A 115,343-nucleotide genomic window follows, 5' to 3' on the forward strand; every position below is an offset into this window, starting at 1 on the left:
ATGGATAAGTTATCTTACGCGTCTGACAGTAGTACATCCGCCTGGTCTACCTACCTTCAACAAATCGATCGCGTTGCCCCTTATTTGGGCGATCTCTCTCGCTGGATCGATACGTTACGTCATCCTAAACGTGCCTTAATCGTTGATATTCCTTTGCAAATGGATGACGGTACGATTCGTCATTTCGAGGGTTACCGTGTTCAACATAATCTGTCACGCGGCCCCGGCAAAGGCGGAATCCGCTATCATCCGGATGTTGACCTGAATGAAGTCATGGCACTCTCCGCCTGGATGACCATCAAATGTGCCGCTGTGAACCTGCCTTATGGTGGTGCTAAAGGCGGGATTCGTGTAGATCCCTTCAAATTGTCTGAAGGTGAGCTTGAGCGTTTAACCCGCCGCTATACCAGCGAAATTGGTATCATCATCGGTCCACAAAAAGACATTCCGGCACCCGATGTCGGTACCAACGGTAAAGTGATGGCCTGGATGATGGATACCTACTCCATGAATCTGGGCACCACCGTGACGGGCGTCGTGACAGGTAAACCTATTCACCTGGGTGGATCGCTGGGTCGCGAAAAAGCCACCGGTCGCGGCGTATTTGTTACAGGTCGCGAAGTGGCGCGCCGTGCCGGTATTGAGATTGAAGGTGCGCGCGTCGCCGTTCAGGGCTTCGGTAACGTTGGCAGTGAAGCGGCACGTCTGTTCAGCCAGGCTGGCGCACGCGTCGTGGTGATTCAGGATCATACCGCTACCCTGTTCAATGCCGACGGTATTGATATGGATGCACTGACGCAATGGCAGGCCGAAAACAAACAGATTGCTGGCTTCAAAGGCGCACAAATCATTGATAAAGAGGCCTTCTGGCACACGGAAATGGATATTCTCATTCCGGCAGCCCTTGAGGGTCAGATTACCCGTGAACGCGCTGAGACCCTGAGCTGTAAACTGGTCCTTGAAGGTGCCAACGGTCCTACCTATCCCGATGCTGACGATGTGCTGGCAAACCGTGGCGTGATTGTGGTCCCAGACGTTATCTGTAACGCCGGCGGTGTGACGGTCAGTTACTTCGAATGGGTGCAGGATATGGCCAGTTTCTTCTGGAGTGAAGACGAGATTAATAAACGGTCTGATAAAATCATGACTGAAGCCATGATTCACGTTTGGGAAAAAGCCAAAGAGAAAGACTGCTCTCTGCGCACCGCAGCCTATATCGTTGCCTGTGAGCGTATTCTGATGGCCCGTAAAGATCGCGGTATCTATCCGGGCTAAGCCAGTAAAAAAACAACCCGCGATGTGCGCGGGTTGTTTTTATTCAGCGGCTTTCACTTAACGGAATTGCTGCACCGTCTGGGCCAGCTGTTGCGCCTGATCTTCAAGCGAACTGGCTGCCGCCGACATTTGTTGCACCAAAGCCGCGTTTTGCTGCGTTGTTCCGTCCATTTCATTTACCGCAATCGTCACCTGACTAATTCCTCGCGCCTGTTCATCTGACGCGGCAACGATTTCGTTGATGATACTTTGTACAGAGGAGACAGCCTGGGTCATTTCATGCATCGTTTTTCCTGCCTCATTGACCAGCGTGACGCCGCTTTGTACCCGGGCACTGGACTCCTCAATAAGCGCGGCAATGTCTTTAACCGCACCGGCACTGCGTTGCGCCAGGTTTCTGACCTCAGAGGCCACTACCGCAAATCCGCGCCCCTGCTCGCCCGCCCTGGCCGCCTCAACGGCTGCGTTGAGCGCCAGGATATTGGTCTGGAAGGCAATGCTGTTGATCATGGTCGTGATATCGCCAATTTTCTTTGAGCTGTCATCAATTTGCGACATGGTCTGTACCACCTGGCCCACCAGGTTTTCGCCCCGGCTGGCAATGGTTGTCGCATTTCCGGTCAGGTGCGTAGCCTGCTGGGCGTTATCCGCGTTCAGGCGAACCGTGGCGCTGATTTGTTCCATGCTGGCTGCTGTCTCTTCCAGTGCTGCCGCTTGTTGTTCGGTGCGCGAGGCTAAATCCAGGTTGCCGCTGGCTATCTCACTGGCCCCCTCTCTGACAGACGCGCTGGCATCTTTAATCTGGCCCACAATGGATTGCAACTGGCTCTGCATGGTGTGCAGGGCGTAAAACAGGCTGGCGTTGTCACCGTGCGCGACCTTAATGTCATTGCTGAGTTTGCCTTCCGCAACGGCCAGCGCAATGCGGGCTGCTTCTGCGGGTTCGCCACCAAGCGGGCGCATTACTTTGCGATTAAACAATAACCCCAGTACGGCACCTACCAGCAGGATGCTCACAAGCATTAAACCGATAGCCCAATAGAGCTGGCGGTTCGCGGCGGCCATGACCTGGCTGACAGGGGCGACAATTCCCACATACCAGGGCTTATCGCTGTTGCCTGTCACCACCGGATACCAGGTGTACATGGCTCTTTCACCCAACACCGGATCATCATGTTCGACGATCTGACGGGTAAAATTGTCTTTGTCGCCTTTCCATTCCTTACCAGCGTCATTTTTGACAGGTGAAGATACCACTTTGCCACTGTTCGAAAGCAACAGCGCATAACCCGTATCCTGCCAGGGTTTTATCTGGTTCACTTTTTGCTGTAATGACGCAAGCGAAATATCCGATGTGACCACCGCCATGAGCTTGCCTTGATCGATAATGGGTGAGGCAACCGAGGTCAGTAAGGTTGGCACGCCGTTGTACGGGTAGCTGTAGGGCTCTATCAGGGTATCTTTACGCGACTGTTGAGGGACAAGATAATAATCCCCCTGGCCAGGCGTCAAATAGGAGAGCAGCGGATGCATGGCATAGTTGCCGGACTGATCGCGGTCAACAAACCAGGCATAGCGCCCCTGAGGTGGCTGTCCTTTCTGACCAACAAACTCCGCATCGCGACCGTCAAACGCGTCAGGTTCAAAAATCACGGACATAGAGAGATAGTCAGGGTTGGCCCTGAGGGAATACTCCATAATTTTGTCGGCAATTTTCCGGTCATTAACGCCCGCTTTTGGTAAAGCAATCAGGCTTTGGCCAAGGCTGTGTGCCATATCGCGTGCGTAACTCAGCTCTTGCTGAATCTGCAGGCCGCGACTTTGTGCAATCTGTTGAAGATAATTTTCCGCTAAGTTTTTTTGCTCTTTTGCCGATTGCCAGCTCAGGACGCCAATAGTGACGGTAAAACCAAGCGTAATAGTCAGGCCACCGGCAAGCAGCATCTGGTTGCGGGTGGTCAGTGTTTTTTTTGCGGGTTGAGAAGTCATGCGGATTCCCCTGAAATCGATCGGCTTAATTGACTTCCCTGCCAGACAGACGCTTTTATGTTCCTTAAGGATCTATCGGCGCTCAATAAACGAACTTTAATTCTCATGACTCAAGTCAGACCTTAATCACAACGTTCATCATCAGGGGGAAAGCGCATGATTTCGAAAGAGAACGCAGAACATTATTTCTGGGGTGGGCAGTGTGAGGGTTGGCATCTGCTTAAAAGACACGATCTGAGCATTATTTATGAGCAGATGCCGCCTGCAACACATGAAATACGGCATTATCATGTGCGATCGCGGCAGTTCTTTTTTGTGCTGGAAGGCCAGCTCAGCCTTGAGGTGGAAGGTGTGGTGCATCATCTGCAGACGCAACAGGGAATTGAAATTCCCCCCGGCGCAAAACATCAGGCTCGCAATATCAGCGATAACAGCGTCACTTTTTTAGTCATTTCTCATCCCACAACGCGTGGCGATCGTCACGATGTCGTCTGAACACCGGGCGGGAAAGTGAAATTTTGGTAACTTATCGCGATGATTTTGACCTGAAACAATAAACGGGCGGAAAAAATATGTCAGTTTGTGCCCTCTTTTTTGGCGGGATGAAAAACCGGACTTATTCATGTGGAATCATACTGGCTGGCTTCACAGCTCTGCGCTTTGTTTTGGCTGGCTTGCCAGATATCTCCATCACTACGCTTTTGCCATCACACATTTGACTGGCTGATCGTAATGCAGGCAAGCACGGCGCAAACCAGTCAATGCGCGCGAAGCGTTATGGAGAGAGCGTTGTGCGGGATAACAGGCGGGCAGTTCACAGGTAATGAACTGCCAGGAATGAACCATCAGGCCGCTTTAACGGCGCGGACTTTTTTCTCACTTTGCGCAGTCGCGTCAGCTGTTTCTGACACATTTTGCGCCGTGCCAGGTAATTTGCTGGTGCGAAGAATATGCTGTACCGCGTCTTTTTGCTCTGCCAGCAACAACCCTAAGGTTTCAGCCTGCGATTCGTCCATATCGGCCTGGTGTGCCAGTAACCAGTCGGTGAACGCCTCTGCCATATCCAGCATTTTGTCGTAGGCATCGGCCTCTTTCTTATTGGCAAATGTCATCTTCTCTTCACCCTTTCTGACTACTACAAATTTGGTTTCGACAGCCATTTTATTGCCCTCACATACTGTTTATTTATACAGTATAACACAGTCGGCGACGTTTTCCAGTGAAGAAAAGACACAACGGTTAAACCTGCTCTGCTTACGCCATTCGGTGTGCATCAGGCCAGTAATTCTTCCATAAACTCAGCCAGCGCTTTACGGGGATCGTCCTCTTCCGACACGATCATTTCGATTCCCCATTGCCCCAATACTTCTTTTGCCACCGGGTTATTGCGATTGGTAAAAAGGTAAGATTTGGGTCGGGCGGTTGCCAGGCCTGTGCGCCCCCACATTTTTGTCAGCCGATAGAAGAGCAGACGAATATTAAAATCACTGATGCTGTAGCCAACAAACAAAACCGAATTGCCCATGACATCATGGGTCAGCTTGATATCTAACGGCGAATCAAAATAGAGGCGTTCAAAGTAGCTGCTTTCATCCAGTACGATAGAAGTATCGTCATCAAAGTCGCCATGAAGTTTGATGATATGACGTTTATCTTCGGTGAGTGAAACCAGATCGGCTGCATTCGCCACTTTTGAATAAGGCACGCCATGGGCCTCATGCGCGGCTTCCAGCCACCGATCGTAATTCGTGGTATAGATGCGTGAAAAGTTGCCCTGAGTGATCATGGTATGAATTTCAGAGCTGCGGACATCAATATCAGGCCGGTGCCATTCGCGATCCATCCAGCTTCGTAACGGTCCTAACGAACCTTTTTTCTGCTTGTAGTACTCAGCCAGAGAGAGGTGCGTACCGTAAGTATTAAAAATTTTCGGATCGTACCCCAGTTCATTAGCCAGATGAGCGATAAGCTCATGCCATTCAGGCAGGCCGAGATTACGGGAAAGACCGGCTCCGGCAAACAGAATGAGCTTGCCGGAATCGTATGCGCGTTTGAGCTCAGGTTTCATGCCACGCCTCGTGCAGTTTTTAAAAAGGCAGCAAAACGATCCAGCGCAATGCGACGGTTGGAAATTTCGTTTTTCTTCTCGCCCATCTCAGCGAAGGTTTGATCGTATCCTTCGGGAATAAAGATACAGTCCCACTGGAATCCATGGGGACCGGCAGGTTCAGGTGCAATAGTGCCGCGCAATTCGCCGAAAAACTGGTACATTTTGCGTCCGTCGCAATAACCCAGTACGGTTTTAGCGGTTACACCCTGACTGTCGAGGCCCTGTACCAGCGATGCAAAGCGATCGGCACCGAGGCGATTCCAGAAAATACGCGTCAGCCCCGCAGGCAAACCATTCAGGCCATCCAGATACAGCCCGGTGTGCTCAACAAAAAGCGGACGTCCGATAATAGAGAAGGCCTTCGTCAGTTTATCTCGCACTAAATCCAGTTCATTTTCCGTTTGAATTTCTTCAATGCGACGCGCGATGGGTACGACGTCCACGCCCACAGGTTCCAGTATTCCGCGGACCTCCGCCAGTTTTTGCTCATTGGCCGAAAGGAATCTGATTTTCATGCTTCTTCCACGTTGATTACGCTGCCTCAGTCAAATTTATCATTGAGACAGAACAAGAGGTTATCGCTGGTGAGTGTAGCGCAAATTCGCGCCTTTCTGGCGTGAACATTTGCGCAAAACGCGGGGTTACAGAGTAGAGCGGATAAAACAGAACAACGCAGGACGTGAATAAGTCCGAATAAGGCATGATGTAAAACACCGCTCCGTTTAATAAGCACCCGCTGCATTGGCTATTTAAAGACACACAATCTTTTGCGCATCGTCTGCGTTTTTGCACCTTTCCAAAGCGCGAAAATACCGTAAGCCACAGAGAAACCGGCCGCGAAGTTCTTTCAGGGGCTCTGTTCGCCAGCCAGACTGATGCGGGCGTCATCATAGTACTGACAGTATCAAGTCACTAACGTTTTATTTTCCATCCAGTGCCTGACAGATGAATCGAAAATATTACGCATAGCATAAGCCGTTTATCCTGCGCTCTCTGTTCCGTTCGTCAAAGCCGCATCACTCGTCAGGGGCTGAACTTGTCTTTCACTGGCAGAGAGTGCTCTGGCGAGGCTGTATAAAAGAATCGGGAAGAAAGTCGGACGTGACGCCCTGACAAGGACCTGTGTATTTATCGGTGGCAAAGCTGTTTTGCAAACGGCAGCGATGAACGTTTATATCTTTTATTGCTAATGTACGGCATGTGCAGACCAGTGCCGCCCTTCACACCGACTGTTCACCCTTCCGGCATTTCAAAATTCATCCTGAGGAAAATGATAAAGACGCCGCACTACGCATGTTTTTGTGAAAAGCGGTTTTGAATGGTTCCAGAAACCCCCTGCACGTTATTCTGTCAGACAGAGCGACTCACTTTTCAGACGTGGAATGAAAAGCATCCCATAGCGGAAAAGATGACAATATCCGCCTTAGCGAAAAGTGCAAGAATCTAATGGCAGCAATACGTTGTGTTTTCATAAGCAAACGGCATCACGTCCGCAGCCATATAAATGTTGTTGATCTGATAAATTCTTATAGCGACGATAACCTCCCGACTGGCTTTAAGTACAGTGACGGAGAGAGGCCATCAGGATGATATTAGCTACCCGTTTTTATTCTTGCCGTCACTTGTCAACGCTCCGCTTATAGCTCTGCTTTACAGCACGAAATGTGTGATTAATCCTTAAGACAGACAGGCGCGCGTACCCACAATGTTATCCATCATAGCGATCTATATTGCGCTGACTAACCGTGTTAAAAGAAGGATTTGTCCTGTAAGAAAAGTTGCAGACTTCAGTAATCGTCTGGCTTCACAAAAACTAATCCCGTGAACAGGAATGAACAAGACGGTTAACGCATTATCCGGCGATTAAGACACAACCATTTTGGAGCAGAATGAAGATTAGGACAATTTATCATGGGGAATTATTAACCTGACGTTATCATTTACCTGCGCTGGAATGAAGCGACTTTATTATGCCGTAATATCCCTGTAACTGGTAAGGAGGCAATGCATTACACACTGATTTTTATTGCTTTTTTAAGTAAATAAATGGGCGTTATTTTCAATACGTCACCGTAATATGCTACCGTTTATCACCTGGACCTCAACGAAAAAGGCGCTGACAATGCGTCTGGCATTTAAATTTTATGTATGTTTAATGCGTTTAAAATGCCGTAATAATCCTAAGCGGTAACAAATTTGTACATTTCAGACAGAAGAGATATTTCTTTCCTTGATTATTTTTCGTAGAATGACCCTGTTTAAATATTCGCTGTAATTTAAGGATTAACCAATGGATGCGCTCAAAGCATTAAATAACCTTCGTATTCTACGCGCACAAGCCCGGGAAATTGAGCTTGATGTGTTAAATGAAATGCTCGAAAAGCTTTCTGTCGTTGTCGCTGAACGCCGTGAAGAAGAAGAAGCTGAGCAAGCTATGCTGCGCGAGAAAGCAGATAAGTTAGCTAAGTATAAAGAAATGCTGATGAATGACGGCATTGATATTTCTGAACTGGTTGATTTGCCCACAGAGACAAAAACAAAAGCTAAGCGCGCACCTCGCCCTGCTAAATATCGCTATACCGATGAAAACGGTGAAACTAAATCGTGGACAGGCCAGGGCCGTACACCATCGCCAATTAAAAAGGCGCTGGACGCTGGCGGTTCGCTTGACGATTTCCTGATCTGACAACATGCGCGGTATTGATTTCGATACCGCGCATTTTATTGGAAACATTGTTTTAAGAGATTATCTGCTCATCATCATTATTGATGAACTGGCTAATTGTAGCGTCTCATTCTCATACCGATGAGGGAGATGATGGTAGCTGTCGCTTTCAGTAATACGCTCAACCGTTTCTGAATACCGCTCCAGCGCAGTCCGCATTTGCACAACATAATCATGCGTATCGTAAACCCGATCAATTCCCTCTAATGCATGATTCATAATTTTTCTTGCCACATCGTTTGGCGTGTCCAGCGCGGCGAGTTTCGAACGTGCCGTTCGACGTAAATCACGCGGCGTGAAAGGTTCCAGCCCTAATCCCCGAGGCGCACGTAACATCCGGCGCAGTGCCTGATTCAGCGCACCTTTCGAAAGCGGCTGCATAACATCACGCGGCGCAGGTACGAGCCAGGGAGAAGCCGGATCGCTGGCGGCAATTAAGGCCTCAATACAACGGCGCATTAACGCTGAAATGGGTAAAGTATGTTCGCGCTGGGACTTGTTACGTGTTCCCTGCTTCCATAATCCGGATTGCAGATTAAATTCTGATTTCCGCGCCTGAACAACTTCGTCAGGCCGACGGGCACTGACCAGACACAGACGTAAGGCCCAGCGTACCTGTTCTGACAACGACCAGTTATCCAGACCATGCCAGAAAACCCAAATCTCCGCGTCTGACAGTTGCCGGCTTCGTGGAGGTGACGCACGGCCCGCAATATCACGTTTCCTCAGTGAAGCCACGGGCGAATGCGCCAGGTAACCCTGCATTTCGGCCCAGGACAAAAACTGTTTAGTCAGAGCAAAAACGCGCCGGGCTTCCTCTTTTTTACCTTCAGAAATCAGGACGTTATAGAGCCTGTTTAATCGTAAACGCGTCAGGTTTTTTAGCGGTAAAGTGCCAATATTCGGCAACACATGCCTGAGTAGTGATGATATGGCAATTTCGGGACGACGTCGGGTGACAAGCAACGACAGTTTTACCCACACGCGGATAACCTGCTCCACTGTTCCTTCGTCGCCAAAATTATCCAGATCAGACAAGGAAGCATGTCTGATCTGATTGAGCCAACACATAACGTGACGGCCCACATGCGGCGATGTCATTTCTGTCAAAATTTCTGCCACTGCCTCTCCTGATCGTAAAACTGTCGGCCAGATTCTACCTTCCAACAGTCTGTGACTCCAGACCTGTTAAGTCTGGAGTCACAATGGTAGCGCTGTACGCTTTTTAAGAAAGTCATTAAGGAAAAGACTCTCATTATTTTTAAATGGACTGGTTAATAAACCCGCAGAGAACAACGCGATAAATGATGGATTATTTCCACAATAGCGCTATTTCAGAAGATAAAGACGATGAATGGGATACGTCAGCTAACTGAAAAGTATGCGGTCAAAAATTCCACGATGCGTTTTGTGTCTTCGACAGCTATTCGCTGTACGGAGATCCGGGCAGGAAACCTCTACGCACGTTCAGATGAACAGGCGCTGTAATAGCAAGTGAGACAGTTTCACTAATATCAGGAGGCGCAGATAAATTACGGGGTTCTGATCGTCGTGCTACCGCTTCATGAGTGCGCCCCCTGCCATAAATTATGAGGCGCACCGCCAGCAAGATCTCTGCAATACCTGCCTCGGGATACAGGAGAGATTAACGATAACAAGGCACTCTCGGGTTGACCATGTGGTCAGAATGCATTTGATACAGCGGCACTGCACTCTTACATTGAAAATGAAACAATTGCGCGTAACACCAGCCGCTTCAGCTCTTGCTAAACGTATAGTTAAAAACTCGTCCGTTTTGAGTTTGCACAGTAAGCGTCTTTCCCGCCGATGTATCCAGGGCTCTGGCCTGACTGTATTTCCACATCATGACCTGCTGCCCGTTGGGATAAGGTGATTCTGTATCAGGCGGTCCAAACATACGAATGAGCTCCGCGCGTGTCGTCTGACCGGGTTTAATCTTCTGAATAGTCGCCGTATCGAAATTGTGTCCCACAGAGTTAGAACATGCAGCAAGAACCCACACCAGGCCCATGATAATTAGTGATCGCATTACGTTGTTCCCGGAGATGAGTTTGACATGCGTTGCATCGCGCTGTGTTACAAGGGTTGTACTATCTTCTTATGATATCGGCAAAATAAGCATTCACTGCAATAAATGTCCGAATGCGTATTATGGCCTACAGACCGCCCGATGGCGTACTAAAATTCCGTACTGGCATGTCGACATTATTAAAAACGTTGTGTAATGAATTATCGCTGCTCTCTGTCAATACGATTTCCTCTTTCGCCACCGCAAGACACAGGCTGAAGGTGACGGCTATGGCCGTGCTGCATGTGGACGACTCGCCTGTTTACCCTGACGACAGTCGTTAATTCTGCCGCCTGAATGACATCGATAAAGCACTACTTTTCAGTCGGTTAGCCAGACATCACTCTTTAAACACCCATTAATTTCGTGTGCAATACAGGATTGATCGCCACGTCATGCTGAACGTCAGCTTACCGGCAAAAAAATGCAGGCCGTTAACTGGCCTGCTCGCGTTATTCTGAAAATGGTTGGAACGATTTTTATGCCTGTAAAAAGGGACAGTTGCCCCTTTGTACAGAATAAAAAATCACCGGTTAGTTACACTGTAACTTTTTGGTCTGGCAGACAGTCGCTTCATTTTTTAGCGAAGGCCTTAGTACACAGGCGTTCTTATAGACTCTCCAGACTCAGTGGGAGCCAGTTACCCTGTGCATAGCGTGCCAGACCTGCCTCTTCAAAGCGCCAGAGATGGAGCCAGCCGTTATCGAGCAGTTTCCGGATAACCTCATGCTTACCAATCACTGCGTCAATGGCATTTTGCGGCGCGTCGATAACAACGGTCAGGCGCAACGGCTCGTGCATCCAGTGCTCGCCGTCATGGAGCGACTGACGTGATAAACCGATCCGCAGATCGCCGCCATTGCCCTCAAAGACACCGATGCGGCCCCCCACTACGTTGTGCAGCACCTTATTGCCGCTCCCCAACCTTTGCGGATCGCATGTTGACGCGTGGTACTGCCAGTTGATCCAGTGTGTGACCAGCATGGGTGCGGTCATCAGGCCTTCCAGTAGACTGCCATCACTATCCTGACTCGCATCGTAGTCATGCAGAAAGCTGCGCCCGCCCAGGACTACGCCACGACTTCTGTGACGAGGGGCAATAAGAAAGGCTGCGTTGCCCGAAAGACCCCATTCGGGACGGGTTTGTGCCCCGTCATTAGCGCGACGGCGTAGTTGTCCGAGCAACACATCTTCGGGCGCACGCGGGTCCAGCTTAAGGGCGGGGGCCCGCTCGCGGCGGACCTGATCACTGGCTTGATTAAAAATTGGTTGCAATCGCTCACAGCGGGCGCGCGCACTTTGCGGCAACAAATCGAGATCAAACCACTCGATTTCATCGGTAGTCGTGTTATGCAGGGCGGCCACAAACGTCGTAGAGTCCGGAATCACTGTTCCTTGCGCTTGCAGCCCCTGGCGAACCTGTGGTTCGTTAAGCAATTGCGCCAGGCTGCGTGCATTCACTTCACCGGTCTGGCCACAACAGGCACCACAGTCCAGTGCCGCTGCGTGGGCATTGTTAGCTGACTGGCTGCCATGTCCCACGAGGAGCACTATAGGTGCCAGATGCTGTTCCAGGCCCATGGCGTGAAGAACCCCGGCAGCGAGCTTAACTTTAGCCTCAGTATCCAGCCCAACCAGTTGTGGGCGGCACGTCTCCCGAAACCGCGCAGGTAAGCCAGCAAGATCATCTCTGGCACGTGCTTTTTTGCCCGGGCGTAACCAGTTTACCAGCTTGACCGAGTAGCCCAGTCCAACCGCTTCCACAAACGAGAAGGCAGCCCCCGGCCAGCGGCTAATCGCATTCCATTGATCGGCCATGGCAAATCGGGCGTGACGCGAACGACTGGCCTGGCTTTGCAGTGCCGCATCGGCTTTATATTGCGAACCCGCCTCCACGATACGGTCAGCGACCTCTATGGAAGGCGCAAGTAAGCCGGGTAACTGGGGACGGCGGGCTTGCGTGCCCAGCGGTGTGTAGGCAACGGGAAGGCCAAAGAATCCTGCAAAACCGATGGTCTGTATACCAGCACTCACGGTCTCAAGCGCACGGCGCAACGGTTCACTGCGCACATCAATGCAGAAAGCAGCCTGGGCTTCGATTGCCTGATGTTCCGTACCATGACCGTTTGCCGAGGCCAGCCGATGTGCCAACTCACGCTGATAGCCAATCTCCAGCGCCAGTTGCCATACTTCGTCAACCAGCATCGCCTGTTCCGCCGCATCCAGCACCTGGTGAGCCTGTTTCCAGGCGTGCTGAAGCGAAGCAAGCGCGTGCCGGGTTGCTGCATCATCTTTGCATTCCAACAGGATTACGCCCCAGGCTAAGCGAATCGTCAGCAACTCGCGCAGGTGTGGGTCCTTACCCCCCGCCAGTCCCGCCTGCCAGCTCAGACAGGCACACCAGGAAGCCCACCCATTCACGGTAAGCAGTACCGATTCCAGATAATCCGCCCATACAGCTTCAGGCAGGCCCAGACGTGCGATAAGCCAACGCTCCGCATCGGTAGCATTATCGGGTAAGGCATTGATGGCATTTGTGATATGGGGCAACCCCATTAACAAACCGATACCCTGATCGTGTCCCAGCGTATCCCGCCAGAAGGCATATAAGCCCTGTCGCTGAGGTTGCCAGTTCGCCTGATCTTCATCGAAGTAGGCGGCGCAGGTTTGACCAACCTGGTGCGTGATAGCCTGCCGCCAGGATAATCTCTGATGCCGATCAGGATCGTTGTCGAGCACGTCGATTAGCAGCGGCAATTGCACTGGTGAGGTTCTTGCCTGTAACGCATCCAGGCACTGTTCAGCCGTCAGACCGGTCGCTTGTGCTTCGGGCAGCTGATGTAGCGCCAGATTGAGATCGGCAAGGCTGATACGGCCCTCGCGCCAGGCCAGGAACTGCTGATCGCGCGATGGGAATACCTGGATACCGCCGAGTACCGCCATCCGGGCGGCCACCCTGCGTACCGGCATGCCAATACGCGACCAGTGAGGGTTGACAGCAATGGCGCGATCCAGCGGCCATGTTGGTGCAATCGCCTGGCAGGCCTGGCTGCAAGCCTGCTCAATTGCAGCATGCCGGGAACAGGCGTTTTGTGTCGATTGCGTCAGGCTCGCCGAACCGGTTTTTTCGTTATTGACTAAGGTATCCATCAGTAGGCTCTCCAGTTTATTCGTATGGTTCAGCTCAGCCTGTCAGCAACAGGCGCGGTTGGCACTTCAGGTTCAACGTGTATGGAAACCCGTGATGTGAGGTTAGCTGGCCATAAGCGCAGCGCCAGACGTGTGAAGGCTTCGTCAAGGTAAAAACCCGCATAACTCCATTGACGCAAGCGCGACAGGTGTTGCGGCTGCTTTTGCAATAACACCTGACAGAGGTACAGGGCCGCCATCCCTGCCAGCGCGATCAGACCCAGACTGTCATCCGGCATATCCTGCAGGCCAAGCGGCAGCGCATGTGCTGACAGCGCAACTGTCGTCAGACCGATCACCGTGACGCACCCGAAAAGAAGCTGCGCCGACTTTCCAGACCCGCCCTCTGAAGCCTCGGGTAACCACAGTAACGGTGCCCAGGCCATACCAAGCACCACACTCCACCACCAGGGCCAGGCGGCAAGACCTGAGAGCATCAGCACCAGAAACACGGCGGTAATTGTCAGCACGGGGGCAAAAAACACGCTAAGGGTGCTGGGCAAAGCGGCCCGGTGCAAAGCCTGCAGGCGAGTGTCTCTTACACCTTCCGAGGCCGACAGGAAAGCATGGGCTTTATAGAGTGAATGGCCAATCAGATGCAGTGCCGCCAGCGTATAAAGGCCAAGCGCGCATTCGAGCAGCATGAAGCCCATCTGCGCAACGGTCGACCAGGCCAACCGCACTTTAATACTGATGCGAGTCAACATGACAATGCCTGCCAGCACAGCGGTCGCCAGCGCGAAAATCAGCAACAGGATGCGCGCAGCGTTTGCCTGATCTAACATGGGTGCGAAGCGAATAAGCACGAAGCCACCCAGATTGACGACGCCAGCATGCAAGAGTGCGGATACCGGTGTTGGCGCCTCCATCACCTGTATCAACCAGCCATGCACGGGTAGCAAGGCCGTACGAAGGATGACCGCCATTACGAGCAGAACGGCGCTCGCCTGTAAGGACAGGGACATGCCATGCTGAGCGATATGCATCCCCAGAGCTGACAGCGAGAAACTACCTACATCCCACCAGGCGAGCGCGGCAGCGCCAAGCAACATCACGTCAGCCATGCGATCCGCAATGTGCTTTTTGTGTGCCGCAAGCCGCGCAAAAGGCCGATCGGGATAAAAGCAAAGCAAGTGCTGAAGTGCCACACCGACTGCGGCCCAGGCCGCGATGAGCAGCAGCCAGTTATCGGCGATCACGAGCAGATGCACGCTGCACAGCACAACGGCCAGTGCGCCAATATAGCCTCGCTGATTGGCTTCCCCTTCAAGGTAACGCGCAGAAAATGAAGCGATAACCTTACCCAGCACTTGTACCAGTAAAGCCAAAACCAGGCCAAAAGAGGTTGCCATTATTACGCCCGCCCATTGCGTACCACTGATGCCCGCGGCAAGACACAGTCCGGTTAAGGCAATGGTACTCAACGAAACTCCCTGTAATACACGCCAAAGCATCGGCGTGGTAATCCAACTAAACCGCGTCAGCCCCGCTAATGCGGCCATTAAAAATGCAGGCGCCAAAAAACAGACCAGATGCAGAACATCAAGGATATTCATTGTATTTCCCTCATACGCTTAATTAGCCGTATGATCATTGACCCGAACTATTCTGTAAAATATATTTATTTGCACATTTCAATATTAAAAAACGAACAATGAACCTCAACCAGTTGAATTTTCATCACCTTTATTATTTCTGGCGCGTGGCCAGGCTTGGGCATCTGACGCGGGCTGCCGAAGAGTTGGCCACCTCGCAATCGGCCGTTTCAGTGCAAATTCGGCAACTGGAGGATCGACTTGGAGAAAGTTTGTTAATCCGTAAAGGTCGCCGTCTGATGCTGACAGACACAGGTCAGCTGGTTATGGCCTATGCCGACAACATCTTTGGTCTGAGCCAGGAGATGTTGGGACGGTTAAAAGGCACGTCAGCCGGTGTTACACGGTTACGCGTGGGCAGCGTGGCAACGCTGTCGCGCAATTATCAGGAAAACTGGATTCGGCCCGCGCTTACCGACCCTGCCATAGTACTGACACTGGAGTCCGGATTACTGGAGGGCCTGCTGGTCAGGCTGACGCAGCATAAGCTGGATGTGGTGCTGGCTAATGAGACAGTACCTGCCGATCCCGATCGTCCGTTGCGCTGCGTGTTCCTGGGCAGCCAGTCTATCTCCGTCGTCGGCCCCGCGAGCAGATGGGCGTCACAAAGCCTGCGCATCCCGGAAGACCTGGATGGCGTGGAGATTGCCCTGCCCGGCCCGCGCCATGCCCTGCGTGCGCAATTTGATGCTTTATGTTCTAAGGCCGGCGTGACGCCAAGACTGCGAGCCGAGGTGGACGACATGGCGATGCTGCGTCTGATCGCCCGCGACAGCGGCTGGCTCACCGTGTTGCCCGAGGTTGTGGTTCAGGATGAGCTACGCGCCGGCATTCTTGTCTCCGTGGGCCAGTCAGATGAACTGCAGGAGCGCTTCTTTGCCATCACAACACCACACCGGCATCGTATTGACGTGCTGGAGCAACTGCTGGCAGGGGCGCAAAAATTACAGGTGCCCAACTGAGTATCACGCCGATTGCAGGTTGCCTGGCAATGTATTGAATCGTCCAATAGCTAAAATTCTGAGGTTTCACACTAAAATATAAATAGGCGTTGGTGTAAAAAATACAGAAGAACGCCGCGTAAATTTCACACATTTTCAGATGCCCATGAATTTTCATTGCAATTTCCACTGCAGGCATTACCCTGTATATAAAACGCATTCATGAATTAATGATAAAAAACACCCATTTATCAATAAATTACGCCGCGCCTGCTCTTAAATTAAGGTCGCAATACTTATCAATCCGCGCTATAATAATCAATTAGTTATAAACAATATCGAATCTATTCGGACAAGTTTAGGACATAAACTACTCAAATAAAAATTGTTCAGTCAAGCTCCGTTATTTTATTACCCGCCTAAGTTTCGTTTTTCTAAAGACTTATTTTTATAAAATGAAATCAGGCTTTCACCCTTTTGAACAGTGTCATTTTCGTAAAATTCATTTTGGCCATTCTGGCCAGACAGTTGATCTTTCAGCTTTAAGGTCAAGGTTATTAAGCTGATCAAGATAATTCAGCCGTTTTTGCAGCAGGTCAGACTCTTCAGCGGAAAGTTGTTTTTTCAGCAATAGTTTTGCCATGCCGGGCATAATTTTCGTTACAGCCTCCTCTAACAAATATACCTTTTTATCTTCTGTATGTTCAAAAACCTCATCAGCTGGAATCTTTGTTACGTTCCCACCAACGTATTTCCAAAGTCCGCTGTTATCAATTTGACGACTTTGATCATCATACGCTATTTCGGCTACGCTCATATAAACTGGCCAGATTTTTGATACATCGGTACTTAAGCACCAAATTGTGCCCTGCTGATCGTATGCAATTTTTAAAGTATCGGCAGCGTATAAACGCTGACTTGCATACCATTCATGCCCCGCATCATCAAAAAGGAAAGTCAGCCCATAGTTTTTTTGGCTTGTAATATCATCAGCAGTAACCGGCTTTCCCGGTTTAAAGTTCTTCATATTAATCATGGATATACCTCTACTTGATTGTCTGCCATTTGTCTTCAACAAAAATTTGTATGGGCCGGGCTGTAAATTCATATCCTTTTTTTACCTTGCCAGGATTTTTGAACCCCGTTATCACATAACCTGCTTCAAACGTAACAGCCTCCCCTTTTTTCCTGACCTCAGCTCCAAGCCGTACACTCTTAATGCAGTTTTTTGTAATCTCTTCTGTTGAAGGTAAAGGGATGATCTTGTCACTTATCTTTTTCAGTTCTGCCATCACCCAACTGGATAAATAGCCATTTTCCTGGGACTCTTGAGTTTTCCATCGCGGTCCATTGATATTTCCGTCCTCACTGAATGTCATCTTCCCCATGATGATTTTCTCAGCCGTCAGTTTCCCCTTAATATCAAGTTCGCCGGTCACTACACCGCCTTTTTTCGACAGGAAATCTTTCGCTGCATCATCCTTACTGTAGCCTTTATTGTTCTCCAGATAGCGTTTGTCAGCCTGTGCGAGACTGATGGCATGATGGGGTTTTTGTGCCTCTGATACCGGTGTTGCCCCGCCTGTATTTCCGCACATCAGCCAGGCGTTTAAGGAGCTGTTCCATTGAACTTCAATGAGTCCGCCGTTGATAATTTCTCCACCCTCTAACTCCTGATGCGCATGCGAATAAAGCGGGTAGGCTTTACCTCCGTTCACCGAAAACGTGCAGGTTCCTGTGTTAGCCTCTCTGGCTTTAAAGGTGAGTCGCATGCCTTCCGTCAGCTCTGCAGGTACGGGCTTAAAAGCTGCTGCATAACGATTTGCTGTACCGCTGTCGAGAGCAAATGTCGATACGCATTGCTGGATGGAGGGATATATGCCAGATGACGGCAGAAACGGTGCCCCCTCAATCATGAAAATACTGGCTTCCGTAATTGCACTCATGCCCGCCGTGACGGTAATTCCCCATGCCGCAACGTATCCTGCATCAGGCTGAGGTGTAACCTGTGACCCTGTAGGCGATGACACACCTGCTTTTAATACCAGGCGGCAGACACCTGACCGTTTCCCCGGCTGAGCTTTACCTGAGTTACCGGGCCCGCTGTAGGCCACAGCAGGGTTTGCCGCATTGTAATAAGGCAGTATTGTTTCGTCAGAATCTACATCCTCATACCCGACCTGCACCAAGTAATTCATGCTGTGACCTGCAGAAGCAGGCGCGGTGAGCGTGAGCGGGGTTGCTTCACAGATGAGTCCCTGCTTCAGGATGAGCTGCGACGTATCTGCGGGGAGTGAGGAATACGGTGAGTTATCCATATTCTGTAAGCTATAAATCTGACCGGGGCCAACAATGACACGCAAGGATGCAGGACTGTCGGGCGTACAATGCAGGCCATAAAGACATGTATCGGAACCCAGCACGGCCACAGCCAGCTTTGCCATACCTGTCATGGCGAATTTATTGGTATTAAGCAGGTCAGTTTCGAGCGGAATAGCACCCGGATAAACAATCTGACGATCCATAGTTACCCTATAAAAAAACCCGCCGTAGCGGGTTTAGTAATTAGTTAAGGTTTAGTAGTTTAAACAATCATTAGCTCAGAGGTCTTTGAGCTTGTGACGTATAAATGATGCTCGATAATACTTTTTCTTTCGCTTAAATCGCGTATACATATCTGAATTAAACAATGATACCGATTCAATTTGGTCTCGTGGTATGACGTGTCGATATTGTGACAAACTCAGTGGAGAAGAGTCGTAAGTAATACCGCAATCGCTATAGTGTTCTGCGTAGTTGACTTCTTCAACAAAGCTGAGCGTGTCTTTATCACGATAACCGCTTAAAAATGGGATGACCACTATAGTATCAGTGTCATGGTCCTCTAACCTGGCTTCGTGCACAATGCCAATGTAGACTTTGCGAGACTTCATTGATATAGAAACCATCAGATTTTGATTACTTGTCATTGATTCAAGCAGAATAGCCTCTATAGGATTTGCGTTGGCTATCTCCTTGTATAACCTTAATCTTTCATCATTATTCCTCAGCTTTTTTTCTTCGTTTTTGGATTCCACAAAGCTCAGTAAGGCTGTGGTGGCAACTAATAAAACGAATGGCAGATTCAGGCCAACAAACTTAACGTTCAAAATGTCGTAGGCATAAGTGAAAGCTTTGTATCTGTCAGTGAATAACAGCGGGGTATTCAAAAGCCACATCGTCGCAAGGAGAAAAACCCATGTAACGAAAAGAATGATGAAAGAGATGAAAACGTAATAAGAACCTTTAAGAGCGACCTGAAAATATGATTGCCAACCCGTAGATTTTTTGAATTTATGTTTTGATGGTATGTGACTATTGATATAAAGATAGCCACACACCAAAACAATAACGATGAGTGCCGCGCTCATGAGTCACCTTTACTATTTTTTCTCAGCAAGCACCCGCACGTTGTGTGCAATCGCGCTTTGCACATCCTTGTTATTTAGGTTGATACGTAAGGCGCCACTACGGTCAAAGTAGTATCTCTCGCTGGTTTCTCCACCAGCCGGATTTTCTCTCGTGTCCCAACGATTTTTCACAAACAAATCCATTACTCGATCGGGCTCAGATGCTGCTTTAATAAACTTTTTAAGATTCAACATGTTACCTCCTTCCCAGAGCTCTGTATGCAGAGGTTAGGCATCCATTAACGACATATGATCGAAATCAACGTTGTTATGGGTATCTATACAGTGAATATAATACTATTAGTAATAAATGAGCAAGGTTGTTTTATCAACAATTATTGACAGAGCTTTATTCAGACAAATGCGGGTTGATCTGTTCATCTCATTAGCAGCATGGTTTACACCAACTTTACCCAGACGAGCGTCCCTTCCATTTTGACGGCCGCGACAGCGGAATAAATCTGCGCATCCGTAATTCCGCCGATGAACATGTTCCTGGATATATATTCGCCACGTGATGCTATGCTGTAGCCGGATGATGGGATGTGGTAGCCAGCAACCCAAGGGATGCCTTCACCTTTAGGACGCCTGACCACGACAAATGCCTGATAAGGCAGATAACGCGATCCATAGCCGCCAGTTGCACCATATCCGATTGCCGGTGCGCCATACGCGCCCGTATCTGCAAGGTGTAAGGGCTCAAACACATCTGGTCGACTTCCGGTTAATGTCTCAAGCACCTGGATAATCGCCTGGCGCGTGCCTCGCTCCCGCAGCAGATTCGTTCTGATCAGATTACGGAACTGCTCGTCGGTCATCCCTGCGGGCCTGGTAAGGGTGCTGCCTAAAAAGTCACACGCAGCGAGGTCGAGCCAGCCATTACTGGCCGATGCCAGTCGTGTCTGCGCCCGGGCATAAAGATAAAGTGCATAGCACCAAGAAAGCGATTTCGCGCATGCTGTCAGCGTGCCGTGCAGAACCGGACTTTCGTCTGCAAACCAGCCAGCAGGAAGTAGGGTTTGAAGCCGGTTGTAAAAGTCCTGTTGATCGCCTCTGGCCATTCAGCTCACCTTAATCGTGCCGGGACGAATAACCTGCCTGTGCGAAGCTGCCATATCGGCGTTGCCTCCATTCAGCGTCAGTGACGAAACATTGGTCACCAGCGGACTGGCACTGTAAGCCACCTTTACCAGTTGGGTATATGCCAGCAGTTTCCCCAGCGCCAGGCTGCCGATGAACTGAACAATCGCTGTTCTGACCTGCATGACAATGTCGCCGTGATTCGCTGTGTCATCGGTAGTGATTACCAGAACAACATCGGCTTTGATTACATCTGGAGGAAATACACCAAACGTGACGGTAAATCCCCGGGCTTTTTCAATGACCATAGCTGCCCGTCGGACAAAGGCTGCATCCGGGGTACCACTGCCATCGTCTACCACGGCATAAAAATAACCAGGCTGATACGAACCATCCCACGCGGCATTTTCCGTGAGGGTATAACTGACCCCATTCTGAAGATTACTGATAGCAAAGCCGATAGCCGCTTTTGTGGCTTTAGACAGTGAGTCGATCCACAGCACAAACCTCGCCCGATAGCTGTCATCTCCCTCTGCATTCTTGCCATTAACAAACGCATGAGTGTTGGTTACTGTGTCTACGTAGAGGATTGTCCCGGAAATGACTGTAACCGTTCCCGGCTGCGCATTACCCTCAGCACCCGCTATGTCCGCTTGCACAGGTACTACCAGGGAACGGATGCCTGCAGCGATAACATAACCTGACTGCTCGGGATTCCAGGCATCACTCGAGGTGTCAGCGATAACAGAATAGTGCTGGCTTCCGTCTGTTGTACTGACCTTTGCGCCTAAGGGAATCAGCGCCTGACTGGTCGCCGTAAAGCGGCTGAACGTCACCAATCCTGTGGCCTGGACGGAAGAAAGGCGGGAAAAGCTGAAATCCGCCATCCAACTGTCCAGTTCTTCACCCGAACAGGTTGCTGCGCGGGTCGTTACCAGCAGTTTCACAATCAACTGCTGAATCCACATGGTTACACCGGCATTCGATTCAGCAAGAGACCTTAGAATACTGCCGATGGAGAAGTCCACCATGTTAAACGATCTCGCCTGGATAGCGGTGACCTGTTCCCGAACAAGCTCCGAAAAAGACTTGATGTTAAGTAATGCCATAATCTCACCTTGTGATGTCAAAGCTCAGTGTTTTCTGAGAACCGCTTAACGCATCTGTGTAGGTTACGGAAACGCTTACACCCTCCTCAAAACGTGTGAGCTTTACCTCTGGTGGCGGTTTGCTGGCGACGGTCTCTTCCAGCAGCATCTGTCCAGTAATTAATGCCTTCCATTCCCCTGGTTTGACTGCTTCTCCAACCTTTTTACCCAAACCCGCGCCATAAGTGGGGTGGAAAACATAGTCGCCAGGATTGGTCAGAAGCCGACGAAAGATTCTTTGCTTCGCTCGTTCACTGCCCGATGATGTCAGTAGTGACCCTGTAGATGAAACTGCGAGGTCTCCCCCAATGACGTGAAAGATGTCGTGCATGTGTAACTACCATTAGGTCGATGTGAATTGTTGATTCGGTGGCTGGGTATTAAGTCCTTTCCCTTTCTCGAGATGGGTGTGCCCCTCGTAGACGGTCCGGATACGATGAACATGGCCGTAGCGATCATTGTTATCGCGAATGTCCTTAACGACGGTCAGATTTCCGTCCATTGTTACGTCGCCACCGGTAAAGTGATGTGCCGGAGCGTCATAAATGAGTTTGTCTTTGGCACTCAGCAGAACTTCACCGCTGTTGAGAAACTTCAGCATTGAGCCGCTCTGGTGCACCAGCCAGAATTCGCCGGAAGGCGGACCCGGGCAGCGGTCTGCATCGTTGTAAAATTGGCATGTGCCCATTCCCACACCCATCAGACCAGAATCAAACTCTACCTCTACCACTGCACCCATCATCGGCCCGGCAGCCAGTCCCCATCCGTTACCAACCCAGGGAGAACTAAGTGGGATCCAGCCTGTTTCTTCTCCGGTCGGCTGAAGCTGAACTTTCACAGCGTAACAGTTCGGATCATAGGCGGTGATGACGCCCTGCCGTATAGCGTTTTTACCTGCTAGACTCTGACGGGCTGTCGCCGCGATGGCATTCAGTAGAACTTTCATCACTCTACTTCCAGTGCAGGGCTTTGGTTTTTGCCAGAAATATTCATCCTGTAACCCGCATCCCAGCTCAATGTGCGTCTTACCTTGTCGCAGAGATAAACCTGATCGAAAGGGCTTTGTGTCCCTTCAATTCGAACAGGCGTATCTGGCATGAGAAGATTATCGCCTGCTGTGGAACCTGTGAATTTCATCTCATGCTGAACGATTTGGTGATAAACAGACTGAGCCAACACCTGGGCGGCTTCGGGCGTTAATCCGTTCCGTATGAGGCGATAGACTTGCGTTTTTGCAGTGGCTTTACCAGGCGAAGTGCCTTTGGTTGCCTTTGGGTAGGAGACTTTAAACTGCTTATTTTTGAGCTTTGCGTTCCAGCTCATTATTTCAACTGTCACCCCTTTCGTAATGGTCAGCGCACGTGAAAAAGAGAGATCATCAGAGATATTGCACTGTGGATATGCCTGCATACCCGGCGGCTGCCAGCGTATGACATAGTTGCTTTTGTCAGTATGAGCACGTAGGGGTTCAAAGTGCAGGCAATCGCCGTCTATATAAACCGAGTAATTCTCAATACTTGCCAGTGTCGTAATGACGTCCCATTCGGTCTGCTCGCCTGTCATGTGTGCTGTATCAATCTGGTAATATTCACCCACCCGTCTGTTTGTGGCGGTGATCACCGGCGTCAGGCCGTGACGCTGTGCCAGCGTGGTGACTATCTGAGAACTGGTGAGATTTTTGAAGCATTCACCAGAGGTCTTTGCATCAATCAGCTTCGCAATGAAATCCCGGCCCTCTGCAACAATTTCAAAGCGTGCTGGATCGTAATGCCAGGTATCGATGTTTCCCGTCATGTGCTTTTTCTCATCAATACCGGAATGGGTGATGACCGAGATGAAAAGCTCTACCCGTATCGTCTTTTGTAAAGCCCACCAGTTCAATAATTGCATGACTGGCGGCAGTGCTGAGATGGCAAGGGTAAGGTCAAAGGTTCCTGCACCGCGAAAGCCATTGGCTTCCACGCTAAACGAAACAAAGGGTGCGTCCTGGCCGTTTAAAAGACAACGCCCGCTGATATGGCGAGCGAAAGATTCAACGATAGGCTTGTTTATGTGCACAACTAACTCTTCGGGTTGGTGGGTATCTTAAGGGTATGAATACCGCTCAATTGAGGATCGGTGAGATGGTTGACTTCGGCGATGCTGATCCACTGTGAAGCGTCGCCATACTGCTCTGAAGCCACCTGATAGAGGTTACCGCCCGAGAGCGTTACTGCCCTGATACCTCCAGACATCTGCCCTGCGCTCACGTTTTTGTTGAGCCGTCCCAGTACCTCTTGCAGACGATATAAAGCCGGGATTTGTGTAACATGTTCTGACTGTAAAAGGAGGTTGCTGACGGTCTTAGATATGGTATGGCCTGGCACCAACCCACCCAGGGAGGTAATCTCTCCGGCAGCGGCTTCCAATAAGGCCAGTTCATGCTCAATAATGTTGTGTGCAGCAATAAGTGGTCGGATAACCTCCTGTACCTGAACAACCGTGGCATGAGCGAAGTCTGTGACCTTTTTTACAGCCTGATGTAGAGTTTTTACTCCTTCTTTTACCGCATCCACGTTAATAATATTTGCCAAACCCAGCGCGCGACCAATGTCACTGTCAATAAGCCCTTGCAATGCGCCGGTCAGCGCATCTGTTTTATCCGGTGCCCCCTCGTTCCTGACCACAGCAACTTCAATCGTGTACGGTCTGCGCCAGACAAATTCATAAACCGGACTGAAAGACGTAATTACCACAGTGAACCGATAGTCATCCAGCGTCAGCACTACCGGGTGTCCCATATCCCGCATTCGCTCAAGCGCACTCACCCTTGAACTTGCCTCTGGGCCGGTGATGACGCCAGACCAGGTTATGGGCTCGTATTCCGTACCCAAGACATCAATGATCCGCCGTCCGCCTATAAGCTGATGCTGCACTGTCCTCTGACTGCCGCGAAAAGCAATACGCTCCGGAACTTCAAATTCCATAAATTCGAACTCGCCCAGCGTCAGTCTGGTGATAGTCGGATCAAAGCCCTGGGAGAACGGCGTCAGGTAATTCATAAATGCCAAGTATGTCTTACGCCTATGATTGGAAAATGAAAATAAGTCGGGCAAGGCTAATCCCGACTCTTTGCCCTTTGAGCGGTATTCCCATAATTATGGTTTTTCTTGCCAGACGTTTAGCTAATGACCGGGATGAGGAGATGCACCCCTGTGTCATAAAAAAAACCGCTTTCGCGGGTTTGATTAAGCAGCTTTATTTTTACGCCACTCATCTACCATTGCTTTTGAAACTTCTTTCTTGTAGCAAATTGGGGAGTAACCACCCTGCTTACTCCACGCGCTTCTTCTTCCACAACTACTGCCATTTCGAGCTGTATTGAAAGGGCAGGCACAAACTCCCGGGTATGAAGCAATAGAATCTTCAATGATTAGTTGACGGATCTGATCGTCAGTTTGTAGAGCTGATTTAGCCTCAGGAGCACCAACCCAAAGCAAACTCATGGCCATAGCAAGTGAAACAGCAACAGTACGCATATCCTCATACCCCTTTTATTGATAAGAGGAATAAATTAATTCATCACACTGAAAATCTATTGAATGAAAAGGAACCATTAGCTGTATTTATTCTGAACAGGTCAACGTTTGCTTTTAATGAGCGATATAAGAGCCTTTATCGCTTAATCAGGCTTGTCAAAATTTTTGATGTACAGTCATAGTTCGTGAAGGTTACATTCTTCAACGTAGGGTACTTTGCCCCCCCACAACTGGAGACATCGGGTCATTCAGCAATTTAGCGCGAATCAAAGCTTCGTTCTGATCAAACCCCTCCAGTAATGGAGCATGGAGCTTCGATTTTGCATCCTCTTCACCTACCGGACGATTTGGCAAGCCAGCCGAAACGGACATAGCGCCAGAGCCCATTAAAACAAGAGCAACGACAAGACGACTCTTAAGCATATTCTCATCCGATAACTGCTGTTAAATACCAGCCCTTGTGATTTTACAATCACCCCTGTAGTCAACAGCATGGCGATATCAAGATTCAGAATCCTGAGAAAGCGGGAACAGGTTGAGAGTACCCTCAGTTTTGGCCGCGCCGTATGAAGTTACGGTATTGAGAGTTCACCTGACTGCCCGGGATAGACCATCAGCATTGATGGGTCGAAGGTGCTGGTGGATGAAGGCGCTCTGGATGCCTGCTGACTTAATCCATTGATGACCGTCGCAACCAGTATTTGCCGGCCTTCATGTGTCATAAGAAGGTTGACTGGCTGCGCTGTTCTCGGAACTTCTACAGGTGGTATATTGGGATAGATACCGGTTTTACGATAAGTCTGCGCGCGCAATCTTTGATTATCGAAGTCAGCCTGCGTTGGTATCCATGGTCTGTATGTTACGCCATGCTCTCTCGCATTCTGCCTGGCTAGTCTGTCACGTTCAGCCATTTCCCGGCTCTGAGTAACCGTTTTTCCAGGATACAGCGCTGCGAGCGTGACGGCTGAGACGATGCCCGGGAGGCCTGAGAGAGCAGCCGCAAGGCCAGTCAGGCCCGTTGTGGCACTCCGGCCAATTAACAGGTCAATGCCGGTATTCACAAGCTTAAAGGGTGTAATTAACGCCCCTGCCGCATGTTTAAGCGCCCAGAATCCACCACTGAGGGTCGCCAGACCCGCAATGGCCAGTGCAGCATGCCCGGCAAACTTGGCTATGTCTGGATGGTGGCGCGCAATTGCCGTCATCATTTGAACAGAATGGGTAAGGCTTTCAAGCCAGTGCGTGAACGTGTCCAGCAGCCCCCCGTCTTTACCCATGACCAGTTGCAGATTTTGCCATTTTTTATGAAAGTCGATGAGCTTACCGTTGTAGGTCCCGCTGACCGCGCCATAGGCCTCGTTAAGTCCGCGTGCCATTGCGTACGCATCAACACGGTGATGAATGGTCTCAAGCTGTTTATCGATGAGACTGAACATCTTGCCGCCAGTCCGCCCGAATATCATGGCATTCATGCGCTGCGTCTGTTCTTGCGTGAAGTGATGATTGCGGTAAATGGGCAGGATGACGTTTTCATAGTATTCAACCGGTGACTGGCTGAATAGCTTTGGGTTGATAAGGGGATTGCCGCGAAAGCGCTTCACCCCGCCCAGGCTGTTGAGTTCGATCTTACTGGCATCCCATATGCCCATAGTAATCAGGTCGTGCGTTACCTGATTAGGTAGCTTCACAATACCGTTTAACCGGTTATAAGCCGTCATCAGCGCATCACCCGCTGAACTGCCCTTAAGCTCGCCGATAATCGGCTCCAGCTCTGCAAACAAGGCTTTGTTGGTGAGGTTAAACGCTGAGGTGCCCGCTTTTGCCATGAATTGACGGTACTGGGTGAAGTCAACATTTCCACCAGAAGACTGAATGGCACGGAAAGCCGAATCCATTAGCTCATTAAAACGCTCTGGACTTTTAAGTCCGCCAGCGGTTTCCGTGAAGCGTAACATGTCCATTTGCTTAGCGGTCGTGGCTTCGCGCTGATGTTCATCCAGCCCTCTGGACGCGAAATTGATACGCGCTAACACCGGTGCCGCTATTTTTGCGGCGCGCAGCTGCTCATCGAGCGTTTTAGCGCCGGACTCGCTGAATACCCCCTGAGCCTCCATGAGATATTTCAGCATGTCGGTTGTTGATGCTCCCCGGATTCGCGAAGTTTCCGCGAAATGCTGAGCTTCACGCGTGGCAGTCGGCCCCATACCGAACTGCCTGAACTTTTCAGTCATAGTCTGGTACCGTGCAGCTTCATCCACAAAGCCTCTTAGCAGTTTCAGACTCAGATATCCGGTAGCCAGATTAGTCATGCCGTCTGAAAAGGAGCTTCTGCCAGCCACACGTCCACCGCCACTCCCGCCACCCCAGCCTCCAGGTGGTACACCATTTTTCCAGCCATGCCACCCCGCGCCCGAACCTCGAGGGGGAGGAAGACCAAGTGCGCCACCATTATTGCCGTATCCACCACCGCGCCCACCAGCTCCTGCAGTTGCTGCGCCAGCGGCCAGAAGCGTTAACGTCATCGCTGCACTGTAGCTTCCAGCAACCAAAGGCATATTACTTGTAACGCGACTCATGCGCTGTGCCTGTTCGGCCACTGAACGGATAGCACCGGCATATTCTCTCGCACCTCGGGCGGCAGCAGAGAATTGATTATTCAGAGAGCGGTTAAGTCCCCGCAGCGCTGACGACGCCTCTCGGGCTGCGCTGCTCAGCGCTTTGATGTTTTTAGTGATAGTGGCGAACTTTTTGTTGAGCTCGATTACATCACGGCTGACCTTCAGCATTTGGCGCGTAATCTGGTCATCCAGCACCAGACGCACGGCTACACGGTAAGCCTGAACATCCATGAGGACCTCGAATTAAGGGCGTAAAAAAACCCGCCAGAGCGGGTTTAAGATGCGTTAAATACTAAAAACTACTCTTCACAACTTGCTTAAATAAAAATTATGCTGCGTCAGAACTTGGCATGAAGTTTGTCAACACACCTTTGAGCTTCTGCAAGGCATTTTTTATATTCTTTAGTTTCGTTTTCAGCATCTTCATACGCTCGTCGTACCCTCCACTTAAGGGCCAGACACTTCATATTTCGGTAAAATCTAGGATTTTTTTCACGACACTGTCGCATATAGGGTTCGAAATGCACATCTAAAAAAATCAGCGTCGATCCATACACTTTGTAAAGATATAGCTCGTCATAAAGACCATTGTGTACAGCATTTGCACACCTTTCCCACTCGTTAAAGATGAGCTTTAAAGATAATGCGTTATCTGTCTGAGAAAACTCATCTTTTCCATAGTTTTCAAGAGGGAAATTTCCTCGATCCTTATAGATCGCCAGCACAGAAGACCAAGCTTCAACAACTTCTTTATTACGCTTGTATGCAGCTTCAAAGTCGAGTGAGTTTTTTTCGCGAGATGTCCTGCGCTGGTTGCGTATGCTAATTACGGCTATCAGTGCACCGGCCACCCCAGGGTAGAAAGTTGGGTTTTTTTCGAGCAAATCACCCATCAACGAAAAAAGGGCGCTCAAACGATTCAAAAGGAAGTCTGTCATTTTAGGCATAAAAAATGGGGGCTATGAGCCCCCATTCTATAGATACTTAGGTTACTTAAACAAGGAGTTATACGTCCCAGTTCTCTTCTTCTAATCTAAAGATTTTTTTAACCATTAGTCGACCCTCTCCAGTTAGTTCATCTGCTTAATATGTAAGGGCAAGTTACCTTACTTAAAGTACTCTGCTTAATTAAATTAGGTAGTAGTTAAGTACTAGACGCGTAACTTATCATGCAGCTTTAACTCGTACAATCCGATTCTGCTATCTTTACTCTAAATACTTTCAACAAACTTAGGCTTTAGAGTTAGAACCAGTAAAGCCCTTCTCAACTACTCTAAGAACATTGTAGCAGCTTCTTAAGGTCATGATTATCTATCAATACCATCTGCATTTACTTCTCTAAAAGCATCTATCGGCAAAAAAATCATATTTTTCATATACTTAAAGCCTTTCGACATTAAAAATTTCGCCACTAACTTCGTCTAAATACCATTATTGCTCTCTACCTAACCTTTTCAATGCTCAAAACAAAAAAATCAACAACCCCACTGAGGAATCCTAACTAGGCATATGAAATATAAAGACATTTATAATGTTTCGCCTCATGTTTTTGGATTATCGATAAGCTTTATAACCCTTCGAAATCGCCATTCCAATCGCCTCCACCAAGGGATCAATCTTGCGCACATATGCCGGCCCGATGAACGGTCGTGGCGGGATACGGTCGGTACCTACTTCCTGCCACAAACCAATCTGACTTTTAGTCCCAACGATGGCCGACAGGCCAACCAGCTCACTTTCGATTGAGTCCCTAAGCTCGCCTGAACGCAGAAGCGGTTCGTCTTCGGTATAACCGTGGCGGACGCGATCAGCTTTCGTTGATTCAGCAAGCGGGGACCAGGCGTCAAAAGGTCCATATGAAGGCTGGTAAACGCCAATCTCTTCTTTCGCAGTTTCCTCAATCTCTTTCACGATGGCGTGAAAAGTGGATTCAAGATCAGTGGCAATTTGTGCCGAGGCTGATGACAGTTGCCTGGCAAACTGCTCGAGGTCCATTACTTACTCTCCTCCCATCTACCCGTATTCCAGTTATAGCGGCCGCCTTCAAACTCACGCATTATGATACCCATGGCGATACGTTCATGGGGCATCAACACGGTTAGACTTGGAAATATGACGCTGAACGGAACCCCGGATTTCATCAACCAGCACTGGTTAATAAACTCGGGGTTCTGCGCTAGTTTTTTGCGGCAGTTTCCGTAGCCTCGTCATCCGCTTTCGACTTTTCGCGCAGCGCGGCAGTCACCGCCTTGAGGCCGCCTTTACCAAGAATGGCCAACATGCTCTCAATCTGTTTGGGAGTCTGCGGGACTGGGTACTCCTCACCATCAATGTCAGCAACCGCCGCGACCGGGAAGGCATACATGTTCATGTACATGACGTTGATGGCCATTTCCGGGCCAACGGCGACAGTAAGACGGGATTCGTGAACGGGGTCCAACTCCCGCAAGGTGATAATTCGACCAGTGGCATCTTTGAGCTGGTTTGGTTTGACGTCTTCCTCAGTCATTGATGCCGGAGGTGTTTCATGAACTTTTACGTGAACCACATTTCAGTCCTCAGTTAACTTTTTTACGGCGACTTGCTGTCCAGGACAGCGTCTGGTTGACCGTTTTCTCACCCTGCTTGTTACCGGCATCGGTGAGGTGAAACGACACGCCTTCATAGCGATACACACTTAATGTTCCGCTGGCTTCTGTGATGGTTTCGGTGATGGTGCCACGGGGCTGGTCGATGCCGTTGTAGTAGTTGTCTTCCCACTTTGCCCAGAAGTCGTCCAGCGTGGCATCCATTCGCTCGGCGGTGATGGTGCCATGCCAGCCGGTCGGGATTTGCAGTTCGTCGGTGATGCCGTTTAGCGGCGTTATTTTCTGCGTCGAGACCTGTGGCTTTGAATCAAAACTGATGATTTTGGGAATGCGCAGCCTGCCCGTCGGCGTATTGATGTCGACAGCAATGTCGCGGCCTACGGTATAGCCAAGGGTTGGCATGATTTATCTCCGGATTGATTGACGTTTTACGCGTTAGTGAGTTAAGTCGTTTGCGACGGAGATGGATACGCTGCCACCGCCTTCCAGATTCACCAGGAAGTAGCGCACCACGTTAAGATATTTCACCTGCACATCTGCGGTCATGTAGCCCTGGGCAACGCGGGAGTCAGGGTTATTTACCGCATCAAGGCGCACAGTAAACGCGGGCCCGCCATTTGGGTCGCCAATCATCTTCAGGTTCTCAAGATTGGACAGGAATGATTCAAGAGTGCTCTTGGTTTCGCGGCGCAGATCAGCCGTCTGATTGTCACCAACCACGCTGCCAAAGCTCGCCGCAATCGTGAGTGACAGGAAGTTGGTCATTCGGGTGTAGGTGTCGTCGTTCTGGGTCGGACAGGAAGAGGTATTTCGCCCCGATCGCATACCGAAATAATTTCCGCCCGGACAGGGATTGGTAATGACATCAAGTCGTGCTGAGTTAATGTTGCCAATTTCGGCGACTGAATAAGGGCGGCCAGCGAGCTGACGCTCAGTCGCAATGATGCCCGGTATACGTTTGTTAAGGGTAGAGATATGAGGTGATCGGGCTGCAATATTCGCTGCCTCGAACGTTGCAGGTGCGATCATGCGGTTAGTGCCGTTAGCAGTGTCTTTCCAGAATGGCCAGTCACCTACCATCAGTTTGAAGTGCCAGTCATCCACGCCTGAACTGTTGAGTGCATCGGACATGGCCTTGCAGTCGGTTGAAGCCGCTCCCTGGGCGACTGCATACGCCCCTTCTGAACGAGCAAATTTCGCCATGGCTGGCCAGCATTCTTTTGCGGTAACATCCACCAGATTAATGACCTGCGAGTTGGTGCCTCTCAGGACATACATCCCCTTGCGGGGCATATCTGTGCCATCATTACCAAGTAAAATGGAATCTGTAATGCCGGTCGCGCCATCCGTGCCGCCGCTGAGCGTGACTTCTGTTACGGGTGTCTGAGCAGTTGCATCAGACTCAATTACTTTTGCGCGCACCAGTTGGCTTGGGCCCCGGATGTTTAATTGTCCCTGATTAACCGCATCGGTCATAGCCTTCCAGAGTCCATCGCCTTCACCTTTGAGGTTATCGAACACCTCAGCGCTCACACCCGGCAGACTGACTGTAAGCTTTTTAGTGTTTACCGCGGTGCCGGGGCTTATTCCTGCGCGGATATTATTTCCGCGTGTACCACTGTAAACAGCCGTCAACAAGAGCGCTTTCTTAAGGCTGTTCTCAGAGAGTTTGCCACTGGCCGATTTATCCTGACCATTGGTCACACGCACACAATTGAGATTAGAGACACCCAGTTGAAGTGAAATCGTTGTTGCGGTGGCCAGGTCATATTGCCGGTCTTTAGGTGGGCCAAGGAGAAACGCCATGTCATTATCTGAGCCTATCTTAAAGACGCTGTTAACTGGCCCCCAGCTTGCCACGCCCACCAACCCCAGACTGTCGGTGGCGATGCCATTGATGAAGCATGTCTTAGGCGGAACCACCTGCACATAAAGGTCAGGTGCGGTAAGTGCGGATGTGTTGAGGTCGCCGGTTGAATAAATCGGCATGAAGAAGTACTCCGTGTTTTGCGTGATTCGGATGGTTCGTGCTTTAGGGCTTAACAGGCTGGCCATTGAGGCTGACAACAGCGTTGATAATCTCGGGTGCAGTCATGCTCTGGGTAGTGGCAAAGTTCACGCTAAAAAACAGGTCTCGCCGGTAAACATGCCAGTTTTCTGCTTTATCAGAATCAAACTGTCGAAGGTAGAGCAATTGAGCGGGCACCCCATCATTGAGGTCGATATGACACTCCTCTGACAGCGTACCATCGATGGCACTGCCGATTCGTTCTCTGAGAGCGGGCGAAGGCGCCCAGACCGTAACCTGAAAATCTTTAACTTGCCTGTGCAGCTCTCTGACGGCAATACCCGCTGTAGTAACCGCGGCTGAAATGTTTTCAGCGTTTAAGCCGTACAGACTTCTGCCCACAGTGAATGTGTGAGGAAATGCTCCCGAGAGGATTTTAACGACCTCTTCAGCTTTTGTTTGTGGCCTGAACTGGAAGCTGGAGTCTTTCCCGTCAAGCTTTAACCGCACGTGTGTCAGTGCCGATGAGACACCTGAAACGCTTATGACATTGTCATTCACTGTAATCTGCAAGGGCGGTTCGCATTTAGGTAGAATGCGCCAGGGCCTGCCCAATGCGCCGTTGATTTTGCGTTCTGCAGGCAACGGCCAGACTGAAATGTGCACACCACCGGCATTAATGTCTGTCTCTAAGCTTCCCGGCACTGGCCAGCCTGGATAGATTTTTACCGCAGCATTAATGATGCCGGGCAAGCGATTTCCGCCCGGATAAATCGTATTTTCCACCCGCCTGGCGATAAAAAGGCAGACATCACCTACGCTTGCCACATTACACCGTCACCTTCATAGCAGTCAGACGCCAGCCTTTATCAGTCAGCTCTGTACCGGTAAGGACGTAACGCTGACCGGTATCATCTGTTATAAAATCGCCGCTATGTACGGCAATGCCTCTGAAAGCCGGCATCAGAATCGTATGCCACGCGCTGCTGGTTTCACCGGGGATTTTCAGCGGCGAGTGTACGCCCATTCGGGTCAACAGAATACTCGCAGGCCAGTCCGACATGATAAGTTTTTCATTGGCGGCAGTGATACCGCTGTAATCCTGAATCCCCGTTTTGGGGCCATTATAGACTGTTCGCCTGAGGCTAATCATTCGTTCGGCTTTGACGCAGAGAACAGGTTGCAGCAATGGCATTGCGGCAACGTAATACGTCCCCTCTGATGAGACCAGAACATCACCCACTTCAACACCGGCTGTATCAAAAATCCCGATTCGCGCCGCCTCCCCAAATCGCGCAGAGCGCATATAGCCATAATCTTTAATAAATGAAGCGTGCAGATGCTTGAGAGGTTCTGCTTTAAGTGGACTAAAGGCTGTTGTGGCACGGTAATGGATTGCCTTGATGCCAAGGCGTTTTGCTGCTTTACCATTCCCCTGATCCACCTTAGAGGCAAGTTGTAATGCATCCATATCAGCACCGGGTCACAACTGATGTACCGTTGCTCAGCGACGGGCCAGGTGGGATACCGAGCAGTCCGCAGAGCTGGCGACGCCACTGATTGTAGAGTCGCGTGCGGTCTGACACCTCTGACCGGTTGCGCTGCCAGACAGCCGCTTTATCCGTATCAAGGTTATCTGCTGCCCGGATGATGCCACTTTCCAGACCGGCCAGCGTTATCAGATAATTCACTACGATGGCTTCCTCCTCAGTCCGCAGCGATGTCAGCCGGTGAGCCAGCGTCTGGTAACGGCCCGACGTGACCTGCGCGTATGCCGCATCACTGCGATCGTCAGGTGAGGTGTCGCCGGTCATGGGATAGCCCATATAGCGACGTGCGTCGGCCTGCTGCTGGGGTGTCAGCATGTATGACCTCATCTGAGAGGATATTGTCTGAAATGGCTGACCGGGATTAGCCCAGCAACAGGGCGCTGTGTTCCGGTTTGATGTTCTGACAGCCCCATGCCGCGGCGATTTCATAGCGCACACGGCGATACTGTTTGTACATGGAGACTTCGAACGACATGTTGGTGCGCGGATCGGTGATCATCATGCGGTCATCCGCCATGTCGCCTTCTTCCGGCAGCGCCGGGGCGCGTGTGGCCAGAATGATGGCAGAGCGGCTGAAGGCGAAGTTGGCGGTAAATTTACCGACGACTTTAAGCTCAGCACCTTTCAGAATGTCTTCGCGCAGGCCCGGAGCAAAAATGTGGACACCTTTTTCCGCATCCACACGGGCGATGATGTATTTCTGGCTGCCTGCGATGATCACATCACCGGGGGAAACCTGTCCTGCTGGAATCGCGACCGGGATATAGTGTGACCCGACAGCAATTTTGTCATCTCCGCCGAGTTTATACGCGGTCCCCGCCGGGCCATTCAGCGAGGCCACCCCCGCCGACTCACGCAGGGTAAAGCCATGCAGTTCGAGCAGCGTGCCCTGCGCACGTAAGGCCGTGGTGCCTGCCTCATTGGCTTTAGTTAGCTGCGCCATGGTGCGAAGTGCGGCACCGGCTGTGGTGTCGATAACGCACTGCAAATCGCTCAGTGGTGCGCCATTGTCAGTGAGGATTTTACGCACCTGCGCAGTATCAGTAAGCGTATCCTTAAACGGCGTTTTGCCCGCTTCACCGGCTGCACGAGATGCGCGGCGGAACAGCTGCCCCAAGTCAGATTCAATTTCATTGACCAGCGTACGCATGGCCTGCGTGACCTGGTCACGGCGGATACCATGATAACCCGGGCCGGATTTAATGCCCTTCTGCTGTTCGCCTTCCCAGCGGAACGGGACCATTCGCGATTTGGTAATGGTCATGGGTACATTGCCAATATCCTGGTCACCGTCATCCGGAGGCAGCTGACCGGGCTTCACATCCTCAGCCTTAGCGGCAGGCGTCACGGGAATGCGGACAGGCTGGTTCAGGGCCGCACGTTCCGCCGTGGCGTCCAGGGTGATGGAGGGAATGAACCCGCAGAGTTCACGGGACACAATGTCCAGCGACTGATACAGGTCAGGAATGAGTTGAGTCAGGGTATTAGACATGCAGGGTTATCCTGTTAATCGGTAATCTGTACACCCGCACAGGCGCGTTCGCTCTGCTCCTGAGGGCTGAGGGATTCGAACTGTGCACGGGTAAGTGTGTTTGAGCTACTGTTGCCATTTCCGCCGGAAGAGCCGCCGCCTGATGCGCCGGTGCCCTTGAGGATCTGCTCTTTATACGGATAGTGCTCAACGAGAATGCTCAGCGCTTCATCAAACCCCGCTGCTTCACCGGGTCTGACCGCACTGAAGATTTTGTTTCCGTCACGATCAAACGCCGTGACGGCGTCACCGACGACCTGAAAGTTGCTGCCGAAACGGGCTTCCGCCAGATCAGCCGGGATGCTCATCTTCTCGGCGATGAATTTTGAACGGGCAAAACTACCGCCAATTTTCTCCGCCGTAAGCATCTGGCTCAGGTCGTCGCGTTCTTTCACGATGGGGGCATACTTCTCTTCCAGTGCACGGACAGCTTCAGTACGGACCTTATCGATTTCACCGGCATCCACCAGCGTCTTGTCTTCAAGGTTCTTCACGGTGTCCAGTGCCGCCAGCGCAGCAGCCGGATCATCGATTCCTTCAAAGGTCTTCAGCTGCGTTTCCGCACTCTCAGCACGTTCACGGTGAGACTTAGCCTCACCATTAAGGCGCGAGATTGTCTGCAGGGTGCCGGGAGCATCAAATGCCAGCTCTTTGCCGTCGTCCTGCACGTACACGGGTTTGCCATCGTTTACGACCACATGGCCGTTCTCATCGAGTTTCAGTTTCATCAGGGTTATCCAACCAGGTAAGAGCCATCCGGCCCATAGCGCCGCGCTGCATCCGCAGCGGCTGGCAATAAAAAAAGGCCCCTGCATCTGCACGGACCCGGAGAGAATTAAACCGGCGGTGTGGTGACCGGCTTAACTGGCAAAGGTGGTGGCATAGCGCGTATCCGCGTCTGCTCTTCCGTCCAGCGGAGCTCACTGTTGATGAGGCCGCGGCGCTGTATCTCATTGAACAGCGTCTCGTCTGACAGCGCCCGCGTTTTATACATGTCCACCAGGAAGTCAGCTGACGCTTCAGCCAGGGTAGTGGCACCAAAGTCGCTGAAGATGGTGACGTGCCCGCCTTCGGGCTCACCCGTCCATTCAGCCAGGTACTGCAGTGCAAGCCGCGCTGCATCGGTGAGGTCGCAGACCATGCGCTGCAGGGCGCTGGTGCTCGCCTCGTTATCGGTCAGCGTCTGCACCACGGTGCGATGGCCGGGTTTTACCACCAGCAGTTCTGCCCCCACCTGGCGCATCTTTTCCTCAAGATCGAGGATGTCTGTGCGACCGGCCTCGATGGCTTTGCCGCTGTGCTCAACATAACGCAGGTCGGCTTCATCTTCTTCTGACAGAATGGCCGATGCCGCACCCACTGAAATAGGACCATCACCGAGCTTTTTTCCGAAGAGCACCGGTACGCGGGCGACATGCAGGATGGTCTGCTGATCACTGCGGGACTGCCAGTGTTCGACGTTGAGCCAGGCCAGTTCAGCCAGCGGCGGCCGGCCGTTCATAAAGCCGCGTTTGTCGCCGTAGACCGGGACAAAAGTGATTTTTTTCAGGCTGGTGGTTCCTTCGTCATGTAGCTGCCATGACAGTACACCGGTTATGGCATCAGGCTTTTCGCGATAAACCCGCCAGTGGCCGGGATTCAGTACCCTGACCTGCTCAATGTTTTTCACGACAAACTCATTCTGCGGGTCACGCTCACTGATCGTTTCGACAAAGCGCAGCAGCGTAAAGGTCTCCTGCCCGTTGATCCGTTCTGAGTCGTAGTCCAGCAGGCTAGTGGCATTCACCCTGACGAAATATGGCCGTAGTCCGCGCTGGCGCTCTTCAGCCAGAGAGAGCTTTTTATCCGCAGGTGGATGTTCAACAAGGATGCCGCAGAGGCCATAGGCCATCGCCTCTTCAAAGGTGTCAGCCAGAAAGGAGTGCAGATTGGTGCCCTGCAGGTCCACATCCCCGAACATCTCACGTATGCGTGCAGGCACAACTTCCTCATTCCAGGTCACTGGTCGGGAAAAAGGTTTTCCGCTTAACACCTCGACCGTACGGGAAAATGCCGGAAACAACGTGGCGACCGACAGTCTGTTCTGATAGAAGGCCTCCTCCTCGTTTGGCCATTTGGGCAGGTATGTTTTGCCTGCCTGCCGCATAGAAGACGTACCGCCCAGCAGTGCTGTAATCATTGGCCAGCATCCGGCCATCAACTCAATTTTAGGCGATCGCTTCCGGACGTCGTTGCTCATAGAGTTTCAGTTACGCATTGAATGGTCGCACTGTCGTGCCTTTTGGCTGGAACAGTTCAGTGATGGCCCAGACCAGTGCATCCAGGCGGTCCGGAGATTTTTTTGCTGTTGCGGGCACATACTCAAGCAATTGGTTCTCGAGCTGATAAAGGTTTCCGTGATGCGCCACCCGCCCCTGTTCATACAGCGCTGAAATCGGCTCTGCACGGGCAAACTTGCCCTTACTGGCATGGACGCGAATGATACGCCCACGAAATCCAGCATTACGCAGCGTGTCTTCTGCCATATCTCCGCCCTGGTTTGTTTCAATCACAATCGCCTCAGCCCGATGTTCTTCGTAAGCCCGGATTGCCCGTTTAGCCCAGCCATTAGGTGAGAACTTGCCGGAGTAATCCGCATCAGCAGAGAACAGCTGGTCGTTACCTCGCCCGTAACTGCTTGCGACAACAATACCGGTTTCATCACTCTCTTCGCTGTTAGTCGACTGCGGGTCAACGGCGACGACCGTGCGCGATGGCTCCAGTGCAATCTCAAGCGTCCGGGCTTCGGACACCATTGTCTCAGTCCAGAGCGCACCTTCAGCGTTAAACCGCCTCGGGCGCTGCATGTACTGCGCCTCAGCAGTGCGTCGGTGTGAAAACAATGAGACTCGGTGAGATTCGTTGTGCTTATAAGGCCACAGCCATCCATCAGACAGACCATGTTCAATCGGAATCGCGTGCGAGTTTTCCGGATACAGCGATGAATATGGCTCGCTGTTATCAATCAATACCGGTAGGTTGAGATGATGCCAGTGCTCACCACTACCGCCGCGCAACAGGTAACCGCTCAGGTCTTGGTAGTGGATACGCTGCATGATGACCACGATAGGCGTGGTCTCGATGGCCAGTCGGGAACGGATGGTCTCGTTAAAGCGGGTATTAACCCCGTTCCGCACCGCCTCACTAAAGGCGTCATCAGGCTTTACAGGGTCATCAATTATGAGACTCCCCTGCCAGCCCGGCTCCATATGCCCGGCACGAAAGCCGGTAACCTGTCCTGCCGCAGACGAGGCATACACCCCACCACCGTATTCGGTCCACCACATGGCTTTACTATCAGCATCATCGCGCAGCGCCATCGGCCACATGCCCTGAAAGGCGGCAGACTTCACAATGCTGCGCGTGGTCGATGAGTTCAGTAACGCCAGGTTGTGGGAATAGGACAGGTGCATGAAGCGGGCACGGCGATTCAACGCCAGCCCGCGGCCCATCATATTGATGGTGGCCAGTTCCGTCTTGGTATAGCCGGGCGGAACGTTGATGACAAGTCGCCGAATATCGCCATCAATCACCCGGTCCAGCGTCTGTTGAATCACCTTATGATGGGGCGCGACAATCATTCTGCTACCGGTGCGCTGCTTAAAGAAGTAACGTGTAAAATAAAGCCCGTCCTCTTCGCACTCTATACGGCGTGCAGCATTCTTATATTCAGCAGTCGTCATCCTCCAGCATTTCCCGGCGCGCCCGCCGGTATTCCTCGCGTGAAAGCAGCGCAACTTCAAGCGGGCCGCCGTCTTTGCCTGTCAGTGATGTCGCGGCCTGCTCGCGGAACGCCTGCACCGAAATGTGTTTGCCGAGCAGTTCGAGATTTCTGACTTTGTCAGGCCACTTAATCTTTTTCAGGATGCCGACCATGTCACGCTCCTCGCCCCGACCTTCAAACATCTCGGCCAGATCGAATCCGCTCAGATATCGACGCCATGAAGCTGGCCATTGCGATACGGGTTTGATGCTCATGTCATCTGTCATGATGTCGAGCACGTCCATCTGGTCAATTTCAAACAAGCGCTTCAGCACATAATCTGCATTTAGCTCTACCCTTTCTATGCGCGCTGATTTAAGGTCGTTTATGCGTTGCGCGATATCATGTTTAGACAGGTTTTCAGAGCCGGTGCGGTTCGCAGTTTTTGCGCTATACCCCGCTCGGATAGCAGCCTGCGTTGCGTTCAAATCGACCAGATACTCTCGACAGAACATTTCTTGTTTGTCGGTAAGTGCCATGACTACCTCTTTACAATCACACAATCTAGTTGAGCAATTTAATTCTGAATAATTCAAACCCTGCCGTTAATTTTTTCAAATATATTAATGATGAAAAAGACACTTAAAACGCCGCTCTGATCTTGCGTTTCAAAATTTGCACACCTACTTAACTCTTCATGATGAGGTTAATAATCGCATTGGGTAAAAATCAACCGAAAGCGATTTTTTCATATATGACTATTTAATCTTAAATTCTTATGCTAGGGCACTCATAAAATTGATGAAGTTAACGAAGTCACATATTATTACCACTATGAAATGAAAACTTTCCATAAGGTGACCAAAGAAAAAATTCGACAATAAATGTTCGTTTCGAAGACGGTTTTAATATAATTCCACATGTAAATAAAAATAATACCACCTTCAATATTCACAACTAAAATCGCGATATGAGTTGCTTTCACATATACCAATCAATTTATACAAATATTATCAGATTTTTATTTTTAGCCCGTCAAGCGGGCTATTTAGTCACCATATATAATTAATTCTACTTGCTTATTTCTCGACCAAAATTTTTGGCAATGAAAATCTCACCAAATAATTTAGATTACCTTTAATATACTTCAAACCTATACTGCCGAAGTAATTTAAAACTAGAAAATATTGAAGGCGTAAATTAAGAAAAATTTATCAATCACTTTTTCGCGCCATCTCCATCTTTAATGGAAGCCATATATTCAGCAGCATCATTTTTCTTTTTTTCGATCTCTGCTTTCTCATGTTCTGTTAGAGGATAAACAATAAAGCGGTAAGTTTCAAAATCATCTTTATTACCCAAGAGGTGCTTTCTTAACAGAGTCATTAATTGCCGATAATCCAAAGCGTCATCCCTATCAGCAAGAACTTTTGACAGCTCTGTTGCTAGTTTTGAAGGAAGCCATAAAAACGCTTCATTAGTGAGCTGCCTGAGTTTTCTCTTATCTTGAGGATGACTAACCCATTCAGCCAGCAAATCAGCAACTAAAACAGCTTTAGAGTTTATTTCGTGTTTTTTCTTTAGGGATTGCTCAACTATTGCTTTAAATATGGTTTGCGCAACAAAAACAATCAAACCGATTATTATAGCCCAATCACCAAGATTATAAGCTTTCAAAGTTTCCATTCAAACACCATTTAATCAGAAAGACATATTGATCGGCATTGCAAGGGAAAACTTTAATTAATAATTAAAACTAGCCATGCTTAAGCCCCATTTGTAATTTATTCTTTATAATCATGGGATTACTTAATCAATCACCAACAAATAACGCAAGATACAAAAATAAAAGAGCGATGAAGCTTACAAAGCTATTGAGGTGTAAACCAATTATTCTTATTGAAGCCTGGTCAATCGAATATCTTTCTTTCCCAGTTTTCATCGGGCCTGTTAGGCCAGAAGTTGTTCATAATGGACAGGTCAATAACTTTATCACTGTTGCCACTTTCCTCTTCACTACACATCAGCATCTCACGGTTATGTCTCAGGTCACCAAACATATCCGCCAGCGTCTCCCATGATGCAGAGAGATGAACATAGTCGGGCATCACCTTATTGATTAACGTTTTATCCAGCTGAGGTGATTTACCTTCCAGAGCATCGTGCGCCGCTGACATCACATGCTGATGGTATTCTTTGAGCGCATCAGGGATAAGGCTTTCATATTTTTTATAATCCGGATGATAGGTACAACCGTATTTTTCTGAAACCATTACCATGACCAGAAAAGCTATAAACTGCAGGTGCCCCTTCACAACACGTTCACTGGTCGCGATAGAATGCCAGCGCTCCGAACCCTGAAAAGAAATGCGCCCTTTAAGTAAGCGCCACTTTTCACTGTAAAGTGTTTCATGGAGCTCATTTTCAACGCGAGTTTTTGCCCAGTGAAATGGAAAGAAAAACCTGTCAGACACCTTTTGATGCTCATTCAATGTCTCTGGATATCCGCCTCCCACATCTGAGTGTGCGCCGGCAATCGTCAGCTCAGGATAGCAGCCAGAAAGCGTGTGTAATGATAAGTTATAACGGCACTCATGCAGTGCATTTAACTGAAATGCATATTTTGCAGCACCGCCTGGTACCGTGACCTTCAGGTTGCGAGTGTAAGCCGTATCATGAGGATCATTACTGAACGCCGTCTTGTCCATGAAGCTCCCCACGGTATCAAATAACCCGAGAAAATTAACGACAGGACGACCTGACAGTTGATAACCACATTTGTTAACTGCATCGGAGAGCATAACTGACAGCTCAGCAGCCTGGTCATTTACGGTATTAGTAAAATGACGAGCCAGAACCGCGCCCCTGCTGAACCCGAAAACATCAAACTCTATGCACACGCTTTTACATTCACTGTCAGCTTTCGATAGCATATTGATGAGTTCAGATTTGATTCGCTCATGGCATAAGTTAAGTTTGGAATCGGGGCCATACCCCTGACGACCCCAGATATCTTCATCACCCGTGGCAATGGAATAGAGACTGTCAGGTTCGTTGTTCAACGTACCAATTCCTTCAACATATACTTTGCCAGTCCAACTCCCCTTTGAGTCGTCTGCAGAGAGTCCATAGTATTGATACAGCCTGTAAACATTCGTGGCACAGAACATAACGTCCTGCTCTGATTTATTCGCATTACCGTTTTTCCCGGTACCATCAAAAAAAACACCAATGCGAATAACGCATCGTTCAGAAGTTTCATTTGGAGAGGGATTCATTGTTAAGGACCTGAGTAAAGAGAGGTGGAAACTTAAAAAGGGAATATCTGCTATTGATTCAGCTTTTATGAATTGTGTTCGCTGCGCGGTGCTGCTCAATCTCGCGTATGGCTGCCTTGTCGTTATTACAGTTCTCCACCGTAGTCAGCAATTGCTCATTCAGCTCCAGACTTTCTCCCCAAGTTAACGGGTCAGGGATTAAAGGCACAGCGCAGTCAGCCAGCAAACTGACTGGTATCGGCGCTGGGGGAACCGGAACGAACCTTGTTTCGGTGCGCACGCAACTGGTCAGCAGCGCCACGAGGAACAGGTACAGAGGCACAGCGGCTGCTTTTAACCAGTTTATGAATAACCAACACCCTGCTTTCACTTTCAGCATGGGTGGTCTGATTATCATCTTGAGTTGCCCGAGCAATTTGGTTGAAGAATTTCGTCGTTACTAGGAGGTTCGTCGCTATAGTTTCAGATGAAACCTTTTCCTGCTCCAGTTGCCTGATCTGTTGCATGAGCAGTGTTTTGGAAGAGGACTGCAGCTTAAGGGCAACACCAAGCGCCATAACAACCAGTAACAGCATTGCGATAGCAACAGCATCCCAGTTAATTCTGCTTAAGGTCATCGTTGCTCTCTGTCAGGCAAAGTGCACGCTCGGTTTCTCTGCGTTTCATCAGCCCTTTCCACTTCCTGCCGCCGGAATAGACCCAGCGGCGCAGTTCATTGCATGCATTAGCCTTATCACCAGCATTAAGTTTTTTCAGAAGAGAAGATTTGGAGAACGCTTCAGGTCCGACGTTGTAAGCAAAGCTGTAAAGTGCGGCCCGCTGGTACCTGCTCAAGGGAATTGTCACCAGGCTATCCACTTTTGCCTGTATTGGCTTCAGGTCAGCATGCAGGAGGCTGTCACACTCCCGGTCGGTATAGGTTTTGTTTCTGACAATATCTGTACCGGTATGACCGTCACAGACAGTCAGCACACCTGCGACATCGTGATACGGGACATAGCGTCGCCCTTCTAAACCATCCTGTCCACCAAGCAGCGTCAGTGCCAGAGTGAGTGCCCCCGTTCCTGCTGCGGCCAGAAGCCTTTTGCGCAGGAACGGAGAAATGGCCATGCCTCAGCTGGACTTATCCTGGCATTCGCATCGAATTGCCTGAATTTCAGCGAGCGTCGATTTCCGCCTGTAATACCAGTTGATTACACAGGTCACAGTGGCAATGCTGATGCCCGTTAAAACGCCCACAGCACTCCACTCTTCCGGGCTGAAATAGGTCAGGACACCATGCACAATCTCGCCCGCAGATGCGCTGTATGCGACACCAGTTGTCAGTTTGCTCATCAGGTTTTGCCACGCAGAGAAATAAGAAATGGAGCGGAAGGATGGCCCGGACAAAGTTCTGCGCGACAGACCAATAGAAAAGCCCTGACAAAGATGCCAGGGCTCAGGAAGCGTTCTGAAGAGTCATTAACCCATCATTGGGTGTAATTTAACACAAAAAATGGAAAAGTAAATAGCAACCTACATCATCGCTAACGCTTATATCGCTCACGACTTAGTAATATTTGAAAATTGCTTTTCAGCCCAGGCTTCTTCTCTGTGCAACTCTGTGATCAGGAAATTCATCAACTGCTTGAGGCTTTTGTTCCAGGTATCGAGCGAAATCGCCTTCGTTACCTGAGATACGGCCCTGAAAACAACAACAGAGGCCACGCGTTCATAACCTCGCCCGGCGCAACGCTTACAGGGCTGATAAACCGGCACCCCCTGCAACTGACTTTTCATCCGGTTCATCGAAAGCCCACGTCCCTTACAATCCTTGCAGGCAGCACGAACCGTCCCCTTTCCACCGCATTTACTGCAGGGTTTACCGTTCCTGGTGCCGGTACTTTTGCAGGCATGACATGGGGACTCAGTGTCTGGGCCACGAGCGTAATCAAGAAATGCATAATGAGCAATAATCTCAATCACAGACTCCCGTTCTTTATCGCTCAGACTCACGAGCGACGGATAGCGGGATGACTCTCTGAGACCGGTGGCTGTGAGCAAACGGATTGCGCGCTGCCGGTCGTGGCGACTGAGGCCCATCTTGGCGAAAAAAGCGCAATAACCGAGAGGCGCGCGTTTTAGCGTCATACCCAGCGCAGCCATAATGTCGCTGCCATTGATAGCATTGGGTGAGAGGGAAGACTGCGTGACATAGGGCGTAACGGCGTGTGGGCAGTGGTACTTAACAACACTTTCAAGTTTCATGGGATGACTCTGTGCCGGTAAGGGATCACCGGCACTATGAGTCGCTTAGCATTCATTTTTCTGAATGTCCGCAGTTACGTGCTGACGAGTGAAAAATGAATTTCTGCACATATTTCTCTTTGGGCAACTGGCTTCTGCTCTTGCCGGTCACCCGACACCACAACGCAATGAGTGCTTCACCGGTATGATGCCTGGGGCTTGCGCCTTTTTTCCACCCGATAAGCGTGGAAGTAACTACATCCAGTTCTTCCGCGATGTCCTGCAAAGAATAACCGTGGCGGCTCATGTCTGTAAGAAGCCGGAACCAGTCGATTTTATGAATGTTTATGACGGGCACTTTACTTCCCCCGATAACTAAAGCCTGAGTAAATCTTTGAGATTTCTGACACCAAGTTTATTGGCACAGTTTTTTCGATGCTGATAGAGCGTTTTCGTCTCGATGCCAAGGTTCATTGAGTGGGTTCTTGCATCAATGCCGTTGAGGAAGCCATCGATAACGGAGAGTTCGCGCTTTGATATTTTACACCTTACAGGCTGAGGATGCTTTTTGCTTAGATGATGCTTCAAAACCACCCTAATGGACTCAACTGGCATGGAAGCATCCATAACATCTTCAATCTCACAGAGTCGATTCAGCAACCCTTTTTTGCGCTGATTGAGCAGCCCGATACTGTCAGTAAAAACCAAAACATTTCCTTCCGCCTGCCAGGCGAACGTCAGAAATTTACTCAGCCAGCGTGGAAAAAAATCCCCATACTCCAGGCACAAAATGGCAAGTCGATAACATCCTGGAAATCTTTCAGAGGGTTGATTAAGCCGAAATTGTCTAACCTCTTTTGAGTATTGAACAAGCAGATTTTTTTGAACGCACTCTGTTTCGATAAGTCTGAACAATCCCTGGTGCAGGATATTAATACTGCCATTAATAACAACGCCGCGCTCGTGGCTTTTCATATATTTATTCCCTTTTTATGAATGCTGTGACTGACCAACAACCACCCTAAAAACGGCATCCATTACTACTCAAAATGCTCAGGACATTCAATGCGATCCTTTAGCGCGCAAATTACAGAAAGCCCCCCCAAAAAGCTTACCGACTGAATACATTAGAAAAAGCGATCAGCAGTCTCTTGATTAAGAGAAACTTTCAGAGTCTTTTTAGTCCTGCATCCTAATAGAAAAACCAAATTACTCTCACGTAACAGAAACCTTAATAAGATACATATTGATATCGACTAGGAGGCATGAAGTCATAAAGCATTATTTAATCGAAGCAGGACTGTTTACAGGTCGTTTAGGTAATAACACCTTCAAATTAAGCAGTGGTATATAATGAATTTTTACAAGCATTTTCAGAAGAAATTAAGCACCATGAATTTTTTAATTTAGAGTTTCTCAACTATGCAGAGTAGTTTTCACATTAGAAAATCATAAATTTAATGACAGATGCTGTGACGGGATAAAAAAAGTGGCCATGGAAACCACGCAATCAAAGTTGAATTTGCTAATGAAGAATGCAGGTCGTACAACCAAAGCAAACATCAGATGTAACCTGTTGGATTGAAAACATGAAATACCCTTTCCTTACCTTCCGCAGGAGAAATATAACGAAATGTTGTCGTGTGGGTTTCGATCCATTTGTTGGCCGTACGAAGCGTGTAGTGCCAGTTCAACCGTTCGGGCTCACGTAATAAATCGAGCTTGCTGAGTGTATAGTGACCTCCGACGTTACGTTTCATTGCCTGTCTAAAGACGATCATAATTCCGTAGTCACGGAGTATTTCAATACCTTCCAAGAAAAACTGTATATAGTTACAGAAATATTAAAATTAGTAATTGAGCGGTCCGCCTCATTCAGGAGTTTTATATAACTATTGGCTGAAAAGGGATTATGTGCAGGAATAAAATGCCTGGTATAACTTTAACCAAAACTTATCCCCCTCCACGGAAGTAGTCCTGACGCATCAATGTATGTCTTAGCTGGATTCAGACAGCATGATTGTGCCCATTCGTACAATCTGTGTACCGTGTTGTGCCGACCACTTTTGAATCAATCAAAATCCCTCCATGGACGATAATGGCTGTGCTTAGGGCAAAAAGTCTCTCCAGACGAAATTTTCTACGAGATCCTTTTTCTCATACCTTTTCACTAAAAAACGCATAACCAAAAGAGCAAAACACTTTATGAATCTAATAATAATATTTTTATGAACCGAAAAACTGCCACATTTAACACCATCGCAACATTAAAATAAATTAATTAATAATCAATAATTTAAAATGAATTTCATTTTTGTTATTAACTATAAATTTTTGTTATTTCATTCAACAGCATGATTCGATCAAATTCAGTTTAAGAGGCCCGCCCAGTTTAGGTAGGGCCGGATACCGTCAAACGGCTAAATTCTCAAAAGGAGATAGACATGCCAAATTTTATAAATGAATTGACAATTCTTGATGAAGGAGAGCTCGTCATAAGCCTTGAGGATGGAAAAACATATTACGGAGCACCACTGGCTGGCTCAATGGGCTATGCCATACCCACCTTATTCAAAAAAGAGGTCAAACTGAGTCTTAAAAGCAGCTTCGACTTAAAGGACTTATATAGAGCTTATTATGCTCGTGCGATATATAAAACCCGAAAGGACAGACCAGTAGATAATTTCATTATTAGTCTGTATACCGTTCCGTGCTTGAGTGATTCCTCGATGTTAGCTGAGATACGGATGAATATTAAAGAAACTGAACACAGTGTAACTGCAAGGACAGCAGGGCTGTGGGCCCCATTAGACGAAACAGGGGACAATGTTCTTTGATTGAGAGAAAATAAAATTTGAAGATAAAAGTGCGTAACATACTCAGTCTTCATCGGCAATCTGTCGGAAATTTTGCTTATATAAAGACAGAGTTCAACGCACTTTTCATGTCCCTATCTTGGGTATGCGATGCAAAAAGAGGCTGCTAAAATACAATCCATCATGTTATTTCTCCGGAGTAGTAATGGAGGAAGATAAAACACTGCCCCTGCATCGAAACCACTCTTTATTCAGAAACAGAATTCCAACATGATAAACACTCCCCTGAGCTCAGGTGGTATTGCCAACATAATTGTGCATCATTAAGGAAACATACTTTCCTTGCAGGCAAACCCAGAGGCAAAGGGCCTTTGCCGGCCCTTTTTAGTCAGAAAAAATGGATATCAGGTTTCAGAAACTTTGCCAGTTGTCATTGCCCGCGGTTGCAACGGCAGAAACCGGACGCAGGGCTGCTGCGGCCGATAAAGGCCGTTCAGACGTGCGGGCTGACGCAGGGGAAGCTGAAAGCGTAAACGTGTTTACCAACTGGTTGAGCGCTGCAGCCTGCTCCATCAGTGAGCGTGAGGCTGCTGAGGCCTCTTCAACCAGTGCGGCGTTCTGCTGTGTCACGTCGTCCATCTGATTGACGGCCTGATGTACCTGTCCTATCCCCTGAGACTGCTCACTGGCCGCCACGGATATTTCATCCACCAGGTCAGTGACCTGGCGTACTGCATCGTTCATTCTGGACATGTTTTCTCCCACCCCTTCTGCCTGAGCGGAGCCGGCTTCGACGAAGCCCATTGACGACTCGATGAGCTCCTTAATTTCCCGGGCCGAAGACGATGAGCGCTGTGCAAGATTGCGGACTTCACCGGCCACGACGGCAAAACCACGCCCCTGCTCACCGGCACGGGCCGCTTCAACTGCAGCGTTCAGGGCCAGAATATTGGTCTGGAATGCAATCCCTTCAATCAGTGCGATGATGTCTGTAATTTTCGCTGAGCTTCCTCTGATATCGCCCATTGTGGACAACAGCGTGCGGACACGACCGGCACTGTCTTCTGAAATTTCATGTGCATTCTTTGCCAGCTGGCTTGCCAGACGGGTGTTTTCAGCTGTCTGGCGAACTGTTTCACTCAGCTCAGACATGCTTGCAGCGGTCTGCTCCAGAGAGGCAGCCTGCTCCTCGGTGCGCGATGAGAGATCTTCGTTACCCGCTGATATCTGTGCCGACGCGGAGCTGACTGACTGGGCTGACGCCTCAACTTTTGACAGCGACAGGGAGACGTTTTCAACCAGATGGTTGAATGCCCGGGCCGTCATGCCGATTTCATCCCGGCGGGACGCGTCAACCCGGAGTGTCAGGTCAAGCTTTTCGCTGGCACTTTCCATCGTTTCACGCATACCGTTCAGCTGACGCCGGATGCCAAAAATGGTTCTGAGTGCGAAGAAAGCCAGAATGATGATGGCCAGCGCTGAACCACCGACCAGACTCCACACTGTCGTTTTATAGGTTTTGTCATTTTCTTTACGCAGGCTGTTACCGATGTCTACATTCAGCTTCAGCTGCTTCTGATAAACCGCAATCAGCTGACGTGCGGCTTCACCAATGCCGTCATTTCCCTGAAGCGCACCCAGAGCTACCGCATCATTCTGCGCCCGTGAGCCTGCCAGAAAGGCCGGAAGTGTGGATTCAATCCGCTTAAGGATGGTGAAGGCTGACTCCGTAATCTGGCGGTCTTCTTCGTTCGAAACGTCGTTTTTCAGGTAGTACTCGTTAAGTGAAGTAATATTGCTGATAACCCCGTTGATTTGCTTCTCAATTTCGGCCTGACGCCTGAGGTCTGTTGCGCTCTGGTGACGGTAGAGCCAGATAATCAGGGAGTTACTTCCGTCTACCATTTTGCCGATGTCCAGCAGTGACGGAACGGTGTTCTCCTGCACGTACTGAAAGCGGGATTGAAATCCTCCGGCAACGACGACGGCCACGATGACCATCGTGACCAGTGCTGCAGAAAGGAGTGAAAAGGTAAGCAGTAATCGCTGTGTAATCGTCATCTTTATTTCCTGCCATCATAAGTGATTGATATACTGAAAAACGTGTCTGTAAGCCAAACCTCCAGCATATTTATCGGCAGAAAAAACATTTTAATTATAAAAAAAGAAAATTGTTATCGCGGCAACATATAACTCCTCAGAAAATCATAAATTTTTTACATTTCCTGACGAGAAATCATCTTAAATGCCGCTGGCTCAGTGAATGAGAACGTCCTTCATAAAAATGCCTGCAGGCGGGAGAAGGGAAGTTAAACCATCTCACGGGCGACGCATTAGTCAGCAATTATTTTAGAACAGGTGTGTACAAAAAAATGGAATGGTCTGTCGGTTGCTCTGCAATATTTGAATATGAGACCTGCACTCAACAAGCTTGCAGATATGCCGGTAAATCTCAGTTATAACAGTTAGCTGTTAATGATAACCAGTCTGCATTCCAACCGTGTATTTGCCCCCCTCCCCCTTTTTTACTTACTAAGCCCTTCAACACCCTTTTCCCCTTGTTAACTCAGTCTGGCGTAGCGAAGATCTCATTTTGGCACGAAACGAACAGGCAACTGAGCTGAAGACTCGCCATGAGTAAGAAGAGGATGCACGCTGTCCAGGCTTATGACTACGTTTTACAGCATCTGGCGGTATAATATGAACATGTAGCAAAAAGTGTACGACACTTACTCTCCCCAAGCTTTGAACCTAAGAAGCAAATCATATAATATGTTAGCAGGTCTAATCAACGCATCAATTTTAGCTCACAGAATCTGGAATTTTTTTCTGCAGAATGATGCGATAAGAATTATATTTATAAATTCATACTGCTTCACTTAGCAGTCCTTTACCATCCGGTCCATGAGGTTCCGTTATGGGAAAAAAGTTACATCAGATACCTGTAAATGCTGCAAATAATGTCCGTGAACTCAGAGCAGATGCTGGACTGACACAGGCAAGTGCAGCGGAACTGTTCGATATCAGTCTTCGTGTATGGCAAAAGAAAGAAGCAGCTAATAGCCCATCATCCCTGAGTCAGGGGGAATACGAATTTCTACTATTACTGGCCGACAGGCATCCACACTTTAAAATCATCAAGCACGAAGATAAGTAGGTTTCAGGCTCCACTTTAATGGTTTGAATCCTAACCGAGGTCATACAAATGCCCAATGATTATCGTATACTATCTAACCACTCAATAAGAACTTACCATTAAGTCTTTGTTCATCATCGCATCCCACAGTACGGAAATTAATATTTTATGGCCTATGATAAATTGCTGCAACAATGCGATATTGCTCCTATCCAACCTTTAGCACAACAGCAAGTTAGTCATCTACGCAAGAAGATATTACCCCTTCATGGACGAAAATTGCTGAAAGTCGCTTAAATAATACTATTTTGAAAGCAACAAGTCGGATAAATGCCTGTCATTTCTGTTTGACAAAATTTGTTCAGTATCTCACGCACCAGAAACCCGACTGAGACAACTGTTTTTATCAAGGCCACACAGCTTTTACAGAAAAATGCATGTCTTCATTTGGCTGATGTGAATACAGATTTCGCACAACAGCCCGGCAGTTCCCGCTGGATAATATAGATGACGAAAAACATCTGCTGCGATAAGATTTTCGAATTCTCTATGGATAAGATATTACCAGATTGACCATACATCTGAGCATAAGCACTTTTTTCAGGTTAAATGTGTTTGAAAAACCGATAAGCCAAAGCTGCTTAAGAAAATGTAGATATGCATCACTATGTGAGATACAACACAGAAACTCATAGAATGTATGCTTTTGCATTAATAAAGAAAAAGCCAAATTATACTTTCAGAATAAGACGCACTTTTTCTGTTACTTATCTACCTTCAGGGAGCCAGGGATGTCAAAAACACGATGGATTCTTCGTCAACTGACCAGGAAAATATGGTTCAGGAGTACACTATTCGCTGTGCTGGCTGTTGTAACGGCTTTGGTAGCAATCGCTGTCAAACCTTTTATCCCAGTATCCATATCTGGACTTATTGGTACCGATGCAGTAGATAAAATACTGGGCATTCTTGCCTCGAGCATGCTGGCTGTGACGACCTTTTCACTTAATATCATGGTCTCGGCTTATAACACTGCAAGCACTAGCGTAACGCCACGCGCCACAAAACTTCTCCTTGAAGATCGCACAACGCAAAACGTTCTCGCCACATTTATCGGCTCGTTTCTTTTCAGCCTTGTTGGTATTGTTGCGCTCGGTATGGGAGCATATGGTTCTCAGGGGCGAGCGGTGCTCTTTTTTGTCACCCTGGTTGTCATTGTGATGATTGTCATCACCTTGCTGCGCTGGATACAGCACCTTTCACAGTTCGGACGAATGGCTGAAACCTCTCAGCGCGTAGAAGATGCAACTGCAGCGGCTCTCGCATCATGGTTAAAGGATAACTGTCTGGGTTGTTCACCATGGCATAGCAAAAGGTATGAAACGACGGGCATATTGCCGTTAGTGCCTGACAGGGTGGGTTATCTTCAGCATATCGATCTGCTAAAATTATCTGAATTTGCAGAGAAAAATGACCAGAGTCTTTATCTGAGCGTACGTCCAGGCGCTTTTCTTCATTTATCTTCTCCCATTTTATATACGCGAAAGGTGTTATCCGAAAGACAGCAGCAGGAATTACGTGCAGCCTTTACTGTTGCTGAACAGCGCTCATTTGATCAGGACCCGCGCTTCGGTCTGTGTGTGCTTTCAGAGATTGCTTCGCGCGCTCTTTCGCCTGCCGTGAACGACCCGGGAACCGCTATCGATATCATTGGCCGCGCTGTGCGGCTTTTCTGCTCCCCATCAGAAGCCGGGGAAGGCTCTACTCCTTACCCCCGACTGTTCCTGCGCCCGGCCAACATCAGTGACCTGTTTGACGATATATTCACGCCAATAGCACGTGATGGTGCTTCGCTGGTAGAAGTGCATATTCGTCTGCAAAAAGCCTTTCTGGCACTGGCACAATATAAACCTGCCGTATATGCAGAGGATGCCAGGCGGCACTCCCTGCAGGCACTGGATCGGGCAAGAAAGGCGCTTGTTCTCAGGGACGATATTCTTCGGCTGGAGGAACTGGCTGATGATATTGTCAAATGCTGATGTTAAACAGTGGCTGATATTCCGCTTTTAATGAGAGGAACGTGTAAAGATGCGTTGAAAATCTGCGCAATCGGGGATACTTCGCTTTTACTGCTTTATACGGATTGTTACATTTGAAGCTCATTCAATCAAAACAGGAACGATATGACTTCTCACGAATCCGACATAAAAGCCAAACGCAGCCACATCAACCCGCCTGTTTTCTTCACGTCTGCAGCACTGATATTTGTATTGGTTGTTTTTGCCGCCCTGTTTCCGGAGCAGGCAGAAATCCGGCTTGGAGCCCTTCAGAGTGCCCTTTTTGCCAATGCCAGCTGGTTTTACATTCTTGCTGTTGCAGTCATTCTTCTCACAGTCGCTTACCTGGGGCTGTCACGCTACGGTGATATCAAACTGGGGCCGGACCATGCTGAACCGGATTTCAGCTATCACTCATGGTTTGCCATGCTTTTTTCTGCAGGGATGGGAATCGGGCTGATGTTCTTCGGCGTGGCGGAGCCTGTTATGCACTATATGTCGCCACCAACAGGCACGCCGGAAACGGTACAGGCAGCGAAGGAAGCACTGCGCATTACTTTTTTCCACTGGGGACTTCATGCATGGGCCATCTATGCCATCGTTGCTCTTATCCTGGCATTTTTCAGCTATCGTCACGGCCTGCCGCTTACGCTTCGCTCCGCGCTTTACCCGATTATCGGAAATCGCATTTACGGCTGGATGGGCCACGCTGTAGATATTTTTGCGGTGATTGGTACCGTGTTGGGTGTCGCCACTTCGCTGGGTTATGGCGTATTACAGGTGAACGCAGGACTAAATCACTTATTTGGCGTGCCCGTTAACGCAACGATGCAGGTCATTCTGATTGTGGTCATTACGGGACTTGCCACACTTTCGGTTGTATCCGGTCTGGATAAGGGTATCCGTATCCTCTCTGAGGTGAATCTTTCTCTCGCTGTACTGCTGCTGATCCTTGTCGGGGCGCTCGGGCCAACAGTGTTGCTGCTGAAATCCTTTGTTGAAAACACAGGCGGCTATCTTTCTGAACTGGTGACCAAAACGTTTAACCTTTATGCGTATGAACCGAAATCCAGTAAATGGCTCGGTGGCTGGACGCTCTTCTACTGGGGATGGTGGCTGGCATGGTCACCATTCGTGGGAATGTTCATTGCACGCGTTTCGCGGGGACGAACTATTCGGGAATTTGTCACGGGTGTGCTGTTCGTGCCTGCTGGCTTTACGCTGCTCTGGATGACTTTTTTCGGTAACAGCGCTATCTGGCTGATTATGCAGAAAGGTGCAAGCGATCTGGCACAGACCGTGCAGTCTGATCAGACGCTGGCGCTCTTTAATTTCCTTGAGCACTTTCCGTTCAGCTCCGTACTGTCGTTCATCGCTATGGCGATGGTTGTGGTTTTCTTTGTCACCTCAGCTGACTCCGGTGCGATGGTCGTGGATACGCTGGCATCAGGTGGTACAGATAAAACGCCGGTCTGGCAACGTATTTTCTGGGCAGCTCTGATGGGTGTTGTGGCCGTAACGTTGCTGCTTGCAGGTGGCATGAAGGCGCTTCAGACTGTGACCATTGCCAGCGCACTGCCGTTTGCCATCATTCTCATGATGTCGATTTACGGCCTGTTTAAAGCGCTACGAGTTGATGTGTGGAAGCGTGAAAGCAAGCAGATAGCGACCATTGCGCCCACGGCGGCGCGAAATCCCATTACCTGGCAGCGTCGGCTGCGCAACATAGCCTACTTTCCGAAACGCTCACACGTGAAGCGTTTTATGACCGAGGTCATCTATCCTGCGATGGAAATGGTGGAACAGGAGCTGGCAAAACAGAATACTGCTTCGCACACGAATGATGACGCTGACGACAGGATCCATTTCGAGGTAGATCTTGGTAACGAGCTCAATTTTGTTTATGAGGTACGTCTGCGTTCATATATGCAGCCGGCCTTTGCCCTCGCTGGCATGTCGGGTAACGACAAGGATGAAAAACATCGTTATTACCGCGCTGAGGTGTATCTTAAAGAAGGTGGACAGGATTATGACATTATGGGATGGACACAGGAGCAGATCATACACGATATTCTCGACCAGTATGAGAAGCACCTACACTTCCTGCATGTTGTACGCTAACAGTTATTAAGCAGTGAACGCCTGAAAGAGGCACTCAACATCTCTTTCAGGCTAACTGATGCCATCTAATCAGGCGTACCGCTGTCCCCAAAATCTTCAAAAGAAACGAGAGCAAAGAATTAACACCGGATAGATCTCAAGTAGCACCATCAGCATTACTTCAAACATAAGGTATATAGCTGGGTTGCTAAGTGCGCAAAACGTCAAAGTAGTCTCGCCAAAACCCAGTCCCGTGTTGTTCAGGCAAGCAGCGACACACTGCCTGACGTAATGCGTGTCCGGAATTTCATGCAATTTGCTCCGGGCGACGGGCTGAGCCAGCTATAACAAGAAAAATCATCCCGGCCAGTGCCGAGAGCAATGAACCTGACAACACGCCTATCTTCAGTTCGCTCTGCAGAACGTCATTATCCGGATACGCGAGCCCACCGATGAACAGACTCATGGTGAAACCAATTCCGCAAAGGATAGCCACACCATAGAACTGAGCTGCGGTAGCGCCTTCCGGTATACGCGCCAGGCCTGTGCTGATAAGTAACCAGGAAACCAGCGCAACACCCAGCTGTTTGCCAGCGAAAAGCCCGGCAGCAATGCCCACCGGCAACGGGGACAGAAGTTGTTCAACTGATAACCCATGCAGACTGACCCCGGCATTCACAAAGCCAAAGACGGGGACGATTAAGAACGCTACCCAGGGGGAGAACGTCACTTCAAGGCGGCTCAGGGGAGAAAATTGCCCGTGTGTACGCCCGGTATGCGGAATGCATAGCGCAAGAATAACTCCTGCAACGGTGGCATGTACGCCGGAACTGTAAACGAAATACCAGAGCAGCCCTCCTGCAGCGAGATAGAGAGGCAGCGATTTAACACCCAAACGATTCATGATGATAAGACAAAGCGTGACGATTCCTGCGCCAGTGAGCATTTCCAGGTTTAAACCATGGGTGTAGAAAGCTGCAATAATGACTACCGCCCCCAGGTCGTCAATAATCGCCAGTGCCGCCAGGAAGACCTTCAGGGAGGCGGGGACTTTATCACCCAGCATCGCCAGCACCCCCAGCGAAAATGCAATGTCTGTGGCTGAGGGAATGGCCCATCCATTCAGTGCCTGGGGATTATTGCGGTTAAAAAAAATAAAGAAGGCTGCAGGTACAAGCATTCCTCCCAGTGCAGCGGCTCCAGGCAACAGGCGCTGGCTCCAACTCGATAGTTTCCCTGAGAGCAGTTCACGCTTAATTTCGAGGCCAACCAGCAGGAAAAAAACACTCATGAGCACATCGTTTACGACTTTTTCAACCGGCAGACCAAACAGCGATGCATGAACAAAATGTTGATAATTTTCTGCTAATGCGCTGTTCGCAAGAGCAATAGCCAGCAAAGAGACAATTATTAACAGAAGGCCGGGAGCCACAGGAGAGTGAAGTAATTTTTTCATAAAAATCTATTATCAGGATGAGAAAAAAATCGCACCTTATCACTCATTCCATCTCCGGGCCATCCTCATTCCTTGCGGTCATGAGTCCCAGGCAGTCTGACCCAATGAACTGAGTAGAGTAATACGTGTTAAGCGTTCCACTGTCTCTTAGCCATTACTTTGAGATTACCGGATAATAAAATTAAGCCCAGAGATTTATAGTTGCTTACCCCCCGTTCAGGCGCAGCGGAATTCGAGTTTAGCTGTGAAGACGGCTTTGAAGCTGCATTACTGATGAACAGGGTTACAGGTGCAAAGATGAGCGAAAAAAACCATCTGTCATCACAAAAGTTTCTTGGCTAGAGAATACAAACAGGGACGTCGATAATGTCATTGCTTTGTGGTCGGGAGTACACTCAAAAAACAGATAGAAATAACAAACCTAAACAATTCACTTTGTTCATAGTCACGGGATTTACAGTAAGGAAACAAAGAGATTTATGTGCTTGAAAATTCTTATGGAAGAATCATCATTATTGATGATACCGCTCTGACGCTGCTGAATGTTGACACTGACATCAGTGCCGCAACTCTTTCTGCTCTGCAGACCTGAGACAGATGTTTGACACTGACGAAGCCCGTCCTAAGTTAATTGATCAGCCCATTATGTTTACGTGCAAACTTTTTAGCGGTGCTGTTCATTCTGATAATGGTATATCAGAAAAAAGCCGTCCGGCACCTCATTGCCTTCATCGATCAGCAGAAAGTGAGCGCGCCTGAATGCCCTCAGACAGAAAAGCATCTCCTGTTCTGCCTGGCATCTTCAGCGAAATCCGCGACTCAGCATCTGCACTGCCCATTCACAACCCGCCCTGACACGCCAGTCACGTCTCTCGTTGCCAAGACGCTCAAAAGCGCGTATCAAATCGCCTTTCCGGTAGCCGGATTTTTTGAGCAACCGGAGGACAATACACCCGATCAGTTCGTAAGCTTTCTGGCTGCTGTCCTTTCCGGACCTCATTAAGCCTCCGTAAAGCAAATGTCTTAGAGTATAGCATCCTGAGCAAGGTGGTCCGGCAAGGTCTGGCGGACCACTTCGGGAATAAATCGGTACAAAATGAATCTCTATCCATAGAGCTGATTCCAGGTTTCGGCTGGCACTCCACCTCCCTCGTGGCCTGTGACGCAGACCAGTGAACTATTTATCATCGCAAACGCGTCCCGTGATTATAAGGTCTTAGGCGAGAGGTCGCCGGTGTCGGTTTTGACTTAGAGAAGGCGGTGGGCGACCGCAGATTGACGATAACACTGAGTACGGCGCCCAGCAGTAAGACCCCTAGCGCAGCTTGAAGGCTGCTGCGTTCGGCCTCAGTCATGAGCAGCAGAGTACCGTGTCGCAGCTGCCAACGGGCTTTATCCAGACTTCCGGCGGCATGCGCGTGGCCAGACACCCAGACGTTGGTGACCGATGATCCCCGTCACGTTGCAGTGACACAGCCAGTCTGGCCCCTGCGCCGATCAACCAGACCCTTGGCCGCTGACATTGCAGGCAGCAGAAGACCTGGTTCACAAAAGACAAAACACGTCTCGCGGTTTGCTTTGCCCAGCCACCAGGCACAGGCTTCCCGGTGGGTGGCATTAAGCAGTGCGCCAACACCACCGCATTTCAGATGGCATCGCTGTAAGGATTGATGTGATCAAAATCGTTTATCATGTGCATCTCCACAGAAAAGGAAGTATTAGAGGCAAAACTTGAATAAGGCCAGACATACCCCAGTTAAAGAGCTATATCAGGCGTCATGAGCCCACAAAGGGACGACTGGGAAAGGTGGAACGCCATCACCTATAAATTCACCTCAAAGCAACGATTTGGAAAAGTCAGCAGGCTTACAAATTTCTTTATAAGTATGCTTTTGGTTAGACCTGAGTCGGTGTTTACCGGACTTTACCCCTGATGCAACAGAAGTAGGCGTACGGCGCGATAAAATAGCCATCTATCAACAGCCTCCGAAAGCAGACCTGCGTCGGAAGGTTTTAAAGGCCAGACAAAACGTGCGTAAATAATCATTTTGTGAATATCTGCAATGAAGTTTTCTTTTCACAGTCATTCAGGGAGGCAGAATGCCACAGTTCATGAATCAAGCTAAAAAAAAGATCTCGGGGGTTGTTAGTAAATTTATCATCTCGCCAGCCGCAGGTGGCATCATTCTCATTCTTGCTTCCGCAGCGGCTGTCACTGTAGCTAACTCACCCCTGAGTGAAAGATATGAAGCCGCACTGAAATTCAACGCAGCCGGGCTGTCTGTCGAACACTGGGTTAACGACGGCCTGATGGCCATTTTTTTTCTTTTTGTCGGTCTGGAAATAAAGCGGGAACTTCTTGCAGGTCAACTGGCTACCTGGAGCCAGCGCGCATTACCGGGTTTTGCCGCGCTGGGCGGACTGGCCTTGCCCGCGCTGATATATGCCGGATTCAATAGCGGCAACGAGGAAATGCTTCGCGGATGGGCTATACCGGCAGCAACAGATATTGCTTTTGCGCTCGGGGTTCTGACGTTACTGGGCAAGCGGGTTCCAGCATCACTGAAGATTTTTCTTTCTGCGCTGGCCATTCTTGATGACATGGGTGCGGTGGCAATTATTGCCATTTTTTATACCAGCCATATCTCTCTCATAATGCTGGGCGGTACGGCAGTGACTGCATTGTTGATGTTTATGATGAACCGATGTGGCGTAAAAAGTCTGGTTCCTTATCTTTTGGCAGGCTTAGTGATGTGGTTTTTTATGCTGCAGTCGGGAGTCCATGCCACTGTAGCCGGTATACTGATGGCGCTTTTTATCCCACTGAGAACAGGCAGTACACATGAATCACCTCTGGAGCGGCTTGAACATGGTCTGGAACCTTGGGTAGTTTTTCTCATTCTCCCTGTGTTTGGCTTTGCCAATGCTGGCGTGTCATTTGCAGGCCTGACCACTGACGACCTCCTGTCCCCCGTTCCCGTTGGTGTCGCTGCAGGGCTTTTTTTTGGCAAGCAGGCAGGTGTGTTCGGCCTTTCACTACTTGCCATCAGTACAGGGCTGGCTAAAAAACCGGAAAAAAGCTCGTGGCTGCAAATATACGGCGTATCTGTTCTGTGCGGGATTGGATTCACCATGAGCCTTTTCATCGGCAATCTTGCTTTTGCAGGAAGTCCGCTGCTTGTTGATGAAGTAAAAGTCGGCGTACTTGCTGGCTCCATAGTCTCAGCAGCAGCAGGGGCGCTAATACTTTTGCTTAAGCGTCAGCAGTAAACTGAAACCAGCTGCATGAAGCTCTGGCGCATTGTCGGTGTGACAGAGAAACTAACGAAGTTCACTCTGTTAACGCGCGGGCACAGTGGCTATCTGACAGATCACTACAGCGAAAGGAAGAAAGTGCCATGGAGCTGTCTGAGCGTATTAATCAGTGCAGTATATAAAAAAAGCCGGCATCTGCCGGCTTCTGTTTTTGCGTCTCTCTTCCTGTCAGCAGCACGCTGAAATTCAGTGGCTGATCCGGTTTCCATGTTCATCAATAACTTTTTCGCCGTCCTCTTTTGTAAATGCTCCCTTCTGCGGGTCAGGCAGAATGTCCAGAACCGCTTCAGACGGACGGCAGAGCCTTGTGCCGAGCGGCGTTACGACCACCGGGCGGTTTATGAGGATGGGGTGAGTCAGCATCGTATTCAGCAGTTCATCATCGCTGAACCGGTCTGCTGCCAGCCCCATCTGCTCATACGGATCTGTATTTTTACGCAGCAGCGTGCGTGCGCTGATACCCATATCAGCTATCAGCTTTTTAAGCTCGTCGCGGGATGGTGGTGTCTCCAGATATAAAATCACTGCTGGATCCACGCCACTGTTGCGGATAAGCGCCAGAGTATTACGGGACGTTCCGCAGGCCGGGTTGTGGTAAATAGTGATATCAGTCATAAACGCTACTCTGTTACGGAGCTGCGCAGACGCAGGCCCGGGGTTAAGGTTATACAGACAGGCGCAGGGCCAGCGCGGCCAGCGTCACAAACAGCACCGGCAGGGTCATCACAATGCCCACCCGGAAGTAGTAGCCCCAGCTGACAGTAATGTTTTTCTGCGACAGCACGTGCAGCCACAGCAGAGTAGCCAGACTGCCGATGGGTGTGATTTTCGGGCCGAGATCGCAGCCGATGATGTTGGCGTAAATCATTGCCTCCTTCACCGCGCCCTGAGCCGTGCTGCCATCAATGGACAGGGCACCGACCAGGACGGTGGGCATGTTGTTCATCACCGATGACAGAAAGGCCGTCAGAACACCGGTGCCAAGCGTGGCGCCCCAGACGCCATGCTCGGCAAACCGGTTCAGGATGGCTGAGAGGTAATCCGTCAGTCCGGCGTTGCGCAGTCCGTACACCACGAGATACATCCCGAGCGAGAAAATGACGATCTGCCAGGGTGCGCCTTTCAGCACTTTACGGGTGTCAATTACGTGCCCTTTCCGGGCAACAAGCCACAGAATAAATGCCGCCACCGCTGCCACCAGACTGACCGGAACGCCGAGCGGTTCCAGGGCAAAAAAACCTGCCAGCAGCAGGAGCAGGACCAGCCATCCAGCTTTAAAGGTTCGCATGTCACGAATGGCTTCCCGTGGCACCTTTAGTTTCGCCAAATCATAAGTGACCGGGAGGTCTTTACGGAAAAAGAGGTGAAGCATAACCAGCGTGGCCGCCACGGACGCGATATTTACCGGCACCATGACAGACGCATATTTGCTGAACCCCAGCCTAAAAAAGTCCGCCGTCACGATGTTCACCAGGTTCGATACGATGAGCGGCAGGCTGGATGTGTCCGCGATGAAGCCTGCCCCCATGACAAACGCCAGCGTGGCACCGCGACTGAAGCCCAGTGCCAGCAGCATGGCAATCACGATGGGCGTCAGGATAAGTGCCGCCCCGTCGTTGGCGAACAGCGCCGCCACGGCGGCGCCCAGTAGAATAATATACGTGAACAGCAGTCGGCCTTTACCACCTCCCCAGCGGGAAACGTGCAAAGCCGCCCACTCGAAAAAACCGGCTTCATCGAGCAGCAGACTGATGATAATAACCGCAATAAACGTGGCCGTGGCGTTCCAGACTATCTGCCACACGACCGGAATATCAGCAATTTGTACGACACCTGTCATCATCGCAATCGCGGCCCCTGAAACCGCACTCCAGCCAATGCTGAGCTTACCCGGTTGCCAGATAATCATTATCAGCGTCAGGACGAATATAGCGCCTGCCAGAATCATACTGCCTCCTTTAAACATAGAGCCTAAAGCTGGGCAAAAAGCAGCTCTGACTACAGGTATGAAAAATCGTATATGTCTGGATAAATTTTAAATGCACACAGGTTTGCCGTTGGTGGTCGCGTTATTCCTTTCAGCCTGCTGGCTGAGTTGCATAATGTCATCGCGCTGACAGAGGTAAGCCTGCTCAATCACAGCAGCAGCCCATGCAGGCATGTGTGGTGACAACCGATAAAAAATCCACTTGCCGTCACGCCTGTCGATAAGCAGGCCGGCGTCTCTGAGCAACGCCAGATGCCGGGAAATTTTAGGCTGACTTTCTTTCAGTATGGAAGTGAGTTCACAGACGCAAAGCTCTCCTTTTTCGCGCAACAGCAGCACCAGACAGAGTCGTGTTTCATCAGAGAGATTTTTGAAAAGCTGAAGAGGCGGAAACTGAGGCATGATGACTCCTAGGTACGGAATTGAAGATATTCTGACTGCCTGCGATTTTTGAGTCAATAACACATTCGTTAATTCATATGTGTTTATCAAGACTTGGCTCATTTTATGACAATTCGTTCTCGGTATGCCTGCACAGGTAAACCAGAAGAATGCAATCAATGTTCAAACACACAATTTCCGCTTTGTGTCAGAAGCGGGCATTGCTAACACCGGGATGTGTTAATCTGTGGGAAGCAGGTCAGAGCCACTTAAAACCGAAATTGTGGGCTTAATATAGCCTTTTAATTCGCACAAGCATGCTGATGTTCTATTAATCATATATGTCTTATCAACTAATAAAATGTACGTTTGATAATGTTAAAAGAGTTCCTCACATTGGTTAATGAAGATAGCTTTGCTAAAATTTAACACAACAGCTATTCTCGCAAGCCAGCCGCTAAGAGAACGAGTGTTCACTCAGGATTTATATAATTTTATGTCAAAATTTGTCCCAGCAGAAATTTCCAACTTTATAGTAATTACGATATGGGCGGTCGTTTATTACCTGTCTGGGGTGCTGTCGCTGCGATTTGACGATCCTCAGTTGCACATATCTGTCGTATGGTTTCCTGCTGGCGTCGCCACTGCGGCGTTTTTAAATTCGCGCTGGCGACTATGGCCAGCGCTGTGTGTTTTGTTTGTTGTGCTTGATGTGATTCTGGACAAACCTTCGTTCAGCAGGCTGCCGACCGAGACGTTTTACGCCATTCTTGATCTGCCTTCTTCGCTGATAATTGCGTGGATAGTGAAACGTTTTTCCCGGCCCGGTGATGATTTAAATATTATTATGTTGTGGTTCGCCTCAACCATTATCATCAGCTTTCTGGATGCCGTGCTTTTCGGTATCGGACTCTCATTAGCAGGAAAAAACAGCTTCTCCGATCTGTTCTGGACCGGTTTTATTGCCGATATGACCGGCATTTTCCTGGCCACCACCATTATTATGGGCTTTGCTAACAGCCGCCTTACCACAGCCGTACAGATTTCCATCAAAACACTTCTGTCAGGCTTAACGCTGCTTGCCGCGCTTGTGGCACTGTCTTTGTGGATATTCAGTGGCGGTGTTAAAGAATTTAGTATCGCTAATACGATCACCCACGATGAAAGCCTGATTTTCGCTTTCAGTTGCCTCCCGATTATTCTTGCCGCTTTTTTAACGCTCTTCTGGGGTAATCGTGGCGGATCGATAGCGTTATTAACGTTGTCAGGTTGCGTTATCTATTATGCCGATAAGGGCGTGGGGCCGTTCTTTCTCAAGGGATTACATACCGGTGAACCCCTGCTCCTTGTGCAGTGCTATTTAAGCGCCAGTGCGTTGCTGCTGGTTTTTTTACGGGTAGTGACGCGAAATATTTACCGCTTCAATTCAGAAACCGACGCACGACTCAATTTACAGGCCATTTACCAGCTAAACCTCACAGAGGGCACGCTCTGCTGGGAAAACCTTTCTGGTGAACTTGCTGCGCTTCCTCGCGAGATCCTTGAAAAGAAAGAGGCAATACTGGCGCAATTGCATCCAGAGGATAAACAACGCCTCGCCGGACACTGGCAGGCCATTCCACGTCAGCAAACGCTTCCTGCGATTCAATTCAGATTGCAATACGGAAATGGGCAATGGCTGCACGTTACTGATAACGGAGCCCTGATGTTCGAGCGTCAGGGATCGCTGTTCATACTGGGTAACTGGTCGGTTTCCACCTGACTTTTCAGCGCATTTAGGAGAGGGATAGATTGATACAGATAGCCTTGTTGCTACTGGGTACGGCATATATTAAGCGAAATGCCCGATACCTTTCGGTTGCCGCAACCCTGTGGTTTATCACAGGTATATTACTTTTCATCGATGGTCTTGACCTTCACTCCTACTTCCCATTACAGATCTTTGGCTATATTCTGCTGCTGGAAAGCATGCTTACACTTTGTGTTGCGACCAGCGCTGTCGGAACAAAAAAGAGCATTCTTTTTTTCAAAGGCGGCATATTTTTATTCGTATCACTGATTATCATCGTTAATCAGGAATACAGTAATGTCCTGCTGGCTGTCATTTTTGGTTTTACTTTTTTTATCATCGGCTTCTTCACCAGCTTTTCCTCTTTTATTGTGCGCTTTCCCCGCTGGAAGCTGACGCTTGTTTATGGCCTGGGATTAATTTCCTTTTCGTTCTTCCTGCTCAGTCACCATGATGCGACCGTATCATTCTTTATTGGTTTTCAGATGGTCACCAGTGGGTTAAGCACCCTTGGCATCGCCAGGAAGGCGATGCGGATGAAAAGAGGTACGTCTATTTTTCAGCTGATTCAACCCGGCGACGTACTGCTGAGTAGCTCCCCTTTAATCCAGGAACAAGAACTGACCGCCCCCCATCCGGTGCCGACGTCTGCTGCAGCGCGCGCACTGATTGTGCACGTATGGACGCCTGAAGAAACCACCGAAGCCAGGCCTGTTTCGCGCCCTGTCATTAACCGTTATATCGCCGCCGTGGACGAAAATGGTGTTATCTCAACCGGCCACGCGGCGCTTGAAGTGGCTGATTATCTCTACATCAGCCTTTATCCTGCCGAGGAGATTGATCGATCCCCTTCGGAGTTTTTGCGCACGCTTAAGGCCACCCGAGATAATGATGTGGCAGGGCGCTTTCTGCCAGACTACGCCACAGAATCCTCAGAATGGTGTCATTCTGTACGTCAAATCGAGTTTAAAAAATTCAGCCTGCGGAAACTGAATCACTTCTGGGAATCTTATCGCCGCAATAACACCTACAACCTGACTTATCGTAACTGCTCAAGTAGTGTTGCCTATGCTCTTGAAGCCGCCCTGGATGGTGCGCTGGCACATGAGCGAAAACTGAGCGACCTGCTGGTGCCGGAGCTATGGATCGCTGCACAGATGCGTAAACGCGCGCAGATTATGGCCTGGACGCCTGGCCTGGTAATGGATTACAGCCGGGCATTGAATGCGCTGGTGCATCCCGTTCCTCGTCCCTGGTATCACCGTCTGCCCTGGCGCCGTGCCATAGAAAAATAACCTGCCAGCCCTGTCCGCAAACCGTTCAGGACAAAGGCGGTAACGGCTTATCAGGCTCGTCCGGGGCCATGAATACGCAGATCCACTGCGGCCATCAAACAGAAAAGGCCGCAAAGCGCGCCGACCATCAGCGGCAAGCCATTCTGGGTTGCTGACATGGCAAGGCCACACAGCAACGGCCCCAGTAGAGCCCCTGCACCCCATGCTACCGAGGCGGCGGCATATACGCCTGCGAGCTCTGCCCCACTGAATGTCGTGCCTGCCCAGGTTATTGCGACGGTATAGATCCCGACGAACAGCCCACCCCACACAAAGAGGATCAGATAAGCCGCAACCGGCCAGGATAACAACCATGGCCAGATGGCCGCTCCCACCGTGGACAACAGCGCCAGTATGACGATGAGTCGTCGGCGGTCAACGCTGTCAGCAATCATGCCAACCAAAGGCTGTAAGAGAATGGCACCCAACATCAGAACCGAAATTAATCCAACGGCATGTTGTCGATTCCAGCCATGGGACTCGGCATAAAGCGGTAAAAAATTAAGCCCGGCCACTTCGACGGCAGCATTTAACCCCGTGGCAACGATCATTAAAAAGGCGAGACGGATGCTTTTCAGAAAGCCAATAGCGTGGCTGGTTGACGAGTGATGCTGCGCTATGCCCAGCAGCTTAACCAGCACCAACGCCAGGAGAACAATGGCCGTGCCGATAAAGAAAGGAAAATTGCTCTGGCTTGCGCTAAGGGTAAGTATTAACGGGCCACAGGCAAACCCTGTTGAGATGCCGGCGGTGTACCATGCCATTGTTCTTGCCCTTGCCTGCTCAACGGTCGCGTCATTGATCCAGGTTTCTGTGAGTACCATTATAATCTCACTGAAAATGCCCAAAGCAAACCGAAGTCCGAACCAGTAAAAAAAAGGCAAAAAGGTAAAAAGCAACATAATGACGGCCACAGCAGCAAGCGAAGTACCCAACAACAGCCTTGGACGGAGGCGCTGAAAGAGTCGAGGTATAAATGGTGCGACAGCAAAAACGCCAATCGCCTGCATCGCGGCATTGAGTCCGATATAGCTTTCGCTGAAACCATTATCCTGTAATCGAGTTGCGATCAATGGTGCGCTAAGTCCGTAAGTCAGGCCAAAGATTGCCACACAAATAATGATAGAAATGAGATCTTTTTTGTTCATTATGCTCCAGTTCCCTAAAAAAATCGCCCATCTGATATTCCAATGTTTTTTGGAAAAACAGTTCAATCAATCAAACATGTAACCTTTAGTCAAAAGGTTAGACAAAAAATCAAAATTAAAACATCTGAATTATGAAATTCTCATCAATTTGTAGAAAAAAATTGAAAGCACAATATAAAAAAAGACCTATCTCGTTTATGTATAGAATGAAAAAAAGATAAGATCTTTATTGATAAAAATCTTAAAAAACGTTTAAAAAATTATACTCGTCGAAAATAAAATTTATGTCATTGTTATTAATGTATAAAAGAAAAAACAGGGAGAAACAATAAATTTTTGATAGGTATTAGCTATCGTAAAAACTTAATTGATAGAAAGTGGCAGTGACCTGCTCCCCGTTGATTGACACACCGCGATGTTAGTAATGTCTTTATAAGCCACATGAGGACATCCCCATTTAAGAAGCGTTTTTCCGAGAAACAGAACATCAGTATTCTCCGCGAGGCTGAAGCCGGGGTTTCTGCCCGTGAACTCTGCCGTAAGCATGCCATTTCTGACGCCACCTTTTACACCCGGCGCAAGAAGTACTGCGGTATGGAGGTACCTGAGGTCAAGCGCCTAAAGTCGCTTGAGGAAGAGAACGTCAGATTCAAGAAGCTTGCCGAAGCCATGCTGGATAATAAGGCACTTCAGGTAGCTCTGGGGCGAAAGTATTGACGACAGGCCAGAAGCGGGAAGCCGTTGAGTTTATGTGTGATGCGATCGGTCTGTCGCAACGTCGTGCCTGCAGCCTTACAGGTTTGTCTCTGTCGACCTGCCGCTACGAGGCTCAGTGTCCGGTGGCTGATGCGCATTTATCAGGGCGCATCACTGAGCTGGCACTTGAGCGCAGGCATCTTGGCTACCGGCGTATCTGGCAATTACTGCGCCGTGAAGGCCTGCTGGTTAATCACAAGTGCGTGTACCATCTTTATCATCTCAGCGGGCTGGGCGTAAACGCAGACGACGTCGTAAAGAACTGGCAACGGAACGTCTGCCGCTGCTCCGCCCGGCAGCGCACAACCTGACCTGGTTGATGGGTTTCGTCATGGAAACGCTGGCCACCGGTCGCAGGATAAAGTGCCTGACCTGCGTGAATGACTTCACGAAGGAATGCCTGACGATCACTGTTGCCTTTAGGATTTCAGGTGTTCAGGTCACGCGCATTCTGGACAGTATTGCACTGTTTCGAGGCTTTCCGGCGACAAAAAGAACTGATCAGGACCCGGAATTTATCTGCCGCGCACTCGATCAATGGGCCTTTGAGCATGGCGTGGAGCTTCAGCTTATCCAGCCCGGCAAGCCGATACAGAACGGATTTATTGAGAGTTTTAATGGACGCTTTCGCGATGAATGTCTGAATGAACACTGGTTCAGTGACTTCAGTCATGCCAGGAAAACCATCAGTGAATGGCGTCAGGATTATGATGAGTGCCACCCGCACTCCGAGCTCAATTATCAGACGCCGTCTGAATTTGAGGCGGCCTAGAGAAAGAGTAATTCTGATAATGAAGGATCCGACATTCCCAAGTGAGCGTTGTATCTAATCTTGGTGGCAGATCAAGGGATGCTTTCATGCCATCTAACTGGCAACGATTTCAATCAACCTTACCAGCAATCCGATCAAATAAGACCTCAGGATCTATAGTTTGAGTTCTGGTGCGCATCAGTGAAAGTTGTCTGAAGTGCGGGCTGCCATGCGCAATAACAGGCAAAAGTGCAGCGCCAATTGCAGGGGCCATAGCCCCAAGACGTGCACTTTCTAACCGCGACGTGTCTCTTGTTTTTCGGGCAGAGACAGAAGGAAGTAATGGATAGGTGCGATCAACCAGCGAGGAAAACAGCGCTGAAGGAAGATAGCCCCCAATCAAAATTTTCTGCGGATCGAACATGTTTTCAATGACTGAAATAAGGAGACGTAACCGCTTACTGTTGCATTCCAGCCACGACATCAGCTGACTGTCTCGTTGAACGTACAATTTTTCAAGATAGCCGGGCTTTTCTACCGCATTCAGGTCAACGTTCAACGTGGTTGCCAGTTCCTCTAATGAGAAAGGGGGAATATCGCGGGGGCACTTCGTTAACTCAGGTGGCCAGCAGATCATCCCAATCTCACCCGCATTGTTAAACGCCCCCTGAAACGGCAGACCGTCGACAATGATTCCGGCACCCAGTCCGTGACCGACGAAGATATAGACGTAATGCGTCAGTCCACTGGCAGCCCCCGCATGGCGTTCTGCTATCGCAGCGGCTGTCGCATCATTCTCAACAATAACCGGTATCTCACAGCGCGCTTCAAGCCTTTCGGCGACGGGAATCTGGCTCCACGACTGCCAACCCGGTGCACCAACGTACTCCTCGTATCCGGCCTCCTGCAGGGTCGGCATCGCGATGCCGGTTCCCCACACAGGTATCCCCTCACACTTCAGCGTCAGATCGGCAATGACGTGGGCGATGGTGTCGAGGCTCGCTTCAGGATTATTCCACTCCATTGGCGCGTGCAGGCTGGCTAACGCATTTGCGGCAAGGTCACAGGCGACAGCAGTAATCCCTTTCCGATCAAGATGTATTCCTAAAGCACAACCTGCGCGATGGTTAAGCCGCAACAACTTTTGCGGGGCACCGCGTCGGTGTTGCAGGCGCCCTTCCTCACTGACCAGCCCACGCTCAAGCAAATCCTTTGTGATGTTAGTAATAGTTTGAGGCTGGAGTCCTGTTGCGTTGACCAGGTCCGATCGCGACAGCACACCAGCAGTACGAATCAGATCAAAAACCAGCCTGCGATTATAGCGGCCTGAAAAGGCATGGTTATTACCCGGGTATGCCACAGTGCTTTCGCCTTTGTTAAATCCATTAAATGGATAATAGAATGGAGAGCCTAATCACGTCCAGCGCTCAATTTTTTAAAAAAATCGATTTTTGTCATATAAAAATCATAAAAGCCCCGTTTAATTGCCCACATTCACGATTTAATTAAACCATTAACTGGATTTAAATGCAGGAGTTTGCCGACAATGAGTAAGGTGTTTTATTCCCTGGTTGCGTTAACCGTCAGCGCGTTATTAATGACGGGCACCGCCAGTTCTTCTGAGTTGGTGATTTACACGGCTCACGGTGAAACGACGACATCACCTGTCCTTGAGATGTTTAAAAAAGTGCATCCGGAAATTAACATCACACTGGTCAGAGGCGGTACTGGCGAAGTGGTCGAAAGGCTGCGCGCCGAAGCAGGCAACCCTTCAGCGGATCTCATGTGGGGAGGCCCCACCCAGATTTATGATGAAAATGCAGCTCTGTTCCAGCCTTATGAGAGCAAAACAGACAGTGCAATGGTCACCACAGATCCACGTCATATCTGGCATCCTTTTACCCTTCTTCTGCAACCCATCATCGTGAGTACGAAGCGTGTCCCTTCAACAGAAATGCCGTCCTCGCAGGCCGATATGGTAACAGGAAAATGGCGAAAACAGGGGACATTGATCATCCCCGATCCGGCCCGTTCGGGAACCGGTTATACCCTGATATCGGCGCTTGCCGGACAGTTTGGTTGGCCGTTTATCAGCAATCTGGTCAAAGGTGCACGGATCGCAGCAGGCTCCGATGATGCCTTCAACGCCGTCCGTGATGGCGAAGCCGCGGCAGGCTGGATAAACGAAGATTTGGGCGCTAAATGGAAAGCCAACGGACTGCCGGTCAGCATTGTTTATCCCACTGATGCGGTGACCGGTCAGATTGATGCACAGGCTGTCGTTCAGGGCGCTCCTCATCCCAATCAGGCCAAACTGTTTATCGACTTTCTCGGACAGAAAGACACGCATGAAAAAGTCAGGGATCTCACGATACGTCGTTCAGCCCGCTCAGATGTCGCACCTCCCGCTGTGCTTCCCGAACTGAGCACGCTCAACATTATCTCGCCACAGGATCCTAAACAGGTTGTCGTTGCACGTTTTCAGGCGGCGTTACCAAAATGAAAGGGCTTCGTGATTCATGGCGCTGGTTCACCGTCCTTATGCTGCTGTTCTGTGGAATAACCATCCTCTGGCCTCAGGCTCGCCTGCTCAGCGCATCATTGCTGAGCGACAGTGGCAAATTTACCCTTGTGAGTCGGGCTGGAGGGCTTGACGCCGTTCCGGAAATGACACGCGACTATACGCTGAAAACGGATAAGGATGGCGTGACGGTGACAAAACGTGGTGATGAACCACTGCGTTTTATCGCCTCTGGCACAGATAAAATAGTGATTCACAGTACATTGCCGCTCAGCGTTACCTCTGCAAGCCGCGGAGAAATGCATTTAGGCGTAGGTAGCGACACTTTACTCCTGACTCAGCAAGCGCCGCGAAGCCTTTTCAGTCAAACAGCGACAAAACCGCTGACGGCTACCTTGCAGCCAAACGGTACAGTCATTCTCGGGCACGCGACGAATGCCTTTATCACAGCAGAAAATCCGACGCTGACCTATACGCTTAGCCATTATTTTGCCTTTTTGGCCACCAGTGAAACGCTGTACGCTACCCTGAACAGCCTGATGATTTCCTTTTTTGCCACGACGCTCGCCGCGTTAATTGGCGTTTCGCTGGCCTATATGATCGCGCGCTTCAGAATTGCAGGCGCCAACGCGCTTGTTTTCATGGTGACAATGGCATCGGTTTCTCCCCCTTTCCTTGGTGCCTATGCCTGGCGGCTTCTGCTAGGACGAAACGGGATTGTGACGACGTTGCTGGACTTGCAGACGTCAATTGTGGGCATTTATGGGGTCATTTGGGTTATTACCTGGCTGGTTTTTCCGGTTATATTTCTGCTCAGTTACAGCGCCTTTCGGCAACTGGATGCGTCCCATATTGAGGCAGCTGAGTCTCTGGGCGCATCCCCCTTACGTGCCCGCTTGACAGTGGAAATTCCGTTAGCCATGCCGGGAATCGTGACAGGGCTCTATCTGGCGATGATGGCGGCCCTGTCAGACTTCGGCACACCGCGCATCATTGGTCTTGATTTGAATGTCTTACCTGTACTGATCTATAACGCGTTTCTGAGTGAAGCGGGAAGAAACCCTGCACTGGCGGCCACGGGTTCAGTGGTTCTGGTCGCTATTTCCAGCCTTTTTCTTATGATGCAGCAGCTCTATCTTTCACGTCGTGGCTATGCTGCCGTTTCATCACGGCGTCCCGAACAACGCGAACTTTCCCGTGCAGGTCACTGCCTGACCCTTATCCTGAGCGGCTGTGTTCTGCTGCTGGCCTTTGTCCCGCACATCACTGTGCTGGTTACCAGCTTTGTTAAATGGCGTGTGGGCCTGCCAACGCTGACTCCCACGTTGGCTAACTATGTAACCATGTGGAAAAACGGGTTGATGCCCGCATGGGTCACGCTGTCACTAGGTCTTTCGGGCACGCTGGTTGCCTTTGCCGGGGGACTGGGCGTGGCTTACGTTCTGGTGCGTAAACGCTACACATTCCTTGCGCCTTCGCTTAGCGATCTTGTCATGTTGCCTTATGTTATTCCTGGAACCGTGCTGGGCATCGGACTGATCCTGATTTTCAATCAGGCACCTCTGCAGTTCACCGGGACGTGGTTTATTCTGGCACTGGCTTACGTCATCCGAAACCTGCCCTTTACCGTTAAAGCGTCTGAAGCCGCACTCCGCCAGGTTCATCCTGCTCTCGACGAAGCCGCCATCAGTTTAGGTGCCAGACCCGCTCGCGTGTTTCTAACCATCACGGCCCCGCTAATGCTGGCCGGGGCACTCACTGGTGCGACGCTGACGTTTTTACATATCGTCACTGAACTGTCTTCGACAATCGTCCTCTATCGTCCGCCCTGGAAGCCCATAACGGCCGTGATATTTGAAAACACGCTGGTCGATGCCGATTTTGGCATTTCTGCAGCCCAGACGATTTTGCTGATGCTGATTATCTATGTGCCACTTTATGCCGTTGTCCGTTACGGGCAGTCGGAGAGGAACAATTATGTCTGACATTCATCACGACGCAGCATCGCGGCGAGGCTGTGAGGTGACTATTCAGTCTGTGTCAAAACGCTATAGCACGCATCTTGTTCTGGATGATGTCTCAATGACGATCCGACCGGGCGAGTTCTTTACGTTGCTGGGCCCGTCAGGCTGCGGTAAAACGACCTTACTTCGTTCAGTGGCAGGCTTTCACGCGATTAACAGCGGTCACATCTTATTTGACGGCGTCGACGTGTCAACACGCGCCCCCTGGGACAGAAATATCGGTTTTGTCTTCCAGAACTACGCGCTGTGGCCCAATAAAACCATTTTCGATAACGTGGCTTACGGACTTAAGTTACGGAAAATCAGCAGGGAAGACATTCAAAAACGGGTTCGCCTTGCACTGGCTCAGGTGCAGCTTCGCCATGTGGAAGAACGCTATCCGGCTGAAATGAGCGGCGGCATGCAACAGCGCATCGCAATGGCCCGCGCACTTGTTATCGATCCGCCACTGTTGTTACTGGATGAGCCGATGTCCAACCTTGACGCAAAACTCCGCATCTCGTTAAGGCAGGAACTGCGCGAATTACAGCAGCGCATCGGTGTGACCGCTATTTATGTCACACACGATCAGGAAGAGGCGTTGGCGCTGTCTGACCGCATTGCCGTAATGAGGGGGGGAAAAGTCGATCAACTCGCCTGCCCGGAAGCGGTCTATTCCCGTCCCGAAACGCGCTTTGTGGCAGACTTTGTCGGTCAGGCCAACTTTATCGACGGCGTGCTGGAAGACCAGGGCTTCAGACCGGATGAAGGTCCTTTTTTAAACATCATCGTTCCGTCACGAAGAGGACGAGCAACCTTTTTCGTGCGCCCCGAAAGCGTTCACTTTTGTGAGCCGGGCACTGGCGCCTGCGACGTGACCGTCACGGATGTACGTTACATTGGCCGCGCATGGGTTCACATCTTGTCATTCAGCCCCAAGCACAGCCTCTCGGCTGAAGCCAGCGCCCCTCTGCCGCGCGGCAAGCGTGTAGGCATTACGTTTGATAACCCACGTTTTATGAAGGAGGAGGCATGACAAAAAATGACCTCGACAGACCTCGCCTTCTTCTGGCGGCGAAGCGCGCAGCCCGGGCAGGCGGTGCTGAGCTGATTAAGCGCTTTGGCAGCCTGGAAGACACCGACATCTGTAAGAAAGGCACCGCAGATTATGCTTCTGCCGCCGATCTGGCTGCAGAAAGCATCATCTTTTCGCGTCTTAACGAAGACGCGCCGGGTTTTGGTTTCCTGGGGGAAGAAACGGGGTTTACCCGCGGCCATCATTCGCAATACTGGGTCGTCGACCCGCTGGATGGCACCAGCAATTTTATCTGGGGTATCCCTTACTTTGCGGTCAGTATTGCGCTCTGCGATGACGAGGGGGAAATACTGGGCGTTGTATACGATCCGCTTCGGGAAGAGTGCTTTACCGCCATCAGAGGTCAAGGTGCCCACCTGGATGGTCTGCCGCTTCCGGATTTGACGGCGAAAACACCGGCTGAAGCACTGTGCTCGGTCTCGCTGCCTGTTCCTGGACAGTTAAAGGTAATTGACCAGACGGTACTTTTTAACGGCCTGGCGCGGCTTATGGCTGAAAGCGCAGGCGTCCGGCGACTGGGTTCGGCGGCGCTCGATCTTGCCTATGTCGCATCAGGCAGACTGGACGCGTTTTTTGAGGACGGGTTGAGTTATTACGATATCGCCGCAGGAAAATTGATTGCCCAGGAAAACGGCATTCAGGTCAGGCAATTTTCTGGCGAAGAAGCCCATGAAGGTTCGGTGATAGCAGCACGTCCTGAACTTTATGACTGGTTCCATCAACGCTTTTCATAACCCCTCTGTGAGCTATATGCATGTATATACGAAATGCGCAAAAGCGAGATGTGTCAGCTCATAGCTTTTTAAACTATTTAGCACCACATACCTCAAGTATGCATATCAGTGGAGTTCGTTTAACTTCTGACCCGATTTTGAACGGTGTCGCATATAACGGACTCAGGTATTCTTTAATGCCTATGTTGTGCCAGAAGCGTACCCCGCTAAAGCGGCCTGTACTAAATTGAGGGGAAGTGCAATAACAATGCCACCACCTTAATTAACTGCTAAAATTAACTTTCGTTTTTTCTTGAGAAATATTCTTCTATAAAAGGAAAGTGATGGCTTATTGGTCAAATTTCAACCAACATAATGCAACATGAAAATTAACATCATGTTAAACCATTTATTATCATACAACTCATTGTTTTATATTTAAAAGAATAAAAATGATGCATATTTTTCTTCACATACTGTTGAATACTGTTTAAGGATGGTTAATATAACTCAGGGTTACTTGACGAGGACACTAGTTTGGATTTCAAAAAGAATGACTTTAATGAAATATATAACCAGCCTACACCTGACATTTATATCTCACAGCTTGGAAGACTGAATTATCGGAATGATGATTTTGTCTATGGTCCGCTTTTAAAGCAAATTGAAATCTATACGAAGCAGCGTGGAGAGTGCAAAATCATTGATGTAGCTTGTAGTTATGGATTCAATGGCAGGATAGCTAAATATAGAGTTCCATACGGTAATTGGGATGAAAAACCATCTCCTTTTGCTAACAATATATGTAATGTGGTCGGTATTGATGTCTCAGACAGGGCCCTGGCATATGCGCTAAAAGAGAATTATATAGATTATCTCATATGCCAGAATCTCGAAGAGGAAGAACTTAAAGAAGAGAATTTTAATCTTCTGTCAAACACGGATCTAATTGTTGCTTCCGGTGCGTTTAGTTATGTTGGTGTTAAAACTTTTTCTAAAATTTACTCCCACCCTGAAAACAAAGCTGATTTTATTGGTTGGCCAACATGTAGCTTCGATAAGAACGAACTATTGTCTTTTCTTGAAAAAGAATTTGATCGCGTAGAAATTCATCCTGAAGTTTTTCCTATGCGAAATTTTGCGTCAAATTATGAACGTGATTCATACTTTGAAAATTTAAAAATTCACAATCCTGAATATATGAATAAGAGTCATAACGCATTGTCCGTTTTTCAAATTAATGCATATGGTAAAAGATGATGAAAAAAACACTGCCCCCTATTGGAATTAGTCATACTACCCATAGTATAGAAGATTTATACCATGAAAAACTCAAAGGGAAAAGTCAGCTTGTATTTCATCCGGCAGCTCAGCCAAATAGTTACCCTCACTTTGGGACAGTTACTTCGTTAATTAGCACTTTCGCACTTGCCAAAAAGCTTAAAGAAAATTGTGGTACAGAGTCCAAGGTTCTTTTTTGGGAGCTTGAGAACGCACCGGGCGATACGTGCGAAATTGATGGTTCTATTTTCTACAGAACGCTGGGTAAATCTCCTTGTAATGACTATGACTCTAAGTCCGAAAAGCATTTGAAAGAATTTCGCAATCTTCTAAAGATTTTTTCTGATATTTCAGGCATTCCATATAACTCTTGGAGTTATAACGATTTCCAGTCTACCCCTGAAGTAAGAGAAATAATTATTAACTTGATTGAGAGGGAGGATGAGTTAGCTACACTTCTCTGCCCTTCAGAAAAGAAATTTAAAGTAAGATTCGCCTGTCCAGTATGCGATTTCGCCGAAAAGACAGGTGGAAAGTATGCAGGTAAAAGTACAGATGGTGGCCGTATTTATGAATGCTCTTGCCCTTTACATGGTAGTTATGAAGGTCTTTTGTCTGTAAACAATACAGATCTTTTCGATATAAACACTCCTGTTAGAGCACTCGCTCGCGAAATTTATTATATATACAAGATGAAAAAGGCTGATGGACAAAACATGATGAGTGATGGTGCTGACTGGGTTCAATACGCCACCCTAAACATGGAGGCGTTAATACGTTATGGTATTCCAGTAGAAGATCACCCGCTCCGTTTTTTTTCGCCTGTAATATTAGATGAGTTTGGCGCAAAATTGGCAAAATCTGCTCAGATAGGTAGTGACCGTTATGCACACCTTCCCAAATATAACGTTGACTCCACCTGTCTTGAGCACACATTTGGAAGTGATATCTACTATCGGCTATGGAAAGAAGTCTCGGGTTGGTTAGAACACCCGCGTAAAGTTTTCAGAAATTACACCGTGAAATATTTCGAGGAATTACTGGGCCACTAATATGAATATATGTGTATTTTGCAGTTCAGGGAATGGTATCAATCCACTTTTGAGTTATGCTGCCTACGAGACAGGTAACCGTCTGGCAAAGCGAGGTGATACAATCATACATGGAGGTTCTCGGAGCGGATTAATGGGAAAGCTTACCGAAGGAGCAGAAGCTGCCGGAGGTAAAGTGATAGGCGTAACGTGTCCACAGGTTCGCCCCTCTGAACCTTTACCAGAAAGTTCACTTGAAATAATAGAAACCGACTCACTTAGCTTGAGAAAAATAGCGATGATAAATATAGCTGATGAGTTTCTCATTCTTCCAGGTGGTTTTGGGACATTAGATGAGACGTGCGAAGTCATCACACAAAAACAGTTAGGACTGATTAAGCAAACTGTAAGCTTTATAAATATCAATAACTATTGGGATAAGTTTTTTGAATTTATTAAAATAGCTGAGCGTGAAGAGATGATCATTACTGAAGGAAGAGATACATTCAGAAAATACGCCTCGCTTGATGAGTACTTCACAAAATCATGATTAATTATCTCCTTAATGGTACACTAATACTGCTATTAGGCCTTTTATGGGCATCTGAATCAGTCCTTGGCAAGTTGCTTTTAACAAATGGGGCAGGTATTTTTGATTTCCCCATAGTTCTGAACTTTGGAACTGTCACCGCTATTCTTATATTGGCATTATTAAAGAGAAATGTGAGGGTTTTGACAGATGTGAACATTAAATCCTGCATTTGGTTGCTTAGTACAGCATTGACTTTAGTATTCTTTCCATACTGCATTCTTTACTTTTCCTTGCAGCAAATGAGTCCTGCCGAAACCTCTCTTATAACAAGCTTAACGCCAGTATTTTCAATGATACTAGGCCTTATGCTCGGACAGATGAGGCTTAGTGCTTTATCTATAGTGGCACTAGCCTCTGGTGTTTTTGGGGCATCTCTATTGATAGTGCCTCAGTTAGATAGTAGCTCTGGCAATGCTTCTTCATTCTATTATGTTATCATGCTTTTAGTACCACTTTCATACGCGGCTAGCGGCTATTTTCTGAAAGCTTCTTTTCGCGCCGGAATAACGTACAACCAACTACTTCTTGCTACAAATCTTGTTTCTGGATGCTTGTTTTTAATTTTAAATGACGGATTCCCCAGCAATATACAGATTAGTAGTACAGGTATTTATTTAACAGGTGTTGTATTTAATATTGCGGCAATAGCACTAATGCTTTTTATATCAGGCCGAAGCACACCGTTTTCATTAAGTTTTTCAAATCACGCAACACTTGTTTTTTCTTTTATTTTCTCTGCTTTATTCTTTAACCAAGGAATGAACTTCGCTATATTCTTATCAGTTATCCTTATAGTTTTTAGCTCCGTCCTAACACAGGTAAAAAAATGATGATTCATTTTATTACAGGCAATTCAGAAAAATTCAAAGATGCACGGCGACATTTTGATTCCTGTGGAATTAACTTAAAACAGACCATCATGTTTGTTCCTGAGATACAGGCTGAACATGCAAATGAAGTTTGCAAAAGAAAAGCGGAGTATGTATCAGGGAGAATTAATCTCCCCTTTTTTGTGGAAGACAGTAGTTTTCATATTCCTGCCCTAAAAGAGTTCCCTGGGGTTTATGTAAAATATGTTTTAGAAACTCTTGGCACGGAAGGCTTACTCAAAGTAATGAGTGGAATAAAGAATCGTGAATGCTATTTCAGAAGTTGCATTTGCTATTACAATGAAAAAAAAGAAAAGCATGAGTTTACGTTTATCAGAGATAATCTTTATCTCACTGAAAAACCATATAGCAGCATACATGGCTGGTCACAGCTTTGGAATATAATCGGCTTAAGCGATTATGGTAAACATTTTAGTGAACTCAATCCATTGCAGGCTTCAGCACTGGAAGATAAGTGGCGAAAAGAAACTCCTTTCACCCAGCTTACTGATTTTATACGAGAGGTTAATCAAGATGACGTATAATCAAAAATATATATAAGCCAATAAATTTACAATTTTCAGTTATCACTTACGTTAGCTGAAGCAAACGTCCGCTTCTCGCTCAAAGCGGACACTGTCTGATGAAGAGCAGAAACTTGTTTCATTAACCCACACTGACGAGACTTACTGCAGGATTTTCACGTCGTACCGCGCCAGTCAGCAGCGCGGCACTCCGCTCAGAAATGCGTCCAGCCTTCGTCCCTGTTCGTTACGCCGGTGCCTGTTTCCGGCGTACTGAATTTCTGCCTTACGGGTTCAGAGGCCGCATTAACAGAAGACGTAATGGCCTGATTACCCAGACTGAATACAGATACGGCCTGAAGAAGCCGTTCGGCCTGATCTTTAAGGCTCGCAGCCGCTGAGGCAGACTCCTCGACCAGCGAGGCATTCTGTTGCGTGGTGCTGTCCATCTCCGTTACCGCAATGCCTACCTGTTCAATACCGCGGGCCTGTTCGGCGCTTGAAGAGGTGATTTCCTCCACGGTGTCAGTCAGCTTTCCGACCGCAGAGAGGATGCCTGACATTGTTTCAGAAGCGTGTACCACCAGTTTGTTACCTTCTTCGACGCTGTGCGCATTTGCCTCAATAAGCTGACGTATTTCACCGGCAGCTGTTGCACTGCGCTGCGCCAGAGACCTGACCTCACTGGCCACCACAGCAAAACCCCGGCCGTGTTCACCTGCCCGCGCAGCCTCAACCGCGGCGTTGAGCGCAAGGATATTCGTCTGGAATGCGATTCCGTCAATCACGGCGGTAATCTCGGCAATACGGCCGGAGCTTTCGCTGATGGTCTTCATGGTCCCGGTAATGGCACCTGTGGCATCGCTGCCTTTATTCGCCACATCGCGAACCCCCACTGCCAGCTGACCTGCCTGCCGTGCGTTTTCCGCATTGTTCCTGACGGTCATACCCAGCTGCGTCATGGTTGCCGCTGTCTGCTCCAGCGCACTGGCCTGCTCTTCAGTTCGTTGTGAGAGGTCAGCGTTCCCCTGCGCAATCTGGTTGCTGGCCGATGCAACACTTTCCGCATTGCTTCTTACCTGGCTGACGGTATTAATCAGGGAATCCTGCATGTCACGAATGGCTGACAGCAGTACCCCTGTCTCATCTTTATGACCAGCATGCACCGCGCCACTCAGGTCACCCAGGGCTACGCGGCGTGCAGCCTGAACAGCCTCCGTAAGCGGCCGTGTGATACTCCGGGTAATGAACAGTGCGGATATGGCGGCGAGCAGTACTGCAACAATACCTGCGGTAATAAGTATCATCAGTGCTGACGAACGGTCTGCGCGCGCCTGTGCAGCAGCGCTAATCATCCGCGCTTCCTGATGGTCCTGCAGTTGTTTCAGGGAAGCCATGAATTCCCCCTGGCTCTGATAGCGCGGACCAAAAAGCAGCTGCGTGGCTTCGTCGTTCTTGCCGTTTTTCGCGAGGGCCACAACTTCATCAAGGAAAGGTAAAAAGAGGTCTGCCCGGTCCGTGAGATGCTTAAAGATTTCCAGCCCTGTGGGTGAGTTCACCTTTTTCCGGAGCAGTCCGAGCAGGCCGTCAAGCTCATGCCTTTCGCTGCGGTAGTCACTGATGGCTTTCTCTCTCTGAGACTCGTCTTTGAGGAGAATTGCATTGCGTGCAAGACGGCTCATGTCTGATGTGAGATAGCGCAGAGACTGGGAGGCGGAGGATTTGCTGTAAAGGCTGCCTGAAATTTCATCGTTCGCACTGCCGAGCGAGTTAATTTTAAGGACGCCAATCAGCACCATGATAATCACAAGCAATGCCATAAAGCCGAAGGCCGCACTGAGTCTTATACCTATTTTTATATTATTCATAAAGGTTCCCTGATGTCGGGTATCAGCACTGATGTATGGAGACGTCAGTGCTGATACAGAAGCTCTCCTGCGCTGCAGAAGGACGATGTAGCACATTTCCGCTTTTTTTTATGACGGAATTATTACTATCGGCAGCGATTAAAGAATGTTCACTCTGACTGTACCAGACCTGAAAGACGGGGAAAGTGCACGGCTGTTTCTGAGCCACCGTTAAACCGGGACGGACCAGCGAAAGAGTAAAACATATAATACTGCTTTCATCCTTAGGGGCAGAAATTAAGTCTGCCGTACCCACAATTTACTCATTGTAGACTTGCCTGATGATTTCTTCCGTTTTGTGCCAGAAGCAAAAAAAAGGCTGGCAGTCCGGAAGAGCTGCCAGCCGCAATTGACCATTACAAATTTATTATTAACTTTGAGTTATTTTCTCACTGAATGTTATCGTCCCGATTGTAAGCATCTTTAGCAATTTTTTCAGTGTTAAGCGTCAGCAGAAAGCTGCCAGGCCCATGGCCCCGGAAAACACTTTCTTTAGGGCGAAAGCACCGTAAAGCCCTCTCAACGCGGTTAAAAGTGATACATGAAACAACTGCAGCTGAGGGCCTGCAAGTCTCTTCAGGGGAAGGTCACGTAAGACAGGATTTATACAACTGTAACCGGCTACGCCGGGCGGAGGGTGCCGTTCAGCCTCTGGGCCATCTTTTACGTCACTGGCGCCTTAATATCGTTGAAGTGGCATAGTTTACAGGGGCACAGAGGTTTACTCAGAGTAAATGTCCGTTTTGTGCCAGAAGCGGACTTTCCTTGAACCTCTCTTCATGAATCAAAAGCAGAACCAGTCGGTACATCGCATAATGTCCGCCGGAAAGCTCAAAATCCGGCAGTTTACCTTCAGCAAGCCCCAGGGGACGCAGGCATGCTGACAACCTAAACCTCTGAATTCAGTCTGTAAGATTGTTAAGTACCGAGCGTGCAAATGTTTCTGGTCGTTCAATCATCATAAGGTGGCCAGTATCAGGTATGACGGTGTACGTAGCGGCGCGCTCTTTAAGCCAGGAGGGAACATGCCAGCCACTTTGTGAATTTTCGCCTGATATAAGATGAACCGGCATTAAAGACGACAGAATATGACGCAGTCCTTCCAGGTAACTGGCTTCAGCTGTTGCAGCAACCACCGCTCTCGCCTGTGTCCGTAGGGTGGAAACGGTCTGGTTATCCAGCTAGTCCGTGGCAGTCTTAATGGCAAAATCCGTGGGTACCACGCCCGCACCTTCGACCCAAGCGGCAACGTCTGCGCAAAAAGCACTGACCTCTGCCTGTATTTCTTCCAGGCTCTGCCTTGATATTTTCTGGGACCAGAACGCACCACTCAGCGTAAGATTACCCTCTATAAGTGTGAGAGAGCGGACTTTTTCAGGATAACGTTTAGCCATTAGTACCGCTACTGCCCCACCAACTGAATGACCTGCCAGATGAACTGATCCGCATTTACGTGCGTTAACAAAGTCGGCAAGGTGATCGGCCTGGTCGCTCAGTGTCCATCCTTTGTTACCTTTATTCAGGCACTGACCATATCCGATAAGATCAGGAGTATAGACACGTTGCTCGCCGAAAGGAGCAAGTATCCCGGGAGAACTGAGTGAACCAAAAAGACCATGTACGAGCAGAACCGGAGCCCTCATTTCAAACCTCACTGTAAGCGTTGAGCCATGACGATTTGGCGGAGGAATGGCTGGCGTCACTGTTTTCAATCCAGCCATGGTTATAAACACAATAATATCTGACGGGCTTTGCGCCGGTTACACGGAAATGGTTTTACCGCCCAAAATAATTCCACAGAAAGGCCGGCGCCGATAATCAGTTCACTCATTACCGAGGTATTCTGAGACAATTACTCTGATAATACGCTGCTGAATGAATCTGCTGCGACCTTATGCCCGGCTCTTTTTGTGGTGACCCGGCCGTTTTCACTCGAGCGCAATGAGTAGCGACTCTTCACTCAGAAAGCCAGGAGAAGGGTCCGCTCTTCGCTCATAGCGGACCTCCAGCTCAGTCAGCATGTCCGCTCTGTGCCAGGAGCGGACGTTGCTTGCATCATGGTATGTTAGTTTACTGGGAGCAGGTCACTCATCCATTCAATAAAAATCGACAGCACCCATATTAATAAAACCCACTTATGAAAAAATCAACCAACATGGTGAGTGATCAGATCAACATTGTACTCTTTTAATGCTGCCTGAAATTTAGATAAAAAATCATCAATTTCTTTGGGGGGTAAAAACTTAAAAAAAACCTGAATACAGAATTTACTTTTCCCACATGCAGCGGGGAATAACTCTATCATTTGCCCACTAAGAATGAAGTTTAAATAAGCATTTATTTTATCTTGAAGCAAAAGTAAATGCTCATTAACATCATCCCTCCACGATAAATGATCTGTAATACCCAAAAGTACAAGCTCATCATCTTCATTCGATGTGTTGATAAAGTCGATCTTATTTATTTCTTCAATTGACATAGCTACTCCCGTTTAATTTCTGGCCTAATAATTATCACCTGAGTTGGCGGGATTTTAGTGCCTCCCTCAAAGTCGGGTTGACCTGTTCCCTGCAAATGAGTATACGGCCTCATTAGCAAACTCTTCCTCCACACTATCGGATAACCGCGAGCGTCCGCTCATCGCTCAAAGCGGACCTTCATCTCAGTCAGCCTGTCCGCTTTGTGCCAGAAGCGGACATTCATAATGTTATGTTAATGAACACGGAGCAGGTCAAAACGGACTGGCAAAAAGTGAGCAATTCGAGCATGGATACCATCTGCAACAGAAACAACCTGGCCGAACTGAGGTTATTATGAGCGTAGCTCTTACAGGCAACCGGGTGATTAATGTAATATGTTCCCACAGGCATTCAATTAGCCCGCCTGACCTTTAACTGCAGCAGTGTACCTTGTAAATTTGCCATGGACCTAAATGAGTTAAGCCATCCTCAGAGATGGCTTATCGAATACAGATGTAATTTTTGTAAAAGTATGGCCATGTTTAACGGCACACAACTAATGCGTTTTAACCACTTATACAGCGTTTGTGCGGAATACGCTGACAGCCTCTCTCAGGCTTGCGGCCCGGTTTGCAAGTTCATCAGCAGATGATGCAGACTCTTCAACCAGCACGGCGTTCTGCTGCGTAACCTGATCCATCTGTGACACCGCAATATTTATCTGTGATATGCCCGCACTCTGTTCTTCAGAAGAAGATGAAATCTCTTTAACTAATTGCGATGTCTGCTCAATAGCTTCCACGCTTTGCTTAACTTTGTCACCGGCATCCCGGGCCATCGAAATTCCCTGTTCGGCATGCTCAACTGACTGCTCAATGAGCCCTTTGATTTCCTTCGCCGCTCCAGCCGATCGCTGTGCCAGCGCCCTGACTTCAGATGCAACAACAGCAAAGCCTTTACCGTGTTCACCTGCCCGGGCAGCTTCGACGGCTGCGTTTAAAGCAAGAATATTCGTCTGAAATGCTATCCCGTCAATAACAGAGATGATTTCTTTTATCTGACCCGCACTGTTGCTTATTTTTTCCATTGAATCCAGCACTGACTCCATCGCCTCACCGCCTCTCAGGGCCGCACTGGTCGCGGAGCTGGCCATTTCAGCAGCATGACGCGTGTTATCTGCATTATTGCCAATGATTGACGATAACTGCTCCATGCTGGCCGCGGTTTCAGCCAGAGAGGCTGCCTGTTCTTCCGTTCGCGCAGACAGATCACCATTTCCACGGGCAATTTCTTCTGATGACGTAGCAATAGTGACAGCGTTGCTTTTAATGTTTTCAACCGTAAGCGTAAGACGCTGACTCATTTGCAGTAATGCCCTGAGCAGTCCGGCAGTTTCATTACGCCCCGTTACCGTAAATGTTGACGTAAGGTCCCCTCCTGCGACTTCAAGCGCCAGCTTTGATGCTGCACTGATAGGTCTGGTAACGGAGCGAATGATAACCAGAGCGAAAATTACTGCCAGCAGGACGATAAAAACAAGAACGGTCAGTAGCGCATATTGTTCATACCGGTGTTCCTTAATCTGCCCATTCAGCATTTCATTCAGTTCATTACCCCCGGCAATGGCGTAGTCGCTGAATTTATTAATAGCGTGCGTAAAGAGCGCTGCATAGTCCTTCGGGTTTTGATTGGTCATGCTGCGATTGATAAAAATCGCCTCAGCGGTTTTGAGAGCACTGTTTGCCTCCTGAACGGCTGCATCTGCATCTGCACTGAACTTTTGCTTAAGTGTGTTATCAGATAAAAACAGTTTTTCAGAATCCTGAACAAATAAATTCAGGTTATACGAACCATTACTGATTAAAGACTCCATACGGACAGAGTCTGCTTCGCTTATGCTTTCATTTCGTGCAAGAAGTGAGGTGCCGAATGCACGTATTTTTCCAAGACTTTCGGTCAGCTCAGGCAGTGATGAAAAATTACTCATAATTAAACGGTACGTGTTGATATCTGAATCGAGTGAAAGCCCGTAAAAATCCAGCACATCACGGTTCGCGTTCAAAAGTGTGCGGATGAGGAGGGCATGCGCATCAAGACTGGCTGTCAGACTCAGTTGTGAAGAATCGATTCTTTGCTGTAGCTGGCTCCACTGTGTATGCACATCATTGATTTTGCTGATGATGGCTGCGCTGCCTTCTGTTCTGGCCATATCTCTGGTAATAACATTAGTGATGTTTTCAATTTCATCTCTGACCTGAACGCGGGACGGTGTTGCGGGATTTTTGGTTGCAATGGCAATGGCGGTTTCTGCACGATGGCGCTGTATCAAATTTAGCAGGGCTAAAATCTTATTTTCTACAGGTACACCCGTTACCTCCCTTTGCTTGTCCTGAATGTATTTATTGCCTTCGGACACAAAAAGCATGGTAGGAACTGAGAACAGAACAAGGGAAAACAGTCCCAGAATGGCAAATTTGGCGGTAAGACTTATATTGTTAAGAATCTTGTTCATTTATGATTCCTGGTGAATTAATTCGTTATGGTGACAATTACAAAAGATACATTTGTACTTCACCTTAATCCTGTTATCGGTTATTCACCCATTAACTTTATACAGCATGTTTGATTTACTGCTTTACGGAATAAACTTTTAGTAACGTTAAACAAATTGCTTAAGCTAAATAATCATTATTTCACGGGATTAAGTTCTGAAAGCATCTCAATCAGGCTTTGCTGAATTTTCGTCTGATTAGCTTCACTAAGGCTTCGGATGGGTCGGCTGAAACAAATACGGGTCGCGCACTGTATTATCAGTATGTCGCCGAAAGACATTTTCTCAGGAATGTAAGGTAAAGCCAGAGCTACCAGGCCAAAACTATTTGTCCTGGCAGGCGCTCTGAGCGCTGAGATTACGGCAGGTAAGGTATAACTCATATATCAGCGCTGTTTCTCTCACCTGACCTCGTATCGTTCGAATCATAAAATGCTACTCTGTGTAGCGCCGGACGGGGCGTTACATCTTTCCGATGGGAAGTTGTTCTGCACCCGCTCCGTTCGGTACAATTCCGGTGAGGACGGATTTTCAAGATTATAATTTTAGCCAGCAATGTTTCTGTTCTTGATTTTTTAAGAATTCACTGAGGCGAGGTTAAATCGCAGAATATCATTACTGACATTAAAACAATGATCGCTTAATCCGTGCCTGCTTTACTTTATTTTTGATTTAATAAACTTTTCCAGAAGTGCAAGGTAGCTGAAACTGCTCTTAAAGAACAGGCATTTGGTCAGTTTGAAGGCATGTCAACGGCACAGCTCATTCAACACCATCCGAAAGATGCAAATGCGTTATTCAAATTTGATGCAGATTATTGTCCGCCAGAGGGAGAGTCATTAGCACAGGCAACTCAACGAGTAATAAGTTTCTTACAAGATCTGCAAGGCACCAAAGAACATCTGTGCGTGTGTATCGTGACGCATGGGCATGTCAGTCAGGGAGTGCTGGCAATACTTAAAGAAGGGACTATCGATAACTTTACCCGGTACGCTCACCCCAATGCGAGTTACTCCGTTTTCGATTTTTTGGATGGAAAATGCATGGCGCTCAGATGGGGAATTGCCACACATCTACTTGAACATTAGGTTTCTAGCGGTCATTTGAGTTAGGCGATATTACCTTAAACACGATGTCCGCTTCTCGCTCATAGCGGACCTTCAGCGCCGTCCGTCCGCCTTCTGCCAGAAGCGGACATTGTAATAAATGATAAGGTTTGAAACGCCAGAGTATTTATTGAATCTTACAGCGACTCAACCACCTCAAATTCTTCTGTGATTAGTTCCATATCGTCAGAAAAATGTCCTACACTCGAGAAAAACCTCTTATGCTCTTGCTGCCAGTATTCAAGACTTAAATCGCCTTCACCTTCTTTGCGGGCAAACTCCTCAGTAACATCACAATAACGAACCAGTTTCATTGAAACCAGTCTGGTCACGCAGACCGGGACGTTCTCTCCATCAAGGATGATGTTATAGCTACCAATTTTCGGGGCAGGCTCTTCCTGCTGGTAAGAGATAAGAGAGCAGCAGGAGGCCGTTTTGATCCCTTTTTTAATCAGGTCAGCCAGATTGCTTGCCAGCTCTGGGCTGTCACCAAACTGCCAGGCAACTGCTCCTGGATACTTTGCTTTTAATACCTCAACTGTAGCCATTAACAGCCCTTTTATCGTCTATGAAAAATGTCATAAAGAGTTTTAACATATACTTTCCGGGCATTTAAAGAGATGCTATCACTCGGGTGCAGGGGCTCTCATCTGGCTCATAGCTGAAACCGGTCTGTTCGTAAGTCCGCTCAGTGCCAGAAGAGGACGTTAAATCATTCAACACTCAGCCCTCCTATCGTAAGGTATCAACCTATGTCTCAAGCTTAACTATTTGGGGGTTATGATAATCATGATGAAGAATCCATTTCCTTGTGCGGCTTTGCGAGTGAGGAGTTATCGAGTTGCCGTAGCGAAGGGACCAGACAGGCTCCTAATGCTATTAGGATCACTACCATTGCTGAAACCAGAAGCACATTGCTCGTACCATAATGTAATGCCAGAGGTCCTGCGGCGAGTTCACCGAAAGGAATGGCGACGAATGAACCTATAGCATCGTAGGCGTAAACACGAGCCAGTTTGTCCTGAGGAATATGAATTTGTAATGCATGAGCCCAAGATACATCGAACAAACCCAGCACCACACCAGCAACAAAAAATGCGGCAACGAGAAATATTTTAGAAACGGATTGGCTAAGCATTAACATTGGCGCTGCGCAAAAGGCAACCAGCATTACACTAATAAAGAGATCTCTGCGTGGCCGCCATTTTAGAGAGAGGTATGAACCTGCAACAAGACCAACACTCTGTGCAGCAATAATGCCGCCCCAATGTGCTCGGCCAAAAGAAGCATCAGCAATGACAGGACCCAGTACCATAACTACGCCACTAAATGCTGCATTGATAATGGTGAACTGGACAACTGTTATCCACACCCATGATCTGCTTATGAATTCTTTCCAACCTTCTTTTAAGTCTTGAAAAACATTCGTTGCCGATGAGCATACCAAGGTTGATGAAGTGCGAATTAAAAAATAAAGCGGCGCTGAGGCTGTGAAGCCTAATGCATCAACTGCCAGTCCCCATCCTGGTCCAACAGAACTGATAAGGACCCCGCCCAAGGAAGCGCCGATAATCATACCGCTATTAATACCGAGTTGAATTAATGCATTGGCTCCACGCAAATTCTGAGCAGGGACAGTCAGGGGGACCAGCGTAGAGGAAGCAGGTAATGCAATCCCGGATCCTGCGCCATTCAAGGCTCCAAGTAATGCCATGCTCATCACCGTTGCTGAACCATCCAGTACAGACCATGCAATAACAGTTTGTGACACCGCTGCAATAAGTGATGAGGAAATCAGTATCCGATTTCGAGAGTATCTGTCCGCGAGTATGCCACCAATCATTAAAAATATAACGTTCAAAATGGAGCGCGATGCTACTACGATACCTAAATCCGAGACACTCCCACCAATGTCAAGTACAGCAAAAGCCAGAGCAATCGGGGCAATACCATTACCTACAACAGTAAGAAAGCGAGCAAAAAACAAATAGCGAAAGGAACTATAGTGGAAAGCACCAACTCTTTTATGTAACCAATTCATCGCAGGAATAGCTTAATCCAGAGGGAGAGAAATATAGAATACCGGAGTTAATTGAGTCTTCAACATTTGCGCTGAAAATTCAGAGAGAAAGAGAACTGGAAGACAATCTGAGTTATTTATTCGTTTTGTTTTTCCCCCTATTCGCGAACGTCCTGCCTTGGCATTCCTGGGCTGGATATCACTAGGCGCCATTTCGCACAGAATGCTTTCTCAACGCTTCAAAAGCGGATCATAAGTCCGCTTTTCGCTCATAGCTTCAGCTCAGTCAGCCTGACCGCTCTGTGCCAGAAGCGGACCTTCAGGCAACAATGTCATCGTTGCATAATGAAACAGATGATGAATAGTATTTTTTTACGTAAGTTAAATGCTGATTCCAGAGACAAATAAGGCTGTAAGCTTGGGCAGATTTAAGGGTAAACGGATACTAATTACTGGAGGCACGAGTGGCATGGGGCTGGCAGGCGCTCAGCGTATTGTCACGGAACGTGGCCATGTAGCCATAACCGGTCTTAATGAAGAAAGACTGGAGCGTGCACGCAGTCTGCTTCCTGCAGCTTCGCTTATTCTGAAAAGCGATGCTGCAAGCGAAGCTGATATACATGGGCTTGGTGAGGCTATTAACGACTGGGGTTCACTTGATATATTATGGCTAAATGGCGGTTATGCTGAAGTAGGCTCCCCGGAATCTGTAACGGCAGATTCTTTTAATCGTATGATGAACGTTAATGTGCGAGGCCCAATGCTACAGCAGGCAGCCCTGTCCGAATCGCTCAATTCAGGCGCGTCCATTTTGGTAACTTCTTCCTCCTCTGTCTATGAAGGTGCGGCGATGACAAGTCTGTATGCAGCGACGAAAGGTGCCATTATCGCTATGGTCAAAAGCTGGGCATCAGCGCTGGCTGAACGCGGTATCCGCGCTAACACATTGGTGCCGGGTCCGATTGAAACCAACTTCAGGCACTTTATGCCAGAAGAGTCACGTCAGCAGTTTGAAGATTTTGTGGTAAGCCAGGTTCTTTAGGCCGAGCCGGAACAGCAGAAGAGGCCGCTGCAGTTGCACTTTTCCTGCTGTCCGATGACGCATCCTATGTTACCGGCAGCCAGTATGCTGTAGATGGTGGGCTGGTTCATTACTGAAGTTTTTTGAGGAGAGTAAATTCATATGCGCATTCCGGATTATCCTTCACAAGATTCCGATAAATGGGCTCAGGTAGATGCCTGGTTTTCTGAAAAGCTAGCCCCTGAAGATTCAGATTTAAAATACGCTCTCGCTAATAACTCAGCTCAAGGTTTGCCGACACATGACGTATCCTCTTTGCAGGGAAAAATGCTGGCTATTTTCATGCAAATGTCACGTGCCGTTCGTGTTCTTGAAATAGGCACACTTGGGGGGTATAGCACCATATGGATGGCCAAAGCTCTTCCACCCCATGGAAGCATAACGACAATTGAATTCAACGAGCATCATGCAGAAGTGGCCAGTCAGAACATCAATAAAGCGGGGCTGGCTGAGCGCGTCACGTTGCACAGGGGAGCTGCGCTTGAGGTCTTACCCACGCTTGATGCGCCTTTTGACCTGATTTTTATCGATGCCGATAAAGTGAATAACCCCCACTACCTTGAATGGGCTATCAGATTGTCGAAACCAGGCACTGTTATCGTAGCAGATAACACCGTGCGCGGTGGCAATGTCATCGAATCTGGTAGTGAAGATCCGAACGTTATAGGCCTGCGAAAATTTGTAGAAATGATCTCTGAGGATGAGCGCCTTGAAGCGACGGCAGTTCAGACTGTTGGTGAAAAGGGATGGGATGGTTTCGTTCTAGCTATCGTTAAAACCCAATGATGCTATTTATCATTCAGGAAAACGCACTTATCTCCAGTGTTTATTCACAATTTCTGAATGATAAACACAAAACATTCAATTCCTCACAAAGCGAACATTGTTTATTGCACATGTCCGCTTTGTGCCAGAAGCGGACGTCGCCAAAACCAGTCTGCATTTACCATAGAGGTTAGGCAGGGTAATACTGCTAAATTTTTACGAGTTCCTCATGAATATCGGTTACTTATGAGTGTTGCTATTCAGAAACATGACAGGGATAAGTTTTCTGATCATAAAAAAGCCGCCAGATATTCCTACTAGCGGCTCAAAGCATGAGAGGTTTACCTGTTCACACCAGACGGAGCGAGGCCTTGGACAATGAGTTTCCGCTATTGCCGCCGCTGATTGCTGCCACGCCGTAAAGCAGACTACTCAGTTCATCAATAGGAACGTTAAGCTCATCACTCAGCTGAGTCAGATGAACGCCGTTACCCGCCAGAGCGGCCATCATTTTTTCAATAATGAGTGACCTTTCACGCTCAATTCCCCCCGGTTCACCGGTTCGATATCCCTTTGCGGTGGCATCGCGCATCAGGCTGTGATACTGCCATTCCGTCAGCATGTTCAGATTTCGCATTCTGACGATTAAAGCCATTGCCGAGACCTTCCAGAGCGATTTCAACTGAACGATTTTGTCGAACGTCGGGAACGCCATTTTAACTGCCATCACGTTTTCCAGAGGCATAAGAAAAGCTGACGCAAAAGCATCCGCTTCGCGCTCAGCATCCTGTCCTTTGACATCACCGTGACGGTGAAGGACCAAGTGAGCCAGCTCATGTGCTGCGTCGAAGCGGCTTCGTTCACCTGATTTACGCGTGTTGAGGAAAATGTAAGGGACATCATCTTTCCAGAAAGAAAATGCATCGATACTCGCCGTTTCCTCTGAGAGCCAAAACACCTTAACGCCGTGTTTCTCAAGAAGATGAACAACATTAGTTATACTCTTCTTACCAATCCCCCAAGCTTCGCGCACCGCCTGTGCGGCGACCTCAGATTCACTTCCACGGAGATTTGGCAGTTCAGGCTGCGGCAGCGTGAAGCGGGTGCTGAAATAATCGCTCAGCATAACCCCCAACGCACCAGCTCCAATTGCCGCATGCTGGTCGGCGGCTTTTGTCGAGCGCAAAGAACGAAATGAAACCGTCAATGGATCGATTGCTTCAACGTCATCCCCGAAGAAAAAGGACTCTGGATATTTCAGGGCGCTAGCGTATAACTGGACCGTTTCTGGCGTGGGCTCATACAGGCAATAGTCTTTTTCGTACTCAATTACAATACGGCTGGATAGCCCCATTTTCTCTGCCAGTTCTTTCAGGGTCAGCTTGCGTCTGATCCGTGCCAGCTTAAGCCGGGACGGATTAAAAAGACGTTTGCCGTCATCGACAGGTTTACTCATTTGCTTTCAACGGAAATTGATATGTCATCATCGAAATCCTCATCAGGGAAAATATCTGTGCCTTCAAACGGCAGAGGACTCAAAATAATGCGCTCACTCCAGGCGCTTACGCGGGCAAATCCGTCCTGATTCACCATTCCTACCGGGTAGGACACTTCGCAGCGGACCTCTTTGTCAGCCGCATCATAATAATACAGGACGATATAAGTGCGGGTGCTGTCTATCGGCGTGATTTCAGATTTACCTGCATATAACGCATCCGTCTGGAACATATCGACTGTGCCAGGATTATTGTGAACAATCGAACGCGTTGCCTCACCTTTGGCATTTTTGGTTTTCGGTAATCCATCAGGACGTCCGGTGTGTCTGTCACCCGAGGTTATAATCAGATTAACCCCCTTGGCTGAGTTAACGACCATTTCCATTCGCTTGACCACTTCAGGAGACCAGCCATTACCTTTTCCAATCAGTACACGGCGGGTCGCGGCAACCATCTCGCTCCAGAAACGGAACCCTGCATCCACTGCGGGGTGAAGCTTGCTAGATTTGCGGCGCTCGTACAAAGCAGACGTTAGAGCGACATGAATATCGTTTTCCGAAAAACCCAGTCCATTGAGTACAACATCTGAATCAGCTTCGGTATGCAGGATACAATAAGGCATGGTCATGAGGGCTTCTCCATTAGTTCACTTCATGATTTCAACATAATTGTTATGACAAAATCAAGAAGTGACCACCGAAAAGTTATCACAAGCTCTAACTTATTTCCTCACACTCCGTCCCCAGTTTCTCCTCACTTTTCTAGGCTATTGAAAAAAAGCAAAACATTTCTCAAAGGTGAATAGAACAGCGCCTGTTATCTGTATAGGTAAAAAAGTGGGGAAACAGTTCAATCCCTGAGGGTATGACCTGCTCCTATCTAAATAACGTAACGTTATGATTGTAAGGCCTTAATCAGCAGTTGAAACAATCATGAACTTCCGCTCTTCGCTCATAGCGGACGAATTACCCTCTCACCCTCCCCTGAATCCCTCAGGTATTGCGTAATCCATGCCGGCTACCAGAGTAAAGTCCCGCCGAATTTTCGAACGTTTTAGAGGAGGCTGTCTACGCCCCTTCTCAATGAATCGTGCCAGTTTTATTTCCCACTGGCTTTGGTAATGCGCCACGTTTTCTGCCATCCAGTAATGCACAAAATCAGCCAGCTGAAGGCTGTCAGGTGTATCTGAAATCTTTATGCCTATATGACTGGCGGTTTGAGTGAATGCTTGTGAAGGCTGCCACCCGTCAAACATAACGAACTTATGCTCTGGAGATTCTGCACTAGTGGGATATTGGCTAACCGCCGGAGAAATTTGCTGAAGTGAATCGCGCTGCGTTATGACATGAGCGTTACGTTGCACCGGTGCTGATGCGTTACGCTGCGTTACGGTAGCGTTATGCTCGGGCGTTATGCTTTGCGTAACGTAACGCGTTACGCCATTATCCTGATCAACCCGTGGCTGCATCGGCTGAGACAACACCTTCGCCTTAGCCCCCTGCTCTGCCCTAAATCCTTTTGCCACTAGGCTTTGTGGCTCAGAAGCATCTGAGTTATCCACAGAAAAACCAGAAAATTCACGCGCGCGATGTGTGTTGTTTTTATTTTTATGTGTTGTTTTAGATCTTAAAGAATTAAAACACGCGTAACGCGTTACACCCTGCGTTACGTCACGCGTTACGGTCTGCGTTACGCCTGAAGCGTTACGCGTGACGTTATGCGTCACGCCTTGCGTAACGCTTTTCTGCGCACGCTTCTTATCTCTGTAACGGCGCTGACGTTCAGCAGCTGCCGAGGGCTTTGAACTTTTGCCCAATTTTTGCTCATCGTCGATTGTTAGAAGAACACAGTGGTTTTCAGCATCGTAAACGGCCCACCCTACTGCAGCCATTGCTTCACCAAACCCTTCAAACTCAGCAAGCACATCTAGATAGCTTAGGTCGACATTAATGAACACGTTATTGGGAGCATATTCTTTTGCTGCTCCCCAAATACTGAGCAAACCAGTGACTGTAATGCACCTTGTAACATTTCGTGTCAGTAGCGCGGATTTCTGCCCATCAAAGGAGACGTCCAGTCGTTCACACCCATCTGACTTGCGTTCAAGCCATGCGGCGATTTGATTGACTTTGGGATGGACCTTCAATGCTGGCGATATTAGTACCCAATCAATTGTCATGACAGTCTCTCGAGAACTTTAACCAGTAACATTATGTAAAGGGTTGGTATGAAGCTTCTGGCCTTAATGGGCTAATCTCGGGAGGAAAAACATCGTCTAGTTCGACTTCAGCGCCCAGCTCTTTTAAAGCGCGAACTAATGCTCGACATGTTTTTAGATTAGGGATGCGCCGTTTGTTTTCATAATGTCCGATAGCGCCTTGGCTACATCCTAATCTTTTAGCCAAGCACGACTGAGACACATTGATTTCTTTTCGAATTGTCTTGAGACCACGCATTGAGAATCTCCAAATAAGTGAAACAAACTTAAATAATACATATTGTACTCAATGCCTACAAGAGGATTAATACATCTTGTGTGTTGTTAGAATAAATACGCTACGTAATAATTTGCGTATGCTTATTACATGGCGTCAACTGGCCAAAACCAGAATGAAACAATTAGGCCTTACTCAAGAAAGGCTTGCAGAGACTTTGGGTAAAACCCAAGGTGCGATAGGTCATTGGCTGAACGGCCGACGTGAACCAGGCATTGAAGACATAGCTGCAATCATGAAAGCACTAGATCTTAAAGAATTGGTTCTCAGCGCCTCTGGGATGGTGATTTATCCTGATGAATTACTTAACAATGTCTCCGATCCTCGACCTCATAGTGAGGTCAAAAGCTTTCCAGTTATAAGCTGGGTGTCCGCTGGGAATTGGTCTGAAGCCGTCGATCCTTATAATCAAAATGATTTTCTTGAGTGGTCACAAACTACAGCCAAAGCAAGTGAGAAATGTTTTTGGTTGACCGTCAAAGGGGATTCAATGACCGCTTCAACAGGGTTAAGCATTCCAGAAGGAATGAAAATTTTGGTTGATCCCGCGATCGAACCCACCAGTGGAAGACTGGTTGTTGCAAAGCTCGAGTCTCAAAATGAAGCAACATTTAAAAAGTATATCGTTGATGCTGGGCAAAAATATCTCAAACCTTTAAATCCCAATTATCACATGATTCCAATTGATAACGATTGTCGCATTATTGGTGTTGTGATTGAGGCAAAGTTCGAGCAACTTTAACATTCCTACCGCACCTTGCTGCATCATCTGTTCATAGGGCTCCATCATTCTAAATAGGAAATGGGTCCCTAAATCTCTTAAAATTCATACATTTTGTACTTTTATGACATTTTAAGCAAAAATTCACTTGACTCCAATTAATACATTTTGTACTTTTTCTTTGTTCCTAGCGACAGATAGTGTATTGGAACAACATGAGTAGGCTTGATGCTGAACGGCACAGCATATTGTCGGGCGGGTGGAGTGCAGAAGCGCGAGATCCCGAAGTGGCAAAACCCAACCTCCCTGCAACAAATGAGATGGTATTCACCAGTATCATTTCATTTGTTAACGGAGGATTGTATGAAAAAGCGCAGTATCGACTGCCCTCTGTGTGGCCGCAATTTTGACCCGAGGGCGCCTTATCCACATATCCAAGAATATCACGCGCTAGCAAGCGACGCTGAGTTAACCCTGATTCGTGAAGCCCGGCGTCGTTGCTTCGGAAAGAGTAAGCCCCTTAAGAAAAAATCCTACTTACTCACATCAAATTTTTCCTTATATTATTGATTTTTATTACATTTAAGCTCCTAAGTGGAACATCAACGTCCTGAGTTCAGCATTTATTCAGAATTATGAAAACGGGCTTCGCTATAACTACATCATCAGGCCAAGCACGACAGCCTGATGAAAGAAAAGTAGTGATCCCCTGGCACATAATATTGATAACTCTTGTTCTTTCCCGCCCCCTCGTGCGGGATTTTTTTTGCCGTGAACATCTTCACGTATTAGCTCAACACCAGGGCTTTTTGCACATAAGTAATCTTTTCACGCTGCCTTTAGGGCAACTTCACCTGAGGAGTAACCATGTTATATCGCGAAGCGGCTGTGCGTCTCAGCCAGACCATTCTGCTTATAGCCCGTGAACTCAGACTGTCTGTGGATCAGATGTTTGAGTTCCGTAAAGACGGTAAAGTCTCAGAAGAAGAGGCTGCCACTCACCTGCACAATGTCCAGGTAGTATTGGAAACGCTTTACACCCGGCTTCTTGATCCTCTTACCGCTGATTATCCAGATTTACGCCCTGAATGTTGTGGCAGTGGAATCTGTGATGAGCAGTAAACTGCCCCGCAACATTTAGCCGGGATATCCAGTGACAGATGAAAGCCGCGAATAGCGGCTTTTTTTATCCCCACTGACTGCGGTCAGAACTGAATTTACCCGCGTAAGCGGTCTTCAATTCCTCTCTTAAACGGAGTAAATCATGCAAAAAAACAAATCAACAGATGTCGTTTCCTGCAAGGACATGCATCGCCTTGCGGTGAGCCATTTGCAGGCTTATCTGAAAGCCTGTCACTGCCAGTCGAGGGGTGACGTGCTTCATGCATTGTCTCACTGGCAGAGCACAGGTGCCGATTTAGCAGAATTGATTCGCCTTACACGCATTATCGTTATTCATTGAAGGGGATGCCCTGTGCCGCAGGTTGTCTGTTCACAACGCACAGGGCAATCAGCTTAAACGGAGTCCGTGATGCAAAGCCTCAAGGCATTGAAGCTTTTCAGTGAAACTCTGCTGACATTAACAACACTCACTACAGCATCCGTTCAAACCTATGACATGAAATTGCATGGCTTGAATACAACAATTCTTCACGTCGATTATGACCGCCCCGGGAGGCTTTTTACGACAGAAGGCGACATTTCATGAGCCACAACGAATTGAGGGTTAGCTGATGCCAAAACCGCATGCCCCTGAACGAATAAGGCTGCGGGCTCAGCAAATCAAGCAACACTGGCGCTCAGGTCTGGTTCATGCGAGACGAACCTACCGCGGCAAATATCTCACCCTACGTGTGACACCTCAGTGGCGGCTGTTATCAAAAGACAATGGCCGGAACTGGGAATTGCTGAGCCACGCAGATTATGACAATGAAATTTAGACAGGATATTCCATCCGGACTCAGGCGCGGACAAATCAGAGCTGTTCATTCTGAGCAATGAACAGCATCTTCCTTGGGCCAGTTAATTCAGGCCTGCGGCAAAAGGTAAGCAGAGACGTTGTTCCGAACTGAGAATGCAATTTCCCGACGTCACCCTGCGCCGGTAAACGGTCTCAGGAGCAACTTAAGTTCATAAGTTGTCTACAGTAGCAGGAGGTTCAGAGATGAACATTCAGTATATTGCGACACCAAAAGAGGCAACACTTCATATTAAGTCCTTTGTGTTATGGGCATTTCTCCATGAACCTGTCGTCAGGGCGGCACTCAAAGTCGTACCGGATGCCCGGGTGACACACTCAGGCACGTTTTTTATTCATACGCGCATTTCAGGAGACCCACGCCAAATACTGGCAGCAACACGCGAGGCCCGTCGTGAAGAGGAAGAGTAATGCCGGCTTCATACTCGCCGCATCAGAAAGCCTCAGTGCTCATTAGGCTGCATCCGCCGCTTTTATAGCTCTGCCAGCCGTTCCGCTTTCGCGACCCTCTAATCTGACCGTTCAAAGGAACATTTCCCATGATGCAACCAGACATCAGGGGCGATGCCGCTTTTGCTCGTCCCTTTCACGCTGTTCGTTCAATTGAATTTAGCCCTGAAAACATTCTCAGTAGCGCCAGTTTCCCTCCAGCGCCGCCAAAACCCGTTCTGCAGTTGCTGGCAGACAGGCTGATTGAGATTTTGCTTAAGGAGTACCAACCATGAGAGACCCCTATGCATTACTGGAACTTCATAAGGACCACCTTGATGCCCAGGAGCAGGAAGCTGTCAGGAAGGAACAGTGGATTGATGACGAAGCAGAACGTCTGCTGAGCTGTTTTCCTGACTACCTCTATCTGTTCCGCCACTGGAATCTGCATCCGGAAGTAAAGAAATGTTGTGCCCATCCGGAAGCAGACGAGGAGTACATCAGCTTCATCAGAAATCTGGCCTACCTGCAGGCAGCACGGAATTACAACCTGCAGGTGGTACTTGGCTGGGAGGACACAGTCTCATGAAACCGGGCATTTACTATGGCCTCAGCAATGAGGCCTACCATGCCGGACCCGGCATCAGTAAATCGCAACTGGATGACATCGCCATTAACCCGGCAGTCTACCTGTGGCGTAAACATGCGCCTGTTGATGCTGAAAAAACGGCTGCGCTCGACATGGGGAGCGCTTTGCACTGCCTGCTGCTGGAACCAGAGGAATTCGATAAACGTTTCGTTGTGGCCCCCTCGTTCAACCGACGCACCACTCAGGGTAAAGCAGACGAGGAGACGTTTATCAAAGAAACCCGCAAACACGGTTTGAGCGTTATGGACGCAGAACAGGGCCGGAAGCTGCAGCTGATGCGCGAGAGCGTAATGGCACACCATACCGCACGTTTTTTACTTGAAGCAGAAGGCCACTGTGAATCCTCAATTTACTGGTCTGACAGTGAAACAGAAGAGTTATGTCGCATCCGACCCGACAAAATGCTGATGAACCGGCCTCTTGTCATTGATGTAAAAAAGATCTGTGACATGTCCCGCTTTGCTCGCCATATCGAGGAATTCAGGTACCACGTTCAGGCAGCTATGTATTCCGAAGGTTTTTATAACACCTTTAACACGCATCCGCAGTTTGTCTTTATTGCGGTAAGCGAAGCCATTGACTGCGGACGCTACCCAGTCCGTGTTTTTGAAGTCCATGAGGATGATCTGAGCGCCGGATACAACCTTTTTCGTCGCGACCTCAACACATTCCATGATTGCCGTCTCAGTGGTCACTGGGGCGGCGTTGAAACTATCCGCCGCCCTGCATGGGCACGTTAAAAGGAAAAACCACGATGAATACCCCACTGATGAACACTGATGCTGAAAATGCAGGCACTGCATCCATGATTTTCAGTCCGGATGCACTGGACAAGCTGATTCGCTTTGCTGACATCATGGCCAGCAGCAGAGTATCCGTACCGGCACACCTGGCGGGGAAAACAGCTGACTGTCTTGCTGTCGCAATGCAGGCCGCACAGTGGCGCATGAACCCCTTCGCCGTTGCTCAGAAAACCTTCCTGGTAAATGGCGTACTTGGCTATGAGGCACAACTGGTGAACGCGGTTATCACAACGATGGCACCCACCCGTGACCGCCCACATTATGAGTGGTTCGGCCCATGGGAAAAAGTCCTCGGTAAATTTGTCGAAAAAACGTCAGGTAAAGGACATAAGTACACCGTTTCCGGCTGGACACTTGAAGATGAAGCCGACTGCGGCGTCCGCGTCTGGGCGACAATGAAGAATGAGCAGGAACCTCGCGTACTGGAACTGCTGTTATCACAAGCACAGGTCAGAAATTCAACGCTGTGGGCGAGCGATCCGAAACAGCAGCTCGCGTATCTGGCCGTTAAAAGGTGGGCCCGCTTGCATTGCCCGGATGTCATCCTCGGTGTTTACACGATCGATGAACTGGAAGTTACGGTCAAGGCCGAACGTGATGTCACGCCACCCACACAGAGTGGTGATCTTAACGATTACATTAATCAGTCGATGAAAATCGATGACGCAGAAATCGGTAATAAAGCTGAGGAGGAAAATGTGTTTTTACCAGACAATATAAAAGCAGAAACCCCTGCCCCCGCTTTACCACCTCAACGTCCTGCGAGGTCTCCCGTTAAGCCATCAGATAATCCGCAGCCGGCTCCGCTTCAATGCAAGGCTGAGGATATGGGTGAAGTGGGTACTGGTAAACAGAAACGCACCCCTGAGGAGTTGCTGACGGATTTTTGTGAAGCCGCCATAAACAGCAAGTCAGTTAAAGCACTCGACCGATGTTATGCATATGCGGCAAAAGTTTTGCAACCAACGCCAGCTCTGCTGGAAAAAGCCACGGATATCTTTCTTGTCAGAAAGGCTGAAATCGAGGAAGAAGAATTAAATCCAGAAAAGCTCTAGCTGTTTTAGCAGGAATGATCAATGACTCCAGATAACCACACCCTAATCGAATTACGTAACGTTCGATATTACACGGTAGCCGAGGCCGCTGCATTTGCCGAAAGCTGCGGACAATATGAACATGCGGAGAAACTCTGGTCACAGGCAACAAAGCTCGCAAGGAATATTATTAATGCCGAATGGGCAGAGCATCGTAACCATTATTGTTTAAGCGTAATACGTAATGGTTGGTCTTAAAAAAGCTCCCTGCTAAATCCTGAATCCAGAAATTTTAAAAAACACCCCCCCAAAAACATAAATTCATTTTTATGACTTCACTGAGCATAACCTCAGTGATAATTTACGAACTCAACGCACAGGAGAAATAATAAAATTAAGAGCAGGTAAACTCGCCACTGTCATTTTTACACCTGAAGGAGTAATCGGTGAAAAGTAGAATCTTAGAATATATTGATAATTTCCTTTTTCACTCCTCATCTGCCCCCTCTGAGCAGTTGGTCTATCTTATTGCCAAGCTCTCACTTACCGCTTATCCGGTGGCATGGTTCATCCTGCCACCAGGAGGTAAAGGAGAGGGTTTATTTTTTTCCCATTCAGAGGCAGTTAAGTCACTGAATAATCGAGCAAGAAAAGATGAATACATTGTTCCTTTATTCGCGACTTTGAAGTTTGATTTTTGTGAAAAATCTGGTGATTTATTCAAATCATCTATTCAATATGAGTCTGATGATGAACACAAAAAGGAGAGCGACTTAAAAAATTATTAACCCTTAAATCGTCATGATTTTTATTATTTCCGCATGCAGCAGATAAAGCCCACAAGGGAACTTAATTTAAATTAAATTTAAAGGCCAAAAGGAAATGCACACCAGAACAATTATATCGTGTTTAATAATATCATTGTCTGTAATCACACCTGCACACGCTAATTTATTTTCCTGGTTACATCATCATAAAAATAACTCTAAAGATAAGGAAGATATCAAGCATAATACTGCAGACATCAAGGCTAACAATCAAAAGATTAGCACCAATGCTGCGGGTATCAAGGCCAATCAGCAGAACATCAGCACCAATGCTGCGGGTATCAAGGCCAACCAGCAGAACATCAGCGCCAATGCTGCAGGTATCAAGGCCAACCAGCAGAACATCAGCATCAATGCTGCGGGTATCAAGTCCAACCAGCAGAACATCAGCACCAATGCTGCGGGTATCAAGGCCAACCAGCAGAACATCATCATCAATGCTGCGGGTATCGAAGCTAACACAAAAGAGATCGGGGCTAACATCGTGAGAGCAGAATTGAACAGGAACGATATTAAACACAATCGTTCAGCTATTGCTGCCAATCATGAAAGTACTCTGCATAACCATGAGCTTATTACTGATAACGCTTATGCAATTCAAACGGTTACTGGCCAGTTAAGTACATTTAAATTTGAAGCTGAAAGCCGATTCAGCAACATTGAAAATGATATTAGAAAGAACGACAAAAAAGCGATGGCCGGGATAAGTGCGGCGATGGCAATGAACGCGATCCCCTTTATTGAGGGAAAAAACGTCAGCATGGGGTTAAGTGGTGGTTCATACGGCGGACAATCGGCGCTTGCATGGGGGTCGATTTTCAAGCTGGGTGATAACGTCCGAAGCGGAACCTATCTGAGTTATGACACCAGTAGAAACCTTGGTGTGGCAGCCGGTCTTTCTGTTGGGTGGTAACTGATTGCCTGACACACATTTCAACCAATGGTCATTTACCAAGCTCACTTAGCGGATGCCTGAACTCCCTGTCAGGCATCCTTACCCTGATTATGTTTCATCTAGGAGGCGGGTTATGCATAGCCGTGAAGCAGCTAAGTAAGTAATAGACACTTTACTGGCGGTGACAACAACGCTGACAGAGTCAGTTAAGATTATTGAAGATCTAAAATTCAAGGGTATGGTCAGCTCCAAAGAGGCCAGCCGGCATCATCAATCCGCAGCCGATGCACTGACCAAATTGCATAACGTAAAGATTGATAACCTCTTCGGGCATAACCCGAACCTGAAACATGAGTGTCCTTGCTGTGGAAATGTGAGTGAGAAAGAAAAAACCTGATTTCAGCAAGTCACACAGCGACAGAACCTGACCGCCCGCTGGGCGGTTTTTTTATGCCGTAATTCTGGAGGCAGAACATGACGAAGCTACTCAATTTGCAGGAATGGGCGAGCACAACATATTCTGTGCCGCCCTCTCTCTCAACCCTGCGGCGCTGGGCACGGGAAGGCCGTATTTATCCCTGCCCTCAGTTGCACGGCAAAGAATATAAGCTCCACCCTGACTCTGTTTATATCAATCCCCGAACACTGACAAGAAACCTGAACAGCCACCCAAACAGTTCTGGCTCAGGTAATTCGCTGCTGGAGAAAATCATCAATGGCGAAAAGGCCTCAAACCTACGATTCTAACCTTCCCCGTAATCTGACTTACAGGCATAAACGCAAAACCTATCACTGGCGCAATCCTCAGACGGGAAAGGAATTCTCTCTGGGCAGTATTGCCCGGAGAGAAGCCATCGCGCAGGCATTAGAAGCAAACAACTACATTGAACAAAATTACACGCCTTCTGCCCTGCTGGCGAAATTACAGATGAATGCGGTAATGACGGTAGGTACCTGGCTTTCAAGATATGAGCTTATTCTGGCAAGTCGGCATGTTAAGCCTACAACAATGCGTCTTCGCCGTTATCAGCTCAAAGTCATCGCAAAACATCTCGGTGACTACTCCCTGTCCTCGGTTACGACCCGTCATATCGCGGAATTTATAGAGGGTTACATTGCTGACGACAAGAGGACCATGGCCGTCATTCTGCGTAGCCTGCTCAATGATATTTTCCGCGAGGCTATTGTGGCGGGTCTGATAGAAAGAAACCCTGTTGAGCCCACGCGCGCCAGACAGCCTGCGGTACAGAGAAGCCGGTTAACGATGGATCAGTTCAATTTGCTAACCGAATGCGTTCGCGAATCAGAGCCCTGGTTATACAGAACGATGTTATTAGCGCTGGTGACGGCACAGCGACGTGAAGACATCAGCCGCATGAAATTCAGCGATGTCAGCAACGGCCGCTTGTTTGTTACTCAGAGCAAAAAAGGGAGTAAACTCGCCATACCTGTTGATCTGGAAATGAAAGAAATCGGTATGACCCTCAATGAGGTCATTGGATTATGCCGTGAGAATAATCCTTCTGAGTACTTCATTTACTCCACTACCCGACGGAACGGACGCAAGCCCGGCCCCGTTTCGCCCGGCAATATCACCCAGGCATTTGCCCGAGCACGTCAGCGTTGCGGTTTGAGTGAAGAAACAAATCCTCCCACCTTCCATGAAATTCGCAGCTTATCCGGAAGGCTTTACGAAGCCCGGTTTGGGGAGGAGTTTGCGCAGCGATTACTGGGCCATAAGAACCTGTCGATGACCAAAAAATATCTCGACCCACGGTCAAATGAGTTTGTTTTGGTATAAGCAGTGTATGAGAAATTCGGACAAATTTCGGACATTTTCGAACGACCGTCGATTTGCTCTTGCAACTCATGACGTTAGCGTTATCCTGTATATAAAACGCATACATTTTATATACAGGATGAGTATGGGCATCGTAAAAATATCCGACGTGATGCATGAGAATCTTCGTATTGCCAGTCAGGCAATGAGCCGCTCGATCAACTCGCAGGCTGAGCACTGGTTAAAACTGGGCATGCTGGCGGAGCTCTATCCGCAGTTAACGCAAAATGAACTGGCGCAAACGCTCATTCGTATAGAAATGAACGGCGGTGCTGATATTCGCCAGGTGCTGCATAAGAGTGACCTGGCCCCACAGGGAGAAGTGTAATGGGAACAGTGAAAATACATTCCGCCGAAGAAATCGAAAAAGCTCGCGCGGCAGGTCATGCTGCAGCACAGGTGCTGGCCATGATCACACCGCACGTTCGTCCAGGCATTACGACGGAAGAGCTGGACGATATTTGCCACGATTTTATTGTCAATGAACTCAACGTGACGCCGGCTAATATCGGTTATCACGGTTATACGCGAACCACCTGCACCTCTGTAAACCACGTTGTCTGTCACGGCATCCCTGCGGCAAAAAAACTGAAAGACGGTGATATCGTGAATATCGATGTCGCCATTATCAAAGATGGCTGGTATGGCGACACAAGCCGCATGTATTTTGTTGGCACACCGTCCGTGCGCGCCAAACGCCTGGTCGATATCACTTACCAGTCGCTGGTTGCCGGTATAAAAACTGTCCGTCCTGGCGCGACCTTAGGCGATATAGGGGCAGCCATTCAGCGCATTGCTGAAAATGCCGGCTTTTCGGTTGTCAGAGAATATTGCGGTCATGGCGTCGGCGAGATTTATCATACCGACCCACAAATTTTGCATTACGGTACGCCCGGTGAAGGGATGCCCTTGAAAGCTGGTATGATTTTTACTATCGAGCCGATGATCAATGCCGGAAAAGCGGGCACCAGCGTGCTTTCCGATGGCTGGACGGTAGTCACGAAGGATCGATCACTCTCCGCACAGTGGGAGCATACCGTTGCCGTTACCGACACGGGTTTTGACCTGCTCACGCCCTGGCCCGAGGGAACGGGCGATTATCCCGCTATCTGAGTCAATAAAGCCGCCCTTAACAGGCGGCTTTATTTTTGCGGTATAAGATATCGTGCCCTGTGCTTAAAGACCTCGCCATAACTTTAAACCATTACGTCCTGAGCGCTTAACGTCATATAACGCTTCATCGGCACGGCGCAACCATTCGTGTATCGAACTGGCTTTTTCTGCACAGGCAATACCAATACTGACTGAACAGGTAAAATCGGGCGAAGCAGGCAACCGTAACTGCGTAATGCGCCACTGAATATGCTCAGCGAGTTTGACGATGCCAGCGTCATCAGCATCACGGACAATGACGCCCAGCTCATCGCCACCGAACCGCGCCGGTGTGTCTTTCATTCCCACACTATCGCGTAATAAACCTGAAATTTCCGCCAGAAGAAAATCCCCTGCTTCGTGACCATAGGTATCGTTAACATGTTTGAAATGGTCAACATCGATCAGAATCAGATAGGCTTTACTGTCTCCACGGCGGGTACGAAGAAATTCGCTTTCGAGTCGGCGCTCAAAAAGACGTCGATTAGGAATTTGCAAACCCGGATCCATTAATGCAATGCGTTCAAGTTCGCGATTTTTTTGACGCAGCATATACGTCAGATTATGGGATACAACGCTTAACGCCAGCATATAAAAGGTCGCCAGCGGTAATGTCAGCCAGGCTGTACGCAGGCTGAACGTCATTGATACCGGCGCACCTTCAAACGTCCAGACCAGAAGAAAGGCAAAAAGAAATGACTGAAATGCGGACAAGAGCTGTGGCCAGCCGCCTGCTGCGTAACGGTCGGAAATTAATACTGCCATGATCACAAAACACGGCATGGGACTCAGCGCCAGCAACGCGACCCAGATACCGCCAAACGCCGCATCAAGCGTGAGATTCATTCTTTCCCTCGCGGTTGAATCACGCGCGGAAGCCGCAAGGCGATAGGCCAGAGACGGCCAGACGATGACATTACCGATCAGTAACGCAAAAATAGAGATGCCGTGACCCTGTTCGACTAATACAGAAGCGATTGGCATGGCACATAAAATCGTCCCTAATTGGCGCATTGCGAACATGCGACGAACAAATCGCGTCGATCGCATTTTGAGATGATTATCATCGGGTGAGTAATAGGTCATTCGAAGGCGTAATTAGCAGTCTATATAACGCAGTTTATCTACAAAAAGAGCAGGCAGCATGACTTTTTAAGATTCTTTCCGCTTTATTTATTATTTTTTCTGGTGAGAAAAAAATGTTAGCTGCCCGCATTTAAAAAAATACGTTTAAGCCTAACGCGCAACATCATCTCATTGTCATGCATCAGGCTGTCAATTTAGCAATACATTGCCGCTATCTCCTGCGGCCCTTCGCGACCGACGCAGACCAGTTAAAATCGCTGACTTCACTGGCAGTCAGTGAGGACGGTTTCTTTTTTCGGACAGGTTTTTTGTTTTCCTTTTCTGCTTTTAACTTTTCTTTAAGCAATTTATCCGCCATCACCTGCTGACGCGCTTCAAGGTTAAGCGCTTTCTCTTTTTTGACGTCCGGTTCTTTACCCGTACGTTGGCGGTATTTTTCAATCAAATGATGAAGCACTTCATTGACGGCAAGTCGCTCTTCATCGCTGAACTGATCGATGGAAATCATTTTCTTGTCATTCATCGTCGCTTTCCTCGTCGTGGGATCATCGGCAGTGTACAACAAGCCGGATGAATAAAAGGCATTTGCTTGCCTCTTAACGCATTTTAACCGGGAACGTGAGTATCATTTCGTCTCAGGACAGCTAAAATAAGCGAAAATTAACAACGAGAATCTGGATAATGAAAATCCCCCTGCCTGACGATCATAAAGCATTTATCACCGCACTTCTGGACGAACCCGTTGACGTCATTGAGATGCACTCTCCCCACGCTGAACACATTGATCGCGCTTATACTGTCGCGCTACAGCAAAAAAATCATGAGGCTGAGGCAGACTGGAAACGGACGATCACGTTTCTGGCCCTGTTCGTTTTTCTCTATGCGGCGCTGGGTGCATCACTGACGCTGGACCTGAGTCCCGCCGGGGCGAGTCACAAAAGTATTGAATACGCGTTAGAAGCCGTGCCGGTGCTTATCGCCTTTTCCGGCTTTTTTATTTCTGTGCTTTACCTGTTTCTTGTGCGCGCGGGTTCACGTCAACGCCGTAACTGGCAACGAACACTTTTGATTCTGGAAAGGTATACCACAGGTCATGTATTTAAACTGACGCATCAGCAAGGCGCGGGTACCAGCAACTACTCGCTTTCATCCATCATGCTGGCGCTCGCGATGTTCATTTGCCTCACATGGTTAATCATCTATAACTACCTTACCTTCACCACCAGCGGTGTGTTTGGTAGCGTCATTTCACTGTTTATCAGTACGATGGTTTATGTCATTTTGGATATTCAGCTCCTGAAACCGTGGCAGTCAGAGGCTGAAAACGATCCCTCCGGTGTTGATGAAAATAAAGCCGATCGCTAACCTTCCATGGCCCGATATGCATCGGGCCAGCCTTTGCATCTGGCAGGCGAAACAGGCACATAGGTTAATGCCAGGGATAACTTAAAACGCTTAAAGTATGTTGTAACTATATTATGCCTCGTTGATGCTCAGCTTACGTTCAGGCTCGTCAGGGAGGCTGCTCACGATGAGTGAGCAGCCCCTGAAAACATCGCTACAAGTGACAACGTCACCTTTGGTTTCCGTAAGACGTGATTTGGGTTGGTTGATATCTGATTAGTGAAATCAGTCGAATGGAAATTCACGAGCCAGAACGCGGGCAATCACATTCAGCGCGCCCTCGTCCGTATTACTCTCGGTTTTAAAACGCGCGACAGCCGAGACAGCCTCACCCGCATTGGCCATTGCAAAACTAAAGCAGGCCTGACGTAACATCTCGATATCATTCGCGCTGTCGCCGACAGCCACCACTTCACAATCGCTAATGCCCCATTTTTGCTGAAGCAAAGCGATACCGTGCGCTTTATGGCAACCCGGAATAATCAGGTCAATAAAGCCATAACCGCTGGAAACGGGATGCATGATGTGATCGATTTCGCCCAATTGGGTATGCAAACGCGTCATCAGGCTTTCAATCCCTTCGTGCGCCAGATTGAGCGAGAACTTAAAGACAGTGTCATCAATATCGTAAAGGTTGTCGCGCTTCTCGAGTCGGTAATAATGATTTTTTAGCATGCCGATCACGCTATCCGGCATGGACGCGTGAACATAAGCGCTTTTGCGGCCACAAACAACGACGCTGATATCCGGTTCTCTGGCCAGAATATCGAGTACGCTGTGTACCCTTTCTTTTGCCAGCTCGCCACAAAATATCACTTCATCGCCATGCGACACCCACGCACCGTTTTCTGCCACGAAGGCAATTTCATTTTTGATGTCAGGAAAATATCGCTGTAACTGGTAATACTGATTGCCGCTGGCGACCACAAAATGAATACCTTTTTCTTTGAGCAGAGCATACTGGCGTGAAAAGCGCTGGACATTGTACTGCTTGTTTTCATCAAGAAAGGTACCGTCCATATCCACTGCAATCATCCTTACTGCCATTTTACTCCCCCTTTGCTCCCGGCCTTAACAGGCTAACTGTGTGGTTAAGCTTACTCGCTGTAAGGATTATTGAAAGTTACAAACGCTGAATTTCCGCCTGTTATGGCAAATTGTGCCGTCGCGCCCAGATTGAAAGTTAAAGCTCTGTTAATAATGACCATCACCTTCGAATGAAGGTTACATAAATTTCATTCGAAATAACATCATCTGTTAAGAGGTTAACCTATGCGCGAAGGACTTCACTACACCCCACTTCCTGAGGACGTCTCTGCCTCTATCCGTAACTTTAAGCAGCGCGCACGTGAGCAGATCGGTGACGTTGAGCGCGTATTTCGGCAAGTCTGTCAGAAAACAGAAGAGGCCATTGCCGAAGCCAGGCTGGAAGAGGCTCAAACCGGGAGCGCCTGGCCCATCGTCACGGGCGAGGCGATAGCCTCAGGCACGGTTTCCCCGGAAATGCGGGCGCGTATCAAGCGGCGCGGCTGTGTCGTCGTCCGGCAGCATTTCCCTCGTGAGCAGGCACTGGCCTGGGATGCCGACATGTTGCGCTATCTGGATGAAAACCAGTTTGATGCACAGTACCGCGGGCCAGGAGACAATTTTTTCGGCAGTCTTGAGGCATCCCGTCCAGAAATTTACCCCATTTACTGGTCTCAGGCTCAAATGCAGGCCCGTCAACGCCCGGAAATGCATCAGGTACAGTCGTTTCTGAACCGGTTATGGACCTATGAATCGGAGGGGCAGCGATGGTTTGATCCTGACGTGAATATCCTCTATCCAGACCGTATTCGTCGACGGCTACCGGGCACCACGTCAAAGGGACTGGGTGCGCATACCGATTCAGGCGCGCTGGAACGGTGGCTGTTGCCTGCTTATCAACGCGTCTTTCACGCCGTTTTTAACGGGGATATTGATCGCTACGATCCCTGGAATGCCGCTCACCGCAGCGACGTCGATGAATACGATGTACCGGACACCACAAAATGTTCTGTCTTCCGCACTTTCCAGGGCTGGACCGCGCTGTCCGATATGATCCCGGGTCAGGGTTTACTTCACGTTGTGCCCGTCCCCATGGCAATGGCCTATCTTCTGTTACGTCCACTGCTCTCCGATGTGCCGGAAGATGAACTGTGCGGTGTCGCACCCGGCCGCGTCCTGCCTGTTAATGAAAAATGGCATCCCCATTTGATGAAGGGCTTATGCCCGGTACCGGCTATTACCGCCGGCGATTCCGTTTGGTGGCATTGTGACCTTATTCACGCGGTCGCGCCGGTCGAAAACCAACAAGGCTGGGGAAATGTGATGTATATTCCTGCTGCGCCGATGTGCGATAAAAACCGTGCGTATGCGCATCATGTGGCGCATGCGCTGAAGCAAGGTCATTCCCCTGCGGATTTCCCACCGGAGCATTACGAAGCTGACTGGAAGAATCGCTTTACCCTGGCCGATCTTAACTCACTCGGGAAACGCAGCCTGTGCCAGTCCTGATAAAAAAGAGTAAGCGGGTTAATGCCCGCTTTGGTTCAGTAGGATAAAGGGAGCCGGTATGAATACGCGCCAGGAAAAAATTATCGAACTGGTCAATGCGCGTGGCAGCATCACCGTCAGTGAACTGGCTCGCGTTGTCAGTGTGTCTGAGGTGACGATACGGCAGGATTTAACACAACTTGAACAGCAGCGCGTGTTACGTCGCGTTCACGGTGCAGCCATCGCCCTGGACAGTGATAATGTGAGCACACGGATGAACACACGTTTCAGCATCAAACAGGCTCTGGCCCGTTATGCCGCCGGACGCGTCAATGAGGGCGAATCAGTTTTTATCGAGGGCGGCAGTACGAATGCCTTACTGGCACTTGCGCTTGCCGGTCGAAAAAATCTGACGCTTATCACCGTCAGTCACTATATCGCTCATCTGCTGAAAGAAGCCGATTGTGAGGTCATTGTGCTGGGAGGCCGGTTACAAAAGAGCAGTGAATCGATGACCGGGCCACTGACGCGTTACTGCATTCAGCAGACCCACTTTCATAAAGCGTTTATTGGTGCTGATGGCTGGCACCCGGAAACCGGTTTTACCGGTCGCGACATGCTACGGTGTGACGTGGTGGACGCTGTACTGGCAAAAAACGCTGAGAGCTATGTCCTGACAGACAGCAGTAAATTCGGACAGCTTTATCCCTATCCTTTATCGCCCGGTTATGCGCCGCGTCATGTCATCACGGAACACGGGTTGCCCGCGGATACCGTGAACCGGCTTACAGAGCAAGGCACCGAGGTGATACCGGTGACGATCGCTTAAAGGTGGCTGTCGGTTTCAGGGTGCGACGCTGACAGAATCGCGCGACACCAGACTGGCGATAAAAGGCTTACGCTGCATTAACTCGCCGCCATCGAGCATGGCGACCAGCCGGTTGATAGTTTCATTGATCATGTCGGTAACCGGAAACTTCATGCTGGAGAGCGAGGGAATCACATACGGAGCCAGCGGGATGTCATCAAAACCTATCACCGAAACTCTGGCCGGTACGGCAATGTTGTTTTCCGTGAGTTGTTTAATGGCACCAATTGCCATTTCATCGTTGCTGGCTACGATAGCGCTGAAAGACTCGCCGCTGGCGAGCAGGGATTTGACCGCCAGCATGCCGCTTTGTGCGGTCCACTTACCCTGCACAATCAACTGGGGATTAGGCGCAATGCCCGCCGCGCTTAATGCAGCCTGATAACCGGAAAGTCGTTCCTGACTGGTAGGAGAATCCAGCGAGCCGGTGATAAACGCGATATCACGATGCCCCTGTTCAAGCAGATGATTGACAGCCAGCCGCCCTGCTGCCTGCTGGTCGCTGAATACACAAAAACTTTCATGAATGCGCAGGCGGCGATTGATTACCAGAATGGGTTGTTTGTGGTCGGAAATAATAGCATCCAGTTCATCAATACTCAGAAAGCGCGGATAGATGATGATGCCATCGCAGCGCAGATCGAGCAAAAACTGAATCGCCGCGCGCTCCTCAGCGGCAGTGTGCTTCCCGTCAGCCAGAATTAACTGACGATTCTGCTGCTCCATAATCCTGGCGGAATGCGACATTAACTCGCTGAAAATATTGCCGCTGTACAGTGTGTTAGTCACCACCAGCCCTATGGTTTGTGTACTTTTATTTGCCAGATTACGGGCCAGTAAATTGGGCCGATAGCCTGTTTCAGCGATAGCCTGCAAAACGTGTTCACGTTTCTCTTTGCCGACGTAACCGTTGCCCGACAATACCCGGGAAACCGTTGCTTTTGAGACACCGGCGCGTTTTGCCACTTCTGAAATCGTTGTCATATGAGGATCGCCAGAATTCTCAGCCTGAAAGCAGTCTACCTAAGTCTTTCATTATTTGAAATATTTACACGCCAGCCCACAGGGCGCGCCAGATCATTGACAGTGACCTTAATCACAGAAATAACACAGGGTGATTATTGGCGCTTGTGTCAGCCCCAAAACAGCTTCATGATTTTGTGAAACCGGTTTCCTATTTTGCCGTGCCGATCGTCAGTGGTCACGCAACGTTCCCCTGGCGAAAGACGTAAAACAATAAGGCAGCCGTCATGAGCGGAAACCAGAACGCACTTCCCTCTACCCTACGAGAGAAACATCATGTCAGGAAATTATGCCGGGATTTCACAGGCTATCGTTACCGCCTTAGGTGGCCTGAACAACATCAGCGCCATTACGCATTGTATGACGCGCCTGCGTTTTGTCGTGAAAGACGACGACAGTGTCGATCTGGCGGCCCTGAAGGCCGTCAACGGCATCATGGGCGTCGTGCATACCGATACACAATATCAGGTGATCATCGGGAATAATGTTGCCAAAGCTTACCAGGCCGTTCTGGCCCTCGGTCAACCGCAGGCTGAAAGCGCTTCGCCAGTTAAACGTCGTATCACGCTGAAAAGCATTGGTGCCGGTATTCTCGATGCGCTTGTCGGTACCATGTCACCACTGATTCCGGCGATCATTGGCGGATCGATGGTCAAACTGCTGGCCATGATTCTGGATATGGCGGGCGTTTTTGACAAAGGCTCGTCCACGCTGATCATCCTGAACGTTATCGGGGATGGGGCATTCTTCTTTTTACCGGTCATGGTAGCCGCTTCTGCCGCACTGAAATTTAAAACCAATATGTCACTGGCGATTGCTATTGCCGGCGTCCTGGTGCACCCCACTTTCATCGATTTAATGGCCAAAGCAGCTCAAGGCCAGCATGTCGAGTTTGCTTCTGTTCCGGTGACGGCGGTGAAATATACCTATACGGTGATCCCCGCGCTTGTGATGACGTGGATTCTGTCCCATATCGAACGTGGCGTGGATCGGATTACGCCTGCCGTCACCAAAAACTTCCTTAAGCCGATGCTGATTGTGCTGATTGCGGCACCGATTGCGATTGTATTAATAGGTCCCATTGGCATCTGGATCGGCAGCGGTATCTCTGCGCTGGTCTACACCATTCACGGCTATCTGGGCTGGCTTTCCGTGGCCATCATGGGCGGGCTGTGGCCGCTACTGGTAATGACCGGCATGCACCGGGTTTTTACCCCTACCATCATCCAGACGATTGCAGAAACAGGTAAAGAAGGCATGGTGATGCCTTCAGAAATTGGGGCCAACTTATCACTTGGCGGTTCGTCGCTGGCCGTCGCCTTCAAAACGAAAAACCGCGAATTACGCCAAACGGCGCTTGCAGCCGCGGCCTCCGCTATTGTGGCCGGTATTTCTGAGCCTGCTCTTTACGGTGTCGCCGTGCGCCTGAAACGCCCATTAATCGCCAGCCTGATGAGTGGCTTTATCTGCGGTGCCGTTGCCGGAATCGGCGGGCTTGCCAGCCATTCAATGGCTTCGCCAGGATTATTTACCAGCGTGCAGTTTTTTGATCCGTCCAATCCCCTGTCGATTGTCTGGGTCGTGGCGGTAATGGTGCTTTCTGTCGTGCTGTCGTTCATTCTTACTCTCATTCTGGGGTTTGAAGATATCCCTGAAACGACCCAGCCGTCTGCGCCCTCGTCCGTCGTCACCGCAGAAAAAGCGAACGCGGTTAACGCCAGTTAATTAATGATTACAGTATTAAAGAGGATGTCATGTCTGAGTCAGTATTCCCGGAAGGATTTTTATGGGGCGGTGCCCTGTCCGCAAACCAGTCAGAGGGCGCCTTTCTTGAAGGCGGGAAAGGATTAACGACCGTTGACATGTTACCGCTTGGCCCGGCACGCATGCCGGTGAAACTGGGGCAGGAAAAACGCGTCACACTGCGCGATGATGAATTTTATCCCAGCCATACCGCTATCGACTTTTATCATCGCTATCGCGAAGATATTGCGCTGATGGCAGAAATGGGATTCACCGTCTTTCGCACCTCTATCGCCTGGAGCCGACTTTTCCCTCGTGGAGATGAATTAACGCCCAACGAGCAGGGGCTGGCGTTTTACCGTGATCTGTTTACCGAATGTCGTCGCTATGGCATTGAGCCACTGGTGACGCTGTGCCATTTTGACGTGCCGATGCATCTGGTAACGGAATATGGATCGTGGCGTCATCGTAAAATGATCGCGTTTTTCGCACGCTATGCACGAAGCTGTTTTGAGGCATTCGACGGCCTTGTGAAATACTGGCTTACCTTCAATGAAATTAACATCATGCTGCATAGTCCGTTTTCAGGCGCTGGGCTGGTGTTTGAACCGGGTGAAAATACCGAGCAGGTTAAATATCAGGCCGCCCATCATGAACTGGTTGCCAGTGCGCTGGTAACGAAAATTGCTCATGAGGTCAACCCGGCCAACCAGGTAGGCTGCATGCTGGCAGGCGGCAATTTTTATCCCTGGTCAAGTAAACCCGACGATGTCTGGGCGGCACTGCAAAAGGATCGTGAAAATCTGTTTTTTATCGATGTGCAGGCACGGGGCGCCTACCCAGCGTATTCCGCGCGTCTGTTTCGAGAGAAAGGCATTGAGATCGTTATGGCGGAAGACGATGCGGAGATCCTTAAAAACACTGTCGATTTTGTTTCATTCAGTTATTACGCCTCTCGCTGCGCATCTGCTGATATGCATGACCAGAACAGCAGCGCAGCCAATGTCGTCAAATCGCTGACTAATCCGCACATCGCACGCAGTGAATGGGGTTGGGGCATTGATCCGCTTGGACTTCGCATCACCATGAATATGATGTACGACCGCTATCAGAAACCGCTGTTTTTAGTCGAGAACGGTCTGGGTGCACGTGACGAGTTAACACCAGAAGGCGAAATCATAGACGATTATCGTATCAGCTACCTGCGTGAGCATATTCGCGCCATGGCTGACGCGATTGGCGACGGTATTCCCGTACTGGGTTATACCACATGGGGCTGCATTGATTTGGTGGCGGCTTCAACCGGTGAAATGAGCAAGCGCTATGGTTTTGTCTATGTTGATCGGGACGACCACGGTAACGGGACGTTAGAAAGACGCCGGAAAAAATCGTTCTGGTGGTACAAGAAAGTCATCGCCAGCAATGGCCGCGATCTGGATTGAGTCGGTGTGCAGCCACGAGACGTGGCCAGACGCGACGGCGGTGAAGCATTTAAAGGGATAAGGCGACAGATAATACTGTCGCCTTCTGGTCCGGTTATTTTTGCAGCAGCCAGTGTTCAATCTCGCTGGCTGGCAGCGGTTTAGAAAAAAAGTAGCCCTGAATCTGGTCGCAACCATATTGCTTCAGCAGACTCAGCGTCGCTTCGGTTTCGACCCCTTCCGCCAGAACTGTATAATTCAGCTCCTTCAACATCTGAATAATGCTTCTGACAATCACTCTGGACGCCTGATCGTTGTCCATGCGGTTAATCAGAGACATATCAACTTTGATAACGTCTAAGGGAATTTCCTGTAGATAGCTGATGTTGCTGTAGCCTGTGCCAAAATCATCCAGAGAGATAACAAACCCCTCGGTTCTCAGCGCTTCCAGGCCGTTTATAGCAACATGGCTTTCTGTAATAAGTTCATTTTCAAGGCACTCCACGCCCATAAAGGACGTAGGCAAATCAGCAGCCTGCATTTTACTGGCCAAATCTGCCGCAAAGCCGGGGCGTGAAAAGTCACGTTCACTGACGTTAACTGAGACAGGAATTAACTGATATTCCTGTTTCCACGTTTTGAGTTGAACGATGACACGATCGATGACCCAGTCCGTCAGCACCGAGATCAGGTTTGTTTTTACAGCCAGGGGAACGAAATCGGCAGGGAACAGCTCGCCTCGTTCCGGGTGATGCCACCGGATCAACGCTT

General features: G+C 48.8%; 103 protein-coding genes and 5 pseudogenes (1 of these 108 running past the window's edge). 46 read left to right on the top strand and 62 right to left on the bottom strand.

Annotation, left to right across the window (positions count from 1 at the left end; translation table 11 throughout):
- On the top strand, positions 1–1,275 hold the full coding sequence (locus tag GC090_RS19910) for a Glu/Leu/Phe/Val family dehydrogenase (RefSeq protein WP_162286546.1): 1,275 nt from the start codon (positions 1–3) through the stop codon (positions 1,273–1,275).
- Positions 1,276–1,332: 57 nt separating this feature from the next.
- Here GC090_RS19910 and GC090_RS19915 read toward each other — a convergent pair whose 3' ends face one another.
- Positions 1,333–3,264: a methyl-accepting chemotaxis protein gene (locus tag GC090_RS19915; protein WP_324021779.1), complete on the bottom strand. Its 1,932-nt coding sequence runs from the start codon at positions 3,262–3,264 to the stop codon at positions 1,333–1,335.
- Between the two features lie 156 nt (positions 3,265–3,420).
- Here GC090_RS19915 and GC090_RS19920 point away from each other — a divergent pair, with 156 nt between their 5' ends.
- On the top strand, positions 3,421–3,759 hold the full coding sequence (locus GC090_RS19920; RefSeq protein WP_324021781.1) for a cupin domain-containing protein: 339 nt from the start codon (positions 3,421–3,423) through the stop codon (positions 3,757–3,759).
- A 350-nt stretch (positions 3,760–4,109) separates the two neighbouring features.
- Here GC090_RS19920 and GC090_RS19925 read toward each other — a convergent pair whose 3' ends face one another.
- The 3 genes from GC090_RS19925 to GC090_RS19935 form a co-directional block, all read right to left on the bottom strand.
- On the bottom strand, positions 4,110–4,424 hold the full coding sequence (locus GC090_RS19925; protein ID WP_006121982.1) for a YebG family protein: 315 nt from the start codon (positions 4,422–4,424) through the stop codon (positions 4,110–4,112).
- Positions 4,425–4,537: 113 nt separating this feature from the next.
- On the bottom strand, positions 4,538–5,332 hold the full coding sequence (locus GC090_RS19930) for an SIR2 family protein (RefSeq protein ID WP_033742404.1): 795 nt from the start codon (positions 5,330–5,332) through the stop codon (positions 4,538–4,540).
- Positions 5,329–5,889, bottom strand: coding sequence for a non-canonical purine NTP pyrophosphatase (locus GC090_RS19935; protein WP_033742402.1), 561 nt, complete (start codon positions 5,887–5,889; stop codon positions 5,329–5,331). The genes GC090_RS19930 and GC090_RS19935 overlap by 4 nt, the downstream gene beginning before the upstream one ends.
- Before the next feature lie 1,775 nt (positions 5,890–7,664).
- On the opposite strand from GC090_RS19935, the gene GC090_RS19940 reads away from it, so the two are divergent.
- Positions 7,665–8,060 (top strand): H-NS family histone-like protein, encoded by a 396-nt coding sequence (locus GC090_RS19940; protein WP_006121986.1) that lies wholly within the window; start codon positions 7,665–7,667, stop codon positions 8,058–8,060.
- Between the two features lie 60 nt (positions 8,061–8,120).
- Here the strand turns inward: GC090_RS19940 and GC090_RS19945 are convergent, their stop codons facing one another.
- Entirely contained in the window at positions 8,121–9,200 is a 1,080-nt protein-coding gene (locus GC090_RS19945; RefSeq protein WP_039339626.1) for a tyrosine-type recombinase/integrase, read from the bottom strand.
- Positions 9,201–10,271: 1,071 nt separating this feature from the next.
- Here GC090_RS19945 and GC090_RS19950 point away from each other — a divergent pair.
- Complete coding sequence (locus GC090_RS19950) at positions 10,272–10,472, top strand: hypothetical protein (protein WP_324021783.1); 201 nt, start codon at positions 10,272–10,274, stop codon at positions 10,470–10,472.
- Between the two features lie 325 nt (positions 10,473–10,797).
- On the opposite strand, the gene GC090_RS19955 is transcribed toward GC090_RS19950, so the two are convergent.
- Positions 10,798–13,338 carry a YbcC family protein gene (locus GC090_RS19955; RefSeq protein WP_324021785.1) on the bottom strand — a complete coding sequence of 847 codons (2,541 nt, stop codon included), beginning with the start codon at positions 13,336–13,338 and terminating at the stop codon, positions 10,798–10,800.
- A 29-nt stretch (positions 13,339–13,367) separates the two neighbouring features.
- Positions 13,368–14,933 (bottom strand): NADH-quinone oxidoreductase subunit L, encoded by a 1,566-nt coding sequence (locus GC090_RS19960; RefSeq protein ID WP_324021787.1) that lies wholly within the window; start codon positions 14,931–14,933, stop codon positions 13,368–13,370.
- Between the two features lie 98 nt (positions 14,934–15,031).
- On the opposite strand from GC090_RS19960, the gene GC090_RS19965 reads away from it, so the two are divergent.
- Positions 15,032–15,934 carry a LysR family transcriptional regulator gene (locus GC090_RS19965; protein WP_324021789.1) on the top strand — a complete coding sequence of 301 codons (903 nt, stop codon included), beginning with the start codon at positions 15,032–15,034 and terminating at the stop codon, positions 15,932–15,934.
- 481 nt (positions 15,935–16,415) lie between these two features.
- Here the strand turns inward: GC090_RS19965 and GC090_RS19970 are convergent, their stop codons facing one another.
- From GC090_RS19970 to GC090_RS20125, 32 genes are all read right to left on the bottom strand, one after another.
- Complete coding sequence (locus GC090_RS19970; protein ID WP_324021790.1) at positions 16,416–16,949, bottom strand: tail fiber assembly protein; 534 nt, start codon at positions 16,947–16,949, stop codon at positions 16,416–16,418.
- A 10-nt stretch (positions 16,950–16,959) separates the two neighbouring features.
- Positions 16,960–18,438, bottom strand: a complete 1,479-nt coding sequence (locus tag GC090_RS19975; RefSeq protein WP_324021792.1) for a hypothetical protein — start codon at positions 18,436–18,438, stop codon at positions 16,960–16,962.
- A 75-nt stretch (positions 18,439–18,513) separates the two neighbouring features.
- Positions 18,514–19,323 (bottom strand): hypothetical protein, encoded by an 810-nt coding sequence (locus tag GC090_RS19980; RefSeq protein WP_172913200.1) that lies wholly within the window; start codon positions 19,321–19,323, stop codon positions 18,514–18,516.
- Positions 19,324–19,335: 12 nt separating this feature from the next.
- Positions 19,336–19,557, bottom strand: a complete 222-nt coding sequence (locus tag GC090_RS19985) for a hypothetical protein (protein WP_172913201.1) — start codon at positions 19,555–19,557, stop codon at positions 19,336–19,338.
- A gap of 203 nt (positions 19,558–19,760) precedes the next feature.
- Entirely contained in the window at positions 19,761–20,423 is a 663-nt protein-coding gene (locus GC090_RS19990) for a UCP028438 family phage-derived protein (protein ID WP_172913202.1), read from the bottom strand.
- Positions 20,424–21,551: a baseplate J/gp47 family protein gene (locus GC090_RS19995; RefSeq protein ID WP_172913203.1), complete on the bottom strand. Its 1,128-nt coding sequence runs from the start codon at positions 21,549–21,551 to the stop codon at positions 20,424–20,426.
- A gap of 4 nt (positions 21,552–21,555) precedes the next feature.
- Positions 21,556–21,921, bottom strand: a complete 366-nt coding sequence (locus GC090_RS20000; RefSeq protein ID WP_324021794.1) for a phage tail protein — start codon at positions 21,919–21,921, stop codon at positions 21,556–21,558.
- Between the two features lie 12 nt (positions 21,922–21,933).
- A complete protein-coding gene (locus tag GC090_RS20005; RefSeq protein WP_172913205.1) occupies positions 21,934–22,536 on the bottom strand; it encodes a baseplate assembly protein in 603 nt (200 codons plus the stop codon).
- Positions 22,536–23,648 carry a phage late control D family protein gene (locus tag GC090_RS20010; protein ID WP_172913206.1) on the bottom strand — a complete coding sequence of 371 codons (1,113 nt, stop codon included), beginning with the start codon at positions 23,646–23,648 and terminating at the stop codon, positions 22,536–22,538. The genes GC090_RS20005 and GC090_RS20010 overlap by 1 nt, the downstream gene beginning before the upstream one ends.
- A gap of 2 nt (positions 23,649–23,650) precedes the next feature.
- Positions 23,651–24,631 (bottom strand): hypothetical protein, encoded by a 981-nt coding sequence (locus tag GC090_RS20015; protein ID WP_324021796.1) that lies wholly within the window; start codon positions 24,629–24,631, stop codon positions 23,651–23,653.
- A 186-nt stretch (positions 24,632–24,817) separates the two neighbouring features.
- Positions 24,818–25,108, bottom strand: a complete 291-nt coding sequence (locus tag GC090_RS20020; protein ID WP_172913207.1) for a hypothetical protein — start codon at positions 25,106–25,108, stop codon at positions 24,818–24,820.
- A gap of 572 nt (positions 25,109–25,680) precedes the next feature.
- Positions 25,681–27,957 (bottom strand): hypothetical protein, encoded by a 2,277-nt coding sequence (locus tag GC090_RS20025; protein ID WP_324021798.1) that lies wholly within the window; start codon positions 27,955–27,957, stop codon positions 25,681–25,683.
- 107 nt (positions 27,958–28,064) lie between these two features.
- Complete coding sequence (locus GC090_RS20030; protein ID WP_324021800.1) at positions 28,065–28,673, bottom strand: DUF4760 domain-containing protein; 609 nt, start codon at positions 28,671–28,673, stop codon at positions 28,065–28,067.
- A 607-nt stretch (positions 28,674–29,280) separates the two neighbouring features.
- Complete coding sequence (locus GC090_RS20035) at positions 29,281–29,721, bottom strand: phage virion morphogenesis family protein (protein WP_324021801.1); 441 nt, start codon at positions 29,719–29,721, stop codon at positions 29,281–29,283.
- A 181-nt stretch (positions 29,722–29,902) separates the two neighbouring features.
- Positions 29,903–30,274 carry a hypothetical protein gene (locus GC090_RS20040; RefSeq protein WP_324021803.1) on the bottom strand — a complete coding sequence of 124 codons (372 nt, stop codon included), beginning with the start codon at positions 30,272–30,274 and terminating at the stop codon, positions 29,903–29,905.
- 10 nt (positions 30,275–30,284) lie between these two features.
- Entirely contained in the window at positions 30,285–30,716 is a 432-nt protein-coding gene (locus GC090_RS20045) for a hypothetical protein (protein ID WP_029569574.1), read from the bottom strand.
- 33 nt (positions 30,717–30,749) lie between these two features.
- The gene (locus GC090_RS20050) at positions 30,750–32,303 is read right to left on the bottom strand and encodes a phage tail protein (RefSeq protein WP_324021805.1); all 1,554 of its coding nucleotides are present in this window, start codon (positions 32,301–32,303) and stop codon (positions 30,750–30,752) included.
- A 43-nt stretch (positions 32,304–32,346) separates the two neighbouring features.
- A complete protein-coding gene (locus GC090_RS20055) occupies positions 32,347–33,150 on the bottom strand; it encodes a hypothetical protein (RefSeq protein ID WP_324021806.1) in 804 nt (267 codons plus the stop codon).
- 1 nt (position 33,151) lies between these two features.
- A complete protein-coding gene (locus GC090_RS20060) occupies positions 33,152–33,793 on the bottom strand; it encodes a hypothetical protein (protein ID WP_324021808.1) in 642 nt (213 codons plus the stop codon).
- A gap of 1 nt (position 33,794) precedes the next feature.
- Positions 33,795–34,187 (bottom strand): hypothetical protein, encoded by a 393-nt coding sequence (locus tag GC090_RS20065; RefSeq protein ID WP_172913215.1) that lies wholly within the window; start codon positions 34,185–34,187, stop codon positions 33,795–33,797.
- A gap of 46 nt (positions 34,188–34,233) precedes the next feature.
- Entirely contained in the window at positions 34,234–35,364 is a 1,131-nt protein-coding gene (locus tag GC090_RS20070) for a major capsid protein (protein WP_324021810.1), read from the bottom strand.
- A 14-nt stretch (positions 35,365–35,378) separates the two neighbouring features.
- Positions 35,379–36,131 carry a DUF6651 domain-containing protein gene (locus tag GC090_RS20075; RefSeq protein ID WP_324021812.1) on the bottom strand — a complete coding sequence of 251 codons (753 nt, stop codon included), beginning with the start codon at positions 36,129–36,131 and terminating at the stop codon, positions 35,379–35,381.
- Between the two features lie 107 nt (positions 36,132–36,238).
- A complete protein-coding gene (locus GC090_RS20080) occupies positions 36,239–37,582 on the bottom strand; it encodes a DUF4055 domain-containing protein (protein ID WP_324021814.1) in 1,344 nt (447 codons plus the stop codon).
- Between the two features lie 70 nt (positions 37,583–37,652).
- Positions 37,653–39,125: a phage terminase large subunit family protein gene (locus GC090_RS20085; RefSeq protein WP_324021816.1), complete on the bottom strand. Its 1,473-nt coding sequence runs from the start codon at positions 39,123–39,125 to the stop codon at positions 37,653–37,655.
- Positions 39,112–39,684 carry a terminase small subunit gene (locus GC090_RS20090; protein ID WP_324021817.1) on the bottom strand — a complete coding sequence of 191 codons (573 nt, stop codon included), beginning with the start codon at positions 39,682–39,684 and terminating at the stop codon, positions 39,112–39,114. Before GC090_RS20090 ends, GC090_RS20085 begins: the two co-directional genes overlap by 14 nt.
- Before the next feature lie 679 nt (positions 39,685–40,363).
- Entirely contained in the window at positions 40,364–40,831 is a 468-nt protein-coding gene (locus GC090_RS20095; protein WP_324021819.1) for a Sec-independent protein translocase family protein, read from the bottom strand.
- Between the two features lie 224 nt (positions 40,832–41,055).
- Positions 41,056–42,423 carry a T6SS phospholipase effector Tle1-like catalytic domain-containing protein gene (locus tag GC090_RS20100; protein WP_324021821.1) on the bottom strand — a complete coding sequence of 456 codons (1,368 nt, stop codon included), beginning with the start codon at positions 42,421–42,423 and terminating at the stop codon, positions 41,056–41,058.
- A 215-nt stretch (positions 42,424–42,638) separates the two neighbouring features.
- On the bottom strand, positions 42,639–43,040 hold the full coding sequence (locus tag GC090_RS20105; protein ID WP_324021823.1) for a hypothetical protein: 402 nt from the start codon (positions 43,038–43,040) through the stop codon (positions 42,639–42,641).
- Entirely contained in the window at positions 43,021–43,527 is a 507-nt protein-coding gene (locus GC090_RS20110) for a lysozyme (RefSeq protein WP_172913352.1), read from the bottom strand. Before GC090_RS20110 ends, GC090_RS20105 begins: the two co-directional genes overlap by 20 nt.
- Before the next feature lie 9 nt (positions 43,528–43,536).
- Entirely contained in the window at positions 43,537–43,758 is a 222-nt protein-coding gene (locus tag GC090_RS20115; protein WP_324021825.1) for a phage holin, read from the bottom strand.
- A gap of 207 nt (positions 43,759–43,965) precedes the next feature.
- Entirely contained in the window at positions 43,966–44,670 is a 705-nt protein-coding gene (locus GC090_RS20120; protein ID WP_324021826.1) for an antitermination protein Q, read from the bottom strand.
- Positions 44,671–45,024: 354 nt separating this feature from the next.
- On the bottom strand, positions 45,025–45,624 hold the full coding sequence (locus tag GC090_RS20125; RefSeq protein WP_172913222.1) for a LuxR C-terminal-related transcriptional regulator: 600 nt from the start codon (positions 45,622–45,624) through the stop codon (positions 45,025–45,027).
- Between the two features lie 1,469 nt (positions 45,625–47,093).
- On the opposite strand from GC090_RS20125, the gene GC090_RS20130 reads away from it, so the two are divergent.
- Positions 47,094–47,486 carry a hypothetical protein gene (locus GC090_RS20130; RefSeq protein WP_324021828.1) on the top strand — a complete coding sequence of 131 codons (393 nt, stop codon included), beginning with the start codon at positions 47,094–47,096 and terminating at the stop codon, positions 47,484–47,486.
- Positions 47,487–47,876: 390 nt separating this feature from the next.
- Here the strand turns inward: GC090_RS20130 and GC090_RS20135 are convergent, their stop codons facing one another.
- On the bottom strand, positions 47,877–49,526 hold the full coding sequence (locus tag GC090_RS20135; RefSeq protein WP_324021830.1) for a methyl-accepting chemotaxis protein: 1,650 nt from the start codon (positions 49,524–49,526) through the stop codon (positions 47,877–47,879).
- An 856-nt stretch (positions 49,527–50,382) separates the two neighbouring features.
- On the opposite strand from GC090_RS20135, the gene GC090_RS20140 reads away from it, so the two are divergent.
- The 3 genes from GC090_RS20140 (at position 50,383) to GC090_RS20150 (ending at position 54,779) form a co-directional block, all read left to right on the top strand.
- The gene (locus tag GC090_RS20140; protein ID WP_324021832.1) at positions 50,383–50,622 is read left to right on the top strand and encodes a transcriptional regulator; all 240 of its coding nucleotides are present in this window, start codon (positions 50,383–50,385) and stop codon (positions 50,620–50,622) included.
- Between the two features lie 770 nt (positions 50,623–51,392).
- Positions 51,393–52,640, top strand: coding sequence for a DUF2254 domain-containing protein (locus tag GC090_RS20145; protein ID WP_324021834.1), 1,248 nt, complete (start codon positions 51,393–51,395; stop codon positions 52,638–52,640).
- Between the two features lie 144 nt (positions 52,641–52,784).
- On the top strand, positions 52,785–54,779 hold the full coding sequence (locus GC090_RS20150; protein ID WP_172913227.1) for a BCCT family transporter: 1,995 nt from the start codon (positions 52,785–52,787) through the stop codon (positions 54,777–54,779).
- Positions 54,780–54,875: 96 nt separating this feature from the next.
- Here GC090_RS20150 and GC090_RS20155 read toward each other — a convergent pair.
- Together GC090_RS20155 and nhaA (GC090_RS20160) are read right to left on the bottom strand one after the other, a co-directional pair.
- Positions 54,876–55,034: pseudogene (locus GC090_RS20155) on the bottom strand (potassium transporter TrkG); the annotation flags it as partial.
- A gap of 31 nt (positions 55,035–55,065) precedes the next feature.
- Positions 55,066–56,214 (bottom strand): Na+/H+ antiporter NhaA, encoded by a 1,149-nt coding sequence (gene nhaA / locus GC090_RS20160; RefSeq protein WP_324021836.1) that lies wholly within the window; start codon positions 56,212–56,214, stop codon positions 55,066–55,068.
- Positions 56,215–58,314: 2,100 nt separating this feature from the next.
- On the opposite strand from nhaA (GC090_RS20160), the gene nhaA (GC090_RS20165) reads away from it, so the two are divergent.
- A complete protein-coding gene (nhaA, locus tag GC090_RS20165; protein ID WP_324021838.1) occupies positions 58,315–59,484 on the top strand; it encodes a Na+/H+ antiporter NhaA in 1,170 nt (389 codons plus the stop codon).
- Between the two features lie 27 nt (positions 59,485–59,511).
- Positions 59,512–59,607: pseudogene (locus tag GC090_RS23300) on the top strand (arsenical resistance protein ArsH); the annotation flags it as partial.
- A gap of 108 nt (positions 59,608–59,715) precedes the next feature.
- Here the strand turns inward: GC090_RS23300 and arsC are convergent.
- From arsC to GC090_RS20180, 3 genes are all read right to left on the bottom strand, one after another.
- A complete protein-coding gene (gene arsC, locus GC090_RS20170) occupies positions 59,716–60,144 on the bottom strand; it encodes a glutaredoxin-dependent arsenate reductase (RefSeq protein WP_324021840.1) in 429 nt (142 codons plus the stop codon).
- Positions 60,145–60,193: 49 nt separating this feature from the next.
- A complete protein-coding gene (locus GC090_RS20175; RefSeq protein WP_324021842.1) occupies positions 60,194–61,477 on the bottom strand; it encodes an arsenic transporter in 1,284 nt (427 codons plus the stop codon).
- Between the two features lie 87 nt (positions 61,478–61,564).
- Positions 61,565–61,918 (bottom strand): metalloregulator ArsR/SmtB family transcription factor, encoded by a 354-nt coding sequence (locus GC090_RS20180; RefSeq protein ID WP_133745807.1) that lies wholly within the window; start codon positions 61,916–61,918, stop codon positions 61,565–61,567.
- Between the two features lie 394 nt (positions 61,919–62,312).
- Between GC090_RS20180 and GC090_RS20185 the strand changes: the two genes are divergently transcribed.
- Together GC090_RS20185 and GC090_RS20190 are read left to right on the top strand one after the other, a co-directional pair.
- Positions 62,313–63,659 (top strand): MASE1 domain-containing protein, encoded by a 1,347-nt coding sequence (locus tag GC090_RS20185; protein ID WP_166649068.1) that lies wholly within the window; start codon positions 62,313–62,315, stop codon positions 63,657–63,659.
- A 29-nt stretch (positions 63,660–63,688) separates the two neighbouring features.
- Complete coding sequence (locus GC090_RS20190; RefSeq protein ID WP_324021844.1) at positions 63,689–64,981, top strand: MFS transporter; 1,293 nt, start codon at positions 63,689–63,691, stop codon at positions 64,979–64,981.
- Positions 64,982–65,031: 50 nt separating this feature from the next.
- Here GC090_RS20190 and GC090_RS20195 read toward each other — a convergent pair whose 3' ends face one another.
- Positions 65,032–66,168, bottom strand: a complete 1,137-nt coding sequence (locus GC090_RS20195; RefSeq protein ID WP_172913234.1) for an MFS transporter — start codon at positions 66,166–66,168, stop codon at positions 65,032–65,034.
- Positions 66,169–66,609: 441 nt separating this feature from the next.
- Here GC090_RS20195 and GC090_RS20200 point away from each other — a divergent pair.
- Positions 66,610–67,696, top strand: a pseudogene (locus GC090_RS20200) (IS3 family transposase).
- A 109-nt stretch (positions 67,697–67,805) separates the two neighbouring features.
- Here the strand turns inward: GC090_RS20200 and GC090_RS20205 are convergent.
- Positions 67,806–69,035 (bottom strand): ROK family transcriptional regulator, encoded by a 1,230-nt coding sequence (locus GC090_RS20205; RefSeq protein ID WP_172913235.1) that lies wholly within the window; start codon positions 69,033–69,035, stop codon positions 67,806–67,808.
- Positions 69,036–69,221: 186 nt separating this feature from the next.
- Between GC090_RS20205 and GC090_RS20210 the strand changes: the two genes are divergently transcribed.
- The 9 genes from GC090_RS20210 to GC090_RS20250 all read left to right on the top strand — a co-directional run bounded on the left by GC090_RS20210 (position 69,222) and on the right by GC090_RS20250 (position 78,326).
- Positions 69,222–70,178: an extracellular solute-binding protein gene (locus GC090_RS20210; protein WP_324021846.1), complete on the top strand. Its 957-nt coding sequence runs from the start codon at positions 69,222–69,224 to the stop codon at positions 70,176–70,178.
- Positions 70,175–72,181 carry an ABC transporter permease gene (locus GC090_RS20215; protein WP_324021848.1) on the top strand — a complete coding sequence of 669 codons (2,007 nt, stop codon included), beginning with the start codon at positions 70,175–70,177 and terminating at the stop codon, positions 72,179–72,181. Before GC090_RS20210 ends, GC090_RS20215 begins: the two co-directional genes overlap by 4 nt.
- Positions 72,174–73,235 carry an ABC transporter ATP-binding protein gene (locus tag GC090_RS20220; protein WP_324021850.1) on the top strand — a complete coding sequence of 354 codons (1,062 nt, stop codon included), beginning with the start codon at positions 72,174–72,176 and terminating at the stop codon, positions 73,233–73,235. The genes GC090_RS20215 and GC090_RS20220 overlap by 8 nt, the downstream gene beginning before the upstream one ends.
- Positions 73,232–74,029, top strand: a complete 798-nt coding sequence (locus tag GC090_RS20225; protein ID WP_324021851.1) for an inositol monophosphatase family protein — start codon at positions 73,232–73,234, stop codon at positions 74,027–74,029. Before GC090_RS20220 ends, GC090_RS20225 begins: the two co-directional genes overlap by 4 nt.
- Positions 74,030–74,545: 516 nt before the next feature.
- Positions 74,546–75,268 carry a class I SAM-dependent methyltransferase gene (locus GC090_RS20230; RefSeq protein WP_324021853.1) on the top strand — a complete coding sequence of 241 codons (723 nt, stop codon included), beginning with the start codon at positions 74,546–74,548 and terminating at the stop codon, positions 75,266–75,268.
- The gene (locus tag GC090_RS20235; RefSeq protein ID WP_324021855.1) at positions 75,265–76,341 is read left to right on the top strand and encodes a hypothetical protein; all 1,077 of its coding nucleotides are present in this window, start codon (positions 75,265–75,267) and stop codon (positions 76,339–76,341) included. Before GC090_RS20230 ends, GC090_RS20235 begins: the two co-directional genes overlap by 4 nt.
- 1 nt (position 76,342) lies before the next feature.
- Positions 76,343–76,870 (top strand): LOG family protein, encoded by a 528-nt coding sequence (locus GC090_RS20240; RefSeq protein ID WP_133745675.1) that lies wholly within the window; start codon positions 76,343–76,345, stop codon positions 76,868–76,870.
- Positions 76,867–77,742: a DMT family transporter gene (locus GC090_RS20245; protein ID WP_324021857.1), complete on the top strand. Its 876-nt coding sequence runs from the start codon at positions 76,867–76,869 to the stop codon at positions 77,740–77,742. Before GC090_RS20240 ends, GC090_RS20245 begins: the two co-directional genes overlap by 4 nt.
- Positions 77,739–78,326 carry a non-canonical purine NTP pyrophosphatase gene (locus tag GC090_RS20250; protein ID WP_324021859.1) on the top strand — a complete coding sequence of 196 codons (588 nt, stop codon included), beginning with the start codon at positions 77,739–77,741 and terminating at the stop codon, positions 78,324–78,326. Before GC090_RS20245 ends, GC090_RS20250 begins: the two co-directional genes overlap by 4 nt.
- Positions 78,327–78,520: 194 nt before the next feature.
- Here GC090_RS20250 and GC090_RS20255 read toward each other — a convergent pair whose 3' ends face one another.
- From GC090_RS20255 to GC090_RS20270, 4 genes are all read right to left on the bottom strand, one after another.
- Positions 78,521–80,173 carry a methyl-accepting chemotaxis protein gene (locus tag GC090_RS20255; protein WP_324021861.1) on the bottom strand — a complete coding sequence of 551 codons (1,653 nt, stop codon included), beginning with the start codon at positions 80,171–80,173 and terminating at the stop codon, positions 78,521–78,523.
- A gap of 1,220 nt (positions 80,174–81,393) precedes the next feature.
- On the bottom strand, positions 81,394–81,945 hold the full coding sequence (locus tag GC090_RS20260) for an alpha/beta fold hydrolase (protein WP_324021863.1): 552 nt from the start codon (positions 81,943–81,945) through the stop codon (positions 81,394–81,396).
- Positions 81,946–82,358: 413 nt separating this feature from the next.
- On the bottom strand, positions 82,359–82,691 hold the full coding sequence (locus GC090_RS20265) for a DUF6572 domain-containing protein (RefSeq protein ID WP_324021865.1): 333 nt from the start codon (positions 82,689–82,691) through the stop codon (positions 82,359–82,361).
- Positions 82,692–83,245: 554 nt separating this feature from the next.
- The gene (locus GC090_RS20270; protein WP_324021866.1) at positions 83,246–85,183 is read right to left on the bottom strand and encodes a methyl-accepting chemotaxis protein; all 1,938 of its coding nucleotides are present in this window, start codon (positions 85,181–85,183) and stop codon (positions 83,246–83,248) included.
- Between the two features lie 737 nt (positions 85,184–85,920).
- Between GC090_RS20270 and GC090_RS20275 the strand changes: the two are divergent.
- Positions 85,921–86,310: pseudogene (locus GC090_RS20275) on the top strand (histidine phosphatase family protein); the annotation flags it as partial.
- Positions 86,311–86,465: 155 nt separating this feature from the next.
- On the opposite strand, the gene GC090_RS20280 reads toward GC090_RS20275, so the two are convergent.
- Both GC090_RS20280 and GC090_RS20285 read right to left on the bottom strand, forming a co-directional pair.
- A complete protein-coding gene (locus GC090_RS20280; RefSeq protein ID WP_015701119.1) occupies positions 86,466–86,876 on the bottom strand; it encodes an ASCH domain-containing protein in 411 nt (136 codons plus the stop codon).
- Positions 86,877–87,115: 239 nt separating this feature from the next.
- Complete coding sequence (locus GC090_RS20285) at positions 87,116–88,369, bottom strand: MFS transporter (RefSeq protein ID WP_324021868.1); 1,254 nt, start codon at positions 88,367–88,369, stop codon at positions 87,116–87,118.
- A gap of 397 nt (positions 88,370–88,766) precedes the next feature.
- Here GC090_RS20285 and GC090_RS20290 point away from each other — a divergent pair.
- Both GC090_RS20290 and GC090_RS20295 read left to right on the top strand, forming a co-directional pair.
- Positions 88,767–89,506: pseudogene (locus tag GC090_RS20290) on the top strand (SDR family oxidoreductase).
- Between the two features lie 25 nt (positions 89,507–89,531).
- Positions 89,532–90,215, top strand: a complete 684-nt coding sequence (locus GC090_RS20295) for an O-methyltransferase (RefSeq protein ID WP_172913249.1) — start codon at positions 89,532–89,534, stop codon at positions 90,213–90,215.
- A 328-nt stretch (positions 90,216–90,543) separates the two neighbouring features.
- Here the strand turns inward: GC090_RS20295 and GC090_RS20300 are convergent, their stop codons facing one another.
- The 4 genes from GC090_RS20300 to GC090_RS20315 form a co-directional block, all read right to left on the bottom strand.
- Positions 90,544–91,650 carry a helix-turn-helix domain-containing protein gene (locus tag GC090_RS20300; protein ID WP_172913250.1) on the bottom strand — a complete coding sequence of 369 codons (1,107 nt, stop codon included), beginning with the start codon at positions 91,648–91,650 and terminating at the stop codon, positions 90,544–90,546.
- On the bottom strand, positions 91,647–92,318 hold the full coding sequence (locus tag GC090_RS20305; protein WP_324021870.1) for a hypothetical protein: 672 nt from the start codon (positions 92,316–92,318) through the stop codon (positions 91,647–91,649). Before GC090_RS20305 ends, GC090_RS20300 begins: the two co-directional genes overlap by 4 nt.
- Positions 92,319–92,663: 345 nt before the next feature.
- Positions 92,664–93,869: a DnaT-like ssDNA-binding domain-containing protein gene (locus GC090_RS20310; protein WP_324021872.1), complete on the bottom strand. Its 1,206-nt coding sequence runs from the start codon at positions 93,867–93,869 to the stop codon at positions 92,664–92,666.
- 31 nt (positions 93,870–93,900) lie between these two features.
- Complete coding sequence (locus tag GC090_RS20315) at positions 93,901–94,146, bottom strand: helix-turn-helix transcriptional regulator (RefSeq protein ID WP_172913253.1); 246 nt, start codon at positions 94,144–94,146, stop codon at positions 93,901–93,903.
- A gap of 118 nt (positions 94,147–94,264) precedes the next feature.
- On the opposite strand from GC090_RS20315, the gene GC090_RS20320 reads away from it, so the two are divergent.
- The 15 genes from GC090_RS20320 (at position 94,265) to map (ending at position 104,474) form a co-directional block, all read left to right on the top strand.
- Positions 94,265–94,927 (top strand): LexA family protein, encoded by a 663-nt coding sequence (locus GC090_RS20320; RefSeq protein ID WP_226375908.1) that lies wholly within the window; start codon positions 94,265–94,267, stop codon positions 94,925–94,927.
- A gap of 846 nt (positions 94,928–95,773) precedes the next feature.
- A complete protein-coding gene (locus GC090_RS20325; RefSeq protein WP_172913255.1) occupies positions 95,774–96,028 on the top strand; it encodes a hypothetical protein in 255 nt (84 codons plus the stop codon).
- A 142-nt stretch (positions 96,029–96,170) separates the two neighbouring features.
- Positions 96,171–96,368 (top strand): hypothetical protein, encoded by a 198-nt coding sequence (locus tag GC090_RS20330; RefSeq protein ID WP_172913256.1) that lies wholly within the window; start codon positions 96,171–96,173, stop codon positions 96,366–96,368.
- A gap of 702 nt (positions 96,369–97,070) precedes the next feature.
- Positions 97,071–97,295, top strand: a complete 225-nt coding sequence (locus GC090_RS20335; protein ID WP_324021874.1) for a hypothetical protein — start codon at positions 97,071–97,073, stop codon at positions 97,293–97,295.
- A 128-nt stretch (positions 97,296–97,423) separates the two neighbouring features.
- Positions 97,424–97,609: a hypothetical protein gene (locus tag GC090_RS20340; protein ID WP_172913260.1), complete on the top strand. Its 186-nt coding sequence runs from the start codon at positions 97,424–97,426 to the stop codon at positions 97,607–97,609.
- Positions 97,606–97,902 (top strand): host nuclease inhibitor GamL, encoded by a 297-nt coding sequence (gamL, locus tag GC090_RS20345; protein WP_172913261.1) that lies wholly within the window; start codon positions 97,606–97,608, stop codon positions 97,900–97,902. Before GC090_RS20340 ends, gamL begins: the two co-directional genes overlap by 4 nt.
- On the top strand, positions 97,899–98,702 hold the full coding sequence (locus GC090_RS20350) for a PD-(D/E)XK nuclease-like domain-containing protein (protein WP_172913262.1): 804 nt from the start codon (positions 97,899–97,901) through the stop codon (positions 98,700–98,702). Before gamL ends, GC090_RS20350 begins: the two co-directional genes overlap by 4 nt.
- A 65-nt stretch (positions 98,703–98,767) precedes the next feature.
- The gene (locus GC090_RS20355; RefSeq protein WP_415911214.1) at positions 98,768–99,820 is read left to right on the top strand and encodes a RecT family recombinase; all 1,053 of its coding nucleotides are present in this window, start codon (positions 98,768–98,770) and stop codon (positions 99,818–99,820) included.
- A gap of 21 nt (positions 99,821–99,841) precedes the next feature.
- Positions 99,842–100,057, top strand: a complete 216-nt coding sequence (locus GC090_RS23305; protein ID WP_172913264.1) for an ANR family transcriptional regulator — start codon at positions 99,842–99,844, stop codon at positions 100,055–100,057.
- Positions 100,058–100,245: 188 nt separating this feature from the next.
- Positions 100,246–100,587, top strand: coding sequence for a hypothetical protein (locus GC090_RS20360; RefSeq protein ID WP_324021876.1), 342 nt, complete (start codon positions 100,246–100,248; stop codon positions 100,585–100,587).
- Between the two features lie 133 nt (positions 100,588–100,720).
- The gene (locus tag GC090_RS20365) at positions 100,721–101,539 is read left to right on the top strand and encodes a hypothetical protein (RefSeq protein ID WP_324021878.1); all 819 of its coding nucleotides are present in this window, start codon (positions 100,721–100,723) and stop codon (positions 101,537–101,539) included.
- Between the two features lie 456 nt (positions 101,540–101,995).
- Complete coding sequence (locus tag GC090_RS20370; RefSeq protein ID WP_324021879.1) at positions 101,996–102,268, top strand: excisionase; 273 nt, start codon at positions 101,996–101,998, stop codon at positions 102,266–102,268.
- A complete protein-coding gene (locus GC090_RS20375; RefSeq protein WP_324021880.1) occupies positions 102,237–103,322 on the top strand; it encodes a site-specific integrase in 1,086 nt (361 codons plus the stop codon). The genes GC090_RS20370 and GC090_RS20375 overlap by 32 nt, the downstream gene beginning before the upstream one ends.
- Positions 103,323–103,446: 124 nt before the next feature.
- Complete coding sequence (locus GC090_RS20380) at positions 103,447–103,689, top strand: ParD-like family protein (RefSeq protein WP_039339494.1); 243 nt, start codon at positions 103,447–103,449, stop codon at positions 103,687–103,689.
- Complete coding sequence (gene map, locus GC090_RS20385) at positions 103,689–104,474, top strand: type I methionyl aminopeptidase (protein ID WP_006121994.1); 786 nt, start codon at positions 103,689–103,691, stop codon at positions 104,472–104,474. The genes GC090_RS20380 and map overlap by 1 nt, the downstream gene beginning before the upstream one ends.
- Positions 104,475–104,537: 63 nt before the next feature.
- On the opposite strand, the gene GC090_RS20390 is transcribed toward map, so the two are convergent.
- Together GC090_RS20390 and GC090_RS20395 are read right to left on the bottom strand one after the other, a co-directional pair.
- The gene (locus GC090_RS20390) at positions 104,538–105,599 is read right to left on the bottom strand and encodes a diguanylate cyclase (RefSeq protein WP_324021882.1); all 1,062 of its coding nucleotides are present in this window, start codon (positions 105,597–105,599) and stop codon (positions 104,538–104,540) included.
- Between the two features lie 211 nt (positions 105,600–105,810).
- Positions 105,811–106,122: a hypothetical protein gene (locus tag GC090_RS20395; protein ID WP_006121995.1), complete on the bottom strand. Its 312-nt coding sequence runs from the start codon at positions 106,120–106,122 to the stop codon at positions 105,811–105,813.
- Between the two features lie 158 nt (positions 106,123–106,280).
- Between GC090_RS20395 and GC090_RS20400 the strand changes: the two genes are divergently transcribed.
- On the top strand, positions 106,281–106,964 hold the full coding sequence (locus GC090_RS20400; protein ID WP_006121996.1) for a RipA family octameric membrane protein: 684 nt from the start codon (positions 106,281–106,283) through the stop codon (positions 106,962–106,964).
- A gap of 264 nt (positions 106,965–107,228) precedes the next feature.
- Here the strand turns inward: GC090_RS20400 and GC090_RS20405 are convergent, their stop codons facing one another.
- Entirely contained in the window at positions 107,229–108,050 is an 822-nt protein-coding gene (locus tag GC090_RS20405; protein WP_033742381.1) for a Cof-type HAD-IIB family hydrolase, read from the bottom strand.
- 225 nt (positions 108,051–108,275) lie between these two features.
- Here GC090_RS20405 and GC090_RS20410 point away from each other — a divergent pair, with 225 nt between their 5' ends.
- The gene (locus GC090_RS20410) at positions 108,276–109,538 is read left to right on the top strand and encodes a DUF1479 domain-containing protein (protein WP_324021885.1); all 1,263 of its coding nucleotides are present in this window, start codon (positions 108,276–108,278) and stop codon (positions 109,536–109,538) included.
- Positions 109,539–109,596: 58 nt separating this feature from the next.
- Positions 109,597–110,346 (top strand): DeoR/GlpR family DNA-binding transcription regulator, encoded by a 750-nt coding sequence (locus GC090_RS20415; protein ID WP_033742378.1) that lies wholly within the window; start codon positions 109,597–109,599, stop codon positions 110,344–110,346.
- 15 nt (positions 110,347–110,361) lie between these two features.
- On the opposite strand, the gene GC090_RS20420 is transcribed toward GC090_RS20415, so the two are convergent.
- On the bottom strand, positions 110,362–111,369 hold the full coding sequence (locus GC090_RS20420) for a LacI family DNA-binding transcriptional regulator (RefSeq protein ID WP_110268503.1): 1,008 nt from the start codon (positions 111,367–111,369) through the stop codon (positions 110,362–110,364).
- Between the two features lie 315 nt (positions 111,370–111,684).
- Here GC090_RS20420 and ascF point away from each other — a divergent pair, with 315 nt between their 5' ends.
- Both ascF and GC090_RS20430 read left to right on the top strand, forming a co-directional pair.
- Positions 111,685–113,133, top strand: coding sequence for a PTS cellobiose/arbutin/salicin transporter subunit IIBC (ascF, locus tag GC090_RS20425; RefSeq protein WP_039339509.1), 1,449 nt, complete (start codon positions 111,685–111,687; stop codon positions 113,131–113,133).
- A gap of 29 nt (positions 113,134–113,162) precedes the next feature.
- Positions 113,163–114,593 carry a 6-phospho-beta-glucosidase gene (locus GC090_RS20430; RefSeq protein WP_033742371.1) on the top strand — a complete coding sequence of 477 codons (1,431 nt, stop codon included), beginning with the start codon at positions 113,163–113,165 and terminating at the stop codon, positions 114,591–114,593.
- Between the two features lie 94 nt (positions 114,594–114,687).
- Here GC090_RS20430 and GC090_RS20435 read toward each other — a convergent pair whose 3' ends face one another.
- On the bottom strand, positions 114,688–115,343 hold the end of the coding sequence (locus GC090_RS20435; RefSeq protein ID WP_172913275.1) for a sensor domain-containing phosphodiesterase. The gene runs 1,111 nt beyond the window's last position; only the last 656 of its 1,767 coding nucleotides appear in the window; its start codon lies off the right edge, out of view; it ends in the stop codon at positions 114,688–114,690.

It is taken from the genome of Pantoea sp. JZ29 (assembly GCF_035190385.1).
GTDB classification, from domain to species: Bacteria; Pseudomonadota; Gammaproteobacteria; order Enterobacterales; family Enterobacteriaceae; genus Pantoea; species Pantoea stewartii.

Excerpts from the sequence above, each read along its gene's own strand:
- GC090_RS20140 (WP_324021832.1), top strand. The coding sequence starts at position 50,383 with ATGGGAAAAAAGTTACATCAGATACCTGTAAATGCTGCAAATAATGTC.
- GC090_RS20100 (WP_324021821.1), bottom strand. The coding sequence starts at position 42,423 with ATGAATCCCTCTCCAAATGAAACTTCTGAACGATGCGTTATTCGCATT.
- GC090_RS20180 (WP_133745807.1), bottom strand. The coding sequence starts at position 61,918 with ATGCCTCAGTTTCCGCCTCTTCAGCTTTTCAAAAATCTCTCTGATGAA.
- GC090_RS20090 (WP_324021817.1), bottom strand. The coding sequence starts at position 39,684 with ATGGCACTTACCGACAAACAAGAAATGTTCTGTCGAGAGTATCTGGTC.
- GC090_RS20145 (WP_324021834.1), top strand. The coding sequence starts at position 51,393 with ATGTCAAAAACACGATGGATTCTTCGTCAACTGACCAGGAAAATATGG.
- GC090_RS19955 (WP_324021785.1), bottom strand. The coding sequence starts at position 13,338 with ATGGATACCTTAGTCAATAACGAAAAAACCGGTTCGGCGAGCCTGACG.
- GC090_RS20370 (WP_324021879.1), top strand. The coding sequence starts at position 101,996 with ATGACGAAGCTACTCAATTTGCAGGAATGGGCGAGCACAACATATTCT.
- GC090_RS20025 (WP_324021798.1), bottom strand. The coding sequence starts at position 27,957 with ATGGATGTTCAGGCTTACCGTGTAGCCGTGCGTCTGGTGCTGGATGAC.
- GC090_RS20130 (WP_324021828.1), top strand. The coding sequence starts at position 47,094 with ATGCCAAATTTTATAAATGAATTGACAATTCTTGATGAAGGAGAGCTC.
- GC090_RS19935 (WP_033742402.1), bottom strand. The coding sequence starts at position 5,889 with ATGAAAATCAGATTCCTTTCGGCCAATGAGCAAAAACTGGCGGAGGTC.
- GC090_RS20325 (WP_172913255.1), top strand. The coding sequence starts at position 95,774 with ATGTTATATCGCGAAGCGGCTGTGCGTCTCAGCCAGACCATTCTGCTT.
- GC090_RS20375 (WP_324021880.1), top strand. The coding sequence starts at position 102,237 with ATGGCGAAAAGGCCTCAAACCTACGATTCTAACCTTCCCCGTAATCTG.
- GC090_RS20195 (WP_172913234.1), bottom strand. The coding sequence starts at position 66,168 with ATGAACAAAAAAGATCTCATTTCTATCATTATTTGTGTGGCAATCTTT.
- GC090_RS20395 (WP_006121995.1), bottom strand. The coding sequence starts at position 106,122 with ATGAATGACAAGAAAATGATTTCCATCGATCAGTTCAGCGATGAAGAG.
- GC090_RS19980 (WP_172913200.1), bottom strand. The coding sequence starts at position 19,323 with ATGAGCGCGGCACTCATCGTTATTGTTTTGGTGTGTGGCTATCTTTAT.
- nhaA (WP_324021838.1), top strand. The coding sequence starts at position 58,315 with ATGCCACAGTTCATGAATCAAGCTAAAAAAAAGATCTCGGGGGTTGTT.
- GC090_RS19960 (WP_324021787.1), bottom strand. The coding sequence starts at position 14,933 with ATGAATATCCTTGATGTTCTGCATCTGGTCTGTTTTTTGGCGCCTGCA.
- GC090_RS20235 (WP_324021855.1), top strand. The coding sequence starts at position 75,265 with ATGATGAAAAAAACACTGCCCCCTATTGGAATTAGTCATACTACCCAT.
- GC090_RS20150 (WP_172913227.1), top strand. The coding sequence starts at position 52,785 with ATGACTTCTCACGAATCCGACATAAAAGCCAAACGCAGCCACATCAAC.
- GC090_RS20015 (WP_324021796.1), bottom strand. The coding sequence starts at position 24,631 with ATGAATTACCTGACGCCGTTCTCCCAGGGCTTTGATCCGACTATCACC.
- GC090_RS20175 (WP_324021842.1), bottom strand. The coding sequence starts at position 61,477 with ATGATTCTGGCAGGCGCTATATTCGTCCTGACGCTGATAATGATTATC.
- GC090_RS20410 (WP_324021885.1), top strand. The coding sequence starts at position 108,276 with ATGCGCGAAGGACTTCACTACACCCCACTTCCTGAGGACGTCTCTGCC.
- GC090_RS20050 (WP_324021805.1), bottom strand. The coding sequence starts at position 32,303 with ATGCCGATTTATTCAACCGGCGACCTCAACACATCCGCACTTACCGCA.
- GC090_RS20380 (WP_039339494.1), top strand. The coding sequence starts at position 103,447 with ATGGGCATCGTAAAAATATCCGACGTGATGCATGAGAATCTTCGTATT.
- GC090_RS20330 (WP_172913256.1), top strand. The coding sequence starts at position 96,171 with ATGCAAAAAAACAAATCAACAGATGTCGTTTCCTGCAAGGACATGCAT.
- GC090_RS19910 (WP_162286546.1), top strand. The coding sequence starts at position 1 with ATGGATAAGTTATCTTACGCGTCTGACAGTAGTACATCCGCCTGGTCT.
- GC090_RS20045 (WP_029569574.1), bottom strand. The coding sequence starts at position 30,716 with ATGCCAACCCTTGGCTATACCGTAGGCCGCGACATTGCTGTCGACATC.
- GC090_RS20020 (WP_172913207.1), bottom strand. The coding sequence starts at position 25,108 with ATGCGTACTGTTGCTGTTTCACTTGCTATGGCCATGAGTTTGCTTTGG.
- GC090_RS20270 (WP_324021866.1), bottom strand. The coding sequence starts at position 85,183 with ATGAACAAGATTCTTAACAATATAAGTCTTACCGCCAAATTTGCCATT.
- GC090_RS20120 (WP_324021826.1), bottom strand. The coding sequence starts at position 44,670 with ATGAAACTTGAAAGTGTTGTTAAGTACCACTGCCCACACGCCGTTACG.
- GC090_RS20335 (WP_324021874.1), top strand. The coding sequence starts at position 97,071 with ATGAACATTCAGTATATTGCGACACCAAAAGAGGCAACACTTCATATT.
- GC090_RS20315 (WP_172913253.1), bottom strand. The coding sequence starts at position 94,146 with ATGCGTGGTCTCAAGACAATTCGAAAAGAAATCAATGTGTCTCAGTCG.
- GC090_RS20285 (WP_324021868.1), bottom strand. The coding sequence starts at position 88,369 with ATGAATTGGTTACATAAAAGAGTTGGTGCTTTCCACTATAGTTCCTTT.
- gamL (WP_172913261.1), top strand. The coding sequence starts at position 97,606 with ATGAGAGACCCCTATGCATTACTGGAACTTCATAAGGACCACCTTGAT.
- GC090_RS20415 (WP_033742378.1), top strand. The coding sequence starts at position 109,597 with ATGAATACGCGCCAGGAAAAAATTATCGAACTGGTCAATGCGCGTGGC.
- GC090_RS19925 (WP_006121982.1), bottom strand. The coding sequence starts at position 4,424 with ATGGCTGTCGAAACCAAATTTGTAGTAGTCAGAAAGGGTGAAGAGAAG.
- GC090_RS20305 (WP_324021870.1), bottom strand. The coding sequence starts at position 92,318 with ATGACCATGCCTTATTGTATCCTGCATACCGAAGCTGATTCAGATGTT.
- GC090_RS23305 (WP_172913264.1), top strand. The coding sequence starts at position 99,842 with ATGACTCCAGATAACCACACCCTAATCGAATTACGTAACGTTCGATAT.
- GC090_RS20295 (WP_172913249.1), top strand. The coding sequence starts at position 89,532 with ATGCGCATTCCGGATTATCCTTCACAAGATTCCGATAAATGGGCTCAG.
- GC090_RS20135 (WP_324021830.1), bottom strand. The coding sequence starts at position 49,526 with ATGACGATTACACAGCGATTACTGCTTACCTTTTCACTCCTTTCTGCA.
- GC090_RS20125 (WP_172913222.1), bottom strand. The coding sequence starts at position 45,624 with ATGAAAAGCCACGAGCGCGGCGTTGTTATTAATGGCAGTATTAATATC.
- GC090_RS20070 (WP_324021810.1), bottom strand. The coding sequence starts at position 35,364 with ATGTCTAATACCCTGACTCAACTCATTCCTGACCTGTATCAGTCGCTG.
- GC090_RS20215 (WP_324021848.1), top strand. The coding sequence starts at position 70,175 with ATGAAAGGGCTTCGTGATTCATGGCGCTGGTTCACCGTCCTTATGCTG.
- GC090_RS20060 (WP_324021808.1), bottom strand. The coding sequence starts at position 33,793 with ATGGATGCATTACAACTTGCCTCTAAGGTGGATCAGGGGAATGGTAAA.
- GC090_RS20095 (WP_324021819.1), bottom strand. The coding sequence starts at position 40,831 with ATGGAAACTTTGAAAGCTTATAATCTTGGTGATTGGGCTATAATAATC.
- GC090_RS20390 (WP_324021882.1), bottom strand. The coding sequence starts at position 105,599 with ATGACCTATTACTCACCCGATGATAATCATCTCAAAATGCGATCGACG.
- GC090_RS20065 (WP_172913215.1), bottom strand. The coding sequence starts at position 34,187 with ATGCTGACACCCCAGCAGCAGGCCGACGCACGTCGCTATATGGGCTAT.
- GC090_RS19965 (WP_324021789.1), top strand. The coding sequence starts at position 15,032 with ATGAACCTCAACCAGTTGAATTTTCATCACCTTTATTATTTCTGGCGC.
- GC090_RS20220 (WP_324021850.1), top strand. The coding sequence starts at position 72,174 with ATGTCTGACATTCATCACGACGCAGCATCGCGGCGAGGCTGTGAGGTG.
- GC090_RS20280 (WP_015701119.1), bottom strand. The coding sequence starts at position 86,876 with ATGGCTACAGTTGAGGTATTAAAAGCAAAGTATCCAGGAGCAGTTGCC.
- GC090_RS20250 (WP_324021859.1), top strand. The coding sequence starts at position 77,739 with ATGATGATTCATTTTATTACAGGCAATTCAGAAAAATTCAAAGATGCA.
- nhaA (WP_324021836.1), bottom strand. The coding sequence starts at position 56,214 with ATGAAAAAATTACTTCACTCTCCTGTGGCTCCCGGCCTTCTGTTAATA.
- GC090_RS19990 (WP_172913202.1), bottom strand. The coding sequence starts at position 20,423 with ATGGCCAGAGGCGATCAACAGGACTTTTACAACCGGCTTCAAACCCTA.
- GC090_RS20030 (WP_324021800.1), bottom strand. The coding sequence starts at position 28,673 with ATGCCTAAAATGACAGACTTCCTTTTGAATCGTTTGAGCGCCCTTTTT.
- GC090_RS20000 (WP_324021794.1), bottom strand. The coding sequence starts at position 21,921 with ATGCACGACATCTTTCACGTCATTGGGGGAGACCTCGCAGTTTCATCT.
- GC090_RS19985 (WP_172913201.1), bottom strand. The coding sequence starts at position 19,557 with ATGTTGAATCTTAAAAAGTTTATTAAAGCAGCATCTGAGCCCGATCGA.
- GC090_RS20400 (WP_006121996.1), top strand. The coding sequence starts at position 106,281 with ATGAAAATCCCCCTGCCTGACGATCATAAAGCATTTATCACCGCACTT.
- GC090_RS19970 (WP_324021790.1), bottom strand. The coding sequence starts at position 16,949 with ATGATTAATATGAAGAACTTTAAACCGGGAAAGCCGGTTACTGCTGAT.
- GC090_RS20115 (WP_324021825.1), bottom strand. The coding sequence starts at position 43,758 with ATGAGCAAACTGACAACTGGTGTCGCATACAGCGCATCTGCGGGCGAG.
- GC090_RS19940 (WP_006121986.1), top strand. The coding sequence starts at position 7,665 with ATGGATGCGCTCAAAGCATTAAATAACCTTCGTATTCTACGCGCACAA.
- GC090_RS20085 (WP_324021816.1), bottom strand. The coding sequence starts at position 39,125 with ATGACGACTGCTGAATATAAGAATGCTGCACGCCGTATAGAGTGCGAA.
- GC090_RS20245 (WP_324021857.1), top strand. The coding sequence starts at position 76,867 with ATGATTAATTATCTCCTTAATGGTACACTAATACTGCTATTAGGCCTT.
- GC090_RS20255 (WP_324021861.1), bottom strand. The coding sequence starts at position 80,173 with ATGAATAATATAAAAATAGGTATAAGACTCAGTGCGGCCTTCGGCTTT.
- GC090_RS20310 (WP_324021872.1), bottom strand. The coding sequence starts at position 93,869 with ATGACAATTGATTGGGTACTAATATCGCCAGCATTGAAGGTCCATCCC.
- GC090_RS20265 (WP_324021865.1), bottom strand. The coding sequence starts at position 82,691 with ATGTCAATTGAAGAAATAAATAAGATCGACTTTATCAACACATCGAAT.
- GC090_RS19920 (WP_324021781.1), top strand. The coding sequence starts at position 3,421 with ATGATTTCGAAAGAGAACGCAGAACATTATTTCTGGGGTGGGCAGTGT.
- GC090_RS20355 (WP_415911214.1), top strand. The coding sequence starts at position 98,768 with ATGATTTTCAGTCCGGATGCACTGGACAAGCTGATTCGCTTTGCTGAC.
- GC090_RS20350 (WP_172913262.1), top strand. The coding sequence starts at position 97,899 with ATGAAACCGGGCATTTACTATGGCCTCAGCAATGAGGCCTACCATGCC.
- GC090_RS20300 (WP_172913250.1), bottom strand. The coding sequence starts at position 91,650 with ATGAGTAAACCTGTCGATGACGGCAAACGTCTTTTTAATCCGTCCCGG.
- ascF (WP_039339509.1), top strand. The coding sequence starts at position 111,685 with ATGTCAGGAAATTATGCCGGGATTTCACAGGCTATCGTTACCGCCTTA.
- GC090_RS20080 (WP_324021814.1), bottom strand. The coding sequence starts at position 37,582 with ATGATTACAGCACTGCTGGGCGGTACGTCTTCTATGCGGCAGGCAGGC.
- GC090_RS20320 (WP_226375908.1), top strand. The coding sequence starts at position 94,265 with ATGCTTATTACATGGCGTCAACTGGCCAAAACCAGAATGAAACAATTA.
- GC090_RS20340 (WP_172913260.1), top strand. The coding sequence starts at position 97,424 with ATGATGCAACCAGACATCAGGGGCGATGCCGCTTTTGCTCGTCCCTTT.
- GC090_RS19975 (WP_324021792.1), bottom strand. The coding sequence starts at position 18,438 with ATGGATCGTCAGATTGTTTATCCGGGTGCTATTCCGCTCGAAACTGAC.
- GC090_RS19995 (WP_172913203.1), bottom strand. The coding sequence starts at position 21,551 with ATGGCATTACTTAACATCAAGTCTTTTTCGGAGCTTGTTCGGGAACAG.
- GC090_RS19950 (WP_324021783.1), top strand. The coding sequence starts at position 10,272 with ATGGCCTACAGACCGCCCGATGGCGTACTAAAATTCCGTACTGGCATG.
- arsC (WP_324021840.1), bottom strand. The coding sequence starts at position 60,144 with ATGACTGATATCACTATTTACCACAACCCGGCCTGCGGAACGTCCCGT.
- GC090_RS20240 (WP_133745675.1), top strand. The coding sequence starts at position 76,343 with ATGAATATATGTGTATTTTGCAGTTCAGGGAATGGTATCAATCCACTT.
- GC090_RS20225 (WP_324021851.1), top strand. The coding sequence starts at position 73,232 with ATGACAAAAAATGACCTCGACAGACCTCGCCTTCTTCTGGCGGCGAAG.
- GC090_RS19945 (WP_039339626.1), bottom strand. The coding sequence starts at position 9,200 with ATGACATCGCCGCATGTGGGCCGTCACGTTATGTGTTGGCTCAATCAG.
- GC090_RS19930 (WP_033742404.1), bottom strand. The coding sequence starts at position 5,332 with ATGAAACCTGAGCTCAAACGCGCATACGATTCCGGCAAGCTCATTCTG.
- GC090_RS20210 (WP_324021846.1), top strand. The coding sequence starts at position 69,222 with ATGAGTAAGGTGTTTTATTCCCTGGTTGCGTTAACCGTCAGCGCGTTA.
- map (WP_006121994.1), top strand. The coding sequence starts at position 103,689 with ATGGGAACAGTGAAAATACATTCCGCCGAAGAAATCGAAAAAGCTCGC.
- GC090_RS20105 (WP_324021823.1), bottom strand. The coding sequence starts at position 43,040 with ATGACCTTAAGCAGAATTAACTGGGATGCTGTTGCTATCGCAATGCTG.
- GC090_RS20035 (WP_324021801.1), bottom strand. The coding sequence starts at position 29,721 with ATGGACCTCGAGCAGTTTGCCAGGCAACTGTCATCAGCCTCGGCACAA.
- GC090_RS20420 (WP_110268503.1), bottom strand. The coding sequence starts at position 111,369 with ATGACAACGATTTCAGAAGTGGCAAAACGCGCCGGTGTCTCAAAAGCA.
- GC090_RS20405 (WP_033742381.1), bottom strand. The coding sequence starts at position 108,050 with ATGGCAGTAAGGATGATTGCAGTGGATATGGACGGTACCTTTCTTGAT.
- GC090_RS20075 (WP_324021812.1), bottom strand. The coding sequence starts at position 36,131 with ATGAAACTGAAACTCGATGAGAACGGCCATGTGGTCGTAAACGATGGC.
- GC090_RS20430 (WP_033742371.1), top strand. The coding sequence starts at position 113,163 with ATGTCTGAGTCAGTATTCCCGGAAGGATTTTTATGGGGCGGTGCCCTG.
- GC090_RS20005 (WP_172913205.1), bottom strand. The coding sequence starts at position 22,536 with ATGAAAGTTCTACTGAATGCCATCGCGGCGACAGCCCGTCAGAGTCTA.
- GC090_RS19915 (WP_324021779.1), bottom strand. The coding sequence starts at position 3,264 with ATGACTTCTCAACCCGCAAAAAAAACACTGACCACCCGCAACCAGATG.